Raw genomic sequence first — 87,075 nt, 5'->3', positions numbered from 1 at the left:
AGACAAGGAGCAATATTGCTCAAAAATTTAATGACTTGATTTCTTTTTAGTGATCTATTAATCAGTTTTTTCCCTGTCTTATCAAACGCACATAATTGAAAAACAGACTTTGCTAGATCAATTCCGATTGTATAAATATCACTCATGACGGTCTCCTTTTAAACTGACTTCCTCAGTATAGAAGGGGTGTCCATTTCATTATTTTATTAGTGCGCATGCGCGTTTATCACGTTAGACCAGTGAAAACGCGCACAGTTAACTATCTGTATGCAAAGAACTTATCAGCTTTCTACCCAATATTCCATCTGGAAAACGCGCATGCGCATTTTCCAAACCTATTATCTAATCCATGCTGTTTATATATGCATGATTTTAAAAAAATTTATTTATAGTCAAATGTGAAAACGCGCACAAAGTTAGGATAAAAATTATCATTTTTCAAATATGACTGTATGCCTATCCAGCCTTTAGCCAAATAAACAGTTCAATGGTCGTAAAGGTTGCCATTGTTACAACAGTGACCGTTGGCGGCATGGATGCCGCCGCCGAGCCTATAGGGACATATTCACGGCGTGCCACTGGGGAAGCAATGGCAATTCATCCTGCACACCTAACGAGAATACAATCTTGCTCTGAAGCATAAATTTTAACCAGATGAGCAGTTCAATGGTCGTTAAGATTGCCACTGTTGCAACAATAGCCGCTCTTTCACATCTGACCCATAGGGATATAGGAAATGACAATATAAAGTCGGGAACATCATTCGCCATGTGAACGCGGCATTTACACGTCCATGAAGTGCAGATGCCGCCGTCGAGCCTATAGGGATACTTCTTGTGAAATAAAGAGGCGGCGTGTCACTGGAGAAACACAGCCATGCCTATCACGCGATAAAGAATTACGCTTTCTGGCTTCGATTAATTGCACCGCATCCAATCGTACTTAAGCCTTAAATCCTTATCAACGCATTTGCTGCTGGCTAATTTGTTTTTCCAGCTAACTGATCTAATAAAGCGCCCATACTCTGTTCGAGTAGATCGAGGACTAATTCGAATCCTTGCGTACCGCCGTAATAGGGATCCGGTACTTCATCTGTCTCGCAATCACCGTAGGACAACATCAGCTTTAATTTGTATTGATATTCGGGTGGGCAGCAGCGGCGTAAATCCGCGAGGTTGCTATTATCTGCCGCTAAAATAAGATCGAAATGCTCAAAATCGGCATCAATCACTTGTCTTGCTCGCATGCCGTCGAAACTCAAACCGCGTTTTTTACCTGCTGCCATCGAGCGACTGTCGGGGTTATCCCCTTGGTGATAACCAATAGTGCCCGCCGAATCGACTTCGATATTAAGACGGCGCTCGCGAATTTTAGCGCGGCAAACGGCCTCGGCGGTGGGCGAACGACAAATATTGCCCATACAGACCATTAAGATGCGTCGTACATGCTGATCTTTTGCTAACGCTTTATCTTCTAACAACTTAACATCCTCTCGTGTTGCTACTTAGGTGTTGATGCCATCTGACCAAAGGCGGGGGAAATACATTTTTTGACTTCAAAATGGTAACCATACTGCTCATGGGCAGACTCGGTAATTTCCAATATTTCATAGTCATTTAGCTCAATCACCACTGAGTCAGCCAATTTATCACAACGACTGCGACCATCGGCTTCAAATTTATAGGCAAATAAGGCAATTAAATCGCGGATCCCTTTGTAATAGCTATGACCAAAGGCCTTAAGTGTCTCGGTGGTGTCGGTTTGATTAGGTTGCTGCGTGAGTTCAGTTCCCGTTTGTTCAATACTATCCTCGGCTTTGAGAATGGTTTCGCCTTCATCCACAACTTTAACTTCAAGCATATCGCCTTTTATCCCTTGGGTAGTCTTGGCTAAATCCCCTACCCAGTTTTCACCATCGGTAATCGCAACTAGGTTTAATAACAACACCACAGACAGAATCATACGCACCAGCGAAGTTGTCACCACAAATCGTTTTTTACTGCCTTGCTGCTTGGCTTCGAGTCCTAAAATCCGCAATCCAATATGGAAAAACAAATAGCAAGGGATCACCAATTGCAGCAGGAGTAAGGCCAGGATGGAGATACACACAAACCAAATCGGCAGATACAGCAGAATGGCAAAGTTATGGGTGTAGGACAAATGCGAGGCCGATACACCGGTGATTTCGTTCACGACACTACCGCTGGCCGCGAGGGCGAAGTTTGCGATAACCGCATAAAACAGCAGGAAAATAGCTTTGCCCGCAAGCGTATGCCAAGCCATGGCAAATCTGGGCCAAAACTCAATAATCAAGGCAACAGCGGTGATGATGGCGGCAATCCAAATTTCGGGCTGGAATAGCATTAACGCCAGTAACGCTAACAGGTAACAACGCTGGGCAAGATTTAAGCTCAGCCAAAATTGCTTCAGTGTCACGAATGGATGTTTGAGCCATTTAGGCACAGTCAAGGCTTGCTGCACACGCTGCTTCCAAAGGGTTAATCCAAGTTGACTGTCGACCAAAACTCACTCCTTGATATGATTGCCCATTAATAATCAATACGATACTCGGCAAAACGAATGTTAAGCGTTCGATTTTTATCAAAATTCAACAATTTCGCAACCTATTCTTTATCCTCTGGCGGTATGTCGCTTCTTATCCGCAGGAAGCTCGCAAAGCGCGGTAAGCCATTGACGGTTAATCCAAGATATTTGTAAGTGATAAGCGTGCCAATTGCGGGCGGATGCTGACGCTCGGCCAAGCTAAAACCCGTGCCAATACTAAAGACACGGCCATCTGCGGTTTGCACTCTTAATGCGCCCAGTTGCCCGGCAAATTGCCCTTTACCCGCAATATGCCCAATCACTTTGGCCTCGGCATCTAAATAGGGCTTTAACTTCATTACGTTAGGATTACGACCCGGCGTATATAACGCCGTGCGTCGATGCAAGATTAAGCCTTCACCGCCTTGTGCCACAATAGTGTCTAATTTCTGGTAGAGCGCCTCGACACTTTCTACGCTCACTTGCTCAATCACTTGCAGATAAACTGATTTACCTGCAAGCAAGGTTTGCATCTGCTGATACCGCGCTTCAAAGCTTCCTTGCGCCTTGGGTAAATCAAACACCATAAAACGCACATTCTGCCACTCGCTCTCATTCGCTGATGTTTGGCGGATAAGGCCCGATATGGCTTCAAATCGCCCTCGCCCGAGCCATAACTCACCGTCTATTGGGGTTGGCAGAAAATCCACAGTAAACCAACTTGGCGCTAAGATGGGATTACCTTGACGAGTCACTAAACGTTTTCCATCCCAATAACCGCGCACACCATCGAGTTTTTCGCTGACGAGAAAATCACTGATGTGGGCACTATTCTCCTTTGAGAACTCTGTCGCTAATTGAATATTCGGCGCTTGGAGATTGGCGTAACTCGCGGCCATGAATAAACCGCAAATTCCGCAGTACAAACCGAATAAAACAGCGAAACGCAGCACAAATGTAAATGTTAAAAAAGGTAAGCGAGTTGTAAGAGTCATTCCTTTGTCTCTTCAATAAAGCAGTGTGGAATTTCAAGCTTAGCCGTAAGCCTGAGCGACGGCGAATCCTGCAATGCCCCACTAACACCCTAGCAGGACTGCGAATTTGTCGGCCTAGCTATTTATACGCTGGGGTTATCGGGCTATACTGCGGCCTCTTTTTTAAGCTCGTTCAAATGTTAACACGCGAGTCGTAGGCGATTTGAACGGGTAAAAGCTTCGCGAACAATCGCCCAAGTCGATGGAATTATTATGAAACCTGCAAACAACCACGGTATTAAACGCATCTTTAGAGCGACGGGATTTTCGATGAAGGGCTTAAAAGCCGCTTGGATCCACGAGGCCGCTTTTAGACAGGAATTGATGCTGGCCGTGGTAATGCTACCAATCGCCCTGTTGGTCGATATCAGTACCATGGAACGGCTGATGCTGATCTTAACCTTGTTTATCGTGTTGATTGTGGAGTTATTGAACTCGGCGATTGAAGCCGTGGTTGACCGTGTTGGCAGTGAAATCCATCACCTCAGTGGTCAAGCAAAAGATATCGCCTCCGCCGCTGTGTTTATGAGTCTAGCACTCTGCGGTATTACTTGGCTTGTCGTACTGCTACCGCTATTTATTTAATACGCTGTTGATTTTATGCCTGTTATGTAGCGCAGTCTTTAACGAGCACTTTTATCCGGCAAAGCGAAGTATCACTTCTTAACAGTTTGTTCTGCTGTAAAAAAACGCCTTTGGATTAGCATCTAAAGGCGTTTTTTATGCGGAATTTTTTATGTATCGCTATGACTGATTAGCGTATTTCCGCAGACTTATCGGCTAAAAAGCCAATCGCTTGTTTGATTTGCTCTAAGCGGTCATTCTCGGCCCAATAGGCAACATACACGCTGCGTGAAATGGCGCTCGCTCCCGCAACTAAATGCAGCTCGCCGCGATTCAACAATGGCTGAACCAAATGCTCGGGTAAAAACGCGCAGCCACCGTTATTCAAGATAAAATCCAAGGCGATACGAGCCGAACTAGTATGTAAGGTCGGTACGGGTAAGGCGGCGTATTCCTGCGCATGCAGGATATTAAAGGCCGTACCCCAATCCACTTTGACATATTGGCCGGCCTGCACCGCATTCACCGCCACATCCATGATCTTGGACACCAACAGAAGATTAATCTGGCCTAATTGCACCAGCTCGAATTGGTCCAGTTTGGGTGGGTCGAAGGAAATCGCCAAATCAAGGGTGCGGTCCATCAATTGCCGTGTCATCACAGTTAATGGCAACACTTCGGTCCGCAGGGCAACGCCGGGTAATCCCACATGCAAATGCTGTAAATGCCCTTGCAAATAGGCATCCCAGATATTGGGGCCTGCGCCAATGGCGAGTTGAGTCGATTGTAACTGACTGAGAGAGACATCCTGCTTAGCGCGCTCCCAAGCGGTTAATACCGCTTCAGCATGCCCAAGCATACGTTCGCCCGCTGGCGTGGGCTGAATATTGTTGCGTTGGCGCTCAAACAAGGCGACGCCAAGAATGCTTTCAAGCTGTTTGACCCGAAAGCTCACCGCACTGCGGGTAAGGTATAGATTTTCCGCGGCCTTGCCAAAATGACGGGTACGGGAGACTTCCAAAAAGGTCTTAAGTAAATCGGTATCCATAAAAATTCTTGACCAACATTGGCAAATTTTTTTGATTTATAAATCAATAATACTAGCCAATACTCCAGTTGCAAATCTTTGTATATCAAAAACTAGAAGGTAACAGCCATGTCTGAACAGTCTTTTTCAAACGCTAACAAGGGTTCTGAGACGGTGAACGGCTCAGCTGCCAGCTTTGTATCCCATAAACGTTTTTATGATGATACAAATTTCCCGAAAGGTTTTAAGCGCAGTGGCGACTTCACCAGTAAAGAAGCCGAACTACTTGAAATACATGGCCATGCCATGAAAAATCTCGACGAAGGCAAGACACTCCCCGTCACCGCCGATGAAGCGCAATTTGTCGAAGTCATCAAAGGAAACATCGCTCCCAGTAGCTTGTTAGAGCAGATCTGGTTAAAGTACCGCAAACTCGCCCTAGGTAAACCCTTTTATGCCGTGGTTGGCACAGTACATTTGCCCCCCACTAAGCCTGAGGCCGAGCCCGAAGCGGCATTCGATGTGGATGTCGAAATTGACGATGATGTTCAGGATGAAGCTGAACCCGAGGATAAAGAATGAAAATGAAGGTTTGCGATTAAATGCGTGGGTGGATTTTATATAAAGAAACCGCGACTCAGCTAAAACCTGAATTGTATGAAATTGAACGTCTATTGGCAGCAGCCAAGGCCGACAATATTGAGTTAGAAGTGTATGCTCCGGATGAGTTCGATCTCACCGTGACGAGAGAAGACAACAAGAGTATTTTGTTAAACGGTCAACCCGTTGAATTACCCGATTTTATCATCCCAAGAATGGGCTCAGGCACCACTTACTTTGCGTTGGCGATCATTCGCCATTTAGAACGCTTAGGGGTGTACTGCTTAAATCCATCAAAAGCCATTGAAATCGTTAAAGATAAGCTCTTTTCCCAGCAATTACTGGCCGAGAAGAACTTACCCACGCCCAAAACCATGTTGGTGAAGTTCCCCGTCGATATCGAACTGGTTGAACGCCATTTAGGTTTTCCCGTGGTGATTAAAACCCTCTCGGGCTCACAGGGTAGCGGCGTATTTTTGTCCCATAAGGCCCGCGAATTTGATGATTTAATGCAATTAATCGAAGCGACCAATAAAAACGCCAACATTATTTTGCAGGAGTTTATCGCCAACAGCCACGGCCGCGATCTCAGGGTATTTACCATTGGTGGACGCGTAGCCGGCTGCTATGAACGCCGTGGGCAAGAAGACAGCTTTAAAGCCAATGTCAGCGCGGGAGGTTCGGCGCGCCCCTTTGAAATTACACCTGAAATCGAATGGCTGGCGACACAAACCGCCAATATTCTCGATTTAGATGTTGCGGGTATCGATTTGTTATTCGATAACGGCCATTACAAAATCTGTGAAGCCAACTCATCCCCCGGTTTTGAGGGTCTAGAATCCTGCTTAAACGTGGATATTGCTGCGCAAATCCTGCACTTTATCCGCATCCGTTTAGGCATGTTTAACAAGGACGAGAAAAGTAGCGAGTCAACACCTGCTCAAATGGCAGAGCCAGAAGTGAACACAGCGACTAATACCAGCGCCTCGACACCTGCCGCTAACACGCACAGCAAGTGATGTTGCATCCTTAAGCTCTTATCTGCGGCCCAGTCTTTACTGGGCCGCTTTTTTTGACCTGATTGTACATTTTCGTCACAAATCACTGGGATGCAAATTACCGTGATCCGCCCCACAAGCTCATCATACCAAGCTTATTAGCCGTACTACTTTTGTTTTAAATCACAAAACCGGGTAATTTATAAAACATTTTATTCACATTTTGAAATTTGCTGTTACACTCCAAATGTCCATGGCTTATGGCACAAAAGTCTGATGTTATCGCTGGATATAATAAGAAGAATACTGGAGTAACGTTGATTTCTACTCGTCTAACACCCCTATTGATCGCTCTACTTGGCAGCAGTCCTGTGCTGGCGGGGGAATTGAGCCTTGAGTTAGGGGGATTTTATTCACAGTCTGATACCAATATGGAGGTGACGAACCCGACCACGGGTAATAACTTCACCTTAGACTATGAATCCGATCTGCAACTGGCCGAGAATGAGTTTTTACCCTTTGTTGAAGTCAATTATCACTTTAACGAGCGGCATAATATTTACCTCGACTGGAAACAACTTCACCGCAGCGCCGAAACGCAAGCCTTATCCAAACCCTTTCAAATCGAAATAAACGACACCATTTACGATATTAAGGCTGGCGGCAAGCTCAACTCCACCTTAAATATTGATATTCTGCGTCTCGGTTACGGTTACGATGCCATCCAAGGCAGCGACTACGATGTGGGCATTTCCCTTGGTTTGCACACTATGTTTATCAAGACCGGCTTTGAAGGCGTCATCGGCGTCTGCCATGCCTCTGAGCTGCTGAACAATGTTTGTGGTAGCCAAGCCATCCCCCGCATCGTCGATGAAAATGTCACCGCACCTTTGCCGGATTTTGGCGTCTACGCCAACTATGAATTTATCCCTGGCTGGAAGCTGACGACCCATGCCCAGTATTTCTACATCAAACTCAATGATGTAAAGGGCGAACTGGTAGATGTTAAACTCGGCATCGATGCCAATATCACCGAGAACTGGCGCATGAGCGTGGCCTACAACTACTACAAGGTCGATGTGGATATCGCCCAAAAATCACCGAATAAAGATACTCAAATCGCCGACTACAACATTTACTACAGTTTTATCGGCCCGATGCTTTCGGTCAGCTATACCTTCTAATAGATTGATAAACGTAAAGAATCCACCTTCTGAAGAAGGTGGCTTTGTTTTAACCCCCTAAAAGGGGGCCTTTATTCAAGAGCAAGTTGACCCTGCTCTTGCCGCTCTACTTTCTCTTGATGCCTAACGTATCTACGGATTATTTCCTCGTTAATTCCAATCGAATCGACGAAGTATCCTCCCTGCCAAAAATGATTTCCCCAAAGTTTATTCTTACGTAGGTAAGGAAATTTACTGAATATTTTCAACGCTATCTTACCTTTTAACGCCCCCATTAAATTCGATATAGATATCTTCGGAGGTACCTTCACCACTAAATGGACATGGTCAACTTGAACATTTAGCTCCATGACTATGTATCCCATTTGATGGCAATAAACCTGAATGCATCGATAAACCTCTTTTCCGACATTACCTTTCAATATCCGAAAGCGGTACTTTGGTGTCCAGACTATATGATATTGACATCGCCAGAACACATGCGATGCTTGCTCGTATCTACTCATGTTATTTGCCTCTTTTGACTTCGCAAAAAATCAAAGATGCATTTAACATGGGTAGGTATACAGGCAAAGCCTCAAATGATGATAACCACCTACTGAAGTAGGTGGTTTTGGGCTAAAAATAAAAAAGGACGCCTAGGCGTCCTTTTTGCTTTTGTTTAATATGATTACTTTTTACGACCGTCTTGCTCACGCTTGGTCTTAAAGTCTGATGCCTCTACCCAATGTGGCCAATCGGTGCCATTGGCTAAGGTGGTTAGCATGCTCGCCATCAGCTCTAAATCCTGCTTCACCCCTTCGAGGGTCCAGTTAGGATCATAATCATCGGCACCCTTGTGGTATTTGTGGGCAATATAGTCAGGATCCGTATCCCCAAGGCTCATAAATAACAAGCCGGGCACGCCTTGCTGGGCCAGCGCGAAGTGGTCCGATCTAAACATCAAACCATTTTGTGGTCTTGGATCGCCCTTCACCACCCGTCCCTGCGCCTTAGCGGCCTTATCCAGATACGTTTCTAACTCAGACACGCCCTCACCGTAGCGCAGAATATAATCCACACCTTGGTTCATATTCATGCCGTCGATATTCAAAAACGACACGATATTTTTGGTCGGCACACTCGGATGCTGAGCGAAATGCTGGGCGCCAATTAAGCCGGTTTCCTCGGCGGTAAAGGCACTAAACAGAATCGAGCGCTCAAGCGGCGCACTTTGCGCTTGTTTGGCAAAGTAACGCGCCAGCGCCAACACACCCGCCACGCCACTGGCGTTATCCACGGCGCCATTGATGATCTCTGGCTTGCCATCTTCAATCACTGTACCAAGATGATCCCAATGGGCATGCATCATCACCACTTCATCGGGGCGACTCTTGCCGGGCAACAGTGCCGCCACATTGTGGGATTCGGCGCGCTCAATCGTATTGTTTAAACTCACATTCGCCTTTAAGTTTAACGGAACAGCCTTAAAGTTTGGCTTAGCAGCTTGTTGCTTTAAGGTATCAAAGTCCATACCTGCCTTAGCAAAAATCTTATTGGCAACATCATGTTGCACCCAGCCCATCACGCCTACCTGCCCTTGGTTATTATTGGCATCGACCAAGGTGAACTTAGTGCCAGTATTGGAGTTTTGCACCACTCCCCAACCATAGGCGGCTGGCGCCGTCTCATGGACGATAAATACGGCTTCGGCGCCTTGACGCGCGGCCTCTTCGTATTTGTAAGTCCAGCGACCATAGTAGGTCATGGCATTACCTTTAAAGACCTTGGGATCTTGAGTCGCAAAACCTGGGTCATTGACGAGCACAATCACGGTTTTACCTTTGACATCAAGGCCCTGATAGTCATTCCAACTATATTCAGGCGCATTAATGCCATAGCCGACAAACACCACATCGCTATTACTGAGGTTGACTTTATCGCTAATTCTCTGGGTTCTGGCAGTAAATTCGCTGCCATTGGCAAACTTGAGTCCGCCGATATCGAGTTGCATGTTTTGATCGGCGGTGATTTTCGCTAGCGGTACCGCCTGCAAATAGCTGTCACCAAACCCCGGCTTAAGCCCCATCTCTTTAAAGGCTTTCTCAAGGTAATCAATCGTCAGTTGCTCGCCTTCAGATAAGGGCGCGCGACCGCCGAAGGCATCACTGGCTAAGGTTTTGACGTCGGTGCGATACTGGCCGAGATCCAAGCTGTCACTGAAGGAGGATGCGGCCATAGCTGGCAGTGACAGTAAGGAACCTAGGGCACCGGCAAGGATGAAATTTTTCAAGACTTTCTCCCAAGTTATTATCATTATTTAATTTTAGCGATAAACTCTATCATATCCCCCAACGCTTTTGGCAGGTAATTCAGCCTGCATCAGGCCATTAGTTGTAACGGGATTTGACGGGCAAAACTGTTTACCCAAATGTGGTATACCTAGTTTATCGAGTTATTTTTATTGGGATGTATCCATGTCACGAGATTTATTACAAACCGCAGCCTTAAATCTTAAAAAAGCGGTTCCCTTAATGCTCAAGCATCAAATTCCCACCACGCCAATCAATTATGCCCTGTGGTATACCTACGTGGGCGAACAAAACCCTGCGTTAAACGCACAGCTTGATACGGTTATCGCCCACTACAACACTTGCCCGCCGGTCAGCAGCGAGTTGTTGTTTCGCCAGTATGTCGCCGATCCGGTTGAGTTGGATGTACGCGATATGCGGCTCAACCTTGAGGCCATGGCAACTGAGCTGTCGCAATCGATTCGGGATACCAATCTCGATGCAACTGAGTTTCAGACCTGTATTAACACCAACTTTGCCAAACTCAATGGCATCGAAGAAGGTGCGCTCAGCGTCGAGCAAGTGCTGGATTTGGTGCGTAATTTGGTGAAGGAAGCCGACAATATTCGCTCGAGCACTGAGTATTTCACTTCCCAGTTACAAAAAGCGCAGACGGAGATTGATGCGTTAAAACAAAAGCTTGAAAAATCAGAGAAAGATGTACTTTACGATGCGCTCACGGGCTGTTTAAACCGCCGCGCCTTCGACGCCGACCTCGCCGGCATGTTGGCACAGGCCCCCGAGGGTACCTGTCTTATCTTGGTCGATATCGATCACTTTAAAGCTTTTAACGACAACTATGGCCACCAGCTGGGCGATCAAGTATTAAGAGCTGTATCAAAGCGTTTGCAGGAAGCCTGTCGAGATGGTTGTAAGTTGTACCGCTTCGGCGGCGAGGAGTTCGCGATAATCGTGCCGAAAAGCCAGCTGCGCATTGCGCGGCAACTGGCCGAGGCCATGCGCCGTGGGCTCGAGAAACTCAGCCTCAAGGATAGGCGCAAAGATCAACGTATCGACAATATCACCGCCTCCTTCGGTGTCGCCCAGTGGCAAGAAAAACAAGTGGCTATTCACCTCATCGAAAGAGCGGATATGCTACTTTACGAAGCCAAACGCTTAGGTCGAAATCGGGTGATGCCGATGAGCAACTAGCTCGAACAAAAGGCAGAACTCTGGTTCTGCCTTTTTGTTCATCACGCTGGTTTTCACGCCATCGTTATCATGCTTTGATTATTGTGAGCTTTATCAACAGCGGCTTAGCGCCCTCTCCTTATCTCACCGACTTATTTACATGCTTATCTTCAGGAACTGACACAAGGCTGTTAACTCAACGCTTTTATACGTTTTTAGATAAAAGCGTTGCCCCTAGGCCACCTTTTGAACCATCGCCTGTGTGGCCATCGTTTCAGCGGATTGCAATGCAGCGGGCTCGGGTTCGACAGGGATGGCCTGCACCACAAAACGCAGTTCAGCCCCGCCTTGCAGCGCATCGAAGGGATAGCAAGTGATCAGGGTTAAACGATTATCCTCACTTGGCGCCATCAACTCAGTTTGCGATTCATGCACCACTTCAGTCGCCACCACTTGGTAAACAATTTCTTTGCCCGTCGCGGTTTGCAGCGCCAAACGGCGTCCAACACTGATGCCATTTAACATCGCAAAATGCGTATCCCTGTGTCCGGCAATCACAGTGTTACCTTGCGCGCCAGCGGGGGCACTCGATAACACTAAGGCTGGCCCGAAGGCCAAATTACGGCCTGATGCGCCCGCCAGCACATATAAGCTATCGTTGGATGCCGGGCCATCGAAGTGATTCGGTCTTTTAGCCTGCTCAATGGAGAGCTTAGCCACGGGATAGGTATCGGCCCAGGACCAAGGTTTATGGGACTGACCATCGATTAAGGTTTTAGCCCAGGCTTGTTCAATCAAATATTGGGCAAAGTGTGCTTTCGCTTGCATATAGAATCCTTTTCCAAACAACGTGATGCCGAGTAATACCAATCCCACCAGCAATCCTATTTGTATCTGTTGAGTCATGCGCATACTCATGGACATGACTCAGCCGTTCAGCGCGAATGACAGCGCGCGTTGCTGCCGCTGCTGGCGACGAATCGACAGCGCCAACATCAAGGCAAGTAGTAACACGCTGCCCCCTAAGAGCATGTCGAAACGGCTTGAGGTCGATGTTTGTGGCAAAACGCCCATTGGCTGCCACCCCAAGGGTAAATGCTGGCGCACCACCGCATCGCGGCTCATGGCATTGCTTGTGATGGGAGTTAAATCCACCGCGACCAAGCTGGTATAAGGGCTGACTAAGTGATAGTTGAGCGACAGCGCCGTGACCTGTTGTTTGACCTTGTCATCGTTAGCGCCGTTTTTACTCAGTTCTAAGGCCGCAATCTGTTTGCGGGCCCAGAGTAAATCGAGTCCCGCCGCTGGCTGCGCTACATCAGTTGCAGAATGACTTGTGTCATTGGCTTGCAAAGATAACGACTGTTGCCAGTTTTTATGGCCCTGACGACCGGAGATCACCAGTTCCTGAGGCTCACGTGGGTGGCGCTTTAGGCTGATCAATACCGGCTCACCACGGTAAAGATCGGGGATCGGCGCGGGCCAGTAATCAGGCACAGAACCATCATCAAAGCGCACCTGCAAATCGGTGAGTACCGGATACTGGATTTTGGCCAGCAACTGGTTGATCTTTTGCTCCACTTCATCCACATCACCAATGTAAGTAAAAGTACCGCGCCCAAGTTCAGCCGCACGCTGCATAAAATGCGAGTTTGGCGCCGAGCCAATGCCGACGGTAAAAAGACGGTTGTCGCCGATTTGATTGCGGATTAACTCAAATAACGCCGACTCATTGCCGACTGAGCCATCAGTCATAAAGATCACTTGTCTTAGCGACTTATCCTCAGCCGACGCTGCGTTAAACGCCTGTCTTGGCAGCGCGGCATTTAAAGCCTGCGCCATTTCGGTGCCGCCATCGGCCTGCAAACGATTCACAAACTGACGTGCCATAGCAAGATTACTCGCGGTTGCGGGCAATGGTGTTGGCGATAGTAAAGACACATCAGAGTTAAATTCGATTATGTTAAAACTGTCCTGTGGCCTTAAACCGCGCAGCGCATAACGCAGGGCATTTTTCGCCTGAATAATGGAATCTCCCGCCATCGACCCCGAAGTATCAATCACTAAAATAAGCTCACGGGGCAAGTTCAGTTGTTCACTGGCCTCGACTTTGGGCGGCAGGACCATCACTAAGCTGTAGTTATCTGTATTGCTGCCGTTGCTATTGCTATTGCTATTGCTATTGCTATTGCTATTGCTATTGCTATTGCTATTGCTATTGCTATTGCTATTGTCATTAATACTGGCAGTTGAACCACTATCTGCACTCGCATTATCGTCCTGCGTCGTATGGGTTTTGCCCGCTTGGTTGAATACCCAAGCCACAGGACTGGTGCCCTGCTTAAGACGCCATTGCAGTACAAAGTCGCGATTGGCGGGCACGCGATTAGCCAAAGCGGCCGTCAGTTGGCCCCGTTTTTCATCAATCGTAATGGGATGATACGGACTCACCACGGCGGATTTGTCCACACCTTCACCGAGCTTGACCTTAATATCGGCCTTTAGCACGGGATCGGCCTCACTACTGGCATCGCGGATCGGGGCAATAATTCGGTCGGCATCGAAGACTTGGCTGCTGGTCACGCGCTTACCATTATTTCCGCCTAGCGTTAAGCCAGGGATATAGCGCGGCGCCACCACCAACGGAAAACGTAGGCTAAAGAGACCATCTTCATAATGAATGGTTTCTTGATAGCTGATTTCGACCACCAACTCCTCATCGGGAGCGAGGTTAGCGACTTCGGTCGTGAACATATTGGGCCGTTCTTGGCTGACTAGACTGGCACGTTTTCCTTCGGCTTTGGCCTGCTCAAAAATCTGTTTTGCTTGCTGTTTTGGGTGAATTTGACCTTCGATGATCCGCTCACCAATGTGCAAACGCAGTGAGTCCACCGCCGCCTCATTAGGTAAAGGAAACAGATAGCGGCCATTGAGCACAAATCCCGTTTGATTACTGAAAACCTGCTTCACGCTCACCCTATTGGTTAACCCCGAGACCTGCATCGACACATGCGTGTCCACGGGTAAGGACGGCATTAAACGACCACTGGCGGTTTGATACACCAGCATCCCTTGGGTGACATCGTCTAAACTGAACGCTGGCAGTGTGCTCGCCGTGTGTTCATCGAAGGTTGCGGCAATATTTTGTGGCGCCGATAAGGTGCCGACACTGTTCGGTGAGGCTAACACCGCAAATGGTAGCCCCCAACAAATGGAGGCGCCGATCACTAGCATCGCCAGTGTTTGACAAACTTCTTTTACCCTTTTCCCTGTGATCATCACAAAGGCTCCTGATCTTGATTGAATACGATTGATATTGTTGAATTATTCGGTCACACGGCTCGCCATCAGCCCTTGGTTAGGCTGCATGGTCAGAGTGACTCGGCGATCGAACACATCGGATTCACTATCTTGTTGATCATTAAGTGGCATTCTGGCGCCGAAGGCTTGGGTGGTGATCCGCTCGGGGGCTACGCCTTGCTTAATCAAGTATCCCCGCACTTCTAACAAACGTTGCTCCGAGAGCGCTTGGTTGTAGGCCAGATCACCGCGACGGTCGGCATAACCTTTCAGCTCGAGATTGGACTCGCTCGAGCGCTTCATCACCTTGACGACATTGTCTAATTGGGGCAAAAAATGGCTTTCAAGCTCCGACGAGCCTGTACGGAACTGCACATTCATGCCCAGCGCCAACTCACTTAACAGTTGTTGTTGCTCGGCGAGCAGTTCATCGAGTTGCTTTTGGGTTGAGGCGTATTCGACGGCGCGTTGCTCGCTGGCCTGTTGTTTGGCCGATAAGCTCGCCAGTTGTTGGCGCTGCAGGGCAATATGCTGTTGCTGGGTTTTAACCGTGTCGGTATCGGAGACCGATTGGCCAATTAAGGTGCCGGTAAACCCACCGATAATGGCGCCAACGGGGCCACCCACTAGGGCGCCAATTAACGCTCCGCCGCCAAGACCGATAAGCGCTTCACCATCATCCTCATCTTGCTCAAGCATCTCAGTCTGTGGCTCGGAGAGCACAGGTTGATTTTGCAAGGAAACCCTTGCCGATACGCTAGCGATGGGCGCAGCGAATACACTCAGTACCAAGATATTAATCAGCGTCTTTTTCATCATCTCATTCCTTTTGATTTGTGCTGCGCTTACCCGCCTAAGTCATTAGCGCGGCGGGTAAAACGGAATGAGCTTATTAAACACAAGCGCCATGGCATAAGCGGGGATGGAAAATGGCAATGCGACTATCAATTGTGGCAACAAAATGGCAATTGCATTTGGGAGCTTTTCTCAGAAATAAATTCCTGTATAGTCACGAAAACTTATCCCCAGACACTTAGTCCCAGCAGTCAATAGGAAGATGGCTAATGAAACGTATCGCCATTGTGGAAGATGAAGCGGCCATTCGCGAAAATTACAAGGATGTGTTGCAGCAACACGGTTACAGTGTGCAAACCTATGCCGACAGGCCATCTGCCATGTTGGCGTTTAATACCCGTCTGCCAGATTTAGCCATTATCGATATTGGCCTTGGCAATGAGATTGACGGCGGTTTTATGCTGTGTCAGTCCCTGCGTGCCATGTCGAACACATTGCCAATCATCTTCTTAACCGCGCGGGATAGCGATTTTGATACTGTGTGCGGCCTGCGTTTAGGCGCCGATGATTACCTGAGCAAAGAAGTGAGCTTCCCCCATTTGACGGCGCGTTTAGCCGCGCTGTTTCGCCGCTCTGAGTTAGCCACCAGCCAAACGCCGCAGGAGAATTTACTGGAGCGCGGACCGCTTACTATCGACGCCAATCGGATGCAGGTTTCTTGGAACCAGATCCCGATTGAACTCACAGTCACCGAGTTTTGGATGGTGCACGCCCTTGCCAAGCACCCGGGGCACGTCCGTAGTCGCCATGAGCTGATGCAAGAGGCGAAGATTTTTGTCGATGACAGCACTATTACTTCCCATGTGAAGCGCATCCGTAAGAAGTTTATGGCCGCCGCGCCCGAATTTGATTGTATTGATACCGTTTATGGCATGGGCTATCGCTGGGACAGCCTAGCCTAAACCATGCCAAGTAGCAGATTAGCCAGCATTCTATGACACGTTTTCCCTTCGGTCTTCGCACTAAAGTTATTGGCCTTAGCCTGTTTTTACTCTGCCTCCCTTGGCTGGGGTACCAATATGTGTGGGAGATGGAAAAATACCTGCGCCACGGTCAGGAACGCACCTTAGAGGGCACCACTCAAGCCTTAGCGACCGCCTTGCACGAGCGCCCCAAGCTGTTCGACGGTCAGGCGAGCTTTTTAAAGCAGGTTGAAAAGAGTCGCGATCTCTATGCTTATCCCTTAGCGGGCGCGATTCTGCTCGATGGCAAACTCAATGAATGGCAGGAATATCAGCACAGATTTATCCAGTACGGCGAGGCCAATCTCATCATGCGTGCCGATCCCAGCACGCCGCTCACCTTGAGTTTTACCCATATGGTGGGTCAGTACGATGGTTATCTGTATGCCTTTTTTCAGGTGGTCGATCCCAATGTGGTGTTTCGCGGCAAGAATGCCTTAAGCGTTGATAGAAACGATCACCTGTCGATTGCGACCCTTGCCCCCGACAATAAATTTAAACGCTATATCGTGGCCACGACCCAGCCCGGCTGGATCAGTGCCTTCGAGCTGCCCGCCAACCCTAAGCAAACCGTGCCCGTAACACCCGAAGTCCGTATTCAAGGACAATGGGCCACCACGGATGTGGGCTACAATATCGAACTGCGTATCCCCTTGGATATGGTGGGCAGCAAACTGGGATTTGCGATTTCAGATGTCAACGACAGCAAATACCGCGATATCACAGCCGTAGTCGGCACCTCCGCCTTAGATACCGTCGACAAACTCGGTACAGTCTTAGTGCCATCACCCGAAATTGAAAATATTATCAAAGGCATGAGCCACTACAGCTCACGGATTTGGGTGGTCGATAAACACGGGCGTGTGCTCGCGAAGTCTGGCGATATCCGTGACAGCAACAGTGTGTGGACACGCACACTTGATGATGAAAACAGCAACTCGATGTGGCAACGTTTTCAGCGCGACTACCTGCACCCGCTCTACTATAAAATTCTTACTAAACCGCCGAAGGATTTTATCGATTCCCTGCAAGACTCAACCGAACTCGACGGCAGCCATATTCAAAAGGCGCTCGCGGGACAACAAAGCTCGACCTGGCGACTTACGCCGGACAATAAAGCAGTGGTGCTAGCGGCCGCGAGCCCCATTTGGATTGATAACAATGTGATGGGCGCCGTGGTGGCCGAAGAAACCACCCACGGTATTCGCACCCTGCGTAACCGTGCGCTGGAAAAACTGTTTAACGTGATCCTGACCATTATGAGCATGGGCACCTTAGCGCTGTTTTTCTTCGCCTCGAGTATTTCCAATCGTATCCGCAAACTGCGCGATGAAGCCGAGAATGCCATCGACAGCCAAGGCCGCGTGCGGAACCATTTAAAACCCTCTAAGGCGCGGGACGAGATTGGCGACTTATCCCGCAGTTTTGCCAGCATTGTCGGCCGTTTGGGTCAATACACCCATTATTTAGAGAATATGTCGTCGCGCCTGTCCCATGAGCTACGTACGCCGGTGGCCGTGGTGCGCTCCTCTTTAGAGCATTTAAATCTGCAAACCTTAGATAAAGACACGCAAAAGTACGTCGACCGTGCCCAAGAAGGGGTGAGCCGATTAAGCATGATATTAAACAACATGAGTGAGGCAACGCGCCTTGAGCAGAGCCTTACTCAGGCCGATGTGGCTAAGTTCCCACTATCCCAAGTGGTGAGCGGCTGTATGCAGGGCTATCAAATGACCTACCCTGAGCAGCAATTTAGCGTCAAAGTGCCCGAGCAACCTTTGATGATGCAGGGCGTGCCTGAATACATCGCCCAATTGATGGACAAACTTATCGCCAATGCCATCGAATTTTGTCATCAAGGCAGTGCGATCGAAGTCACCCTCACCCAAGTTGGCAAACAAGCCACTTTGCTTATCAGTAACTTAGGACCACAGTTGCCAGTGGATATGTCGGAGCAGATCTTCGACTCCATGGTTTCGGTGCGGATCAATCAAGCCCAAGACAAACCTCACCTCGGCTTAGGTTTGTATATTGCACGGCTCGTGACCGAGTTCCATCAGGGTAAAATTTTGGCCCGCAACCGCAGCGAAAACGATGGGGTCGATATTCTGGTCACCCTACCGCTGAGCTAATCCACGCTCTGCAACTTGAGGTAAACTCATCTGTTTGCCTCCTGCCATTTTCACGGGCAGATGCTAAGATGACGGCCATCACAATGGATAACAACATAAAAACTGACTCGCCAAGGTAAGCCCTATGACAGATAAACATCAGCTAGCCACCCAAATCGTCAGCGTCGGTCGAGATAAAAAATGGACCAAGGGCGTGATTAACCCGCCCGTATTTCGCGCATCGACTATCGTCTTCGACACAATGGAAGACATGCGTCACGCCGCCAAAAACAAAACCAATGGCGAAATGTTTTATGGCCGCCGTGGCACCCCGACCCATTTTGCGTTTCAGGCGGCGATCAGTGAGCTCGAAGGTGGCGCAGGTACGGCGCTGTATCCCTCGGGTGCGGCGGCGATTAGCGCGGCTTTGTTATCGTTTTTACAGGCGGGCGATCACCTGCTGATGGTCGACAGTGTGTACGAGCCAACCCGCGATCTTTGCAGCCATATTCTGGCGGGCTTTAATATTGAGACCACCTATTACGATCCCCTGATTGGTGAAGGTATTCGCGCGCTTATCCGCCCCAACACTAAGGTGCTGTTTTTAGAGTCTCCCGGCTCCATCACCATGGAAGTGCAGGACGTCCCGACCCTATGCCGTATCGCCCATGAACATGGATTAGTGACCATTCTCGACAACACTTGGGCCTCGCCAATCAATAGCAAGCCCTTCGAGATGGGTGTCGATGTGTCGATTCAAGCCGCGACCAAATATATCGTCGGTCACTCTGATGTGATGATTGGCACCGCGACTGCCAACGAAAAGCACTGGCCGCAGCTGCGTGAACGCAGTTATTTATTGGGGCAAACGACTTCCCCCGACGATGTGTATCTCGCTACGCGCGGATTACGCACCCTTGGCGTGCGCATGGCGCAACATGAGAAAAATGCTCTTAAAGTGGCTAACTGGTTGAAAACTCGCCCCGAGGTTGACCATTTACGTCACCCCGCCTTCGATACCTGCCCGGGACATGAGTTCTTTAAACGCGACTTTAGCGCAGCCAACGGTCTGTTCTCCTTCGTGTTAAAGCAAGGGGATCAGGAGGCGGTGACCGCGCTCGTTGAAAATATGCAGCATTTTAAAATGGGGTTTTCTTGGGGCGGTTATGAGAGTCTGATCCTAGGGATTTTCGGGATTGAAAAAATCCGCAGTGCCACTCAGTGGGATGCAAGCAAGCCATTGATCCGTGTGCATATTGGCCTAGAAGATCCCGATGATTTAATTGCCGATCTCAGCGCAGGCTTCGATCGCTTTAATGCCGTACTCGCCGCCAAGGCTAAATAAAGCTTAAACAAATTATGTGAAAACAACGAAGGCGGGAGCTTACTCGCCTTCATTTTGCCCCGCCTTAGTTGTGTCCCACTATCGTATTACTTCGGCTTCAATTCACCTTTGCTATTTGGGCTGCGCCGCACTTATTGCGGGGTCAATCCACGCCTGAGAACCGTACAAAGGCACGGTCGATAAGGCATGTTTGTGGCTGCCATTGGTCTCTTTGGTCGAATAGGATAAATACAGCAGGGTTTGATTGGGCGCATCGTAAATTCGGCGCACTTTTAAGCTCTTAAATAAGATACTTAAGGATTCGGTAAAGACCACTTCACCGTGTTTGCTCTTATCGATGTTAGCAATATCGGCGGCGGAAATCGGCCCCGTTTGACGACAACTAATGCCCATATCCGAAGGATCGGCAAAATCGAGGTTCGCTTCAATACGGCTAATATGGCAAGTCACCCCACGGATTTTTGGGTCCTGCTTGGCATCGATAATCACATCTTTAGTGGTAAATAACCCAAGGCTCACTTTACCTACGTCATCGCCGCAGCCTGTGAGTAGCGTCCCCGCCAGCGTCACGGCCAGCAAAGACATTAAAGCCTTATTGACTCTTTTCATCTGTTTATCCTTATTCATCATCCTTCCCTATTGAGCAAAACACTTTTGTGCCCAGCGCGTTAATCCCGCCGTCACCGAACCAAAGTGGTCACCGACGACAACTGGGGTTTCGGGATAAAGGCTAGTGATTTTAGCGTAAATCGCGGGGCTGCGCGCGGTGCCGCCCGTCACATAAATCACATCGGGTTTGCACTCTAGACTATCGGCATCCACGGACAACTCCTCTGGCGCTAAACCATTGCCCGCAAGACTCTTTGCCGCCTGAGTCAGCGCTTGGTGCATCAACGCCTCAACCTTGGTGAGCGAAGGCTCAATCGCCGTTTCAAACCCCGTGCGGCTCACTTCTGCCTGAAGTGATGCTTCAATAAAGTCCAGCGCACTCTCAGTCGTTTGCACATCAGACAAAGCAATTTTAGCGCGCTCGGCGAGTCGTACAATTTGGTAGCTTAACTGTTGTTGCTGCACTTTGAGCAATCTTTTTAGCAGCTGCGGCTGCTCGGCCTCTTTAATGAGTTCATCAATCAGCTTGCGAGTGCTTAGGGTGGCAAACTCACGCTGGGCACTGATATCGTTGACGGCGACCGCATTCCAAAAGGGATTGCTCGGCATAGGCTTACCGTTACTCATTAGCGAGCCTAAACCAAAGTGCGGCATAAAGGCATTCATCGCCAGCGCAATATCCAAATCATTCCCGCCAATCCGCTGGCCGCTGTGGCCGAGGCAATCGGCACTGCGATCGAAACTCGCCTGATGCTTTGGCCCCATTTTGACCACGGAGCAGTCGGTCGTACCGCCACCCACATCGACCACCAGCACGGTTTGGTCGGCACTGAGACTCGCCTCATAGTCCATCCCCGCAGCCAGTGGTTCGAACAGAAATGCCACATCGACAAACCCCGCCCGTTTCGCGGCTAAGGTTAAAATGGCCTCGGCTTGGCGGTTGCTCTCTTCACCTCCAATGCCTTGAAAGTTCACTGGGCGACCAATCACCGCATGGGTAATGCTTGTCTCTCCCTCTGATTCAACGCCCTTTTCAGCGAGTACGGCTTCGGCGCGCACTTTAATATGCTGCATCATTAAGGTGACTATGTCTTCAAACAGGGCGACTTGTTCGGGTCTCAGGCCCGTTGCCCCTAAAAAGGATTTTGGCGAACGGACATAAAAACCTTCTTCCGGCATTTCAAGATAAGCGGCCACGGCCTGCTCACCCACAAACACCGCTTGGGTTTCGGCATCGAGATCTAATTCATGACGCACCATACGGGCGCGGCTCAATTGCGCGGCGCGCTTCTTGGCATAATCCGCTTTCAACGCCTGCGGCAAGCCACGGTAAACGGCCTCGGCAATAAGCTCTCTATCCATTGCATACACAGTGGAAGGTAAATAAGCTGAATCGCTCGATAAGGGTAACAGTGAAACTTCATCTCCCTGCATGATCCCAACGGCACAGTTGGCACTGCCATAATCAAATCCGACAAACATCCGCTTACCCCTACAGTCAAACCACAATCAAAAAGCCGAGCAAGGTAACACAGTTTGCCCCAATCCCAAAGGAAGCCCCGCACAGTTCCCCTGCTTTACCTTGTAAATTTGCGGCTAAATGCAAGTTCATTTTAAAGTCACATTTCTGTCACACTTGTCATCAATCTGACATATTCAGCTCGTATCTTTGAGCGCATATCACTTTCGCCTGAAGGGGAAATGGTCTGTAAATCCCTTCATTTTTCAGTAGCAAATCTGATTGCACTCCGATGGATGAATGCTATTGTATATTGCGCCATGACGCTTGCTTAAAGGAGCTGTGCAGTGTCCCCGAATACCGATAAACTGTCGATCGATAAAGAAATCTCTTGGTTGTCATTCAACGAGCGGGTGCTGCAGGAGGCCTGTGATCCCAATGTGCCTATCGTGGAGCGGGTGCGCTTTTTAGGCATATTCTCCAATAATATGGATGAGTTCTTCCGGGTGCGGGTGGCCGCGGTCAGACGCTCAATTCTGCTCTCTGCGCTGCAGGAAGGTCGCAGCAATAGCCGTCACCTAATGGCCAAAATTCAGACCAAAGTCATGGCATTGCAGGAACGTTTCGACAGCATTTACGTCGAGCTGATGCGTGAGTTAGTCCGCCGCAATATTTTGTTAATCAACGAAAAACAATTAAGCGAGTTCCACAGTAACTGGCTTAAAAAACATTTTCGCGATCACTTTAAACGCCATATCGCGCCGCTTATCGTCAACAACAATCGCGACCTAGTGAAGCATATCAACGACGACGCCACCTATCTGTGCGTGTGTTTATTCACTAAATCCCGTAGACAATATGCCCTCGTGGAAGTGCCCACTAAAAATGTGCCGCGTTTCATTGAGTTACCCGCCGAAAAATCGAAGGCGAAAAAATACTTGATCCTGCTGGATAACATTATTCGCCACTGTGTGGACGACCTCTTTGGTCCCTTCTTCGAGTACGAAGCCATTGAAGTCTATTCGATGAAACTGACCCGCGACGCCGAGTTCGATATTACCGACGAACTTGAACAAACCCAGCTCGAGAAAATGACTAAGGGTTTGAAAAAACGCCTGACCGCCGAACCCGTGCGTTTGGTGTACGACAAAGAAATGCCCGAGCACATGCTCGAAATGCTAAAAGAAAATTTAAACATCAGCTCGACTGAGTGTTTGATCCCCGGCGGGCGTTACCATAGCTTTAAGGACTTTATCGGCTTCCCTAACCCTAGCCGTGATTACCTCGAAAACGAAAAATTGCCCGCGCTCAATAGCTCGGGCTTTGGCCGCAGCGCCAACAGTTTCGATGCGATCAAGATGGGCGATATTATGGTCAACTACCCGTACCATAAGTTCTCCCACTTTACCGAAATGGTGCGTCAGGCCGCCTACGATCCTGCGGTGCGTTTTATTCGCATCAACCTTTACCGTGTTGCGAAAAAATCCCATGTGATGCAATCGCTTATCGACGCGGTGAAAAATGGTAAACAAGTCACCGCCGTGATTGAGCTGCGAGCGCGCTTTGACGAGCAATCTAATATTGAGTGGACACGGGTGCTCGCCGAGGCGGGTGTGAAGGTCCACCATGGGATCACCAGCTTAAAAGTGCACTCTAAGTTGTGTTTGATTGGCCGCGAAGAGCAAGGCGAGATGAAACTCTATTGCCACGTGGGTTCAGGCAACTTTAATGAAGGCACGGCGCGGGTCTATACCGACTTATCGCTATTTACCGCCAATCAGGAAATCGCCCGCGAAGTAGAGCAAGTGTTCGACCTAATTGAACATCCTTACCGCCGCGATAACTTCCAGCATTTGATTGTGTCGCCCTATGATGCGAGACAAAAACTGACCCATTTGATTGATAACGAAATCGTCAACGCCCAGAGCCATATAAAGGCGGCGATTACCTTAAAATTGAACAACCTGCTCGATGAATCCTTAGTCCAAAAACTTTACGAGGCCTCGGCTGCGGGGGTCAAAATCAAACTGTTGATCCGCGGTATGTGCTCGCTTATTCCACAAATTCCGGGGATCAGCGACAACATCGAGATCTACAGTATTGTCGACCGATTTTTAGAACATTCGCGGGTGATGCTGTTCCACGCAGGTGGTGAGAATAAATTATTTATCAGCTCCGCCGATTGGATGAGCCGCAACATAGATAACCGCGTCGAAGTGAGTGTGCCTATTTATGATCCGCGTCTAAAACAAATGGTGATGGATATTTTATCGTTACAGTTCAATGACAACACTAAGGCGCGCATCATCAATAAGGAGCAGAGCAATCCTTATCGTAACCGCGGTAATAAACGTAAAGTGCGTTCTCAAATTGCCATTTATCAATATCTGATTAATTATGAGAAGCGGTTGCAGCAAGAATTTAGCGCCCAGCGCGAAGCCGCAAAGCTTGAAGCGGAGCACGCGGCGGAACTTGCCCACAATCCCGAATTACAGGCCAAAGCCAGCTAATGCTGGCTTTATCATCGTCTCGATTGCCTAAGGATAATCCGATTGGTTGCCACACATTCACAACCGCGACACTTTGTCGCTATCGACATGGGCTCGAACAGTTTTCATCTGGTTATCGCCCGTGAGCAAGACGGCAGCTTGCAAATATTGCACAAAGAAAAACAACAAGTTCAGTTAGCGACGGGTCTCAATGCGCAGAACATCCTCAGCATGGATGCTATCGAGCGCGGCCTCAATTGCCTGCGGGACTTTAATCAGCGTTTTTCCAACCTCGATCAAGCTCAGGTACGTTTAGTCGCCACCCACACCCTAAGGGTAGCCAAAAACCGTGAGCAGTTTATTGAAGCGGCGCTCAGCATCATGCCCTACCCGGTGGAGGTGATTTCTGGCCACGAGGAAGCGCGCCTTATCTATAACGGCATTGCCCAAAGCCAAGTGCTTGGTAAACGCAATATAGTGATCGACATTGGTGGCGGCTCGACCGAAGTGGTACTCGGGCAAAAAAATACCCCCACCCATTTATCTAGCCTGCGCTGTGGCTGCGTGAGTTTTAACGAGCGCTTTTTTATCGATGGGCAAATCACGCCAGCCTCATTTCGCGGAGCCCAAAGCGCCGCCGATAAACAATTTGCCTCACTGTCGAAGGAATATTTCAGTGGCGATTGGGACTTAGTGCTTGGTAGCTCAGGCACAGTCAAAGCCATTTGCGAAGCGATTCAGGAAGATCATGGCGATGAAATCGTCACCCTCGCACGCCTCAAACAATTAAAGCTGAAACTGATTAAGTGCGGACACATCAGCCAAGTGCACTTTGCTAATGTCGATGATAAACGCACACCGCTCGTGCCCGCTGGCCTTGCCATTTTAATCAGCTTTTTTAGGCGCTTACCCATTGAGCAATTGGAGTTTAGCCCGGGCGCCCTGCGCGAAGGCGTACTCTACGAATTAGCAAAAATCGGCCAATATCAAGATATTCGCCACCGAACAGTTGAAAGCATCGCCCAGCTTTACCATGTGGATATGCCCCATGCGGCCAAAGTGCGGGACACCGCCATGGCGCTGTTTGAGCAGGTCGCCGATGAATGGGGATTAAGACCCCATGCACGTTTGCTCTCCTACGCCGCTACCTTGCATGAGATAGGGCTGCACATTAACTCAAAGGCATTGCATAAACACGGCGCTTATATCATTAGCAACAGCGACTTACCCGGCTTTAGCGAGGCGCTGCAACAGGATTTAGCCAGACTGATTGCTAACCACCGTAAGAAACCCAATGAATTACTACTTGCTGAATTAGAGCCAAACCACAAACTCACCCTCATTCGTCTCGCCTGTCTGCTGCGTTTGGCGGTGTTAGTGCATTTAGGCCGAATTGCCAAAGCCCTAGTGCTTGAGAAAATCCAAGTGGTTCCAGATGGGCTCATGCTAGTGTTGCCCAGCCATAAACGTAAAATCAGTTTATTTATGAAAGATTTGCAGCGTGAACAAAAACAGATGGCGGCTTTAGGGATGCAGCTGCGTTTAGTCTCTAGCCTTGGGCTGAATCAGGATAAAAATCTCGAGGTAAAAGACGACACTCTGAACGCCGTCGCCAGCTAATCTGCTCGTCCTTTCTCATCTCTCCGCCCCTTCACCCCTTAGTGCCGTTAACGCACTAAGGGATGCAAAATTCTTCAATTACTTATCCCCTTTCCCGTGTGGCGCTTCGAGCTTATCCAGTTCACAACCGCAACGATTACAATAGGTGGCATCAAGATCGTGGCCCATCTTATGACATTGGTTGCAGGAACGCAGATCCCTATGCCGGCCCACTTCTTGGGAAATTTCCGCGGTTAAAATCCCCGTTGGGATCGCAATAATCGAATAACCCAACAACATAGTAAAAGCCGCAATCGCTTGACCTAATTCGGTTTTCGGCGTGATATCGCCGTAACCTACAGTCGTGATTGTCACAATTGTCCAGTAGACGGATTTGGGAATAGAGCTAAAACCATTCTCAGGGCCTTCGACGACATACATCACGGCGCTTAACACCATGATGATTAAACTCACCGAGAAGAAAAACAAAAACACCTTGCGGCTCGACTGCAACATGGCCTTGAGCAGCAGATTACCTTCGCTTAAATAGCGCAGTAGTTTCAGTACCCTAAAGATCCTAAAGAGGCGCAGCACCCTGATCACTAAGGTGAAATTCGCCCCAGGAATAAACAGCGCCAGATAACTCGGTAGTACCGACAATAAATCCACTAAACCGTAAAAGCTGCGGGCATACAACACAGGATGGGTCGCGCAGTACAGCCTTAAACCATATTCAATGGTAAAAATCAGCGTAAACACCCACTCTAAAACGCGAATGATGTGCCCATAATCTTGGTGAACCGCTTCGACCGTATCGAGGAACACCAGCGCAACACTGAGCACAATACAGACCATTAAGCCAATATCAAAGTAGCGCCCTGCGGGCGTATCTGTGCCAAAAATAATGGTGCGTAGCTGGCGTTTTAATGGACTTTCGGTGTCTGGTTTTTCAGGCGACAGATCTGACATAGGGGAAAACTTCCTTGCGATAAAAAGCGTTATCTTTTCCAAATCCCCAAAGTCTGCCATGCAATTGCCACTAGCTCAAAATTATCTACTCACATAGACATAAAATTGCGGTATGATGCGCGAAAAACCTATATCTGCGTCATTTTTAGAGGAAGACATGCGCGTACCCCTACTCACTAAAACAATTACTGTGGCCATGACTGTCGCCGCACTGATTTCACCCCAAGTGCTCGCCTCATCGGGTATAGGTAAAGTCGATTTAGTGGTGATCACTAAGTCTGAGTCCAATATGGCGCTGTTAAGGGACGGCAAAATCCTCAAGCAATACCGTATTGCCATGGGTGACTTGCCGACGGGCCACAAGTTAACTGAAGGCGACCAACGTACGCCGCAGGGCCGTTATATTCTGGACTATAAAAAATCCGATAGCGCCTATTACAAATCGATCCATATTTCTTATCCCAATGAAGAAGATAAGTTAAGAGCCAAGGCGCTGGGGATCCGTCCGGGCGGCATGATCATGATCCACGGCCAGAACCCACGTTCACCTCTCTCGCCCGAGCAGGCACAGCAATACAACTGGACCGACGGTTGTATCGCCATTACCAACGCCGAGATGGATGAAGTGTGGAAAGCCGTTGATGAAGGCACGCCCATCGAGATTTGGCCCTAAGCGCTAAGCTTGATTAGCCTATGCGACTCAACGCCCAGTTAAATGGGCGTTTTTATTTGTATTCCCCGCTTTAAGGATGTTTTATGTCAACAATCACTACAGAAGCTGCGGTATTCAGCTACGCCACCTTAGAACAGACATGGCCAGAATTTGAGGCGAAGATCCTCACGTTTCTTGGCAAATTAGGCTTAGCGAATAAGTCGCTGCATTGCGATCATGTCGCCCTGAGAGTGAACAGTATAGCTGCTGCCGATGCGCTCAAGCAGGCCTTTAGCGCACGCGGGCGGATCATCTCGGATAATCAAATTAATGGCCGTACGATCCTTATCATCGAACTGGATAAGCCCCTAAAATTAGGCAGCTTTAACATCGATTGCGTCGAGCTACCCTATCCCGGTGATACCCTCTATCCACAAGAAGGCTGGGAGCATATCGAACTGGTACTGCCATCGACGGCACAGGACTGCGACGGCCTAAGCCAAGAGCTGGCTCAGTTGAGCCCATCACTTGTGCCCTTACTCCAAGGGCAAGCGGCATCCTTAACCGCAGCGCCGATAAAAGTGAAATTCAGCTCACCCAAGGGTGATAAAGAACGCTTAGCCAACCCCACCATTGCCTTTAAACAAGCCGATGTCTGTATCAAAATCCATCCGCACAGCATTAAAGCAGTTATCGCCAGCGAACAGGACTAACGGAAACATCAATCCATTTGCGCTCCTTCTCGCAGGGAGTGTGAGCTCCATATCAAATACTGACAATCGCTTGTACAAAACAGGCAGTTTGAGAAAAAGTCAGCAACAATAAAGGTGGAAATAGTCTAGTTTGTGGCTATTAACGCTTTGATTCACCACTAGGTTTTATCGAGTTTTGTGTTATCGACCACGGGAATGCCAGCAGGCTTCCCGTGATATCCATAAGGACGCAGCGCATGAAACCCCACAAGCATGAAGCACAGCTACTCAAACTCGCTTTGGAGATTGGTATCGGCTACGCCAAAAAACGCGGTTTTGATGACTTTGACAAGGGTGTGTCACCCAAGGATAAAGTGGAATGTATTTATCGGCTGTTAGTGACCGATAATTTGATCCAACCCTTAGCCAAAGATAAGGAGGATGGCCCAAATATGAAGCACAAGCTGGTTCTGTGGATCATCCGCCATCTGCCGACTGATCACCCGTTATTGCAATAAGCGCTCAAACATAAAAACAGGGCGCCAATGATTGGGCGCCCTGTGTGGAAATAAGAGATAGACGCGGGAGTTACTTCGCGACTTTTTGCGCTTTTTCCGCCGCCAGCACAGTCGCCATAGATGGCACTATGGTTGTCGGATCGAGGCGCATTTGAAACCAATTCACGCGCCAATCTAAATGTGGGCCATTCGCTCGGCCTGTCGCGCCAACTTCTGCCACGGCTTGGCCTTGCTTAACGGTTTCGCCCGCATTGACATAGAGTTTGCTTAAGTGCAAAAAGCTTGAACTCACGCCATAGCCATGGTCGATGATCATAGTTCCGCCCGAATAAAACATATCGGGAACCGACAGGCTAATCACGCCATCGGCTGGCGCGACGACCACAGTACCGGTTTTCGCAGCGACATCCACACCAAAATGTGGGTTGCCAGGCACATCGTTATAAATCCGCTGACTACCATAGACACCCGAGATCCTGCCGGTTAATGGCCAAATAAACGACTGTAGAAATGCCGTTTGCTCGCTAAAAGTGCCACGGGCCGCTTTCACCTGCGCCGTATCTTTGGCCGCTCGCTCCTGCGCCACGGGATCGGGTTTCATGATCTTATTACTGATGCCCTTAACACTTTGAATATTGTATTCGCGCTTAGTGACACTGAGCGGCTTGACTTCGGTTAAGCCATCGGGATAGACCAAGCGTAGTTCTTGACTCAGCTGCGCATCCCTATCAAAACCAAAGGCAAAATGGCCGTCAGGCGTTACTTTTAAAGCCTCACCGTTAAGACTTATCTGCGTGCCCGCCGGCGCTTTACCACGAATTAACGCACCCTGCTCAAATTGCCCTTCAAAACTCACCTGCGCCTGACTCGATAAGCTAAACAGGGTTAAGAGCGACAAGACTGCCGCCTTACAACTGAGCGATGGTGTGTTCGGCAAAGTTTTTAACAACTTAGGTAAGGCATTTAGTACGGCGTTTAGCATCTTCTCAAAAATCCTTATTCAAACAATAACGCCCTAAAGATTAGGGCGTTATAAAAAATCGACTGGCTTAATTGCCTTTGCTCACTATGGCGCCTTTACCCACACCTTCGTAGGCAATCACAGTAAATTGGCTCGATGGCACTTTTGCCACTAAAGTGGTCGCCATATAGTCGGCCAGCAATTCAACCGTGGTATCGTGCGGGATCAAATCACAACATTCCTTGGGCATGGCCAGTTGGAAATCCCCCTGCGGCGCTTGATAGTGGAAACCATAATGGCTGTCATCACTGATCCGCGTTTGTGGCGATAGATTAAGGGTCTTCACTGACACTAAATCCTCCTCGCTACCGAGGTAGATATCGTGCCAACGCTTGGCCCAATATTCATCCCATTTCGGTGCCGGAGTGCCGTTTTCAAACACTTGCACCGGGCTACGATGACCATGGGCTATCCGCTGGCAATTGCCATCGTGTTTACGTAAACCATGGCTGTAATGATAATAAGGCGAGTTCAGGATCTCATGCCTTAAGGTGAGGCTAATACCTTCAACATTATCAGGCAGAGTTTCCCGCAGTGCTTTTTGTAAAAAGGCGTTAACACTTGGAATATCAATCTGTTCAGATGGAACGAGTGCAAAGGCTTGGGAAGGACAAGCTAAGTGGATCTCACCGAGCGCGCTATCGAAATCCATCCATACCCGATCGCCCTGTTGCTGCCAACGTACACCACTGTAGGCGGTCGGGACCAATAAACGATGATCGGCCACCGCATCAATTGTCTGCTTGATGGTCCGTTTCACTTTAGCGAAATCGAGCACCATATTTTGCTCGTCTAGGCCGCCTTCTAATACCACATCGACAATCCAGCTTTCCCCTACCATGCCACGCTTGGGGCAAAGATAGGAAAAATCGATCACGGTTAAATCTTTTACAAACAGTTGCATTGACTCTCCTCGGCAGAAAAACAGTCCGCCTTAATAGGGATTGCGCCACTTAGCGATGGCCGAGCACGCTCACTTGGCCATAACCAAGCTTACCCAAACAGTAAATAAGGATTCTAATCAATTCTGCCTCGCCCCGCGACAAATGAATCCGCTGTTAGGCGCTTTTTATCTGGATGACACAACAAATGCACAAGCATCGAACATGAGTTAGCCAATTCGCTGGCTCATTCGATGACTGAGTGAGCAAAAAGCAAAATGCTCTTATGTCACTCGCCCCGCCCAACAACGCGGAAAAATCTCGATAAAGGCGTCAAGGATGTCACCGCTGAGCTAATAGCGATGAATAGGCAAGCACTGCTTAATAGGCACTCGCGATTAGCAGATAAATTGCTAAACGAAACACCACTCACCCTATCGAGATAATCGAACTAAAACAGCGAATTAGCTCACAAAAACTTAATCCACAACTACGATAGACCCAATCGAAACAAGGCGTTATCCCTAAGGCGATTAAGCCGTTAGTATCGCCCTATAAACCATACATAAAGCAAGGTTAATAAGGGAGAGACCAGATGATAAAACTCACCGCTATCGCGATCAGTATTATGGCCATGTTAGGCGGACACTACGCCGTTGCTGCCGAACCGATTGAAGTAATTACCCCAGCTAAAATCACCGAGCCAGAAAAAGTCGAGCTGGGTAAGATGCTGTTTTTCGAACCCAGACTGTCGAAATCAGGCTTTATCTCCTGTAATTCTTGCCACAATCTTTCTACTGGCGGCGTGGATGCCCTGCCCACATCGATTGGCCACCATTGGCAAGAAGGTCCTATTAACTCCCCAACCGTGCTGAACGCCGACTTTATGCTGGCGCAATTCTGGGATGGCCGCGCCAGCGACTTAAAAGAGCAAGCCGCAGGCCCGATTGCCAACCCGAAGGAAATGGGCTTTACCCATGAACTTGCGACCGAAACCATTGCCTCAATGCCCGCATACCGTGCCCGCTTCGCTAAGGTTTATGGCGATGAAAAAGTCGATATCGATCGTTTAACCGATGCCATTGCCGCCTTCGAAAAAACCTTAGTCACGCCGAATAGCCCATTCGATCAATATCTATTAGGTAAACAGGATGCGATTAGTAGCGAAGCCAAAGCCGGTTACCAACTGTTTAAGGACAAAGGCTGCGTCAGCTGCCACAATGGCCCCGCGGTTGGTGGCACTATGTTTATGAAGATGGGCCTCATCAAACCGTTCCACACCAATAATCCTGCCGAAGGGCGTAAAGGCGTGACGGGCAAAGAAGCCGATAAATATGTGTTTAAAGTACCGACACTGCGTAATATCGAGCTGACCTATCCCTACTTCCACGATGGCAGTGTTTGGACGCTCGAAGAAGCAGTAAATACCATGGCGGATATTCAGTTAGGACAAAAGCTCACCGACAAAGAAACTAAGGAGATGGTGGCCTTTTTAAATTCGCTCACGGGTGAACAGCCGCAGATCGCCCTACCAATTCTGCCACCGTCGAATAAAGCGACGCCGCGCCCTGTGCCATTTGCGGCAGCTTCCAAATAGGTCGAGCTAAGCGGCGCTTCAGATAAGTCGCTTACGCGCAAAAGTTAAAGGCCGAGGATTCATCCTCGGCCTTTTTGTTTAATGTTTGATGCTTAAAAACTAACGCTTAAAGCTTCAGCGATATTATCCAAGGCGGCTTATTCGCCCTTAAGACGTCTATCTAACTGATCTTTTAAGTTAGCGGGCACGCCTTTAATCAAGAGCGTGTCGGAAATCGGATCGTAAATCACCCGCTGACCTAAATGGCCACCGTCGAAACTAATAGTGACGCCGCCACCGGTACCCGAAAACTTCTTCAATTGTCTTAAGGTCGATTTATCGGCGGGGAATTCTTCATCCAGCTCATAGCTACCGCCACGGGCAAAGTCATAAAACGACTCCATACCTTGGTCGGCGAGTTCATCGGCTAAATCTTTGATCTCAATGTCAGCGCCTTCATCGAAACGCTCGGAGCAATACTCAAACACTTTGTTACGGCATTGCTGACGTTCTTCTTTGGTCAGATCGCTACTGGCAACAAAATCTTCCACCGCATTCATTAAGGTCTTATTTTGCGCTTTGGTATTTACGCCTTCCACACAGCCCATAAAGTCGAGGAAGAAGTCCGCCACCTTACGGCCAGCTCGGCCACGGATAAACGAGATGTACTTGCGGGAATCCTTGTCGGCCTGCCACTCAGTAAGATCGATACGCGCCGCTAATTGAATATTGCTTAAATCTAAGTGGTTGTTTTGCGACAGTTCCATATCATCGAGTACCGTCATCGATGACTTGGCACTCAGCAGCGCCACAAACAAAAAGTCACTCGCCATGCTGGTATAGCAGGACATCAACAGGAATCCGCCTTGGCTAAAATCATATTTTGCCAACTCTTCCTGCAGCAACTTACTGGCTTGGCCGGTAAATTCGACGAAGCCTAAATCCCCTGCACGGTATTCCTGCAGCGCATTCGAAAAGGCCGGATTAGCCTCACCGTCATCACCATGGATACCAAAATAGCCAAATCCTTTGCCGGATTTGCTGGTATAAGTCTGATGCAATTCTTCCAGCATCATCTCGACAGCCTGACTGTTCAGCAGAGGTTGAGGACGTAAACGGCAGCGTAATTGCCCCTGACTGTCCTGGGAAATCTCGTGAATAATTGCTTGTTCGATGTTAATACTCATAAGCCCTGATAGTGATGCTGGAATAAATCCGCTATTATATGCCGCTAATCCATTCCAAAGTGAAACATTTTTTGATTATGGCAATCCAATCGAAATACTCAAACGCACAAGTTGAATCATTAATCGCCGAGATTTTAGCGGTACTCGAAAAGCACAAAGCCCCTACTGACTTAAGCCTGATGGCACTGGGCAACTGCGTCACTCACCTGCTCGAGCGCAAAGTGCCAAGCGAATCTCGCCAAGCAGTCGCTGAACAATTTGCGAAAGCACTCGCACAATCGGTGAAATCCAATTAAGTTAGTCGAGTAACAATCGTTAAAACAACATAAGATACAACGTCTTTTAGGAATAAGCGGATCACTATGGTCGAGCGAAAAAAGCAAATGAGCCGCGATCGCGTGTCACGACTCATCAACTGGGGACATTGGTTCGCCTTCTTTAATGGCCTGTTGGCCATGATTGTCGGCACACGCTATTTAAGCAGTGTGGGTTATCCCGAAACTTGGTTTGGCTGGGGCTACCTCGCCGTCAGCACCATTGGCCAGTTCAGTTTTCTTGCATTTATCGCCTACTTGATCTGCCTATTCCCGCTGACCTTAATCTTGCCTTACTCCAAAATTTTAAGGGGCTTAGCGGCAGTTATCGCCACCTTAAGCCTGTGTATCTTATTGTATGACACCATAGTGTATGCCGATTATGGCATGCACTTGAGTCCCTTCGCCTTTGACTTAGCCTGGGCCGATTTAAATGCCCTGCTCCACGGCACCTCTTATATTGTCACGCCCATTGCCATTTTGGTGATTGAGCTAACGGCGGCTAACTTCCTGTGGAAACGGATTGAGAAAATCCAAAAGCTGAATCTTGGCAATAAGGTCATTACCTTGATTGGGGTGTGTTTTGTCAGCAGCCATTTGATCCACATTTGGGCCGACGCGGCCGATATCACCGAAATTACCCGTTTCGATGATACTTATCCGCTGTCATACCCCGCCACGGCTCGCTCCTTTATGGAAAGCCATGGGATTGATGGTTCTTCGCAATCGGATGATGAAGCCAATCATGCGACCAGCACGCTCAGTTATCCTGCACAACCACTACAATGCCAAGCCGACAGCAAACCCAATGTGTTAATGCTGACCATCGACAGCTTACGTGCCGACATGGTGGACGCTAAGACCATGCCGTTTTTACATCAGTACACTGAGCAGAATCAGAGCTTTACTCAGCATTACAGTGGCGGTAATCAATTTAGAACCGGCATGTTCTCCCTACTCTATGGCTTACAAGGCAGCTATGGCGATGCGCGCATCTTCAATAGCACTAGCCCAATCATGACCCAAAGCTTTAGACAGGCGGGTTATCAGCTTGGCTTATTTATCCCCGAAACCAATCTGAATTTACGCTCGGCGCAGGCCATGTTTAATGACTTTACCCCCGTTATCGCCAAAGAAACCAATGGCAGTGCCGATGCCGATTTACGCAGCGTAAGCCACTTTAAGCAATGGCAAAGCGAGCAGCAGAGCCCATGGTTTGCCCTCGTCAATCTAAAGGCGCCGGAGAATTTTGACACTCCAGTCGGCTTCCTTGGCATCGAAACCGTCAAGGCCGATGCGAATTTGAAACCAGCGCAAAAGGTGCTGTTTAACCAATATCGCCAATCGTTGAATTTTATTGATAAGCAAATCCAAGCGATAGTGAGTGAGTTGCCGAGCGATACCTTAGTGGTAATCACCGGCGTTAATGGCAAGATATTCACCAGCAACAGTGATGAAGCCCAGCGCAATCTGTCTCCCGAGAGTGTCAGAGTGCCTATGGTCATTCATTGGCCCAATGTCGGCGCCAGTAAGGTTAAATACCGCACGAGTCACTATGGCGTAGTGCCTACCTTGATGACCCATATCTTAGGTTGCACCAATAACACCACCGACTACAGCGCGGGACGTAGTCTGTTGCAACCAAGCCAAGAAACCTGGATTTACATCGGCGACAGTCGCATATTTGCCATTTACCAACAGTCGGAAATCACCGTCATCGACCGTCATGGTAAATACCGTATATACGATGAAAACTTTGAGCACAGACTGCACAAGAAGATGAGTGCACCTGAGCTTATCCAAGTGATGCGAGAAGGCCGCCGCCTCTACAATCATTAAGTAAAGCGTCACTAAGCGAGCAAACTTTTACAGGCTGTTATCGCCCCGTGTAAAAGTTTGCGTTAAAGCGAGAATAAACAAAAAGCCCCACCTTAATCGTGGGGCTTTTTATTTGGCGAATAACTCATCTCAATCTATGGATGATTCCGCTTTCACGGTGGAATAACGTTCTAACCAATGGGCGTAGGATGAAGGTAACACCCAAGATGGACGCGAGACCTTTAAGGTTTGTGCCGCTTGATAAGGCCAGTGAGGGTTAGCCAAGAACGCTTTACCTATCATCACTAAATCCATTTGCTGATCTTGAATCGCTTGCTCCGCATGGTGAGGATTATCCATGCCCCAAGACGTTGCCACCGGGAAACCTACTTCTCGACGCACTCGCTCGGCGATAGGCGCCAAAAAGGCCGGGCGCCAAGGAATATTGGCCGTAGGTGTAGAAAAACAAATACTGACGTTGAGCATATCGAGGCCAGCGCGCTTAAATTGCTTTACCAAGGAGATGGATTCACTCAGGGTTTGCTCGTCTTTATCATCAAATTCAATCACCCCAAAGCGCGCCGTTAACGGCAAATGCTCAGGCCAAACCGCCCTCACCGCTTCTACTGTCTCGATAAGGAAACGGCCCCGTCCTTCGGCATCGCCACCGTATTCATCGGTTCTTTGGTTGGCATAGGTAGAGAAGAAGCTTTGCGCTAAATAGCCGTGAGCAAAGTGCAACTCTAACCATTCAAACCCAGCGTCGAGCGCCCGCTTGGCCGCCGCCACAAAATCGGCTTTCACGCGTTGAATATCGTCAATCGTCATGGCTGTCGGTACTTTGCCAAGGTTAGCGCCAAATGCCACTGCTGATGGCGACAGCGTTTGCCAGCCTTGCTCCCCCTCAATATGGTCATCCCCTTCCCAAGGAATGTTGGCACTGGCTTTACGACCAGCGTGGGCTATTTGGATCCCCGCCACCGCGCCAGCACCTTTAATCGCCGAGGTGATGTTGGCTAAGCCTGCTGCTTGTTCCTCGTTCCACAATCCTAAGCAGCGCGGAGTGATCCGCCCCTCTGGCGATACGGCGGTCGCCTCAACCACCACTAAGCCTGCGCCGCCGCGAGCTAGGCTAGTGTAATGTACTTGATGCCAATCGTTACTCAGCCCGTCGTGAGCCTGATACTGGCACATAGGTGCCACGGCAATCCGGTTTTTAAGCGTGATATCTTTTAATCTAAAAGGAGAAAATAGCTGGCTCATCTGACAGTCCTAACCATGGGTTAACTACGATGAGGACAGACTAAAACGAACGTGCCATAATTAAAAGCATTAGCATATTATAGGTTCTATAAAATATCATTATGATAAACCCACAATGGCTCAATACCTTTGCTATGTTAGTGGAAAAGGGAAACTTTACCCGCACGGCCGAAGCCATAGGTATCACCCAAGCAGCAGTCAGCCAACATATCAGTCGCTTAGAGGAAGAATACGGCACTCTCTTTTTGCGCCGTAGCCGCCAACTCGAAATCACCCCCGTTGGTGAGCATTTATTGAGTTACGTCAAAGACATAAGCTGCGCCGAGAAGCGATTACAGCAAAAACTCATTCAAGATGATGCCCATATTGGCGAGATAAGCCTTATCACGCCTGGCAGTATTGGCTTAACGCTCTACCCGTTACTGTTACAGCTACAAACGGAGTTTTCGCAGCTAAAAATTCATCATCGTTTTGCACCCGATAATGAAATCCTCTCAGCTATTCTGACCAATCAACATGAGCTTGGGATGGTAACTTTTAAGCCATCGGATCCTAGTATTTGCAGTAGCCATTTTACCGAAGAACCGCTCGAGTTGGTTGTGCCCGCAGGGCATAAAATCGCTGATTGGCAAGATTTACAGCGCCTCGGATTTATCTCCCACCCCGATGGCGAAGCCATGGCCACTCGTTTATTAAGCCGCAAATATCCAGGGAGTCCGGGCATCCAAGAGATCCCCTGCAAAGGTTTTATCAATCAGATCAGTTTAATCCTCGAACCCGTTGCCAAAGGGCTCGGCTTTACCGTGATCCCTCGCTACGCTCGCAAAGCCTTTGAACGACAAGATGAAATCTATGTGGTTGAGTGTGGCAGTCAAGTGGTGGACACCATTTGGCTGATCCACAGAGCCGAGTGGCCTTTGTCTCGCCGCGCACAAACGGCCATCGCTTACTTAAAAAGCCAGATTTAACCTAAAATTGACAGAAAAAAGTGCCACGATGAAAGGCGTTAAACGGCAAAGTTAACGGCTCGCAATAAAAAAACTAGCCATTTTAGAGCAACATAATTAATTGAATATCGGACAGATTTATTTTAATGGGTTATATTAACAACCATAAAGAGTACCTCATGTTGTTAGAACTCATTCATTGCACGGCTGCGATCCATGACAAAAAATGCCCCACAACAAACAGAAGCGGGTTCCGATACCAACCATAGTCAGGCCATTGATACTATTTTGAATAGCCTCGATGCGCTGGTTTATGTCTCTGATTTAGCCACCTATGATCTGCTCTATCTCAATGACTATGGTGTATCGGCTTGGGGTGAGGTAAAAGGTAAGAAATGCTATCAAGTGCTGCAATCGGGGCAAAGTTCACCTTGTCAATTTTGTACTAACCCTAAGCTGCTGGATGACAAAGGGAACCCTGCTGGCGTCCATGTGTGGGAGTTTCAAAATACGCAAAATAAGCGTTGGTACCAATGTCGCGATCAAGCCATTCGTTGGACCGATGGCCGATTAGTGAGAATAGAAATCGCCACCGATATCACCGAACGCAAACAGATGGAGCAAGCGCTCATAGAGGCAAAATCCACGGCCGAACGCCTTGCCTATACTGACGAACTAACCCAGCTCTATAATCGCCGAGCTTTTTTTAATCTCGGTCGTCAAATCGCGCAGCAAGCCCAGCAACCGCTGGCCTTTATCATGTTCGATATTGACCACTTTAAGCGAATTAACGACCACTGGGGCCATGCGATGGGGGATGCAGCGCTTATCCATATCGCAAAATTGACGCAAACCAAACTGAGATCCCAGGATATTCTCGCCCGCCTCGGGGGCGAAGAATTTGGCCTGATTTTACCCAACACTCACCTTGAGCAAGCATGGCAAGTGGCAGAGTCGATTCGCCATGGGTTTGATACGCAGCCACTACAGCTTGACGGCCACAGCATTCACTGCACCGCAAGTTTTGGCATTGCATCCTTAAGTTTGCCTCAAGTCAATCATCCCAATGAGGCACAAACCCTGTTAGAGACCCTATTCAATAATGCCGATCAGGCCATGATGCAAGCCAAACGCGCAGGTAGGAATCAAGTCTGTGATGCGGCTTGACCTATTGCAAACATGTCCATTGCAAACATGTCCTTTGCAAGGAAGTTAAGGAAGTTAAGCCATTTAAGACGCTGTAAGACACGTGATGAGATAAAAAGCTTTCACTTGATGACCAATAAAGCCGTTTTGGCCGCCATTGGGTTCAGTTTAAGACCCCAAAGCATGGCTAAACGGCTTAAAAGCTTGTCTCCATTGCGCTGGTGCGTAATCAACTAAATCTAATGTCGTCGCAAGGAATAGCCCTTATTTAGCTCATGATCCAGCTCTAAAAGTTTCTTGATTTAAAGATCTTAAGCCCACCTTCTAGCATCAATACAATAACGGCAAACCAAATACCGATATAAGTCGGCCATTCACTTCGGCTAATTGTCTCGCCCAGCATGATTGCAACAACGAGTAACAATAAGGGTTCAACATAGATAAGCAACCCGAACAGACTCAGATTCAAGTGCGGCGCAGATAAGGATTGCAACCCAAGAGCTAAAGCACTGATGGCACCTAAACCTATGGCTAACCATAGCGGCAAGCTGCTCTCGCCAAAGCTGCCAATCACGTAGCCGCCATTTAAGATGAAGTAAATGCAGAATGGTACGCTGAGCAGCATATCAAACCAGACGCCACCAATATTATTGGTATCGGTTTTGTGCCTTAGCCAAAAATAGATTGGGTATCCTAAGCAGATAGCCAGTGTTGGCCAAGTTAAGGTTTGAGAAATGCCCACCTGATTCACTACCCCAAGTAAAGCTAACAGACAGGCGACCCACTGCATTTTAGACATCTTGTCATTAAAGGCGAATCGGCCAACCAACACCATGGTAATAGGCATAATAAAATATCCCAGTGATACAGCTAAGCCGTACCCATTGCCAGGAGCCCACATAAATAACCAAAGTTGAATGCCGATTAAAAAGCTGGATGCGATTCGAGTTAACCAAAAGTGTTTTTCGTGAATGACTCGCTGATAAATAACGATGACTTGCGACCAGTAGCCCCGAACAAGGATGAAGAGGGTTAACATTGGCAAGGTGAATAAAATGCGCCAACCATAGATTTCTTCACCGCTGAGCGCGTCGAGCAGAGCCGTGTAAGCAAACATTATCGCAAAGAGCGCCGAAGCGGCCACATTTAAGCTGACACCGAGCAAGGTATTAGGAGCTGATTTCATAACGTCCAACAGAAAATGGGTAATTGAGTGGTATTTTATTGTGTTAACTTAGGGATTATTTCTCTAAATTGATGCTATTTTCGATAAAATTTCTCACTTGGATGCCAATATGTCGCTCGATAAATACGATCATGCTCTTCTAGCCTTGCTGCAAGTGAACTGTCAAACTTCGTTACGAGAGTTGGCAGAATCCGTTCACTTGTCTACGGCTTCAGTTCAGCGGCGCATTCAAAAACTGAAAGACGAGGGTTATATCCAATCTACAGTCGCTATTTTAAAACCCCGATAAACTGAATAAAGTCATAACCATTTTTGTAGAAGTTCAGGTTGAGAAAACCGATATCAATGCGCTCAAGCAATTGAAACAAGACTTTTCTGGTCCAGAAGTTCAGCAATGCTACTACGTCACTGGGGATGCCGATTTTATGCTGGTACTGCTAGTACCGCACATGCAACGTTTCCAAGCACTTTGTGATCAAATGTTCCACAACAATCCGAATGTAAAATGGTTCAGAACCATAGTGTCGTTAGACCGAGTTAAGACGACGTTAAATGTCTTGTAACGTCGCATAATATATTGTTTTGTCTGAAATTAGCTACGTTATTGCAATGGACTCATCCATTGATAACGGCATCGATTGCTCCAACCGGATAGCCAGTAATAGTGCAGCGCCATAATATCTCATACTAAGTATTACTGCATCCACTTAAGCGGCTGTATTTCATTGATATTTTCTATTTAAATCAGGAATACCCCAAAGTGTGTTTTGCAGTTCAAAGGGTATTGGCCAAGTAACGTTTTGCCTGTAAAAAAGTTGATGGTTCAACTTAGAAGTTATACATTCCATCTTTTTTGTAGTTTGAATGCTTTAATCAAAATCGTGGGGCTTCCCCACTGATTTATAATCAAGAGTCGACCAAGGAGGACTGCTCGTCCTATCAAAAACGTCCATGTTAAACTACCAGCTCGATATCCCTATCTCGCGCTCAAAATGACCGTTAGCCTTAGCCCTTGGGTGCTCCAAGACGCCCCAACAGAGTTGAAAACCACTTGTGCTCATCGCCAAATTTGCTATCGCTTTCCAAGGGTAACAGAGGTTAATCCAAATGAGTGTTATGACTTTATTTTTGCAAACCTAGAACCGACACAGGCGTAACAGCTAATGGACATCAAAGCACTAATTGAACAAATAGAGAACACTGACTGGCTAAGCCAAGCAGAGCACATCTTAGCGATTTCTCAATTACAAATTGAATGGGATTGGTTACCGAGCAGCAGAGAGCAATCCGATCCTTTCAAAGGAACATATCCAACTAAACCAGACGAACAGATCTACGACAAAGAGGCTGAGAAAATGGTTTATAAAGCCGCGTTGAGATCGTTGCGAAGCGTTGGTAAGGCTCATCCTAAACTCGTCGATGGCCCCCATAAATACACAGAGGCAATGAAAGGTAGCGCGCTGTTCGCTTGCAAACACGCAGCCAAAGAGGTCATTTCCAATCAACCTGGAAAGTGGGTAGCAATTTTAGCATTATATAATAGTGGCGTGTGGCCATGTGGCATAACACAAACTGGGGAATTGGTGATCCTGTAAAAACAGTCAGGACACAGGAGCTGCTTCGTATTCAGCAACCTTCAGTGATACTGCACCTAGCTAAAGTTGAAAGTCGCACTCGATTGATTAAAGTTGTTGCTAAGTTTATCGCCTTACTGGTTAACCCTATGACTTCCTTTCAATCTCTAGATAGCAGTAAAAGCCAGATTACAGACACAAAAAAGCCCGCAACTGATTAAGATTGCAGGCTTTATTGTTTATGAATTTGGTCGGTATGAGAGGATTCGAACCTCCGACCCCTGACACCCCATGACAGTGCGCTACCGGGCTGCGCTACATACCGAAAATTTTCGTGCTTAAATAAACCGACTTAGTTAAGCTTAAGCACTTGTTACTTAAGATGCTATCGAGTGGGGTTCACCTTAAGTGACGCAGACTTTATCAAGTGGATTGCATCAACGCAAGTGCTTAGTGAAATGAGTTTGACCAACTGCTTAGTTTCTGGTCTGAATGGTGAGTTTTTACAAGAACCATAGCCTCTTTTGGCCCTAAATGCGGCAGAGAGGCCCAGACTGTGACCTGAGGCGAAACTTAAGTTTTCGCATTCAATATCAAATTAAGAAACATCTGCTAAGCTAGTTATCATTAATCGTTTCAGTGCAATAGATTGCTTTTTAAGCATAAATTTTTGATGAAAAGGAATTATCATTGCGTCTACCTGCTGTGAATAGCGCCCATTTAAAGTTAGCCACCTTCCTCGGCCTACTGGGTTTAGTGCTCAACATCTACCCTATTCCGCTCTTTGCCAACGTCCAGCTTATTTTAGGTAATGCGGCGGTGGTGATAGTGGCCATTCTGCTTGGGCCTTGGTATGCCCTGTTTACCGCCTTATTTACGGCAACGGGCTTGATGTTGGCCTGGTCCAGTGCCCACGTGTATCTGGTCTTTTTGCTCGAAGCGCTGTGGTTAGGGTTTGCTCGGCGCAAAGATGTGCCTATCTTGTATGCCAGCATAGGTTATTGGTTACTGCTCGGCTTGCCATTGATGAGTTTGTACCTGTGGTTAATTACTGGCATGCCGAGTTACCACATCCCCTTCACCACGATAAAACAAGCCTTTAATGGGATTTTTTACACGACTCTCGGCGAGCTTTGCGTGGTGGCACTCCCCAGTTTGTGGCATTTAAAAGATAAGTTAGTGAATCACACTCGTCGCACTATGAGTGCGCAGCTTAGCTATCTGTTTATTTTGATCACCACCATCAGTTTACTGACCTCATCTTTAGTGTTTAACCATTATTTTATGGATAAACAACAGGTGTTAATTAATCGGAATCTCGATGACACTGGCATATCTCTCGGGCATGCCACCGAGAGCTATATCGCGGTCAACACCCGAACCATTGCCAGTGTAGGTAAATTTATCAGTGAGTCTGGCATTCCCTTTGAACAGTGGCAAACCACACTTAGCAGTGTAGAAGGACTCACGCAAAGCTTTACCACCATGTTTATTGCCAATGAACAGGGTGAGATAGTCGCAGGTAGCCCAATCGACAAGTTTCAGCAATTAAAGCAAATGGGAAAAATGTTTACAGTGAAGGATAGGGACTACTTTATCCAATCCTTTAATCACCAGAACACCTTTGTGTCACCGGTATTTGTCGGGCGATTTATTGGCAAAGAAATTATCATTGCCATCAGTGCACCGATTTTCCAAGAAGGCACAAACAGCACCATAGGCATAGTGCAAGGCAGTCTCGACTTAAGCTTTTTCTCGAGTATTGATAAACAAAATCAACACCATGAGACGCAATCCATTATCTTATTGGATGAGAAGAAGAATATTGTTTACGCCTCCGAAAGACTTGGTCTACAGCCCTTGACCCCTTTCAACTATGTCACGGGTAGCACTGAGTATCGCACGCGATTAAAGCTGATGAATATCAATCAGGAGGATACCGAAACGCCTGAGTATATTTACGCTCACCACCAACTGAATAATGGCTGGCATCTGTATGTGGTTGAGCCGTTTGTCCCGCTACTCACCTTGGCTCAGGAGCAATACACCAAGACCATAGTACTGCTCTTGCTTAGTATGTTAGGTGCAGTGATTATCGCAAAGGCGATCAGTCGCTTAACCACAACGCCCCTCGCCTTACTCGCACAGCACTTTAGCCAGACCAAAGATGGCAGTTTTAATGAGGAAAAGTTTGAGCATGAGCTGTTAGATAACAGTACCCCTAAAGAAATCTATAGCCTGTACGAGAGCTTAGAGGCCAACCAACAAGCACTGCTCAGTTATCAACTCGAGTTAGAGGATAAAGTCAAACAGCGCACCATGGACTTGGAAATCGCGAATCGCAAACTCAAAAACATGGCGGAGCGCGATTCACTCACCAATCTGTATAACCGCCGTTATACCGAGAAACAGTTCCTGCATATTCAAGATCTGTGTGAGCGTGGCCAAGATGCGATTGCCGTGGTGCTACTGGATCTCGACTTCTTCAAAAAAGTGAATGATACCTACGGCCACCTTGCCGGCGATGAATGCCTGCGGGTGATGGCGGAAGTATTATCGAGTCACTTTAAGCGCGATGTCGATTTGCTCTGCCGTTACGGTGGTGAAGAATTCGTGTTGATATTACCTATGTGTAATACCTTGAAAGTTGAGCAACATCTTAATGATTTCCGTGAGAAACTCGCTAGCGTGGTGATTACTAACCCGGCCGATCAAGTAACCTTTAGCGTCACCGTAAGCATAGGCGCCATCATTGCCGATGCAGCCTACAGCTCAACGCTTGAAGTTTGGTTAAAGCAGGCCGATGAGAACCTGTATAAGGCCAAAGAGCAAGGGCGCAACTGCGTGGTTTGCACCCTTATCAGTGCTTAGTTCGGCATGTGCGTAGCGCGATACTGGTCAATCCGCGTTAACATGTAGGGGAAAAACGGATTCCATTTTTGGCGTAACATTTCCGAGGCGGGCACGCTATACACCCCACGCTCGCCACGGGATGCAGCCGCGCCAATTTGGATCCTGAGTAATTTTTCATTATTTTTAATGCCATACAGCCCATCATCCTCATCGAATGGCAAGGCCACATGGGACAAGGAATACACGCCCGCAGGCCAGTGCAAGGATAACGACTCCACCTCTGGCTCGCTGTTATCCTGCGGCATAACCCCAAACTCCCGAGCTTGAACCTGCGTCGTCTCGCTGTCTTGATTTTCAATCAAGGTGCCACGGTAATGGATGCTATCGCGCGAAGTCGGTAATAAACTCGGCAGCGGATCATTGACCATCAACTTACTATTTATCACGGTTCGGTTCATATCAAACAGTACTAATTCATGGCCCTTCTCGGGCAGAACTTGGTAAAGCAAATCCACCACGGCGGCACTTGAAACAGTTGCATCGGCGACGGATTGAAAGGTTAAAATGTCAGGGATCTGCCCACGCTGCGAAGGCGTTAAGCCACTCAATAGGCTCTGATTACGCAGCGCTAATTGGTAAACCACATCACCCGCGTTTACCGCAAAAGAAGTGTATTTAAAGGGATCGTATTCCATTTGAATACTGTTCCACTGCAACTTATCTAAGTCGAGTAAACGGCCAATCCAGCTTTGCCAACGGGCAGCCGCCGCAATCGGAGCAAGCCCAATGGCGGGCGACATAAAAATCATCCCCGCATAATCTGGGGCTTTCTCTTGATTGATGAGCTCAAGTTCATGGTTAAGCGCTACCGCGGCGCCCGTTGAAAAGCCAATCACAAACAGCGGCTTACCTTTAAGCTCTTGTTTCATATGCGCCGTCGCCAAATTCATCGCGGCGGCTAAGTCCTGCCAGTACAGGCTTGTCAAACCACTCGGAATAGTGCCATGGCCAGGGAGTCTTAATCCAAGCACATGGGCTTTACCCTTAAAATGCGCCGCCACATTTGACATGGCATAGGGCGAATCCGACATACCATGGAGAAGGAGTACACCAAAGGGCGCATTGGCTTTAGGCCACTCGAAGGTGCGATTCCAGTTATGGGGCCAACGGGCGGGATCCGACAGGCTATTTTTAACATAACGATTCACGGGTGAAGCATCCGTCGCCGAGACTTTTTTGAGGACTTTATTTTCCACTTCGGCAAATAACTTATCTTCTAAGGCGATGTAATCACTGAATTTGTCTAATTTGGTGTTGTAGCGAAACTCGTTTTTAAGTTCTGTGGTATGCCAGAGGGAGAGATCGGGCCTAGCATTGAGAAAGTGTATCCCTGTCACCAACAGGGCGACGGCAACCCCCAAACAGGCATAAAATGCCGCGAAAAATAAATGCTTGGTTGAGCCTATGATGATGGCTTTCATTCTCGTCCCTTGGATCCCATAAAATGCGCAATTAGATTATAAGGTTAGATAAAAAAAAACCTCAACTTTCATGTTTAAGATTTGATCTCGCAACAATTTAGTTTCGGCGGTGCGCCTAAGTTAGGGTAAGATCCGCCCCACTTTGACTCCCATATTCGACTCTTATGCACATTGGCCCAGCCGCAGCGACCTATGCGTTTTATCTCCCCAATCCCCCACTCCTGCCTGAAGATTGGCATTGGTCGCAGGATAACGCGATAGCAGAACTCATCACCTTAAATGGTAATCACTGGCGTAAGATATTCACAATTATGGCAAAAATTTGCGCGTCCAGTGAGGATTGGCGCAATTATCGCGACAACCAGTTACTCAAACAGCAGCAAATGTTGCTGATAGGTGCCAATGCCCTCTCACCACATGCCAATATTCATATTGTCTGTGGACAAGCCGCGGCCACGACATTAGGGATTGCAGCCGATAGCAACATCGCCACTCACTCACTGCAAACACACGCACTGCAAACAACCGAGCTGCAATTGATGCAAGACTCGCAAGCTAAACTGCAAGACGTCACAGCGATGCTGCAAGCACAATCCCCGCACTCAAGTTATGTACTGCTCACGCCCTATTTAGACTATCGCCAATACTCAAACGCTTTGATTGCTCTGACGTGTCGCCACCTTCAAGCGAAGCACCGCTAATGGAATACGGTTAAGCACAATGTGAATAAGTTCGAATCGAGACACTTGGCGAGATTGCATTAAGCATTCGCACATAAAAAAGCACCCGATTAGGGTGCTTTTTCGTTAATTTTCAGACCGTAAGCGTCTTCAATTAATCGTAAATAGTGGGGATAGGTTGACGCTTATGCTGCGTGGCCTGGTAGATATTGATAAGCTTTTCTTCCACGGCCTTATCGACGGCTTTCCCTTCGAGGAAATCATCGATTTGCTCATAGGTCAGTCCGAGCGCCACTTCATCTTCGAGTAGCGGTTGATTGTCTTCCAAATCCGCGGTTGGTGCTTTATAGACTAAGGACTCTGGTGCGCCCAAATACGCCGCTACCTGACGCACTTGGCGTTTGTTGAGGCCAAATAAAGGCGCGAGATCGCAGGCTCCATCACCCCATTTAGTATAAAAACCCGTGATATTCTCGGCGCTATGATCTGTCCCGACTACTAAGCCGCCCACTAAACCGGCTAACTCATACTGGGCAATCATTCGCATCCGCGCTTTCACGTTACCTTTAATAAAATCGACTTTCGCCGCATCCGGTGAATGCAATCCCGCTTCGACAAAGGCCGTTAAGGTGGCTTGATGCACACCATCAACCCCTTGATGCACATTGATGGTGACTAATTTGGTCGGCTGAATAAATTGGCAAGCGTGCTGAGCTTCGTGCTCATCTTTTTGAATTTGATAGGGTAAGCGCACCGCAATAAACTGATAGCCGCCGTCAGGATGCTCGCTATTGAGGCTATCAACGGCCAACTGGCATAAACGTCCTGCCGTGGACGAATCCACACCACCGCTGATCCCAAGGACCAAGGCTTTGCTGCGGGCTGCCTGCAGTTTAGATTTTATGAACGCCACACGGCGCTGCACTTCGAACTCAGGATCGATTGTCTTGAGTACCTTCATTTCTGTTAAGATCTGCGCTTTCACCGAAAATTCCACCTTAATATTCGCTGTTATTGGGAGCAGTGATTCGGCTAACGTTATCATTTATTCGGGTCTGCCTGTAGCAAAAATTAACATCCACAGGGTTAATTGTTGAGAAAACGTCATTGGCTCAAGTTTTCGTCTGTTCCAAAAACAATAAGGGCAATAACGGTTTGCCGCTATTGCCCTTATATACTTAAACCTATGTAGGCTTATCTTTCCCAGTAGGATTCTTCTAAGCTGTCTTCACGCTCAGGCAAACCGCGGGAGAGACGCGGACTGTGCTGCGCCAACACCTCGTAAGCCACGCGGTTAGCATACTTACAAATTTGGGAGAATGACGAATAACACAGACCATCACGCTTGTGCTTGCTTGAGCCAGGCACATTGGTCTTGTGGAAGGTATTGGCCGCCAAGTCGTGCAACAATGCCGACAACGCGCCATCACCTGCACCGTTGGTGTTACCGATTTTCTCTGGGCCGCCCATGTAAGGCGAAATATGCGCAAACACTTTAATCGGGTTTTCGCAGTCACGCTTCAGCTTAGGACGCGAGAACTCATAACGGTTAAATTCGGGGATTGCACCGGGCAACAGCGTATGGGTGGTTTCACGCTTTTCAGCATCATCGGTATAACCCGCGGTGTAAAGCCCGATGGGACCTGCGGTGGTTAACACCATATCACACCACTCGAGGGCTTTTTCGCTGGCCAGCAGCGGATCGCGAAATCCGGTTAAGGCCTCACCTTCATCTTCGTTCATCGCCAAAATGGTCACATGCTCTTGGATAAAGTTTTGCCACCAGACCGGATCTTCTTCGATTAAGAAGCGTGTGCCTAAGGTCAATACCACGGGGACTTCGGCCGCTTTGGCATATTCAATCGCGCACATGGCCGCATCGGTGATCCTGTCGCCGCCGCTGGCACGCATTAAATAGGCGGTTAATACCAAGGCAGAGCTGCCCTGCACTACGTCTTTATCAATGTATTCTGGGGTTAACTTGTCCATCGCGCCTTTACTGATCGCAAAGGTACGCTCACCGCAATCCGAAATCAGGGTGAAACAACGGCCGATAGGACCATCGACGGGTTGCAGGAAGTTAAGGTCAACCTTAGAGGAAGTGTTGCAAAGATAACGGTAGGCGTAACTGCCGACTTCGATATTTTGGCTCATCACCCCAAACAACACTGAGCGGTCATCGGCCAAAATAGAATAATTGTGCACTGTGTTACCAATAGTGCCGCCCGCAAACTCATCGCTGATCAAACCGTTTTGTTTCAGCTCGGTATACAGGGCATGCGCTTGCTCGTCATTGATAAGCGTCGAATTGCCCTTAGGTAAACCATAACGGCCGAGCAACTCATCCTCTACCTTGGCTTCGATATCCACTAGGGTTTGATCGATACCGCTGACATAAGTTGCAAAGGGTTGAGGTTGCTGCGTTAATTGCTCAAGCAATGGGTCACGGGTTTTGACCGGAAAATAATGTTTCGATTTGCGCTGACCGGGAAACTTCATAGTGGCTCTCTTTTCCTGGCATCCATGCTAATGGGCATTACAATGAGCCTACGCTCATCGTGTCCTAAAAATAATGAGTCTAGGCTAGAGAGATAAAAAATCCACTCCCGAGCCACAAAGGGCGCAGATTCTACCATAAAATCAGCATGAAACTAGGCCGTCTTTCGGTTTCAACGGGAGAAATTTACCGTCACTCTGCGCGTATCCAAGGTTGGGCTTGTTCTTGCACCAGTTGCCTGAGCAGCTCGATATGGAGCTCATCATCATTCAAACAGGGAATAAAGTGATAGGCCTCGCCACCCGCATGCAGGAAAGTCTCTTTACCGCCAATGGAAATTTCTTCTAAGGTTTCAAGGCAATCGGTGGCAAAGGCTGGGCAAATGACATCGACACTTTTCACGCCTTGGCGGGGTAAATCGGCCAGCAGCTCATCGGCATAAGGCGTTAACCACTCTTCTTTACCGAAGCGGGATTGGAAACACACCTGCCATTGTCCTTCGGTTAACTCCAGCGCCTGCGCCAATAACTTAGCCGTCGCGCGGCACTGCTCAGGATAGGGATCGCCTTCGGTGGCATAACGCAGCGGAATACCGTGGAAGGATAAAATCAACTTATCGGCCTGCCCATGGGTTTTCCAATGGCGTTTCACCGAATGCGCTAAAGCCGCGATATAGGCTTCATGGTCAAAATACTGCTTGCTAAAACGCAGCTCAGGAATGTCACGCACTTGGGTAAAATACTGCGCCACCGCATCGAACACACTGGCGACGGTTGAGCAGGAATATTGCGGATACAGCGGCAGTACCACGATACGTTCGGCGCCTTGGGCCTTGAGTTTGGCAAAGCCGCTCTCAATCGAAGGATTGCCATAGCTCATGCCCAGTTCCACCGGAATGGTTTGATTAAAGGTCGCGCTCAGATCCGTAGCTAACTTTTGCGCCTGCTGCTCGCTTATCACCATCAGCGGCGAGCCCTGCTCCGTCCACACGCTCTGATAAAGCTTGGCCACCTTGGCGGGGCGGGTGTTAAGGATTATCCCCTGCAAAATCGGCTGCCACAGCCAAGGGGACAAATCGACGACCCGAGGATCACTTAAAAACTGTTTGAGGAATCGCTTAACCGCTTTGGGAGTGGGTTCATCGGGCGTGCCGAGATTGACCAATAACACGCCAAACGCAGGAGAGGGAGAAGTCAATGTGGTACCTTTTATCAGCCAAATACCACGGCAGGCTAACATTCGATTGCCAATAAAAAAAGCCTGCAATAGCAGGCTTTTTCCTAATATGAGAACTTGTTCTCGAATTTAGCAATGATGCTTATTTCAGCACGCTGGCTAATTGTGCACTCACAGCCGCTACCGACTGAGTACCATCAAACTTGTGGTATTGAGTGTTACCCGCCGCAGCCACTTTGCCATAGTATTCAACCAATGGCTTAGTTTGCTCGTGGTAAATGCCTAAACGCTTACGTACTGTGGCTTCTTCGTCATCTGGACGAATCGCTAAGTCTTCACCAGTCACATCGTCCTTGCCTTCCACTTTAGGTGGATTGAATACCACATGGTAAACACGGCCAGAACCTGGGTGAACGCGACGACCGCTCATGCGCTTAACGATTTCTTCGTCTGGCACATCGATTTCGATCACGTGATCAATGCTGATACCGTTTGCCGCCATCGCATCCGCTTGTGGGATAGTGCGTGGGAAACCGTCTAACAGGAAACCTTTAACACAGTCGTCCTGTGCGATACGCTCTTTAACCAGTCCAATGATCAGATCATCAGAAACCAGTTGGCCTGCATCCATCACTTTCTTCGCTTCTAAACCCAGCGGAGTACCGGCTTTAACGGCAGCACGTAACATGTCGCCAGTAGAAATTTGTGGGATACCATACTGTTCCATAATGAACTGGGCCTGGGTACCTTTACCGGCACCTGGGGCGCCCAATAGGATAATGCGCATCTCAAGAGTCCTCTTTTTCGCATTGATATTCTTCTTAGGGCGGCGATCTTCGCACATCTGGCCGCCATTGAGAAGGCTTTTAGCTTCGACTTTAGCCTCAGAAACCGTAAATAAATCGCAGTTTTGCGGCCAATTTAATCCTTAATAGAGCAAGGTATAGAGCTTACGGCGGTACTGATTCGCCAGACTATTGCCTTGCCCAAGCGCCGTTAAAATCTCCATAAAGCCTTGTTTTACTTTGCCATTTTCAGCAGTTAAATCCTTAGATAACACACTGTATAAATGTGCAAGCGCTTCTTCGTCTCGGTGGGCCGAATGCAAGGCCTTACAAAGTTCGAGTAATAGCACTAAATCCTGCGGATTATGCTCGAACTTCTGCTGCAAATCACGAATTTCTGGCGTGTCCGCCGCATCCAAGGCAAGGGTTAATTTCGCCTTTAAGCTCTGGTAATAACCATCTTGATCGGCAAGGCCAATCTGCTCGAGTAGCAGCTGCGCTTGGGCGAGTTCACCCTGCATCAAGTACACATCGGCAAGCACTAAACTCACCTCGGCCGCCTGATTGGAGGCGCTGTAGGCGTCTTTCAGTAACACGACCGCCGTGGATAAATCCTCCGCCGACACTTGGCTTAAGGCTAACAGGGCTTTGGCTTGCTCGAGCTGTAATTGCCATAAGGGTGGCAAGTGTTTCTCCAGCATAGCGCTCACCTGCGCCGCCTCTTGCATGCCCGCAAAGCCATCAATTGGCTGGCCCTTATCGAGCACTAAGGTGGTCGGCAGTGCTTGAATACGGAAATAGTTAGCGATTTCCAGCTCGGTTTCGCAGTTCACTTTCGTCAGCACAAAACGACCAGCATGTTGCGCGGCCAGTTGCTCGAGTGTTTGCACCATGGCAACACTCTGCGGCTGTGGCTGGGCCCAAAACACCATCACCACCAGTTGCTGCATCGAAGCATCAACCACTTGCTGAATATTGTCTTTCGTTAGATCGAGGATATTGTCCATGGTTTTCCTTACTCCCAATCTGGCACCTCTACGGGGAAATGCCCTAGGATAATGCGACTCGCGGTGCCTAAAACGGAATCGGGGCACTTGTGTCTCGACTCAAGTGCCCCGAATGTCTTACTTCAGGTTCGCCAATAGCATTTGGTTCATCAGCTTAATAAAGGCCGATGGATCCGCTAGGCTGCCCTTCTCCGACAATTGCGCCTGTTGCAATAACAGATTCGACCAATCGGCGAAGGCGGCTTCATCTTGAAGATCGTTTAAGCGCGACACTAATGGGTGCGCAGGGTTTACCTCAAACGTTGGCTTGACCTCTGGCACTGGCTGACCCGCTGCTTGCATCAGTTTGATCATCTGGCTCGACATCTCACCTTCACCCGTCACCACACAGGCTGGGGTATCGGTTAAGCGTGAAGTGACTTTCACATCGGCCACGCTAGCGCCTAATGCCGCTTTAATGCGTTCAACCAAAGGCGCAGACTCTTCGGCGAGTTTCTCCTGCGCTTCCTTCTCGGCCGCATCTTCCAGCTCACCTAATTCCAGCTCGCCACGAGTCACTGAGTGCAGTTGCTTCTCTTTGTATTCGGTTAAGTGATTGATTAACCACTCGTCGATACGTTCTGACATCAGCAACACTTCGATGCCTTTCTTACGTAACAACTCTAAATGTGGGCTGTTGGCGGCCGCTTCGTGGCTGTCGGCAACGATATAGTAAATCTTGGTTTGGCCTTCCTTCATGCGGCTAATGTAATCATCGAGTGACACAGTTGGGGCCGCGCTGCCAGTATGGGTCGAGGCAAAACGCAGTAAGCCTGCAATACGCTCGCGGTTTGCAAAGTCTTCCGCTGGACCTTCCTTCAACACTTGACCAAATTCGGCCCAGAATTGTTGGTATTTTTCCGCATCGTCTTTTGCCAGTTTTTCCAACATACCCAGCACGCGCTTAGTGATACCGGTGCGCATCGCCTTGGTGATGTGGTTGTCCTGCAAAATCTCGCGAGACACGTTTAGCGGCAGATCGTTTGAGTCAATCAAACCCTGCACAAAGCGCAGGTAAGATGGCATAAACTGCTCAGCATCATCCATGATAAACACGCGCTGAACAAAGAGTTTCAGGCCATGCTTACGGTCGCGGTTCCACAGATCCCATGGCGCTTTTGAAGGGATATACAACAGGTTAGTGTATTCCTGTTTACCTTCTACGCGGTTATGGCTCCACAGCAGTGCGTCTGTGTAGTCGTGGGAAATGTGCTTATAAAATTCTTGGTACTCTTCGTCACTGATCTCAGACTTATTGCGCATCCACAGCGCAGTCGCCTTGTTCATGACCTTCCAGTAACCTTCGGTAGCGGGGATTTTTTCACCGTCTGGGCCATCGCGCTCAGGGGTGCCTTCCTGCCACATTTCAACGGGTACGGAGATATGATCTGAGTATTTAGTGATGATGGAGCGCAGGCGCCACTCATCGGCAAACTCTTTCTCTTCATCACGCAGGTGCAGGGTAATCTCAGTACCACGGCTCGCCTTAGTGATGGTATCGACGGTGAAACTGCCCTCACCTTCCGATTCCCACAATACGGCTTCATTGGCCTTATGGCCTGCTGCACGGGTGCGTACTGTGACTTTTTTCGCCACGATAAAGGCGGAATAGAAGCCCACACCGAATTGACCGATCAGCTGCGAGTCCTTTGAGGCTTCGCCTGAGAGGTTTTTGAAGAATTCAGCGGTGCCCGATTTGGCGATCGTGCCTAAATGCTCAATCACGCCATCGCGGGTCATACCTACGCCGTTGTCTTCGATGGTCACAGTGCCTTTTTCTTTGTCTGCGCTGATACGCACACGTAGCTCACCGTCACCTTCGTATAGCGCGTCGTTGGTCAACGCAAGGTAACGCAGCTTATCGGCCGCATCCGCAGCGTTGGAGACCAGTTCACGCAAGAAAATTTCTTTGTTGGAATACAAAGAATGGATCATCAAATGCAACAGCTGTTTGACTTCAGTTTGAAAACCATGAGTTTCTTGTTGTGACATGAAATTTTCCTTATTTGTTACGCAATTTGGTTAAAGCAAACGCTTAGTGATTAATAAAATGGGGCTGTAAATCCACTTTTCAAGGGGGGAGATAAAATCACAGATCAAATGGCGAAAAATAAGGCAATCTGAGGCGAAAACACGGCCAATGGCCTAGATATTTGGCAGTTAGTCTTAAACAAGTGAGGCTAACGCGGCGAACAACAACACTAAGAGCATCTGCTCAATACTCTTTATTCACATCATCCTGCGCCCATAAAATAAAAACCCGCGGCACAGGACTGGCGGGTTTTCTCTTTAGGCCATCACACGCTACAGCGGGATACGCCCATTGAAGGACAGCGCTAAGGTGGTGCTGTCGACATATTCCAGCTCCCCCCCCACGGGAACACCGTGGGCGATACGGCTGATCACCACCTTATGGCGCCGTGCCATATCGGCAATAAAGTGGGCGGTGGCCTCACCTTCAACCGTTGGATTGGTCGCGAGGATAAGCTCAGCAACATCGCCCGAGGCTAAGTGACGCTCTAATAGCGCCAAACCTAACTCCTCAGGCCCCACCCCATCGAGTGGTGATAAATGGCCCAGCAATACAAAGTAGCGACCAGTAAAATGTCCACCCGCTTCAATGGCTAACACATCGGCCGGCGTTTCGACCACGCAAATCGTCGACGAGGAGCCGCGTTTATGGCTAGCACAAATCGGACAGAGGCTTTCTTCAGTGTAGGTTCGGCAAGACTGACAATGACCGATATCGCTCATGGCACTCGACAGCGCCGAGGCTAATTTAAGCCCAGCTTTTCTATCGCGCTCAAGCAATTGAAACGCCATACGTTGAGCCGATTTAGGCCCAACCCCTGGCAAACAACGCAGGGACTGAATTAACTCGTCAAGCAGGGGGCTAAATTTCATTGTCTATCTCAATTAAAATGGCATTTTCATGCCTGGTGGTAATTGCATACCGCCAGTCACTTCGGCCATTTTGGCTTTTTGGTTTTCTTCGATACGACGCGCGGCATCGTTACACGCTGCTGCAATCAAATCTTCTAACATCTCTTTATCGTCTTCCATCAAGCTTGGATCGATTTCGACTTTACGTACTGTGTGTGAGCCAGTCATGGTCACTTTAACCAGACCCGCACCTGATTCACCGACCATTTCCATGCGGGCAATTTCTTCCTGCATTTTTGCCATTTTTTCTTGCATCATCTGGGCTTGTTTCATCAGATTGCCCATACCGCCTTTTCCAAACATAGTCATTTCTCTTCTATTAGGGTTAGTCGCAAGCTTTTAAGCTGGCTAATCTTACTGAAATAAATGGGATTGGCAATCAATGCCGATATCCCATCGCTAAACTTATGATCTTGATAGCGAGTTTTTAACAAACTCTGCCACTCCATGCAGCAAATGCACTGAGGAAATATTACTCGGGCTCAGGCAGTGCGGGAATAAGTCCGCTACGCTGAGCTAACAACTCTGGTGGATAAAGTAAGGTATGCTGATCCAGTTCGGCGCCAAAACGGTTAATCAGCCATTGCACATTATCGTCCATCATTAGCGATTGGCGTGCCTGCTGCAGTAACTCTTGGTGAAAACGTTTGCGCATTTCTAAGGGCGTTTCCCGCGAAGGATCGCTTCCTATGACCACCTCAACCTGCCTCGGGTTCCCCAATGCAGCTGTCAATGCCTGCTCGAGCTGCTCAATCGCCACGGGCGCCGCCAAGTGTTTTTGGTCAGGTTTAAGCAGCAATGGCAAGGGGTTAGCCTGCAGCTGACAAATCGAGTTTACCGCCAACTGACGCACACGGCCGCCAATCTCTAGGCTCGCCATAAGCTTATACCAGTGCAAGTCTAAGGGATGACCGGTAATCGATTGCGCCAGTGCTAATGCGGAGGATGACGTTGGTTGTACAGTCTCGCTTGATGGTGACTGCACCGATGCCAATTGCTGAGTTAACTGCTGAATCGGTTGCTGAATTAGCTGCTGAGTTTGTGGTTGAGTTTGTGGCTGTATAAGTTCCTGCGCCTGAGGAGGCTGCGTATTTGGCTCAAGGCTTTGCGCAGCTGGCTCGCTTTCTTGTACTGCCACTTGCTCTAACGCTTGCACAACCCGTGTCGCCTCGTTGTCCGTTGGCGATGTTTGAGCGGCAACGGGCGCAGCGCCTAAATCCTCAACAGCTGTTTGCGGCGCGACAGGGGTTTCAGTCTGTAGGTTAACACTTGCAGCGGGCGCATTGGCTTCATCCATCGCCGCGACGGGCGCCTCTTCCCAAGGCGGGCGATCGTTCGGATCAAGCGGCGGAGTTGGCGTAACATTTGACTGTGACTCAAGATGGAGCTCGGCGTCGAAATCATCATCAAAGGGCAGCTCAAACTCGTTATCAGACGCGTTTTTAGCGACTTGCGGCTCAATAGATGCATCAACTGAGGACGTGTTATTTAATGCCGCGTTAGAAACTGGCGCGGTATGCGCACTCTGGCCTGGGGTTTTAAGCTTAACTTCCGCTGCTGGCTTTTTTCCATCACCTTCCTTGGTGCTGAGCGCATCGAGATCGGAGAGTAAGGAGTCGCGTGCCGCTAATACCGCCGATAAAATATCGTCATCCTCGAGGGATACAGTAGCTGTTGAAACTGGAGGAGTTGTTGAAACTGAATTGTCGGCAAAAGACTGCGATTTGGGGTCATTGGCAGACTCATGCACAACATCACTATGGTCGATAGACTGAGCACTGTCGCTCATCAACGAGCTATCTTCCATCCCAGAGAACCCGCCCTGCTCCTCAGCCATAAATTGCGAATAATCATCCTGATAGGCATCGAGCGGCGCAGCGGCATAATCGTATTGTCCGAAATCCTCTGCAGAATATTCATCTGACGCTAGCGCATCTGCACTCTGATTAACACTCGCTTGAGTATCGTCCTCGATATCATCATGAGATAAGGCAACGGGTTCTGTTAACACCGCAGGAGAAGGTTTCTGGCCAGAGCTTTCGGGATCCACCATCGCCGCTTGATTATGCTCAGCATAAAGATTCGATGCAGGCGTAGATACTGAGTTCGATTCAGGGCTTGATTCTGAAATTAAGACGGCCTCAGTACGCGATATCACCTCGGTACTTGCGCCAAAGCCTTGGCTTTGGGCTTGGCTTAAGATCACTTGCTGCTCAGCAATCAAAGTGGCGTTGAGTGTAGACTCTTCATCAAGTGCATCCTCGCCAACTAAAGCATCCTCGGATACAGCTTGCTGCGCAGCTTCGGCTTGAGAAGCTGAAGATTCCTGAGATCGAGCCATAGACTCAGAGATTGCAGCTTGTGGCAGAGCCTGTGAGTCACGCTCAGCGGTTAGCGGAGTTTTTTTTTCAGCCACTGCTTGATTTACAGCTGGTTCCGCCGCGGGCATATTTGGTGTGGGCGTCGCAGACATTGACTGCTGAGCTGGCAAGCTCACCTTAGCAGCATCTTCGACCTGCCAACGCTTCACGGGCTTTTCGGGAACAAATGCCACCGCTCGGAGCAACGCCATTTCGAGACCCGATTTAGGATCCGGCGCATGGGGTAAGTCTTTACGACCAGTCAGTAAAATCTGGTAATACAACTGCACTTGTTCCGGCGCTAACTGCTCGGCAAAGGCTTGAATTTGCGCGCTGTAAAGGGATTGCTGCGCCGCGGCAGGAGCAAATTGCGTCAGGGTAATTTGATGCAATAATTCCAGTAAACTGCGCAGCACTTCTTGGGCGTCCGCGCCATAGGCGAGCACCTGTGCGCAGCTTTGCATCAAAACGCCAATATCGGCATCGGTTAAGGCTTTGAGTAAGCGCAGCACATGCTGCTCATCGATGCTACCCAGCATAGATTGCACTTGATTGAGCATTACTGTGCCACCACCGAAGGCAATAGCTTGATCGGTCAAACTTAAGGCATCGCGCATACTGCCATTGGCCGCTTTGGCGAGCAGAGTTAAGGCTTCGTGCTCAAAGGGTAATTGCTCTTGGGTTAAAATATGCTGTAGCTGAGTGCCAATTTCCTGCTGGGTTAAGCTCTTTAAATTAAATTGCAGACAGCGGGATAACACAGTCACCGGCAGCTTTTGCGGATCGGTCGTCGCCAGCAAAAATTTCACATGCTCTGGCGGTTCTTCGAGGGTTTTTAGCAGTGCATTAAAACTGCTGCGGGAGAGCATGTGTACTTCGTCAATCAGGTAGACCTTAAAACGGCCACGGGTCGGACGATATTGCACATTATCTAAGAGTTCACGGGTGTCATCGACCTTAGTGCGCGAGGCGGCATCGACTTCGATCAAGTCAACAAAGCGGCCTTGGGCAATTTCGACACAGCTGCCACACACACCACAGGGGGAAGCCGTTACGCCCTTTTCACAGTTGAGGCCTTTAGCGAAGAGGCGCGCCAAACTGGTCTTGCCCACACCGCGAGTACCCGTAAAAAGATAAGCATGGTGTAAACGTTGTTGCGTTAACGCATTCGTGAGCGCGTGCAACACGTGGCTTTGGCCGACCATCTGTTCGAATGTGGCAGGGCGCCATTTTCTGGCTAACACCTGATATGACATGGAACTCCCCAATGTGCATGACAAGAATGTTGGTACAAAAAAGGGGATCGCGCCCCGAGATAGTTGCAAGATAACATGTCAATTAACGACATGCCATTAAACTATCCCTAGGCGCCTTTGGCTGAAGAATTATTCGCCTTCAAACTCACAAAGTTTAACCAACTCAAGACCTAAGGCCGTTAAGCGGGCTTCGCCACCGAGATCGGGTAATGAAATCACAAAAGCCGCATCTTGCACTTCACCGCCCAGTTGGCGGATAAGTTTGACTGTGGCTTCGATAGTGCCGCCAGTGGCCAGCAAATCGTCAACCACTAATACTTTGTCATTCGCGGTAATCGCATCGGTATGGATTTCAAGGCTATCGTGGCCATATTCCAGCTCATAGCTTTGGCTAATGGTCGCGCGTGGCAACTTACCAGGCTTACGAACAGGCACAAAACCAATGCCTAATTCCAGTGCTAAAGGCGCACCAAATAAGAAACCACGGGCTTCAGTGCCCACAATCTTGGTAAAGCCTTTATTGCGATATTGCTCAACTAATAAATCGATAGTCGCTTTATAGGCCGCGGCATTTTCCAGCAGACTGGTCACATCGCGAAATAGAATCCCTTCCTTAGGATAATTAGGAATCGTTTTAATGCTTTGCTTTATCAAGGATAAGGTTTCTGTATTCATAGCCATTTAATTTAACTTAATCGTTTCGCCACGCGTAACTGCTGGCGGTAAAAACAAAACGTCCACAGCGAGTGTGGACGAGCTTTAATAATTCGCACAAAGCTTATGCCGCTTTGGTTTGAGTTGCAATAAGCAGCGTATTCAAGTGACGAATTGGTTACCAATTTGTGCCTTAGATCAAATGTGCTTAGGATTCGATTTCAGGAATGGTTTTAAGATACCAAAGTAATCCGCAAGCCATGGTGAGCAGCAGTAACTTCACCCATACAATCGGGACCACAAGAATGCTAACGCTAAAACTGAGTCCCGTGAGCAACATCGCTCGGCGTTTAAGGCCGGGGCGCATCGCCCTGTGTTGTTGCCATTGGGTCAGCGCATCGGCAAACCACGGGTGTGTCATCAACCACTGGTGTAAGCGCTCGCTTGAGCGGGCAAAACAAAAAGCCGCCAATAGAATAAACGGTACTGTCGGCAATAGAGGCAATACGATACCCAGCAGTCCAAGGCCCAACGCCAAGCAACCTATCAATAAAAACAAACCGCGTTTCAATATCATAGCTTGTAAATGATCATAGTATGTAGGTGCCTCAAACCTGAAAAACAAAAGCCACTCTAAGAGTGGCCAGTAGTATACTCAATTTGAGATTAAAACCTGCTTAAATTAAGCCTAATTGCTTTAACCAAGTCAGGCTTGCTGGTAGCGTCGGCAACAGTAAGACTAAAATAAAACCAATAAAATACATAAAGTTAAATGGGTCTTTAAATGGCTGACTGCTCATTACAGCTCCTCAAATGTGTGCAAAGATAAGTGCGCAGGAATCGTACAGTGATTAAGATCACAAAACGGGCGCCATTGTAGCGGTTTGTCAAATCAACAAAAACCCTTTTTATGTAAGGTTATTGCATTTATTTTGCTGATTTTAGCAACATGCAGCTTAAATTCCGCGCACTATCCCTTTAACGGCGAGTTGTTCGAGTAACTGAATACAGCCTTGGGTTAAGATCTCCGGTTGCATTTGCGGATAAATCCCTTGCAGCCAGTTTAGTATGTCATCGAGGCGACTCTGTCCTTGTTCTACCAAATATCCCAGCACTTGCGCACTTAACGGCGTTAATTGTAAGAAGCCCACCTCGCTCGCTTCATCCTGATAGAGGCAAAAAAACACTGGCTGCGGCAGCGCCTCTGTGGGGCGATAATCTTGGCGGATCTGCTGCACCGGATACTGGTACTGTGCCACACTCGCCGTTGCCGCTAAACACAAATTGCGCTGCAAAATATCTGCGCTGGACAATCTCTCTTGCTGGTCAACTTGTTGCGCCGTTGCCACTCGAAGCTCAAGCCATTCATAGTGCGCCAGCTCCAACATAAAAGGCGGATCACTTTCTGCTGGTGAATATTCAAATTGCAGGAATTGTAAAAACTCTCCGGCAATATCAATAAAAATTGGGGACTTACAATCATGTTGACTGAAAAAAGCCTGCACTAAGACTTGCCACTGTGCATCGCTATAAAGACTTTTAAGAACGGGAAAAGCATTGGACACAAAACCCATCACATTATTAAAAAACAGCTCTCGATAAACCTGCATCCGCTCTAAGGGCACACCGCTCGGCACTGGGTTTTGTGGATCGCGAATATAGTCGATAAAAGACTGCTGTACTTGCGTAAAATCCATCAGGCAATCCTCTTATCCAAACGATTTTTCGCCCGCGCTTGATAGGCATGGATTTGATTAATCTCATCCAATAACTGCACCGTTTCAGGCAAATTAAAGTCACGCTCGAGCAGTGTCGGCAAGACGCCATGCTGGGCATAGCACTTATCCAACAGTGCCCAAACCGGATCGTTGATGTCGCTGCCATGGGTGTCGATCAGCAAGGTTTCAGACTGTTGGTAATGCCCTGCGATATGCAAATAGGCGATGCGCTCCGTTGGCATGGCCTTTAAATAAGCCTCGGCATCGTATTGATGATTTACCGAGTTCACATAGATATTATTCACATCTAACAGCAGCTTACAGTCAGCCTCTTCTAACACTGCGGTCAAAAACGCCTGCTCACTCATCTGTGCGCTCGGCGCAGCATAAAAGGAAATATTCTCGAGGATCAAAGGCCGCTCTAAAATATCCTCCACCTGTTTTACCCGCGTCGCCACATGCTTAACGGCGTCATCGGTAAAAGGAATGGGCATAAGATCGTATAAATGACCGCCACCCGAGCAATAACTTAAATGCTCCGAATAGACTTCAATTTGGTGCAGATCCATAAACGCCTTCACTTGGCGGACAAATTCCAAATCTAAGGGGGCAGGACTGCCAATAGAGAGTGACAGACCATGGCAGAAAAAAGTATGTTGCTCAGTAAGCTGCCTAAATTGCCTGCCGTATTTTCCACCGAGCGTCATCCAGTTTTCAGGGGCGACCTCTAAAAAATCGATAGCCGTTGGCAGCGCTTGGCAAAACTCACTGAGCATTTCACGCCGTAAGCCTAATCCAACCAATCCACTCTCTTGCATTGCTTTCACCTCTTACCTAGGGCGTGTCGAGATTACCTTTTCGTTCTGGCAAGCCCACACTCGAATGCAGCTAAACAAAGGCCAGCTGAGGCTGGCCAAGTGTAGAGCTGAAGCTCGATAGTATCGACTCGCGCTTATTTCATTTCTTTTTTGACTGCGTCAGCCTTAGCTTCGACTTTTTCAGCGGTTTTCTTCATATCGCCACCGCATTTAGCTTCACCACATTTACCTTCGTGGGCTTTATCGGCTGCAGCTTTTTTCATATCGGCGCCACATTTAGCTTCACCGCATTTACCTTCGTGGGCTTTATCTGCGGCCGCTTTCTTCATGTCGGCACCACATTTTGCTTCGCCACATTTACCTTCTTTGGCTTTTTCAGCTGCGGCTTTTTTCATATCGCCACCACATTTACCTTCGCCGCATTTACCTTCTGAACCGACGATTTGATAACCCGCTTCCATGGTTTCAAATCCGAATGGGTTGGTTTGCGCATTCACGGCGAACGCAGAACCGACCACCACTGTACCTAACGCAACTGCAACGGCTGTTTGCTTAACTGACTTCATATATTTCTTCCTTTTATTTGATGAATGGTGGCCAACAACAGTGCTGTAGCTGGCTTACTGCAAAAGACCCGCCCCATCTCGGTTTCATTTCAAAAAATATCACCAAATCACAGAAATAATCAAAATATGCTGATAGGAAACAGAATTTAGTCGTAAAAATCCCCAAAAACTGCTCTTACCCTTCCCTCGCAATGCTTTGTAACCACAGTCCAATAGGATAGAATGCACGCCCTTTGAAACTGGATATGGGTTTGTTGCAGTGCGCGTAATTTTGGCTCCGATGGAAGGCGTGGTTGACGACTTAATGCGAGATATTTTGTCTTCAATTAACCCCTACGATTTGCTCGTCACCGAATTTGTGCGCGTGGTTGACCAACTCTTACCCGAAAAAGTGTTTCTCAAACTCTGCCCCGAACTGCTTAATGGCGGCTTTACTCCCTCGGGCACGCCGGTTCGTGTACAGCTTTTAGGGCAAGAGCCCAACTGCATGGCCGAAAACGCGATGCGCGCGATTGAGCTTGGCTCCCACGGCGTCGATGCAAACTTTGGTTGCCCCGCTAAGATGGTTAACCGCAGTAATGGCGGCGCGGTGTTGCTGCAATACCCTAATACGATTCACGATATTGTCCGCGCCATGCGCCAAGCCGTGCCCGCCGAACATCCAGTGACGGCGAAAATTCGTTTAGGCTACGAAGACAAATCCCTGTTTATGGAAAATGCGCTGGCCGTTTATGAAGCGGGCGCGACAGAGCTGGCTATCCATGCCCGCAGTAAGGTCGATGGTTACAAACCGCCCGCCTACTGGGAATACATCACCGAAGTGCGCGAACGTTTGCCCATTCCAGTGATTGCTAATGGAGAGATTTGGAACCGCGAAGATGCCGAGCGTTGTATGGCGGTGACGGGCTGCGACAGCATTATGATTGGCCGCGGCGCGATTTCGCTGCCCAATCTTGCCGACACGATTAAGACTGGCGCGGCACCTTACAGCTGGGCCGATACATTAGGTTTGATGCTGAGCTACACCCAACGCGAACTGAGCGGCCGTAAAAGTGATTATTATCCGGCGCGAATTAAGCAGTGGTTTAGTTATTTGAATCGCCAATACCCCGAGGCAGACACCCTGTTTAGGGAGCTACGCATCTATAAAACCACAGAGGAAATTGTGCGAGTGCTGGAAGAGGCGCAGCAGCGCCTAGGCGAATAGCCACTGATAGCGCATAGGATAATCCCATGAGAAAGTGGTGAAATTTTATTTAAAACACCACTAAATCCCTGCAAATCGGACAGATACTTGATCTTTATCATAGTCGTTGATAGTGGAACTATTAGACTGAATGTCCAGAGTCAGATAAAACAGGCGATTTTACGTGAGCACCACCCATATCAGACAAGAATTGTCAGAGCTTGAAGCTAATCTAAGGAAGGAAATCGGCGCGCACCCTCAGTTTATTGAAATACTTGGGGCGCATTATGCCAATCTCAGCTTAGGCGAGTTAATTGACCGCCTGGCACAGAGTCACCTCGCAGAACATCCGCTATTTTGTCGTTTAAACCGCCTCGATGCCGCCTTCTGTCAACTCGACTTAGGCTTATACGGCCTCTGCTCAGATTGCGAAACTGAAATCGAAGCCGAGCGTTTAACTCAAGATCCCACCGAGCAACGTTGCAGCAGCTGCGCCGAGCATTATCAGCATGAACATCGCCATGAGCTTAGACTAAGCCATTAACAGCTTTAGACTTTATCTGTTCACTGAGTCAGTTCACCAATAAAAATGCCACTCAAATGAGTGGCATTTTTTACGATAATTTATCGCGTGTGATTACAGCTTACAGCCTTCAACACTGTTTGAGTTTTCGTAAACAATGTCGCCCACTGGGTTGTAGTCTGCAGCAACGATAGCTTGTTTCTCTTTCAGGAATGAATAGAGTAAGTCCGCATCCACATAACCCGTTTGGATTGGGCTAGCCAGTTTTGGATAACCGTCACCACCTGCAGCGTTAAAGCTAGGTACGGTGAACTTATAGTTTGCCGTTGCGCTGAACTCTTTGCCGTTGATTTCGCTGATATTAGCCGTCTTAGCCACACAGTCGATGGTCATTTTCACGCCAGTGATCTGCGCATAACCACCCGAACCGATTTGGATACTGCCCACAGCGCCTAAGTAAGCCGCGACTTCAGTACCTGTCATTTCGTTCAGGGTCACCATGTTGCCGAAAGGTTGAACCGTCAGCACATCACGGTAAGTAATGTCGCCCGCTTGGATAGAAGCGCGCACACCACCTGAGTTCATTACACCAAAGTCAGCAGACACTTTACCGCTTTGCGCCATGGCTAACATACGGCCTAAGTTAGTTTGCTTGTTACGTACGTTTGCACGTTCGCCATCGAGCAGCGCATCGGTAGTCGCGATCACTTCGTCTAACTTAGCTTGGCCTTTCTCTTGGTAGTAAGACAGCAGCTCTTTTAGCTCAGCATCTGGCTCAATCTTAGTGCCAGCCAACTCAGTGGTTTTCTTGCCAGCTTCGTCCAGTTTACGCATGTTCACAGGGATCAGCTTGTAGCTAGCTAAGTGCAATTCGCCATTGAAGTATTCGAAATCCGCACGGCCAACATACTTACCCCATTCGTGGGCTTGCATGATCCAAGTGCCGTTTTGTTGGTCTGGCGCACAATCATCACCAGGTTTGAAGTCGGCGTAAGACTTGTTTTCAGTACCCGGCTCCATACACACTGGGTTTTGTGAGTGACCACCGATAACAACTTGTAGGTCGCCTTTATTCAACGCACGCGCCATTGCGACGTCGCCAGGAGCGTTGCTACCGTTTTGACCATCGGCATAGTGACCCATGTGAGTCGTTGCGAAGATCACATCAGCCGCTTTGGCGTCTTTAATTTCTTTGATAACTTTCGCCACTTCCACTTTAGGATCGGTGAAAATCAAATCGCTGATAAATTCTGGGTTACCGATTTTTGCAGTGTCTTCGGTGGTTAAACCAATCACAGCCACTTTAAGACCGTTAATATCAAACACTTTGTAAGGCTCGAAATAACGTTCACCTTGACCACCCTCAGCGTTTTTACGGTAAATGTTTGCCGCCAGCATTGGGAATTCGGCTAAACGACGCTGCATATCTAAAACAGATAATGGGTTATCGAATTCATGGTTACCAACTGCCATTGCGTCGTAACCAATTTTGTTCATACCAGTAAAGTCAGGAATCGCATCTTGTAAATCAGATTCTGGTACGCCGGTGTTAATATCACCGCCAGACAATAATAATGTTTGGCCGCCATTCTTGCTGACTTCAGCACGAATTTGATCGACTAGGGCTTTACGAGCCGCCATACCATATTCGCCATCACTGTTTTCCCAGAAACGGCCATGGTTATCGTTGGTGTGTAATACAGTAAATGTTTTACAAGCGCTGCCCGCTTCGGCACAGGTTGTTGGTACTTTAGTATTATCATCATCACTATTACAACCTGCTAGCGCAGCAAGCACTGCAGTCGCAATTAATCCTTTAATAAGCTTATTTGTCATTACATCAACCCCTTGATTTTAATTATTTTATCATAGATAGATTGTGCGAGTACCATCGACTCTCGCGCCACGCATAATAACAAAGAATAAAGACGAATTGTGTCATTTTTATTAATAAACGTGACTTTAATGTGGGATCTTTAATGAGTTTTAAGACAGATTTGTTTCAAATAAAAAATAAGCTAAACGACTTATTTTTTATTTCACAATTTAATGGGGAAGGCATTTAAAAAGAAAAGATTTAACGCTTTAATTTAAGCAACTTAGATAGCACTGGCAATATAATGGATTGTTCTCTATATAAAACACCATGCAACCAAAATTTAATTTACCGCATGGTGTTTTTATCGGCATTTAGATTTTTCTACATTTCAAAACACTGTTGTAACCAAGTGCTTATTGCTTTTAATTGTACCGGGATAACCGAATGCGGCATCGGGTAGGTTTGCCATTGCACCGAATATCCCCCAGCTATTAACGCGTCTTTCGCTAATAAACCTGCGGATAGTGGCACTACATCATCCTGTTCACCGTGCTGATGTAAAATAGGCGTTTTCGCATTGGCTGCACTTAATTGGCTGGGTAACACATCACCCGTCGGTAAATAACAGGACAGCGCCATAATGCCAGCAAGTTTTTGGGGATAACGTAATCCGGTAAATAGGCTCATCACCCCGCCTTGGCTAAATCCGGCTAAGACGATGCGCTCACTGGGGATCCCCGCGGCGATTTGTTCGTCAATCAAGGCCTGTACACTCAGCTCCGAGGCCATCACGCCCTGCATATCGGCTCTATCGTGCAAATCCATGCTTTTAATGTCATACCAAGCACGCATAATGTAGCCGCCGTTGATGGTCACCGCTTGCTCTGGCGCGTGTGGGAAGATAAAGCGAATGCTGTGTCCCGCTGGCAAGCCTAATGCTGGAACCACAGGTGCAAACCCTGCGCCCGAGTCCCCTAAACCGTGTAACCAAATCACCGCAGCCGTCGCCTCAACTTGAGGCTCAATCACAATACGTTCAAGTGTCATACTGACAAATCCTTTATAAATCAAAAGTTATTATGCTCGCCCTGCGAGCGCTTTACAGATAATCAATACCAAGGAGAGCTTGCAATGCATCGAGCTGGTTGGTGTTATCTAATTTAATGCTCCAACGCACGCCGCCGCCATTGGCGATGAGCATCGGCGGCTCCTGCCTAAGGCTGATGTCTTCGGCCGCGGCTTGAAGCACCACATTGGCCATGTTCAGCCGGATCTGCACTTCAAATTCAGTGGCAATCAACTTACCCTGAGAAAATTCCACTAGCATAGCAATTCCGCTCTCGTGATGAACCACTCTTAAAACGCGCCATAATAGCAAAGTTATATCGCTAAGGATGAACTTTTAAACTCGCATTACCGCTGATGACAGACACGCCATAGGCTAGGCGAGCTTAGGTTTACCCATCGACAGCAAATCTACATCGCTCGGTATTGAGTGCGCTTACCTCAAGTCCTGCGCACTCGCCATAGAGTGTTAACCCTGCCTTTTAGCAAGGCAATCAGAGAATGTAGATAAAGTTTAATTACATTTTAGTGTCAGCTAAATTGCCCCAAACCAGAGCAGTTCGAGTAAAATCCCGCATCAGCGATTCAAGCCCGCTCGCGGCTAGCGCCTTTACACCATAACAAGAATCACAACACTGGGTGGTTATATGTTTTTATCCCGTCGTACCCTCATTAGCAGCGCACTCTTAATGCTGCTGCCATTAGTACAATATGCCAATGCGGCCAATACCTTACCGAATACCAGCCTGGCAAGTACCACAGCAAGCCAAATGCACTCTGTCACCGATGAGCTGACCTTTGCCAATTACCAGCAAGTGAGCATTCATCACATCGCATTGGCATTAAAGGTAGATTTTGCGCAGCAGCAACTCGCGGGGGATGCGATTCTCGAGCTGGATTGGCATCAGGCCGGAAAAGTACTCGTGCTCGATACCCGTGACCTTACGATTAACAGCGTCAGCATGTTAAATGCAAACGGCCAATGGCAATCCGTGCCCTTTAGTTTAGGTGCGGCCGATAAGGTCAAAGGCGCAGCGCTCACCATCAATCTGCCTCAAGAACGAGTCGCCAAAGTCAAAGTTAATTATCATACATCCAAGAATCCATCAGGCATTCAATGGCTTACTCCAGAGCAAACCCAAGGTAAGCAATGGCCATTTATGTTTAGCCAGAGCCAAGCCATCCATGCCAGAAGCTGGATCCCGCTGCAAGATACGCCCGCCGTGCGCCAAACCTACAGCGCTACCGTCACAGCCAAGCAAGGCATTAGCGTCGTCATGAGTGCCGACCGAGAGAGCGTGTCTGCAACGCAAACCCAATTCACTATGCCGCAGGCGATTCCAGCTTACTTGATTGCCATTGCCGCAGGACACCTGCAATTTGCCGCCTTAGACGATACCTCAGGCATTTGGGCCGAGCCCGAAATGCTCGACAAGGCCAGCAAAGAATTTGCCGATACACCGGAGATGATTGCCATTGCCGCCAAACGCTACGGCGATTATCGTTGGGGTCGATACGATCTGTTGATCCTCCCGCCCAGCTTCCCCTTCGGCGGGATGGAAAATCCGCGATTATCCTTTATTACTCCCACAGTCATCGCGGGAGATAAAAGCCTAGTGAGTTTAATCGCCCACGAGCTGGCCCATTCTTGGTCGGGCAATTTAGTCACTAACGCCACTTGGCGCGATCTCTGGCTTAACGAAGGTTTTACCACTTATGTGGAAAACCGCATTATGGAAGATCTCTATGGCCGCGACCGCGCCCTGATGGAGCAAACCATTGGTTACTCTGAGCTATTGGCCGAATTAGCCGAGTTGCCCGCCGGCGATTCTGTACTGCATATTGACTTAGGCGAGCGCGATCCCGACGATGCCTTTAGCGGCGTCCCCTATGTGAAAGGACAATTATTTTTGCGCTTCCTCGAGCAAAAATTTGGCCGTGAGCGGTTCGACACCTTCGTGAAAAGCTACTTCGATCACTTTGCGTTTCAAAGCATTACCACGGAGCAGTTCCGCAATTACCTCACGCAGCAGTTATTGCAAAAATATCCCAATATCGTCAGTGAGTCCGAAGTGGATACTTGGGTGGAGGGACAAGGTCTACCCAGCTTTTTAGTGCCACCCAACTCACACGCTTTCGATGATATCGATGCCCAGCGCCAAGCATGGTTAGAAGGCAAACGTGACGCCAGCGCTCTGAACACTCAGGGCTGGACAGTGCATCAATGGCTACGCTTTATTAATGAAATGCCGAGGCTAAATCTCACTGAGCAGCAATTAGCCGAGTTAGATAAGGCCTTTCATTTTACTGGCACGCACAATAATGAAATCGCCTTTGCTTGGTATGCCCTCGCCCTCGATAACGGTTACTACAGTGTCTTACCGGCACTGAAACAACATTTCACCGATATTGGCCGCTGCAGGCTGATTGTGCCTTTGTATCAAAAACTGGCGAGCAGCGAGCACTATGACTGGGCAAAAACCGTTTACTTGGCGGCCCGCAGTGGTTACCACCCACAGACACAAGCGAGTCTCGATATGATGTTTAGTGATAAACCGATGGAGCATGTTCATTAAGCGGTGTGCATGTTTGGGATTGGGCGCAGAAAGCCTGTGCTCAAGCCTCGCCATGAAAAGTGGGCATAAGTTTAGCGGTGAATCCTATACACAAAAGCCACGACCTTGATTGAGAGATTTTGATTACGAAACTGTGGTTGCGAGACTTTGATTACAAACATGGATTGCAAACCAAAGTATTAGCGCACAAAAAAGCCCAAACCTAGGTTTGGGCTTTTGTTTACTTATCTGGTCATTACTCCCGAGCACCCCTGCTGTAGCAGAGTATTGATGGGAGCAACCACACAGATTAGTGGTGGTGACCGCCTACACCGTGGGCATGACCGTGGGCGATTTCTTCATCGGTCGCATCACGGGCGCCAACCACTTCGATATCGAAGGTTAAGTCACGGCCCGCTAATGGATGGTTAACATCCACAGTCGCCATAAACTTACCCACTTTGACGATAGTCACTTGACGTTGACCCTGATCAGTGTGAACCACAGCCGTCATGCCTGGCTTCCACACGCTAGCGCCTAACAGGTGCTTCACAGAAACACGCTGCTGCGCCGCTTCACCTTCGATACGTTGACCATAGGTTTCAGTGCATGGCAGAGTAACAGTGAACTTTTCACCAATCGCTTTACCATTAATCGCATTCTCAACACCTGGCATCATGTTGTCATGGCCGTGTAAGTAAGCAATCGGCTCGCGACCTTCGTTCGTCTCGATCACTTCGCCTTTTTCGTCGCGCAGAGTGTAGTTAAACTGCACAACCATATCGTCTTTAATGCTCATCGAATATCCTTTGATTTGCTTCGATTTCAAATGTCGGCCGAGCTTAACAAAACTGGCCTTTGCGCTCCACTGTTTTATCCCTGCGATACATCACCAAAGCTTAAGCGGCTGCGGATCTGTAAGCCCCACACCTGAAGTGGCATGGGTTGAGTAAACCACATGCCACTTGTGGCAATATTCGCAGGCAGTACGACACTACGTAAAGACTTTAGAGTGAAATCCCCAATGCGCTAAAGACCTCAGGGCTTGGAAAACCGTCGGCAATCATATTCTTACTGCGCTGGAATGCTTGGATCCCCGCCGAAGAGTTACGCCCAAGTACGCCATCGGGTTTACCGACATCGAAGCCTGATTCATTCAGCTTGGTTTGTAACTGTTTGATTTGCTCGCGACTCAAACGTGGCTGCTCGGGCGGCGCCACTTTTAATGGTTCGCCGCCATTAATTCTATCGGCCAAATGACCAACGGTAATGGCGTAAAATTCAGAGCGGTTCCAACGCATGATCACATTGAAGTTTTCATAGCCTAAAAACGCGGGACCTGTATGACCCGAGGGTAAATACAGCGCCGCCTTCATATCGATAGCAGGTAAAGGCAGTCCATTACTTTGCACTACGGATTGCGCCGCCCATTGGGATAGCGGCTGCGCCTGTTTAGCGCCAAGGTTTTCATAGCTGAAATCGCGCGGCAATATCACTTCACGCCCCCAACGCTCATTGCGTTGCCAGCCTAAGTGCTGCAAAAAATTCGCCGCCGAGGTGAGTGCATCTTCGGTGCTATTCCACAAATCGGCCTTACCGTCGCCATCCCCATCGATGGCATATTTTGCATAGGCCGAGGGCATAAACTGGGTGTGCCCCATGGCGCCGGCCCAAGAGCCCACCATAGTGCTCTTATCAAAGCCGTATTTTTCTTTTAACTTAAGCGCTTGCATCAGCTCAGTCGTAAAATAGCCACTGCGACGCGGCTCACAGGCCAAGGTAGCAAGAGAATCTAACACGGACATTTTGCCTTTGTAGGAACCGTAGTTAGTCTCAAGTCCCCAGAAAGACAGAATATATTGTGGTGGCACACCGTATTGCTGCGCCAATTTATCGAGCAGCGCGCGGTGTTTTTTCAGTAAACGGCGGCCTTCATTCACCCGCCAATCGGTCGCCCGCTTGGTAAAATAATTGTTGAAGGTTTGACTAAACTCTGGCTGAGCTTGGTCAAGCTCAATCACTTTAGGCACAAACTGCAAACTAGCAACTGTGTCTTGGATGGTGGCTTCGGATAAGCCTTCGGTACGTGCGCGCTCCTGTAAGTTAGCTACACAGGTCGGGAATGCCGCAGCATGGGCGGCGATGGTGTCACTGAGCGGCATTTCTTGCACGGCGGCCTGCGTCTCGGCGATCGCGGTTTGACTATTACCGCTCGAGGTTGGCGCGCTCGAACACGCACTTAAGCTCACACACGCGGCGATACTGGCGGCAAGATAGGACATTCCTTTCAGTTTGATCAAATCAATTACTCCTACAGTCAGCGCTAAGAGTTTATCTTAGCTGAGCGAGGCAAGAGGTGGATAACCCCGAGCCAAGAGAGATACGATATTTAGCCATAAACAGGTTGCCGCTGTGTTGATGGGACAACAAACAGGGCAACGGCCAAACACCCACGAAACTATTTTCTCCCCCAGAAAATCGAGCCAGATACTCACCAACAATCACTCATTATTATCGGTGCCTCTGCTCGGCACATCCTGACCCATAGCGCCCGCTAACACAATGCTTATCACCACAAATCGCCAGATAAATTCACTTATTGCTCAGTTAACCAACAGCGAAAAAATCTTAGCAAAGAATCCCTTGGACTATCTATCCGTTGCCGTATAATGGACAAGTTAACAGCATACTTCAAAGAGACCTATCATGACTGAAATCAACGCGGCGTTGGCTGGCTTTATCGAAAACGTAAAAGAACATCAAACACTCTGGGGTTTGATGGATGAAACTGGCGAAGGCTGGGTCGTTTGTGACTCGGGCGAGTTCGAAGATACTGATGTTATGCCTTTATGGTCGAGTGAAGCACAGGCGAAATCTCACTGCACCGAAGAATGGAAAGATTACCAAGCGGTGGCCATTAGCCTCGAAGAATTCCTTGAGTACTGGGTATCGGATCTCAACGATGATGGCGTGTTGATTGGTGTTGATTGGCAGAGCGATGAAGACTGCTTAGAGTTAGATCCTATCGTTCTGGCGAAAGATTTAGTTGATGTTGAAGAGGTTTAATTCCATCAACCAAAACAGCAAGTTTAAGGCATCAAGGGCTGAGGTATTTAGCTCTTGATGTCCGCTTTCCCTTGTATCGACATTCCCTTCGATAAACGTCACCTCTGTTGGTTTTGCGGCGAGCCCTGCAAAGACCGATTGGATTATCAAGCCGAGTCACACACGCCCCACCCAGCATTGGCCGTCCCTTGCTGCGCTGAATGCTTAAAATTGGCCCAAAAACATACCTTAACCTCTATCTGGGATTGCCGTGTGGCGGTTAAAGATGCCCTTATGAGCATTTATGCCAAGCACTTAGCCATTGGGATTAATTGGACAGAGGAAGAGCTAGCCGAGTCTGAATTTTCCTGCAAAGTGTTTGAAGGTTTTAAAAAAAGCGCTTGGATGATGTATCAAATCGCCCGCGACAGGATTAACTTTCCGGGCTGGCCGATACAACTTGAAGGGGTCGAACTCGAATGCCAGTTAGACAGTACCCGCTTTGAGTTTGATGGGGTAACTTACACCTCTTTGCCCGCGGCGATTCACTACTACAGCCAACAATTCTGCTTAGATCCAGTATTTTTTGCCGAACTTATCCGATTAGTCGGTAGGCAGAGATTCAACTATGCCCTCAGACTTGCGCGGATCCATATCGCCGCCGCCAAAGAGATGAAACGCCAAGTCCTTGCCTATGTTAAAGCCGAACTGAGCCAATAAACCGTATCACGGTAAATCGTCTACATCACAGCAAATAGCCCGAGTTACGCCCACTAGTACAAGTCACAAGTGAAATACTCAAATCGAGCGCTAAAATAACGAGGCCGCCAATTGCAGGTTGCTATGGCGGCCTATGGGTTTCAAACCTGTTATCGAGCAATCAGTTAAATCTGTGGCGTTATTTGCCAATAACTTGTTTTAATCTGTCCTGCACCACTTCTACCAACAAGTCGGGCTGAAACTTAGAAATAAACCTGTCGCAGCCAACCTTCTCTACCATCGCATTGTTAAAGCTACCACTGAGTGAAGTATTTAAGGTGATAAATAAGTCCGACATAGCCTTATCGTTACGCACTTCATAGGTCAGCTTGTAGCCGTCCATCTCCGGCATTTCAGCATCGGTTATCATCATCAAGAGCTCCTTGGCGACATTCTTGCCTTCATCGCGCCATTTTTGCAGTAAGTGCAATGCTTGCAAGCCATCGGAGGCTTCGATGATTTCAATCCCGAGTTGGCCTAAGGTCTCACGCACTTGACGCCTTGCTGTTGAAGAATCATCGACAATCAACACCTTCTTACCGGGCATCTTGTCTAACAGGCTCTCATCTAACACCCCTTCAGAGAGACGAATATCGTAATGAACGATTTCCGCTAATACCTTCTCGACATCGATAATCGACACCAGTTGTGACTGGCCTTGGTATTCAATGCGGGTGATGGCCGTGAGGTAATTATTTCGCCCAGCCGTTTTAGGCGGCGGCATAATATCGCTCCAGGTCATGTTGATAATGTGCTCGACCTTACCGACTAAGAAGCCCTGCACACTGCGGTTATATTCGGTGATGATCATATTGGCATCATCTCCCGGAGGCACAGGCTTAAAACCGATAGCCGAACGCAAATCAATCACGGGAATCGACATGCCGCGAATATTCGCCACCCCAAAAATATGGGGATGACTGCCGGGCATAGAATTTAATGGCGGTAACTTGACGACTTCTTTGACTTTAAAGACGTTAATCGCAAATAACTGGGTAGAGTTAATTCGAAACAGCAGCAGTTCGAGCCGATTTTCACCGACGAGTTTGGTTCGTTGATCTACGGTTGCAAGCACGTTTGCCATAATGCGACTTCTCTACTTTGGAGGAACAGCTTTCCTCACCAGTGACGGATTAAGCTAAATTATAGCGGTAAACTCACCATGAGAACCATGCGATAAGTCGATTTTATCTAAAAATTACAATCACTCGGCAATCCTTTATCCTTCGCAAGCGCCCCAATAAATAAATGATTCGCTTACGGCTATCACCGCAATTTATCCCCTTTATGCCATGTGTTTTTGGGCCAGCACCATGCCCGAAAGGTTGAGAAGATTTCTCTCGCAGAGGATCTCAAATCCCCCTTGGCGCAGTCCTGTTAACCATTCTTGATGGTTAAATCGATTCTGTTGTGGATGTTCAAACAACCGTCGACTCAAGGGATTGCAAATGGCGGCGCGGTATAAATCTTCTACCACAAAGTAACCCTTAGGTTTTAGCACCCTTGCCACCTCGGCAACCGCCGCTTGCCAATCGGGAATATGGTGAAACACCGCGAAATTGAACACCACATCAAACTGGGCATTTGCAAAAGGCAATGCAGTAGCATCGGCAACACTGAATGCCAATTGGCTTAACCCATGGGGTGAATCATGCCAGCGCGCTTTAGCGGCTGCGACCATCTCAGGATCAAGATCGACGGCCGTCACTTGCTCGGCCCCAAAATGGTCGCGGATCAACTGAATTCCGTTACCAAAACCACAACCAATTTCGAGGGCGTGACGTAGATAAGGAAGGGGTTTGGGCATCATAGAAGTCAGTAATGGTGCTTCAACGTGGTTTTGCAACCAAAAACGCAGCGGATGCTGGACTAACTTTTTCTCGAATGGATTTAACTTCATCTCATCCCCTTAAATGAATCGGTTATTGCTTGGTACACTGATCAAATTCTGTATATGGTACGTAATGACATACACATAAGTTCACTTGAGGCCACTATGAAATTACCTCTTTTTCCTTTGCCAATCTGTTTATTACCAGAGGGATATACTCAGTTGCGCATTTTTGAACCTAGGTATAAACGCTTAGTCGCTGAATCCCTTAAATCGGCGGATGGCTTTGGCCTGTGTATGACATCGGAAGATGGCAAAACCCTTTATCCCATCGGAACGCTGGTGCATATCATCGATTTTGAAACCTTACCCGATGGAATGCTCGGAATCAGCATTCAAGGAAAACAACGCTTCACTCTCGGCGATATCAGCATAGAGTCGGACGGATTAAAACGCGCCAAGGTGAAGCTTATCGATAATTGGCCGAGTGCGCCGATTGAAGACGATGAGCGTTACTTGAGTGAGATGCTGCAAAACATTCTTAAGGAGTTCCCGCAGCACCTGCAACATTATCAGCTGGAACAATTTGAAGATATCGCCTGGGTGTGCCAACGCTGGTTAGAAATTCTGCCGGTACAAGCCGCAGAGAAATACTCTTGCATCAATGCGTTAGATCATCAACTGACACAGGATTTATTACATACTGTCATTCAATCTGCTTGAGTGATCCAACTTCCCGCGCGCCACGTATTGCTCTGTATGCTTATCGAATGTCGGCCCTGACGTAACATCTTTTGTGATGTTCAGACTAGATTGAACCTTAAGTAAAGAACTCAATAATGGAAAATTTTCAATCACATTTAGCGCAAAATCGCTATGATAGGCAGTTAACATCCCCTATCGATATGGCTATGGAAAACGATAGCACTATTTCAACCGCCAATGAGCCAATCACAGATGCGGATCCTTTGACGCGCGCCATTATCAGAGTCGCGAATCAACGGGATAAAGCCGCCTTTGCAGAATTGTTCAGCCATTTTATGCCCAAAATTCGTGCATTCGGTCTGCAACGCTTAAATCAGCAAGGGCTGGCCATGGATCTGGTGCAAGAAACCATGACCTTAGTGTGGACCAAAGCCCATTTGTACAATGCCGACAAAGGCTCGGTGGCGACCTGGGTTTTTACCATTATGCGCAACCAGTGTTTCGACATGCTCAGGCGCATCCAACATAACCGTGAAGATGCCTTCGGAGATGATATTTGGCCTATTTACGATGTAGCCGTCAGTCATGAAGGCGGCCCAGATCATAAACTCACCGCCAAGCTACTCGCGCACTTAGATGCCCTACCCCTGCCCCAACGCCAAGTGGTTCAAGGGATCTATATGCAAGAACTCACGCAACAAGAATTAGCCGATGCCTTAAAAGTCCCGATTGGAACGATAAAATCGCGACTCAGATTGGGGTTAGAAAAGCTGAAAAGCTTTTTGGAGACGCAACATGATTAAACATCATCCCCATACAGATTTGCTGTTAGCCCATGCACAAGGCGAGCTGCCGTTGTCTATGTCAATTGCCATTGCGGCCCATTGTGCCCTTTGCCATGAGTGCCAATCGCAAGTCAGCCGTTTTACAGAGCAGGCAGCGGAACTGGCCTTTTTAGCGCCGAGCAACATCACTGAACAAGCTTTAATCAGTGAAACCGATCCAACACAAGATGACGCTTGGCAGCAAATGTTGTCGCATATTATGGACTTGCCCGAAGCAACGCCAACTGAAAGCGACTATCCTGCCAAAGCGACGGTTTCCCTTAATCATAAGCATGTTCGCTATGAGATCCCGACAGTATTTCGCCAACATATTGCTCATCCGTGGCAACAGATTGGTAAAGTCAGCCGAATGCGTTTCGATGTGGATGAAAGCCAAACCCGCGCCAGCCTATTGCATATCGACGCCTTAGGTGAAATCCCGCAGCACACCCATAAGGGATACGAACTGACCCTATTATTGGCGGGGGAATTTTCGGACATCAACGGGCAGTATGTTCCCGGCGATTTCATCATCTTAGATGGCAACACGCATCATTCACCTAAAACCCAGTCAGGCTGCCTCTGCTACACAGTATTAGATGCGCCGTTATATTTTACCAAAGGGCTCAGTAAATTATTGAATCCCATCGGTGAGCTGATTTATTAATCTCGCTGACATTTAAAATATGCTGGCAGAGTGAATAACCGATAAACGCAAAATTACAACAAAATACCAACAAGCCTTTTTCCCGCTGAGTAAAAAATAAACTTGCCAGCGGGAATTTTGCTGTTATACTGCGCTGCGTTTTGAGAAGTATCTTGTCGTTATCCTTTTTATATCGGTTTGTACATTCGCGTAAGCAATGACAAACACGATCCTCACGAAGAAAGCCTACTACAAGTAAGTCCCACAAAAATAATGAGTTAGTGATTTTCCGCATCGACTCAAAAACAGTGAACTATTTAATTAAATCCATGTCATAGTATTGTCACTTTACTATGGTCAACTGGGCTAATTGAGATATTCCATTGACATAATCGCTGATATGCATTAGTTATCAATAAGGCATCTCTTGATTAATGATCATGGAATGGGTAACCTCAAGACTCATTGGTATCATCTTTCGCAATTATGCTAAGGATATTTTATTGTTACAACTTACTCACCTAAGGGTGAATTGAATTAAAAGGAGTGTGGCCTATGTCATACAAAATTAACGGACATGAAATCACAGTGAACTTCCCTGTAGATTCTATTTCAGTCAACAAAACATCCATTGCTTTTACCGATAGACAAGGTAAAAACAGACAAACTTTTTCAAAGCGTACCGAAGCCTTAAACTTTATGAAGTGGCTTTTGTCGTCAAATAAATAAGTTTGATTTAGTACTCATTGAGTACAAATAACGGCATGTTGGTTTATTCGGTTCTCATTTTCCTCGCCATACCGAAATCGATTCGCCTTTATAGATAGCCCAATATCACGATTTACTATCCCCTTACGTCGAATGACGAACTCGTTTGGTTCAGGCGGTATCTAGCTCACACAGATACGTGCCGAACCAAATGTGTATTCCACTAACCTAGATCAAATTAATCTGCATTTACCCCTGCTAATATAATCACTCACTCAGTTTGTGAATGTATTTTCTATGTCAAAACCCGATTCTAAAACGGCTATGCTGACCTTAATAACCCAGATTAAACAGGTTATTCCTCTCAACTTAGATGAAGCACAAATGTGCCAAGGTGAGTGTTTAGGCTGTTCTAAAAAAATGCTGGAAATGTTGGATGCTGAAATAAGCTATTGGCAATATTCAACCGATACGCCGGGATTGAAAGATCTTAAACATCTGGAAAAGATAGCCACACGCACCCACAAAATATTAAAGCGCAATAAGTTAGTTGGCTAAACGCTATCCTGCATCGCCCTCACCGTATTTTCGTCTATATCTTGGCAACATGGTTTGATTTCCTAATAATCCCCCCTGATGAATATAGAGGATGGAGGCATGTTGCTCGCGCCGTAAATAATCCTCTAACACAATAAAGCCTAAGGGATCGTAGAGTAATTCAAATTGCATACCGCTGGCACTGAGTCGTTGCCACATGGCATAAAACTCAGGATAGAGTTTCCCAAAATGGTATTTCTTCCCCACATTCAAAATCTGTGGATGTTCTGCAGAGTTGGGATTTAACTCATAAAACTGCTGCATTAAATACTCATCGCCGCCGACAACGGCGCAGGTAAGTACTCGAATATTCAATTGCTGACGCACAAAATACTGATTTAAAAAGAGTGCCGTGGTTCCTGTACCTGCAGGTAAAAAAACCTTGAGATCGGAAATGTGCCGTGACTCGGCCCAAGCAGCTATTTCAGCACCTAACTGACTAACACCATATTGCGCATACTGGCAGCGCCCACCTTCTTGAATAAACAAAGCGTTAGGTTCAGCCGGCAAGACTTGCTGCTCAATATAATCCTGACAAGTCCAATTAGGCTCACGGTGGAGGGAAGGATTGGTTGTAATCAGGCTTGATAAATCAATGACACGCGTACCATTGGCGATGGCAGCGGCATAATTACCCGTCGGCAAGGTGCGGATATGGCTGGCAATATGATCCACATAAAAATCGCACTGCCAGCCCTTCAGCTTGGCGAGCGCCGACAGTGAATACAACGAGTTAGCCTGCGCGGAGCCATAACCAATCAGCTTAGTCACGCCAGCAAAATCATGGTCTAGAAAATAGGCAAACTTACGCGCTTTATTGCCACTAAATGCAGGATGCAATAAATCGTCTCGTTTGAGAAATATCTTGCGTCCGGCAAAGGAAAAAGACTCTACAGGACTGTCAGAGAGCAGACGCTGAGTCAGCAGGCTTTTGGCTAACATGGATACACTCGAAGGAAACAAGGGCGTTAGTGTACCGCGAGCTTGCCTACATCGTCCGTAATAATTAAGCATTTTCGCGAAAATCTAGCATTTTTTACAACGTCATACCGTCACAAAGATAAATATTTCACTGATAAATAAGGAAAAATATTTTGGCACAATTCTCGCTTACTCCATTTAAGTATCAATTAATGATTCTGTGTGTTGGACAAGGTAATGCCAACACAGATTTAAAATGAGTTAAGGAGTATTCAATGTCACTTTTACGGTTAATTTTCAATATTGCTTGGTTTGTCCTTGGTGGATTTGTGATGGGACTCGCCTGGTGGCTCGCGGGGATTTTGTGTTTTATCAGTATTATCGGTATTCCCTTCGGCCGAGCCTGCTTTGTCATTGGCGAGTTGACCTTCTGGCCCTTTGGACAAGAGCAAATGAATCGTCGCCATTTAACCGGACGTGAAGATTTAGGCACAGGCGCCTTTGGTATGGTGGGCAATATTATTTGGTTCTTGCTGTTTGGGATTTGGTTGGCCATAGGCCATTTGGCCCATGCCCTCGCCTGCTTTGTGACAATTATTGGTATCCCCTTTGGGATCCAACATATCAAGCTGGCGCTATTAAGCCTGACGCCGATTGGGCAAACGATAGTAGCGAAAGCGTAATAACCATAGTAGCGAAAGCCTAGTAATCATAGTTGCTAAAGCCTAAGGCAGATCACTCAGCACTACTCTGCGTCAGTGGGTAGTGCTGATGTATAGTTAGTCAGTGATTGCACTAATCTTGCTTCGTGATAGTCCCTTTCTTCATCGAGTAAATCAGTGTAATCAGCAAACGGCTCACTCACCTCCCCTCGTTCTAGACTTATCATTTCAAATAGATAATGCGCCAGTTTGGCTGGCGCATCTATGGTGATGTCATGACCACAATAGGCCAAGACAACTAAGTCGACGTTAAAATGTTGTGCTAATGCCCTGCTTGTTTGAATATTCACTAAGGCATCACGATCACCCGATAAAATACTGACTGGAACAGGCAAAGATGCTGGGCAGCGATAACGAAACGCCGCCCACAACTGACGACACGCATTACTAAAATGCGGTGTCGACTCGTGGCGATAGTGGCTCCAACGAGCAATCAAGGCTATATCGCGCCGATGGCGATAGCTGGTTAAGCGCACAATCGTCGATTCGATAGGATTAAGCTGTCGACCGCGGCAACGTTTGAGCCAAGCACTCAGGACATTTAATCCATTAAATCGCTGATACCAAGGTGATAAGTTAGCCGCGCTACTATTTAGCACAAAAACGTGTTTTATCTGCTCGGGGCGCTGCTTAGCCATTTCCATGGCGAGCATACCGCCCATAGATAAGCCAAGCAGATAAAAAACTTGTCCCGCTAATTGCACATCCAATTGTTGCCACACCGAGCTGGCATATTCGGCGATAGTTAAAGGGCTGGCTTGGTGAGTGAGGATCCCATTGCCGGGCAAGTCAGGGGTAAAAACGGTGCAGCCCCTTTGCCTTAATCTCTGATCAAAGCCATTCCAATGGCGTTGATCGCGCATTAAGCCCCTGAGTAATACCCACGTTGTCATCAAAAACGCTCCCGATACCAAAACTGCTGCGCACTCTGCGCCAGTTGTGTGAGATGTTCGGGCGTCAGTCCTTCTAACTCCCGTGCGTACGCCGCCTCCATCAAGAACTGCATCAATACTGTGTGCCGGCGTAAAATCCTGTGGTGCCTGTGTGTTTTTTGCGGATTAAAAAAGCCCGCAAAATTGAATATTTGCCTTGGATTTTTCTTAATCCATGCCCATGAGCCCATCTCTAAGGTCAAAGGTAAGAATGGAATATTGGCTTGAGGATCCTGGGTATGATGCTGGCGGTACAAGTAATCCCAAATATCACCATGGGTGCGATAAAACTGGCTCTGGGGCGCAAGCCGATAATGGCCATGATGGGGATAGCTCGCTTCAAATAACTGCTTTAAGTGATAAATGAAGTGGGCATTTTCAAAGGATGCGCGCGTGTGGGCATAGGGAAACCAGATATGATCCGTCAAACCAAAACCAGAATGCGCATCAAGGGAAATAAGACTGGTGCTTTGTCTAAGCAGTTGTTGCACATAAGCCACCAGCCCTGCTGTTTCAAGCTCCATACCCCCAAGGCCACGAAACCAAGGCAGCTTAGAAGAGAGCCGTTGCCCTCCAACCATAAAAGACACTTTTTCCCGGGACTCTATCGGCGCGTTGCGCATCAAGTCGACCTGATTGCCATTACCGCGACTGCCCAGCAGTAATCCGACGGGATTCACCACAGGGACAAAGGCTAAGCGGATGTCCGTTAATAACTGTTGTAGGTGTTTGTCCCACGCAAGGCGCTGCAACAGGCTGTTAAGCAAAGCCAAAATCACCTGGGAGCCAATCCGCTCCACCCCATGCACGCCGCCAACGAATAACACGGTAGGACATGGGCGTTCGGTCACACCTAACTCGACACTGTAGAGCGGAAAATGTTGATGCCGAAATGGAATGTCCGCAAGAACCTGATATTTGAGCTTAAGATGATGAGTATCAATGAGTTGTGATAGTGTATCTAACTCGAAGGGAATGTTATTCATATCATCCTAGAAAGTGAAATGAGCATAGACTCATAGCCTTAGGACGATACTAATGGCGAACCACGACATATTTATGACAACAGATTAAGCCAAAGCCAAGCTCACTTTAGTGGCGTGTGACTTCCTCCTGAAACAGCAACTCCCCCATAATGCTTTCAATATCCAGTTGAGCTAAGCCCTGGTCAAAAACATCCCGCCAATGGCGTCCCTCCTCAGTATTACGAAACGCAACATAGAGCTGTTTATTGGCAAGCAGTTGTTTATTCACCTGTAATTTATCCGCCAATGGCTGCAAATGAGGTTGCTTTAACAGGAAATAGAGTACGTTGACATCAATCACTGCACCATCGATGCGACCAGCGGCCACCTTCTTGATGTTTTGTTCATCCGAGGTCACGGCCTCGACGAGCTGCGTACCAGAAGCAATCATCAGATCCAGCGAGTCGGTATTCACATAGTCCTTCACAACCCCTAAGGTGTAGCGGTTCAAATCGGCTAAATAATGCCAGCTAATGGGATGAGATTTTTGCTCAACAATGCCTAATGGGCTGATCCCTATTGGTTTTGAAAAAACAAATTTGTCCGTTTCAAAATAATATTCTGGAAAATAGCCAATGTAATCGGAGCTTGGCATGGCAGCCAATTTTATCGCTCGGCTCCACGGATAAAAATCGACAACAAGTTGTTGCTCCATGCGCTCGAAGGCGGCTTGAGCGACCGCGACACTGGCCCCCTGTTGTGCCAACTGCTGACCCGAATAAGGCGGCCAGAGTAATGAGGTGAGCTTGAGCGTGTCGGCAAATACTGTATTAGCCATGCTTAACAGGCAACAGAGCATCAGTGGGCACCAACGATTCATAACACCTCCCTCAAAAACTCATCTGTTTAATGGCTTGAAAAACAAACAATTCATCACTTGATCATCGGTTAAACTCTTTTCAGTATAATCAGCCATCCCTCAAGGTACAGTGAATATTTGTTACATATTTAACCGACGGGAACCTAGCTTAAGCAGAAATGATAGGAGTAGACTGAATTTGCATCGATACTCACTGTTCGTCATTATTGCGGTGAAAGTGGAAGATGAGGCCAACATGGGGGATGCGATATGTCAATTTCTTTCAAAGACAGTAAGTTGTCTTTTATGCATTCCGCGATGACTCAAACCGTCATTACCGTGATAGGTGCATGTTTTACCTTAGTCGGAGGGATATTTTTACTCTTACCCGGACCGGGACTGCTCTTTATCCTGATAGGACTAACCCTCTTGAGTACCCAGTATCCTTGGGCAAAACGTTGGCTTCGTCTTAGTCAGCGACAATTAAGTAAGAGCGCGGCTTGGCTCGACAATCAAATTCGGCGCCTCCGCCGATAATCTTGAGTCTCCACCTAAACATCAACCCAAGCTTTCGAACTTGGGTTGATTTGTCTTAATGTGCCCTTGAGCGTAATGAGGTTTTAGGGAGATTTTTGCAGCGATATGGCTGACGTTTATGCAAGGCAGAGTCCATGCTGTGTAGTGATTCTACATAAACGGACGATAACGCAGCAGAAACGCTAGCTAAACGCTGCCCGAAGGATTTCATCCCAAAACGTCACCATGCCCTAGGCATTAATATCCTCATATAACTCTTTATACATCAGCTCACGCATTTTAAATTTCTGGATTTTGCCCGTGACTGTCATGGGGTATTGCTCCACAAACTTGATGTAGCGAGGCACTTTAAAGTAGGCGAACTTTTCGGTGAGGAAATGCCGAATATCCTCCTCTGAAATCGTGGCGCCACTGCGAATCTTGATCCACGCGCACACTTCTTCGCCGTATTTATCACTATGAACCCCAAACACTGCTGCATCTTGCACATCTTTATGGGTATAGAGTTTCTCTTCAATTTCACGGGGATAGATATTCTCGCCACCGCGAATAATCATATCTTTAATACGGCCAACGATTTGCACATAACCTTGCTCATCCATTTGCCCAATATCGCCAGAATGTAGCCAGCCTTCACTGTCGATAGTTGCCGCCGTTTTTTCAGGATCATTCCAATAACACTGCATGATGCAATAGCCACGGCTACAGACTTCACCGGGCGTATTGATAGGCAGCACTTCACCAAATTCATCGACGATTTTCACTTCGGTATGGGGTAAAGCACGGCCAACGGTAAGCACACGTTTCTCAACTGGTGAGTCGATTTCAGTAATGTGATTCAGCGGGCTGCACTCAGTTTGACCATACCCAATTAACACTTCCTGCATATACATCAGGTTTTGTACCCGGCGCATCACTTCTTCTGGGCAAGTCGCTCCCGCCATAACACCGGTACGCAACGAGCTTAAGTCAAAGCGTTTAAATTCGGGGTGCTCTAACTCGGCAATAAACATGGTGGGAACACCGTGCAGTGCTGTGCAGCGTTCACGCTCTACCACCTCTAGGGTGGTCAGCGGATCGAAGGAATCCCCAGGAAAGACCGCCGCGGCGCCCTTAGCAAGGCACACAAGGTTACCCAGCACCATGCCAAAACAATGGTATAAAGGCACAGGAATGCAGAGCTTATCTTCACAGGTAAACTTCATCGCCTCGGCCACTAAGTAGCCATTATTCAGGATGTTGTGGTGCGATAAGGTCGCGCCCTTTGGGCTGCCCGTGGTGCCAGAGGTAAATTGAATATTAATGGCGTCATAAGGGCTAAGTGATTCGGCGATTTGCTCAAGCGCCGCCTTATCATCTGGCGTCACCTCAAGCAATAAATCATCAAAGTTCAACATGCCGGGAGACTGCTCCACCCCCATGCGGATCACAAATTGTAACTCGGGCAACGCTTTGGCCTGCAATTGCCCAGCGGCGCACACCTTAAGCTCTGGCGCTAACTCGTAGAGCATCTGTAAATAGTTACTGGACTTGAATTTATCGGCGCAAATCACCGCCCTACAGCCCACGTTAGTCAGGGCATATTGTAATTCTTCTGGGCGATAAGCAGGGTTGATGCACACCATGATGGCGCCAATTTTGGCGGTGGCGAATTGGGTTAGACACCACTCAATATTATTGGGCGACCAAATGCCCACGCGATCCCCAGGACCTATGCCCAGTTTGAGTAAACCTGTGGCCAAGGCATCGATTTGTGCAAGGTATTGGCGGTAATTCCAACGGATATCTTGATGATTCACGACAACGGCTAACTGTTCGGGATAAGTGTTAGCGATATCGTTAAGGTACTGTCCTATGGTTTTTTCAACAAGCTCCGGGGAATTAGATCCCCGGAACTCACTGTATTTAAGTGGGTTTGTTGCTTGAGTCGTTGAAACAGACATTAAGGCCTCCGTGCTTTTTTTTTATGGTTAGCATGGTCCAAACTAACCAATCCTCGGAACATCTCACAAGTAAAAAAGCACGGTATTAGACTAAAGAGTAAGGATATTCTGTTACTCGAAAACCGGAATTAACGGGTAATAAACGCCACCTGTTTATCTGTGGTTAAAACCTCTAAACGCTGCAAACGCTCCATAATCGCCAGCAATACCCCTTGGCGACGCATATTCTCTAACACCCCTGGGCTGAACACTTCGAGGCGAGTCATCGCGGTTAATAGCAGACGGCATTGAGCGACACTGGCATCACGGATATAGGCGGGTTTATCGACTAAGTAACTGTTGTTATACCAGTAATCCCAGGTGAAATTCGCCAGTAACCAGCCCTGAGTGGTTAAATCGCTGATGAATTCCAACATGCGTTCGCGGTGCAGGCTCACATCCCCTGCGGTAAAATCTTTAAGGTATTTAGTGTATAGGCCACTGTCTGTGGTCATTGCTGAAGTTTCCATAACACACCTCACTGTTTCAACATCACTCATATAAGAAGTCGGGTATTGAAATAAAGCTTGGATTGGGACCTAAAGCTGCCAACTTTGCATCGATTTGCGGCGTCATAGCACCAATTGCATAAGGCATACCAGACTCGATAGTGACGACAGAGTAAGCTGCGTTAACTGAACACTGACTTAACGCGCCGGATAATGCTTAACGTCAGGGGACCAGAGAACGGTTAACTGTTAGGCAAACAAAAACTAGGATAAACTCAACGCATTAACGCGATGAGACGGCTATTTCAGTAAAGGATAAAAGATGAATTACTGGCTTATGAAATCGGAACCCGACGAATTTAGTATCGACGATCTTAAGGCTTGCCCTAATCAAACCGAAGCCTGGTTTGGGATCCGTAACTACCAAGCACGTAACTTTATGCGAGATGCGATGCAAATTGGCGATCAAGTCTTCTTTTACCACTCAAGTTGCAAAGTCCCCGGCATCGTCGGCATTGCCGAAGTCGTGACCAATGCCTATCCTGACAGCTCGGCCTTTGACCCCGAATCAAAGTATTTTGATCCTAAGTCCGATCCACTGCAGCCACGATGGTTAAGGGTAGATATTCGTTTCGTCAAACAATTTAAGGAAATCATCCCCTTAAGTTTGATCAAAAGTTTGCCGCAACTGGCCGATATGTACTTAGTCTCTAAAGGTTCTAGGCTG

82 protein-coding genes and 1 tRNA gene (1 of these 83 only partly in view) are annotated in these 87,075 nt (G+C 48.0%); 36 read left to right on the top strand and 47 right to left on the bottom strand.

The genetic code is table 11. The annotated features are described in order from the left end of the window. Window positions 1–979: 979 nt before the first annotated feature. From L2713_RS03870 to L2713_RS03860, 3 genes are all read right to left on the bottom strand, one after another. Window positions 980–1,429: a low molecular weight protein-tyrosine-phosphatase gene (locus L2713_RS03870; RefSeq protein ID WP_262251895.1), complete on the bottom strand. Its 450-nt coding sequence runs from the start codon at window positions 1,427–1,429 to the stop codon at window positions 980–982. Window positions 1,430–1,500: 71 nt separating this feature from the next. Continuing rightward, window positions 1,501–2,523 carry a hypothetical protein gene (locus L2713_RS03865; protein WP_248966989.1) on the bottom strand — a complete coding sequence of 341 codons (1,023 nt, stop codon included), beginning with the start codon at window positions 2,521–2,523 and terminating at the stop codon, window positions 1,501–1,503. Window positions 2,524–2,624: 101 nt separating this feature from the next. Then, entirely contained in the window at window positions 2,625–3,539 is a 915-nt protein-coding gene (locus L2713_RS03860) for a DNA ligase (RefSeq protein ID WP_248966988.1), read from the bottom strand. Between the two features lie 252 nt (window positions 3,540–3,791). Between L2713_RS03860 and L2713_RS03855 the strand changes: the two genes are divergently transcribed. Next, window positions 3,792–4,163, top strand: a complete 372-nt coding sequence (locus tag L2713_RS03855) for a diacylglycerol kinase (protein ID WP_086904199.1) — start codon at window positions 3,792–3,794, stop codon at window positions 4,161–4,163. Between the two features lie 169 nt (window positions 4,164–4,332). On the opposite strand, the gene hdfR is transcribed toward L2713_RS03855, so the two are convergent. Then, the gene (gene hdfR, locus L2713_RS03850) at window positions 4,333–5,190 is read right to left on the bottom strand and encodes an HTH-type transcriptional regulator HdfR (protein ID WP_248966987.1); all 858 of its coding nucleotides are present in this window, start codon (window positions 5,188–5,190) and stop codon (window positions 4,333–4,335) included. A gap of 108 nt (window positions 5,191–5,298) precedes the next feature. Between hdfR and L2713_RS03845 the strand changes: the two genes are divergently transcribed. The 3 genes from L2713_RS03845 (at window position 5,299) to L2713_RS03835 (ending at window position 7,951) form a co-directional block, all read left to right on the top strand. After that, complete coding sequence (locus tag L2713_RS03845) at window positions 5,299–5,751, top strand: MaoP family protein (RefSeq protein ID WP_086904201.1); 453 nt, start codon at window positions 5,299–5,301, stop codon at window positions 5,749–5,751. A 20-nt stretch (window positions 5,752–5,771) separates the two neighbouring features. Beyond that, window positions 5,772–6,788 (top strand): ATP-grasp domain-containing protein, encoded by a 1,017-nt coding sequence (locus tag L2713_RS03840; protein ID WP_248966986.1) that lies wholly within the window; start codon window positions 5,772–5,774, stop codon window positions 6,786–6,788. Window positions 6,789–7,087: 299 nt separating this feature from the next. Beyond that, on the top strand, window positions 7,088–7,951 hold the full coding sequence (locus tag L2713_RS03835) for a hypothetical protein (RefSeq protein ID WP_248966999.1): 864 nt from the start codon (window positions 7,088–7,090) through the stop codon (window positions 7,949–7,951). A 71-nt stretch (window positions 7,952–8,022) separates the two neighbouring features. On the opposite strand, the gene tnpA is transcribed toward L2713_RS03835, so the two are convergent. Continuing rightward, the gene (gene tnpA / locus L2713_RS03830; protein ID WP_248966985.1) at window positions 8,023–8,457 is read right to left on the bottom strand and encodes an IS200/IS605 family transposase; all 435 of its coding nucleotides are present in this window, start codon (window positions 8,455–8,457) and stop codon (window positions 8,023–8,025) included. A gap of 164 nt (window positions 8,458–8,621) precedes the next feature. Then, window positions 8,622–10,247, bottom strand: coding sequence for a M28 family metallopeptidase (locus L2713_RS03825; protein WP_248966984.1), 1,626 nt, complete (start codon window positions 10,245–10,247; stop codon window positions 8,622–8,624). A 160-nt stretch (window positions 10,248–10,407) separates the two neighbouring features. Here L2713_RS03825 and L2713_RS03820 point away from each other — a divergent pair, with 160 nt between their 5' ends. Further along, a complete protein-coding gene (locus L2713_RS03820; protein ID WP_248966983.1) occupies window positions 10,408–11,433 on the top strand; it encodes a GGDEF domain-containing protein in 1,026 nt (341 codons plus the stop codon). 213 nt (window positions 11,434–11,646) lie between these two features. Here L2713_RS03820 and L2713_RS03815 read toward each other — a convergent pair whose 3' ends face one another. The 3 genes from L2713_RS03815 to pdsO are packed head-to-tail and all read right to left on the bottom strand — an operon-like array spanning window position 11,647 to window position 15,531. Further along, window positions 11,647–12,330, bottom strand: coding sequence for a class GN sortase (locus tag L2713_RS03815; RefSeq protein WP_248966998.1), 684 nt, complete (start codon window positions 12,328–12,330; stop codon window positions 11,647–11,649). 9 nt (window positions 12,331–12,339) lie between these two features. Then, complete coding sequence (locus L2713_RS03810) at window positions 12,340–14,691, bottom strand: marine proteobacterial sortase target protein (RefSeq protein ID WP_248966982.1); 2,352 nt, start codon at window positions 14,689–14,691, stop codon at window positions 12,340–12,342. Between the two features lie 45 nt (window positions 14,692–14,736). Continuing rightward, window positions 14,737–15,531 carry a sortase-associated OmpA-like protein PdsO gene (pdsO, locus tag L2713_RS03805; protein WP_262250948.1) on the bottom strand — a complete coding sequence of 265 codons (795 nt, stop codon included), beginning with the start codon at window positions 15,529–15,531 and terminating at the stop codon, window positions 14,737–14,739. Between the two features lie 245 nt (window positions 15,532–15,776). On the opposite strand from pdsO, the gene pdsR reads away from it, so the two are divergent. The 3 genes from pdsR to L2713_RS03790 all read left to right on the top strand — a co-directional run bounded on the left by pdsR (window position 15,777) and on the right by L2713_RS03790 (window position 19,985). Then, entirely contained in the window at window positions 15,777–16,469 is a 693-nt protein-coding gene (pdsR, locus tag L2713_RS03800; RefSeq protein ID WP_011622965.1) for a proteobacterial dedicated sortase system response regulator, read from the top strand. A gap of 32 nt (window positions 16,470–16,501) precedes the next feature. Then, complete coding sequence (gene pdsS / locus L2713_RS03795; RefSeq protein WP_011717342.1) at window positions 16,502–18,661, top strand: proteobacterial dedicated sortase system histidine kinase; 2,160 nt, start codon at window positions 16,502–16,504, stop codon at window positions 18,659–18,661. Window positions 18,662–18,785: 124 nt separating this feature from the next. Next, window positions 18,786–19,985 (top strand): cystathionine beta-lyase, encoded by a 1,200-nt coding sequence (locus L2713_RS03790; RefSeq protein WP_248966980.1) that lies wholly within the window; start codon window positions 18,786–18,788, stop codon window positions 19,983–19,985. Window positions 19,986–20,096: 111 nt separating this feature from the next. Here the strand turns inward: L2713_RS03790 and L2713_RS03785 are convergent, their stop codons facing one another. Beyond that, window positions 20,097–20,594, bottom strand: coding sequence for a CreA family protein (locus L2713_RS03785; protein WP_248966979.1), 498 nt, complete (start codon window positions 20,592–20,594; stop codon window positions 20,097–20,099). 27 nt (window positions 20,595–20,621) lie between these two features. Further along, window positions 20,622–22,076 (bottom strand): molecular chaperone, encoded by a 1,455-nt coding sequence (gene yegD / locus L2713_RS03780; protein WP_248966978.1) that lies wholly within the window; start codon window positions 22,074–22,076, stop codon window positions 20,622–20,624. 324 nt (window positions 22,077–22,400) lie between these two features. Here yegD and ppk1 point away from each other — a divergent pair, with 324 nt between their 5' ends. Both ppk1 and ppx read left to right on the top strand, forming a co-directional pair. Further along, the gene (ppk1, locus tag L2713_RS03775; protein WP_011626401.1) at window positions 22,401–24,563 is read left to right on the top strand and encodes a polyphosphate kinase 1; all 2,163 of its coding nucleotides are present in this window, start codon (window positions 22,401–22,403) and stop codon (window positions 24,561–24,563) included. A gap of 42 nt (window positions 24,564–24,605) precedes the next feature. Further along, the gene (gene ppx, locus L2713_RS03770; RefSeq protein ID WP_248966977.1) at window positions 24,606–26,162 is read left to right on the top strand and encodes an exopolyphosphatase; all 1,557 of its coding nucleotides are present in this window, start codon (window positions 24,606–24,608) and stop codon (window positions 26,160–26,162) included. A gap of 78 nt (window positions 26,163–26,240) precedes the next feature. Here ppx and L2713_RS03765 read toward each other — a convergent pair whose 3' ends face one another. After that, a complete protein-coding gene (locus tag L2713_RS03765) occupies window positions 26,241–27,110 on the bottom strand; it encodes an ion transporter (RefSeq protein WP_109285798.1) in 870 nt (289 codons plus the stop codon). Window positions 27,111–27,267: 157 nt separating this feature from the next. Here L2713_RS03765 and L2713_RS03760 point away from each other — a divergent pair, with 157 nt between their 5' ends. The 3 genes from L2713_RS03760 (at window position 27,268) to L2713_RS03750 (ending at window position 28,972) form a co-directional block, all read left to right on the top strand. Further along, window positions 27,268–27,783, top strand: a complete 516-nt coding sequence (locus L2713_RS03760) for a L,D-transpeptidase family protein (RefSeq protein WP_011622973.1) — start codon at window positions 27,268–27,270, stop codon at window positions 27,781–27,783. 83 nt (window positions 27,784–27,866) lie between these two features. Next, window positions 27,867–28,475: a VOC family protein gene (locus L2713_RS03755; RefSeq protein WP_248966976.1), complete on the top strand. Its 609-nt coding sequence runs from the start codon at window positions 27,867–27,869 to the stop codon at window positions 28,473–28,475. A gap of 236 nt (window positions 28,476–28,711) precedes the next feature. After that, window positions 28,712–28,972 carry a DUF5062 family protein gene (locus L2713_RS03750; RefSeq protein ID WP_011626406.1) on the top strand — a complete coding sequence of 87 codons (261 nt, stop codon included), beginning with the start codon at window positions 28,712–28,714 and terminating at the stop codon, window positions 28,970–28,972. 70 nt (window positions 28,973–29,042) lie between these two features. Here the strand turns inward: L2713_RS03750 and L2713_RS03745 are convergent, their stop codons facing one another. After that, window positions 29,043–29,954 carry a M23 family metallopeptidase gene (locus L2713_RS03745; RefSeq protein ID WP_248966975.1) on the bottom strand — a complete coding sequence of 304 codons (912 nt, stop codon included), beginning with the start codon at window positions 29,952–29,954 and terminating at the stop codon, window positions 29,043–29,045. Window positions 29,955–30,021: 67 nt separating this feature from the next. Next, window positions 30,022–30,897: a 6-pyruvoyl trahydropterin synthase family protein gene (locus L2713_RS03740; protein WP_023268259.1), complete on the bottom strand. Its 876-nt coding sequence runs from the start codon at window positions 30,895–30,897 to the stop codon at window positions 30,022–30,024. Window positions 30,898–31,469: 572 nt separating this feature from the next. On the opposite strand from L2713_RS03740, the gene L2713_RS03735 reads away from it, so the two are divergent. Then, window positions 31,470–32,471 (top strand): cytochrome-c peroxidase, encoded by a 1,002-nt coding sequence (locus L2713_RS03735; RefSeq protein ID WP_086904216.1) that lies wholly within the window; start codon window positions 31,470–31,472, stop codon window positions 32,469–32,471. A gap of 137 nt (window positions 32,472–32,608) precedes the next feature. Here the strand turns inward: L2713_RS03735 and yejK are convergent, their stop codons facing one another. Beyond that, on the bottom strand, window positions 32,609–33,637 hold the full coding sequence (gene yejK, locus L2713_RS03730) for a nucleoid-associated protein YejK (protein ID WP_011622980.1): 1,029 nt from the start codon (window positions 33,635–33,637) through the stop codon (window positions 32,609–32,611). Between the two features lie 77 nt (window positions 33,638–33,714). On the opposite strand from yejK, the gene L2713_RS03725 reads away from it, so the two are divergent. Next, window positions 33,715–33,933: a YejL family protein gene (locus L2713_RS03725; RefSeq protein ID WP_011622981.1), complete on the top strand. Its 219-nt coding sequence runs from the start codon at window positions 33,715–33,717 to the stop codon at window positions 33,931–33,933. Between the two features lie 66 nt (window positions 33,934–33,999). Continuing rightward, window positions 34,000–35,790, top strand: coding sequence for a DUF3413 domain-containing protein (locus L2713_RS03720; RefSeq protein ID WP_248966974.1), 1,791 nt, complete (start codon window positions 34,000–34,002; stop codon window positions 35,788–35,790). Window positions 35,791–35,919: 129 nt separating this feature from the next. On the opposite strand, the gene L2713_RS03715 is transcribed toward L2713_RS03720, so the two are convergent. Then, window positions 35,920–37,032, bottom strand: a complete 1,113-nt coding sequence (locus tag L2713_RS03715) for an NADH:flavin oxidoreductase/NADH oxidase (protein WP_248966973.1) — start codon at window positions 37,030–37,032, stop codon at window positions 35,920–35,922. Window positions 37,033–37,133: 101 nt separating this feature from the next. Between L2713_RS03715 and L2713_RS03710 the strand changes: the two genes are divergently transcribed. After that, window positions 37,134–38,000 (top strand): LysR family transcriptional regulator, encoded by an 867-nt coding sequence (locus tag L2713_RS03710; protein WP_248966972.1) that lies wholly within the window; start codon window positions 37,134–37,136, stop codon window positions 37,998–38,000. Window positions 38,001–38,195: 195 nt separating this feature from the next. After that, entirely contained in the window at window positions 38,196–39,146 is a 951-nt protein-coding gene (locus L2713_RS03705) for a GGDEF domain-containing protein (protein ID WP_248966971.1), read from the top strand. A gap of 265 nt (window positions 39,147–39,411) precedes the next feature. On the opposite strand, the gene rarD is transcribed toward L2713_RS03705, so the two are convergent. Then, the gene (rarD, locus tag L2713_RS03700; RefSeq protein WP_248966970.1) at window positions 39,412–40,311 is read right to left on the bottom strand and encodes an EamA family transporter RarD; all 900 of its coding nucleotides are present in this window, start codon (window positions 40,309–40,311) and stop codon (window positions 39,412–39,414) included. 109 nt (window positions 40,312–40,420) lie between these two features. Here rarD and L2713_RS03695 point away from each other — a divergent pair, with 109 nt between their 5' ends. From L2713_RS03695 to L2713_RS03685, 3 genes are all read left to right on the top strand, one after another. Continuing rightward, entirely contained in the window at window positions 40,421–40,600 is a 180-nt protein-coding gene (locus tag L2713_RS03695) for an Lrp/AsnC family transcriptional regulator (RefSeq protein ID WP_248966969.1), read from the top strand. 70 nt (window positions 40,601–40,670) lie between these two features. Beyond that, window positions 40,671–40,874: an Lrp/AsnC ligand binding domain-containing protein gene (locus L2713_RS03690; protein ID WP_248966968.1), complete on the top strand. Its 204-nt coding sequence runs from the start codon at window positions 40,671–40,673 to the stop codon at window positions 40,872–40,874. 600 nt (window positions 40,875–41,474) lie between these two features. After that, entirely contained in the window at window positions 41,475–41,906 is a 432-nt protein-coding gene (locus L2713_RS03685) for a hypothetical protein (protein WP_248966967.1), read from the top strand. Between the two features lie 227 nt (window positions 41,907–42,133). On the opposite strand, the gene L2713_RS03680 is transcribed toward L2713_RS03685, so the two are convergent. Next, a tRNA-Pro gene (locus tag L2713_RS03680) sits at window positions 42,134–42,210 on the bottom strand. A gap of 365 nt (window positions 42,211–42,575) precedes the next feature. Here L2713_RS03680 and L2713_RS03675 point away from each other — a divergent pair. Further along, window positions 42,576–44,756 carry a sensor domain-containing diguanylate cyclase gene (locus L2713_RS03675; protein ID WP_248966966.1) on the top strand — a complete coding sequence of 727 codons (2,181 nt, stop codon included), beginning with the start codon at window positions 42,576–42,578 and terminating at the stop codon, window positions 44,754–44,756. Here the strand turns inward: L2713_RS03675 and L2713_RS03670 are convergent. Further along, on the bottom strand, window positions 44,753–46,219 hold the full coding sequence (locus L2713_RS03670) for an alpha/beta hydrolase (RefSeq protein WP_248966965.1): 1,467 nt from the start codon (window positions 46,217–46,219) through the stop codon (window positions 44,753–44,755). The two genes, L2713_RS03675 and L2713_RS03670, sit on opposite strands and share 4 nt — an antisense overlap. A gap of 164 nt (window positions 46,220–46,383) precedes the next feature. On the opposite strand from L2713_RS03670, the gene L2713_RS03665 reads away from it, so the two are divergent. Further along, window positions 46,384–46,920: a DUF6942 family protein gene (locus L2713_RS03665; RefSeq protein ID WP_248966964.1), complete on the top strand. Its 537-nt coding sequence runs from the start codon at window positions 46,384–46,386 to the stop codon at window positions 46,918–46,920. Between the two features lie 133 nt (window positions 46,921–47,053). Here the strand turns inward: L2713_RS03665 and nadE are convergent, their stop codons facing one another. The 15 genes from nadE to L2713_RS03595 form a co-directional block, all read right to left on the bottom strand. Then, a complete protein-coding gene (gene nadE, locus L2713_RS03660) occupies window positions 47,054–47,884 on the bottom strand; it encodes an NAD(+) synthase (protein ID WP_248966963.1) in 831 nt (276 codons plus the stop codon). 209 nt (window positions 47,885–48,093) lie between these two features. After that, entirely contained in the window at window positions 48,094–49,398 is a 1,305-nt protein-coding gene (locus L2713_RS03655) for an inosine/guanosine kinase (RefSeq protein ID WP_109285737.1), read from the bottom strand. A 190-nt stretch (window positions 49,399–49,588) separates the two neighbouring features. Beyond that, on the bottom strand, window positions 49,589–50,635 hold the full coding sequence (hemH, locus tag L2713_RS03650; RefSeq protein WP_047539737.1) for a ferrochelatase: 1,047 nt from the start codon (window positions 50,633–50,635) through the stop codon (window positions 49,589–49,591). A gap of 79 nt (window positions 50,636–50,714) precedes the next feature. Continuing rightward, window positions 50,715–51,359 carry an adenylate kinase gene (adk, locus tag L2713_RS03645; protein WP_011623010.1) on the bottom strand — a complete coding sequence of 215 codons (645 nt, stop codon included), beginning with the start codon at window positions 51,357–51,359 and terminating at the stop codon, window positions 50,715–50,717. A 141-nt stretch (window positions 51,360–51,500) separates the two neighbouring features. Beyond that, complete coding sequence (locus L2713_RS03640; RefSeq protein ID WP_248966962.1) at window positions 51,501–52,364, bottom strand: tetratricopeptide repeat protein; 864 nt, start codon at window positions 52,362–52,364, stop codon at window positions 51,501–51,503. A gap of 117 nt (window positions 52,365–52,481) precedes the next feature. Further along, complete coding sequence (htpG, locus tag L2713_RS03635; RefSeq protein ID WP_220055298.1) at window positions 52,482–54,395, bottom strand: molecular chaperone HtpG; 1,914 nt, start codon at window positions 54,393–54,395, stop codon at window positions 52,482–52,484. 312 nt (window positions 54,396–54,707) lie between these two features. Continuing rightward, entirely contained in the window at window positions 54,708–55,307 is a 600-nt protein-coding gene (gene recR, locus L2713_RS03630) for a recombination mediator RecR (protein ID WP_023265729.1), read from the bottom strand. Window positions 55,308–55,319: 12 nt separating this feature from the next. Continuing rightward, on the bottom strand, window positions 55,320–55,649 hold the full coding sequence (locus tag L2713_RS03625; protein ID WP_109285821.1) for a YbaB/EbfC family nucleoid-associated protein: 330 nt from the start codon (window positions 55,647–55,649) through the stop codon (window positions 55,320–55,322). A gap of 169 nt (window positions 55,650–55,818) precedes the next feature. Then, entirely contained in the window at window positions 55,819–58,962 is a 3,144-nt protein-coding gene (dnaX, locus tag L2713_RS03620) for a DNA polymerase III subunit gamma/tau (protein WP_248966961.1), read from the bottom strand. 129 nt (window positions 58,963–59,091) lie between these two features. Next, window positions 59,092–59,643 carry an adenine phosphoribosyltransferase gene (apt, locus tag L2713_RS03615; protein WP_011623016.1) on the bottom strand — a complete coding sequence of 184 codons (552 nt, stop codon included), beginning with the start codon at window positions 59,641–59,643 and terminating at the stop codon, window positions 59,092–59,094. A 181-nt stretch (window positions 59,644–59,824) separates the two neighbouring features. Next, a complete protein-coding gene (locus L2713_RS03610; protein ID WP_011626436.1) occupies window positions 59,825–60,193 on the bottom strand; it encodes a YbaN family protein in 369 nt (122 codons plus the stop codon). Window positions 60,194–60,293: 100 nt separating this feature from the next. Continuing rightward, window positions 60,294–60,416 (bottom strand): hypothetical protein, encoded by a 123-nt coding sequence (locus tag L2713_RS20520; protein WP_011623018.1) that lies wholly within the window; start codon window positions 60,414–60,416, stop codon window positions 60,294–60,296. 156 nt (window positions 60,417–60,572) lie between these two features. After that, window positions 60,573–61,313, bottom strand: a complete 741-nt coding sequence (locus L2713_RS03605; protein ID WP_248966960.1) for an HvfC family RiPP maturation protein — start codon at window positions 61,311–61,313, stop codon at window positions 60,573–60,575. Next, complete coding sequence (locus L2713_RS03600) at window positions 61,313–62,152, bottom strand: HvfB family MNIO-type RiPP peptide maturase (protein ID WP_248966959.1); 840 nt, start codon at window positions 62,150–62,152, stop codon at window positions 61,313–61,315. Before L2713_RS03600 ends, L2713_RS03605 begins: the two co-directional genes overlap by 1 nt. 134 nt (window positions 62,153–62,286) lie before the next feature. Then, window positions 62,287–62,718, bottom strand: coding sequence for an HvfA family oxazolone/thioamide-modified RiPP metallophore (locus tag L2713_RS03595; protein WP_086904622.1), 432 nt, complete (start codon window positions 62,716–62,718; stop codon window positions 62,287–62,289). Window positions 62,719–62,977: 259 nt separating this feature from the next. On the opposite strand from L2713_RS03595, the gene L2713_RS03590 reads away from it, so the two are divergent. Then, window positions 62,978–63,925 carry a tRNA-dihydrouridine synthase gene (locus L2713_RS03590; protein WP_248966958.1) on the top strand — a complete coding sequence of 316 codons (948 nt, stop codon included), beginning with the start codon at window positions 62,978–62,980 and terminating at the stop codon, window positions 63,923–63,925. Between the two features lie 163 nt (window positions 63,926–64,088). Further along, window positions 64,089–64,448 carry a TraR/DksA C4-type zinc finger protein gene (locus L2713_RS03585; protein WP_248966957.1) on the top strand — a complete coding sequence of 120 codons (360 nt, stop codon included), beginning with the start codon at window positions 64,089–64,091 and terminating at the stop codon, window positions 64,446–64,448. 93 nt (window positions 64,449–64,541) lie between these two features. Here the strand turns inward: L2713_RS03585 and ushA are convergent, their stop codons facing one another. The 3 genes from ushA to L2713_RS03570 form a co-directional block, all read right to left on the bottom strand. Then, window positions 64,542–66,263 carry a bifunctional UDP-sugar hydrolase/5'-nucleotidase UshA gene (gene ushA, locus L2713_RS03580; protein ID WP_248966956.1) on the bottom strand — a complete coding sequence of 574 codons (1,722 nt, stop codon included), beginning with the start codon at window positions 66,261–66,263 and terminating at the stop codon, window positions 64,542–64,544. A gap of 364 nt (window positions 66,264–66,627) precedes the next feature. Continuing rightward, window positions 66,628–67,293, bottom strand: a complete 666-nt coding sequence (locus L2713_RS03575) for an alpha/beta hydrolase (protein ID WP_248966955.1) — start codon at window positions 67,291–67,293, stop codon at window positions 66,628–66,630. Between the two features lie 52 nt (window positions 67,294–67,345). After that, entirely contained in the window at window positions 67,346–67,573 is a 228-nt protein-coding gene (locus tag L2713_RS03570) for a DUF3389 domain-containing protein (protein ID WP_248966954.1), read from the bottom strand. A gap of 385 nt (window positions 67,574–67,958) precedes the next feature. Between L2713_RS03570 and L2713_RS03565 the strand changes: the two genes are divergently transcribed. Next, complete coding sequence (locus L2713_RS03565; protein WP_248966953.1) at window positions 67,959–69,887, top strand: M1 family metallopeptidase; 1,929 nt, start codon at window positions 67,959–67,961, stop codon at window positions 69,885–69,887. 289 nt (window positions 69,888–70,176) lie between these two features. On the opposite strand, the gene L2713_RS03560 is transcribed toward L2713_RS03565, so the two are convergent. Next, window positions 70,177–70,665 (bottom strand): FKBP-type peptidyl-prolyl cis-trans isomerase, encoded by a 489-nt coding sequence (locus L2713_RS03560; RefSeq protein ID WP_011623029.1) that lies wholly within the window; start codon window positions 70,663–70,665, stop codon window positions 70,177–70,179. 208 nt (window positions 70,666–70,873) lie between these two features. Continuing rightward, window positions 70,874–72,148: a lytic murein transglycosylase gene (locus L2713_RS03555; RefSeq protein ID WP_380823389.1), complete on the bottom strand. Its 1,275-nt coding sequence runs from the start codon at window positions 72,146–72,148 to the stop codon at window positions 70,874–70,876. A gap of 424 nt (window positions 72,149–72,572) precedes the next feature. On the opposite strand from L2713_RS03555, the gene L2713_RS03550 reads away from it, so the two are divergent. Together L2713_RS03550 and L2713_RS03545 are read left to right on the top strand one after the other, a co-directional pair. Continuing rightward, window positions 72,573–72,932 (top strand): DUF2750 domain-containing protein, encoded by a 360-nt coding sequence (locus L2713_RS03550; protein WP_011072081.1) that lies wholly within the window; start codon window positions 72,573–72,575, stop codon window positions 72,930–72,932. A gap of 57 nt (window positions 72,933–72,989) precedes the next feature. After that, a complete protein-coding gene (locus tag L2713_RS03545) occupies window positions 72,990–73,631 on the top strand; it encodes a hypothetical protein (RefSeq protein ID WP_248966951.1) in 642 nt (213 codons plus the stop codon). Window positions 73,632–73,809: 178 nt separating this feature from the next. Here the strand turns inward: L2713_RS03545 and L2713_RS03540 are convergent, their stop codons facing one another. Further along, window positions 73,810–74,754: a chemotaxis protein CheV gene (locus L2713_RS03540; RefSeq protein WP_248966950.1), complete on the bottom strand. Its 945-nt coding sequence runs from the start codon at window positions 74,752–74,754 to the stop codon at window positions 73,810–73,812. A gap of 201 nt (window positions 74,755–74,955) precedes the next feature. Then, a complete protein-coding gene (locus L2713_RS03535; RefSeq protein WP_248966949.1) occupies window positions 74,956–75,570 on the bottom strand; it encodes a class I SAM-dependent methyltransferase in 615 nt (204 codons plus the stop codon). 96 nt (window positions 75,571–75,666) lie between these two features. Between L2713_RS03535 and L2713_RS03530 the strand changes: the two genes are divergently transcribed. The 5 genes from L2713_RS03530 to L2713_RS03510 all read left to right on the top strand — a co-directional run bounded on the left by L2713_RS03530 (window position 75,667) and on the right by L2713_RS03510 (window position 78,942). After that, a complete protein-coding gene (locus L2713_RS03530; RefSeq protein WP_248966948.1) occupies window positions 75,667–76,224 on the top strand; it encodes an LON peptidase substrate-binding domain-containing protein in 558 nt (185 codons plus the stop codon). 116 nt (window positions 76,225–76,340) lie between these two features. Continuing rightward, window positions 76,341–77,009, top strand: a complete 669-nt coding sequence (locus L2713_RS03525; RefSeq protein WP_248966947.1) for a sigma-70 family RNA polymerase sigma factor — start codon at window positions 76,341–76,343, stop codon at window positions 77,007–77,009. Then, on the top strand, window positions 77,002–77,697 hold the full coding sequence (locus L2713_RS03520; RefSeq protein WP_248966946.1) for a ChrR family anti-sigma-E factor: 696 nt from the start codon (window positions 77,002–77,004) through the stop codon (window positions 77,695–77,697). The genes L2713_RS03525 and L2713_RS03520 overlap by 8 nt, the downstream gene beginning before the upstream one ends. 534 nt (window positions 77,698–78,231) lie before the next feature. Then, window positions 78,232–78,405, top strand: a complete 174-nt coding sequence (locus L2713_RS03515; RefSeq protein ID WP_011072074.1) for a hypothetical protein — start codon at window positions 78,232–78,234, stop codon at window positions 78,403–78,405. A gap of 276 nt (window positions 78,406–78,681) precedes the next feature. Continuing rightward, window positions 78,682–78,942, top strand: a complete 261-nt coding sequence (locus tag L2713_RS03510) for a hypothetical protein (protein ID WP_248966945.1) — start codon at window positions 78,682–78,684, stop codon at window positions 78,940–78,942. Between the two features lie 3 nt (window positions 78,943–78,945). Here the strand turns inward: L2713_RS03510 and L2713_RS03505 are convergent, their stop codons facing one another. Further along, complete coding sequence (locus tag L2713_RS03505) at window positions 78,946–79,893, bottom strand: 1-aminocyclopropane-1-carboxylate deaminase/D-cysteine desulfhydrase (protein WP_248966997.1); 948 nt, start codon at window positions 79,891–79,893, stop codon at window positions 78,946–78,948. 284 nt (window positions 79,894–80,177) lie between these two features. Here L2713_RS03505 and L2713_RS03500 point away from each other — a divergent pair, with 284 nt between their 5' ends. Continuing rightward, window positions 80,178–80,585 (top strand): YccF domain-containing protein, encoded by a 408-nt coding sequence (locus L2713_RS03500; protein WP_011626453.1) that lies wholly within the window; start codon window positions 80,178–80,180, stop codon window positions 80,583–80,585. Between the two features lie 62 nt (window positions 80,586–80,647). Here the strand turns inward: L2713_RS03500 and L2713_RS03495 are convergent, their stop codons facing one another. The 3 genes from L2713_RS03495 to L2713_RS03485 form a co-directional block, all read right to left on the bottom strand. Continuing rightward, on the bottom strand, window positions 80,648–81,517 hold the full coding sequence (locus L2713_RS03495; protein ID WP_248966944.1) for an alpha/beta fold hydrolase: 870 nt from the start codon (window positions 81,515–81,517) through the stop codon (window positions 80,648–80,650). Further along, window positions 81,517–82,542 (bottom strand): M14 family metallopeptidase, encoded by a 1,026-nt coding sequence (locus tag L2713_RS03490; RefSeq protein WP_089067597.1) that lies wholly within the window; start codon window positions 82,540–82,542, stop codon window positions 81,517–81,519. Before L2713_RS03490 ends, L2713_RS03495 begins: the two co-directional genes overlap by 1 nt. A gap of 106 nt (window positions 82,543–82,648) precedes the next feature. Further along, entirely contained in the window at window positions 82,649–83,401 is a 753-nt protein-coding gene (locus L2713_RS03485; RefSeq protein WP_248966943.1) for a substrate-binding periplasmic protein, read from the bottom strand. 249 nt (window positions 83,402–83,650) lie between these two features. Between L2713_RS03485 and L2713_RS03480 the strand changes: the two genes are divergently transcribed. Continuing rightward, window positions 83,651–83,917 carry a PGPGW domain-containing protein gene (locus L2713_RS03480; RefSeq protein ID WP_248966942.1) on the top strand — a complete coding sequence of 89 codons (267 nt, stop codon included), beginning with the start codon at window positions 83,651–83,653 and terminating at the stop codon, window positions 83,915–83,917. Window positions 83,918–84,147: 230 nt separating this feature from the next. On the opposite strand, the gene L2713_RS03475 is transcribed toward L2713_RS03480, so the two are convergent. Next, window positions 84,148–85,860: an AMP-binding protein gene (locus tag L2713_RS03475; RefSeq protein WP_248966941.1), complete on the bottom strand. Its 1,713-nt coding sequence runs from the start codon at window positions 85,858–85,860 to the stop codon at window positions 84,148–84,150. A 128-nt stretch (window positions 85,861–85,988) separates the two neighbouring features. Further along, window positions 85,989–86,369: a DUF6508 domain-containing protein gene (locus L2713_RS03470; protein ID WP_011623047.1), complete on the bottom strand. Its 381-nt coding sequence runs from the start codon at window positions 86,367–86,369 to the stop codon at window positions 85,989–85,991. A 301-nt stretch (window positions 86,370–86,670) separates the two neighbouring features. Between L2713_RS03470 and L2713_RS03465 the strand changes: the two genes are divergently transcribed. Beyond that, a protein-coding gene (locus L2713_RS03465) for an EVE domain-containing protein (protein ID WP_248966940.1) crosses the window boundary here: on the top strand, window positions 86,671–87,075 show its 5' portion. The gene runs 57 nt beyond the window's last position; the window shows 405 of its 462 coding nt (coding positions 1–405); its start codon is at window positions 86,671–86,673; its stop codon lies beyond the right edge, outside the window.

This window comes from Shewanella seohaensis (genome assembly GCF_023283775.1).
Lineage (GTDB): Bacteria > Pseudomonadota > Gammaproteobacteria > Enterobacterales > Shewanellaceae > Shewanella > Shewanella seohaensis.
Note: the sequence above shows the minus strand (reverse complement) of the source record. Positions and strands in the feature narration are given on the sequence as shown.

What these genes read in the sequence shown, in the direction of transcription:
- apt (WP_011623016.1), bottom strand. Translation starts at nt 59,643, where the DNA reads ATGGCTATGAATACAGAAACCTTATCCTTGATAAAGCAAAGCATTAAA.
- L2713_RS03815 (WP_248966998.1), bottom strand. Translation starts at nt 12,330, where the DNA reads ATGAGTATGCGCATGACTCAACAGATACAAATAGGATTGCTGGTGGGA.
- L2713_RS03565 (WP_248966953.1), top strand. Translation starts at nt 67,959, where the DNA reads ATGTTTTTATCCCGTCGTACCCTCATTAGCAGCGCACTCTTAATGCTG.
- L2713_RS03475 (WP_248966941.1), bottom strand. Translation starts at nt 85,860, where the DNA reads ATGTCTGTTTCAACGACTCAAGCAACAAACCCACTTAAATACAGTGAG.
- hemH (WP_047539737.1), bottom strand. Translation starts at nt 50,635, where the DNA reads ATGTTAGCCTGCCGTGGTATTTGGCTGATAAAAGGTACCACATTGACT.
- L2713_RS20520 (WP_011623018.1), bottom strand. Translation starts at nt 60,416, where the DNA reads ATGAGCAGTCAGCCATTTAAAGACCCATTTAACTTTATGTATTTTATT.
- L2713_RS03670 (WP_248966965.1), bottom strand. Translation starts at nt 46,219, where the DNA reads ATGAAAGCCATCATCATAGGCTCAACCAAGCATTTATTTTTCGCGGCA.
- L2713_RS03740 (WP_023268259.1), bottom strand. Translation starts at nt 30,897, where the DNA reads ATGCAACTGTTTGTAAAAGATTTAACCGTGATCGATTTTTCCTATCTT.
- tnpA (WP_248966985.1), bottom strand. Translation starts at nt 8,457, where the DNA reads ATGAGTAGATACGAGCAAGCATCGCATGTGTTCTGGCGATGTCAATAT.
- L2713_RS03655 (WP_109285737.1), bottom strand. Translation starts at nt 49,398, where the DNA reads ATGAAGTTTCCCGGTCAGCGCAAATCGAAACATTATTTTCCGGTCAAA.
- recR (WP_023265729.1), bottom strand. Translation starts at nt 55,307, where the DNA reads ATGAAATTTAGCCCCCTGCTTGACGAGTTAATTCAGTCCCTGCGTTGT.
- L2713_RS03720 (WP_248966974.1), top strand. Translation starts at nt 34,000, where the DNA reads ATGGTCGAGCGAAAAAAGCAAATGAGCCGCGATCGCGTGTCACGACTC.
- L2713_RS03545 (WP_248966951.1), top strand. Translation starts at nt 72,990, where the DNA reads ATGTCCGCTTTCCCTTGTATCGACATTCCCTTCGATAAACGTCACCTC.
- L2713_RS03495 (WP_248966944.1), bottom strand. Translation starts at nt 81,517, where the DNA reads ATGACAACGTGGGTATTACTCAGGGGCTTAATGCGCGATCAACGCCAT.
- L2713_RS03735 (WP_086904216.1), top strand. Translation starts at nt 31,470, where the DNA reads ATGATAAAACTCACCGCTATCGCGATCAGTATTATGGCCATGTTAGGC.
- L2713_RS03695 (WP_248966969.1), top strand. Translation starts at nt 40,421, where the DNA reads ATGTCGCTCGATAAATACGATCATGCTCTTCTAGCCTTGCTGCAAGTG.
- L2713_RS03625 (WP_109285821.1), bottom strand. Translation starts at nt 55,649, where the DNA reads ATGTTTGGAAAAGGCGGTATGGGCAATCTGATGAAACAAGCCCAGATG.
- L2713_RS03640 (WP_248966962.1), bottom strand. Translation starts at nt 52,364, where the DNA reads ATGGACAATATCCTCGATCTAACGAAAGACAATATTCAGCAAGTGGTT.
- L2713_RS03860 (WP_248966988.1), bottom strand. Translation starts at nt 3,539, where the DNA reads ATGACTCTTACAACTCGCTTACCTTTTTTAACATTTACATTTGTGCTG.
- L2713_RS03560 (WP_011623029.1), bottom strand. Translation starts at nt 70,665, where the DNA reads ATGAGCATTAAAGACGATATGGTTGTGCAGTTTAACTACACTCTGCGC.
- L2713_RS03785 (WP_248966979.1), bottom strand. Translation starts at nt 20,594, where the DNA reads ATGAAAAGAGTCAATAAGGCTTTAATGTCTTTGCTGGCCGTGACGCTG.
- L2713_RS03485 (WP_248966943.1), bottom strand. Translation starts at nt 83,401, where the DNA reads ATGAATCGTTGGTGCCCACTGATGCTCTGTTGCCTGTTAAGCATGGCT.
- L2713_RS03610 (WP_011626436.1), bottom strand. Translation starts at nt 60,193, where the DNA reads ATGATATTGAAACGCGGTTTGTTTTTATTGATAGGTTGCTTGGCGTTG.
- L2713_RS03790 (WP_248966980.1), top strand. Translation starts at nt 18,786, where the DNA reads ATGACAGATAAACATCAGCTAGCCACCCAAATCGTCAGCGTCGGTCGA.
- dnaX (WP_248966961.1), bottom strand. Translation starts at nt 58,962, where the DNA reads ATGTCATATCAGGTGTTAGCCAGAAAATGGCGCCCTGCCACATTCGAA.
- htpG (WP_220055298.1), bottom strand. Translation starts at nt 54,395, where the DNA reads ATGTCACAACAAGAAACTCATGGTTTTCAAACTGAAGTCAAACAGCTG.
- L2713_RS03845 (WP_086904201.1), top strand. Translation starts at nt 5,299, where the DNA reads ATGTCTGAACAGTCTTTTTCAAACGCTAACAAGGGTTCTGAGACGGTG.
- L2713_RS03480 (WP_248966942.1), top strand. Translation starts at nt 83,651, where the DNA reads ATGTCAATTTCTTTCAAAGACAGTAAGTTGTCTTTTATGCATTCCGCG.
- L2713_RS03825 (WP_248966984.1), bottom strand. Translation starts at nt 10,247, where the DNA reads ATGATAATAACTTGGGAGAAAGTCTTGAAAAATTTCATCCTTGCCGGT.
- yejK (WP_011622980.1), bottom strand. Translation starts at nt 33,637, where the DNA reads ATGAGTATTAACATCGAACAAGCAATTATTCACGAGATTTCCCAGGAC.
- adk (WP_011623010.1), bottom strand. Translation starts at nt 51,359, where the DNA reads ATGCGCATTATCCTATTGGGCGCCCCAGGTGCCGGTAAAGGTACCCAG.
- L2713_RS03705 (WP_248966971.1), top strand. Translation starts at nt 38,196, where the DNA reads ATGACAAAAAATGCCCCACAACAAACAGAAGCGGGTTCCGATACCAAC.
- L2713_RS03820 (WP_248966983.1), top strand. Translation starts at nt 10,408, where the DNA reads ATGTCACGAGATTTATTACAAACCGCAGCCTTAAATCTTAAAAAAGCG.
- L2713_RS03745 (WP_248966975.1), bottom strand. Translation starts at nt 29,954, where the DNA reads ATGCTAAACGCCGTACTAAATGCCTTACCTAAGTTGTTAAAAACTTTG.
- L2713_RS03595 (WP_086904622.1), bottom strand. Translation starts at nt 62,718, where the DNA reads ATGAAGTCAGTTAAGCAAACAGCCGTTGCAGTTGCGTTAGGTACAGTG.
- L2713_RS03760 (WP_011622973.1), top strand. Translation starts at nt 27,268, where the DNA reads ATGCGCGTACCCCTACTCACTAAAACAATTACTGTGGCCATGACTGTC.
- L2713_RS03870 (WP_262251895.1), bottom strand. Translation starts at nt 1,429, where the DNA reads ATGGTCTGTATGGGCAATATTTGTCGTTCGCCCACCGCCGAGGCCGTT.
- yegD (WP_248966978.1), bottom strand. Translation starts at nt 22,076, where the DNA reads ATGTTTGTCGGATTTGATTATGGCAGTGCCAACTGTGCCGTTGGGATC.
- L2713_RS03515 (WP_011072074.1), top strand. Translation starts at nt 78,232, where the DNA reads ATGTCATACAAAATTAACGGACATGAAATCACAGTGAACTTCCCTGTA.
- L2713_RS03600 (WP_248966959.1), bottom strand. Translation starts at nt 62,152, where the DNA reads ATGCAAGAGAGTGGATTGGTTGGATTAGGCTTACGGCGTGAAATGCTC.
- pdsO (WP_262250948.1), bottom strand. Translation starts at nt 15,531, where the DNA reads ATGATGAAAAAGACGCTGATTAATATCTTGGTACTGAGTGTATTCGCT.
- L2713_RS03765 (WP_109285798.1), bottom strand. Translation starts at nt 27,110, where the DNA reads ATGTCAGATCTGTCGCCTGAAAAACCAGACACCGAAAGTCCATTAAAA.
- ushA (WP_248966956.1), bottom strand. Translation starts at nt 66,263, where the DNA reads ATGACAAATAAGCTTATTAAAGGATTAATTGCGACTGCAGTGCTTGCT.
- L2713_RS03540 (WP_248966950.1), bottom strand. Translation starts at nt 74,754, where the DNA reads ATGGCAAACGTGCTTGCAACCGTAGATCAACGAACCAAACTCGTCGGT.
- L2713_RS03605 (WP_248966960.1), bottom strand. Translation starts at nt 61,313, where the DNA reads ATGGATTTTACGCAAGTACAGCAGTCTTTTATCGACTATATTCGCGAT.
- L2713_RS03575 (WP_248966955.1), bottom strand. Translation starts at nt 67,293, where the DNA reads ATGACACTTGAACGTATTGTGATTGAGCCTCAAGTTGAGGCGACGGCT.
- L2713_RS03530 (WP_248966948.1), top strand. Translation starts at nt 75,667, where the DNA reads ATGAAATTACCTCTTTTTCCTTTGCCAATCTGTTTATTACCAGAGGGA.
- pdsR (WP_011622965.1), top strand. Translation starts at nt 15,777, where the DNA reads ATGAAACGTATCGCCATTGTGGAAGATGAAGCGGCCATTCGCGAAAAT.
- L2713_RS03500 (WP_011626453.1), top strand. Translation starts at nt 80,178, where the DNA reads ATGTCACTTTTACGGTTAATTTTCAATATTGCTTGGTTTGTCCTTGGT.
- L2713_RS03810 (WP_248966982.1), bottom strand. Translation starts at nt 14,691, where the DNA reads ATGATCACAGGGAAAAGGGTAAAAGAAGTTTGTCAAACACTGGCGATG.
- L2713_RS03750 (WP_011626406.1), top strand. Translation starts at nt 28,712, where the DNA reads ATGAAACCCCACAAGCATGAAGCACAGCTACTCAAACTCGCTTTGGAG.
- hdfR (WP_248966987.1), bottom strand. Translation starts at nt 5,190, where the DNA reads ATGGATACCGATTTACTTAAGACCTTTTTGGAAGTCTCCCGTACCCGT.
- L2713_RS03490 (WP_089067597.1), bottom strand. Translation starts at nt 82,542, where the DNA reads ATGAATAACATTCCCTTCGAGTTAGATACACTATCACAACTCATTGAT.
- L2713_RS03470 (WP_011623047.1), bottom strand. Translation starts at nt 86,369, where the DNA reads ATGGAAACTTCAGCAATGACCACAGACAGTGGCCTATACACTAAATAC.
- L2713_RS03550 (WP_011072081.1), top strand. Translation starts at nt 72,573, where the DNA reads ATGACTGAAATCAACGCGGCGTTGGCTGGCTTTATCGAAAACGTAAAA.
- L2713_RS03840 (WP_248966986.1), top strand. Translation starts at nt 5,772, where the DNA reads ATGCGTGGGTGGATTTTATATAAAGAAACCGCGACTCAGCTAAAACCT.
- L2713_RS03725 (WP_011622981.1), top strand. Translation starts at nt 33,715, where the DNA reads ATGGCAATCCAATCGAAATACTCAAACGCACAAGTTGAATCATTAATC.
- L2713_RS03520 (WP_248966946.1), top strand. Translation starts at nt 77,002, where the DNA reads ATGATTAAACATCATCCCCATACAGATTTGCTGTTAGCCCATGCACAA.
- L2713_RS03685 (WP_248966967.1), top strand. Translation starts at nt 41,475, where the DNA reads ATGGACATCAAAGCACTAATTGAACAAATAGAGAACACTGACTGGCTA.
- pdsS (WP_011717342.1), top strand. Translation starts at nt 16,502, where the DNA reads ATGACACGTTTTCCCTTCGGTCTTCGCACTAAAGTTATTGGCCTTAGC.
- L2713_RS03710 (WP_248966972.1), top strand. Translation starts at nt 37,134, where the DNA reads ATGATAAACCCACAATGGCTCAATACCTTTGCTATGTTAGTGGAAAAG.
- L2713_RS03535 (WP_248966949.1), bottom strand. Translation starts at nt 75,570, where the DNA reads ATGAAGTTAAATCCATTCGAGAAAAAGTTAGTCCAGCATCCGCTGCGT.
- L2713_RS03665 (WP_248966964.1), top strand. Translation starts at nt 46,384, where the DNA reads ATGCACATTGGCCCAGCCGCAGCGACCTATGCGTTTTATCTCCCCAAT.
- L2713_RS03510 (WP_248966945.1), top strand. Translation starts at nt 78,682, where the DNA reads ATGTCAAAACCCGATTCTAAAACGGCTATGCTGACCTTAATAACCCAG.
- L2713_RS03755 (WP_248966976.1), top strand. Translation starts at nt 27,867, where the DNA reads ATGTCAACAATCACTACAGAAGCTGCGGTATTCAGCTACGCCACCTTA.
- L2713_RS03570 (WP_248966954.1), bottom strand. Translation starts at nt 67,573, where the DNA reads ATGCTAGTGGAATTTTCTCAGGGTAAGTTGATTGCCACTGAATTTGAA.
- L2713_RS03525 (WP_248966947.1), top strand. Translation starts at nt 76,341, where the DNA reads ATGGAAAATTTTCAATCACATTTAGCGCAAAATCGCTATGATAGGCAG.
- L2713_RS03715 (WP_248966973.1), bottom strand. Translation starts at nt 37,032, where the DNA reads ATGAGCCAGCTATTTTCTCCTTTTAGATTAAAAGATATCACGCTTAAA.
- L2713_RS03855 (WP_086904199.1), top strand. Translation starts at nt 3,792, where the DNA reads ATGAAACCTGCAAACAACCACGGTATTAAACGCATCTTTAGAGCGACG.
- L2713_RS03555 (WP_380823389.1), bottom strand. Translation starts at nt 72,148, where the DNA reads ATGTCCTATCTTGCCGCCAGTATCGCCGCGTGTGTGAGCTTAAGTGCG.
- rarD (WP_248966970.1), bottom strand. Translation starts at nt 40,311, where the DNA reads ATGAAATCAGCTCCTAATACCTTGCTCGGTGTCAGCTTAAATGTGGCC.